The 115343-nt window shown below is 71.1% G+C and carries 74 protein-coding genes, 1 tRNA gene and 1 pseudogene (1 of these 76 running past the window's edge); 28 read left to right on the top strand and 48 right to left on the bottom strand.

Annotation, left to right across the window (positions count from 1 at the left end; genetic code table 11):
- From ACFU74_RS00920 to ACFU74_RS00905, 4 genes are all read right to left on the bottom strand, one after another.
- A protein-coding gene (locus ACFU74_RS00920) for a maleylpyruvate isomerase family mycothiol-dependent enzyme (RefSeq protein WP_380749637.1) crosses the window boundary here: on the bottom strand, positions 1–324 show its start. The gene continues 378 nt to the left of window position 1, outside the view; only the first 324 of its 702 coding nucleotides appear in the window; it begins with the start codon at positions 322–324; the stop codon falls past the left edge of the window.
- A gap of 40 nt (positions 325–364) precedes the next feature.
- Positions 365–1423 (bottom strand): SDR family NAD(P)-dependent oxidoreductase, encoded by a 1059-nt coding sequence (locus ACFU74_RS00915; protein ID WP_380749635.1) that lies wholly within the window; start codon positions 1421–1423, stop codon positions 365–367.
- Positions 1420–2736 (bottom strand): ABC1 kinase family protein, encoded by a 1317-nt coding sequence (locus ACFU74_RS00910; protein ID WP_380749632.1) that lies wholly within the window; start codon positions 2734–2736, stop codon positions 1420–1422. Before ACFU74_RS00910 ends, ACFU74_RS00915 begins: the two co-directional genes overlap by 4 nt.
- A gap of 78 nt (positions 2737–2814) precedes the next feature.
- The gene (locus ACFU74_RS00905) at positions 2815–3612 is read right to left on the bottom strand and encodes a TIGR03084 family metal-binding protein (RefSeq protein WP_380749630.1); all 798 of its coding nucleotides are present in this window, start codon (positions 3610–3612) and stop codon (positions 2815–2817) included.
- A gap of 467 nt (positions 3613–4079) precedes the next feature.
- Between ACFU74_RS00905 and ACFU74_RS00900 the strand changes: the two genes are divergently transcribed.
- The gene (locus ACFU74_RS00900; RefSeq protein WP_380749628.1) at positions 4080–4859 is read left to right on the top strand and encodes a helix-turn-helix transcriptional regulator; all 780 of its coding nucleotides are present in this window, start codon (positions 4080–4082) and stop codon (positions 4857–4859) included.
- Positions 4860–5158: 299 nt separating this feature from the next.
- Here ACFU74_RS00900 and ACFU74_RS00895 read toward each other — a convergent pair whose 3' ends face one another.
- Positions 5159–5422 (bottom strand): hypothetical protein, encoded by a 264-nt coding sequence (locus ACFU74_RS00895; protein WP_380749626.1) that lies wholly within the window; start codon positions 5420–5422, stop codon positions 5159–5161.
- 110 nt (positions 5423–5532) lie between these two features.
- Between ACFU74_RS00895 and ACFU74_RS00890 the strand changes: the two genes are divergently transcribed.
- Positions 5533–5838, top strand: coding sequence for a DUF1330 domain-containing protein (locus ACFU74_RS00890; RefSeq protein ID WP_380749624.1), 306 nt, complete (start codon positions 5533–5535; stop codon positions 5836–5838).
- 59 nt (positions 5839–5897) lie between these two features.
- A complete protein-coding gene (locus ACFU74_RS00885) occupies positions 5898–6524 on the top strand; it encodes a hypothetical protein (protein WP_380749622.1) in 627 nt (208 codons plus the stop codon).
- A gap of 58 nt (positions 6525–6582) precedes the next feature.
- Here ACFU74_RS00885 and ACFU74_RS00880 read toward each other — a convergent pair whose 3' ends face one another.
- From ACFU74_RS00880 to ACFU74_RS00860, 5 genes and pseudogenes are all read right to left on the bottom strand, one after another.
- Positions 6583–7404, bottom strand: coding sequence for a saccharopine dehydrogenase C-terminal domain-containing protein (locus ACFU74_RS00880; protein ID WP_380749619.1), 822 nt, complete (start codon positions 7402–7404; stop codon positions 6583–6585).
- A 6-nt stretch (positions 7405–7410) separates the two neighbouring features.
- Positions 7411–8450: pseudogene (locus ACFU74_RS00875) on the bottom strand (saccharopine dehydrogenase).
- 411 nt (positions 8451–8861) lie between these two features.
- Entirely contained in the window at positions 8862–9599 is a 738-nt protein-coding gene (locus ACFU74_RS00870) for a pentapeptide repeat-containing protein (protein WP_380749616.1), read from the bottom strand.
- 21 nt (positions 9600–9620) lie between these two features.
- Positions 9621–9920 carry a hypothetical protein gene (locus tag ACFU74_RS00865; protein ID WP_380749613.1) on the bottom strand — a complete coding sequence of 100 codons (300 nt, stop codon included), beginning with the start codon at positions 9918–9920 and terminating at the stop codon, positions 9621–9623.
- Positions 9917–10357, bottom strand: a complete 441-nt coding sequence (locus ACFU74_RS00860) for a DUF6313 family protein (RefSeq protein WP_380749611.1) — start codon at positions 10355–10357, stop codon at positions 9917–9919. The genes ACFU74_RS00865 and ACFU74_RS00860 overlap by 4 nt, the downstream gene beginning before the upstream one ends.
- Before the next feature lie 519 nt (positions 10358–10876).
- Between ACFU74_RS00860 and ACFU74_RS00855 the strand changes: the two genes are divergently transcribed.
- The 9 genes from ACFU74_RS00855 to ACFU74_RS00815 all read left to right on the top strand — a co-directional run bounded on the left by ACFU74_RS00855 (position 10877) and on the right by ACFU74_RS00815 (position 20339).
- Positions 10877–11617, top strand: coding sequence for a thioesterase II family protein (locus ACFU74_RS00855; RefSeq protein WP_380749608.1), 741 nt, complete (start codon positions 10877–10879; stop codon positions 11615–11617).
- A gap of 86 nt (positions 11618–11703) precedes the next feature.
- Entirely contained in the window at positions 11704–13152 is a 1449-nt protein-coding gene (locus tag ACFU74_RS00850; protein WP_380749606.1) for a cation:proton antiporter, read from the top strand.
- A 177-nt stretch (positions 13153–13329) separates the two neighbouring features.
- Positions 13330–13674, top strand: a complete 345-nt coding sequence (locus ACFU74_RS00845) for an ArsR/SmtB family transcription factor (RefSeq protein ID WP_380749603.1) — start codon at positions 13330–13332, stop codon at positions 13672–13674.
- Between the two features lie 23 nt (positions 13675–13697).
- Positions 13698–13931: a hypothetical protein gene (locus tag ACFU74_RS00840; RefSeq protein ID WP_380749600.1), complete on the top strand. Its 234-nt coding sequence runs from the start codon at positions 13698–13700 to the stop codon at positions 13929–13931.
- A complete protein-coding gene (locus tag ACFU74_RS00835; protein WP_380749597.1) occupies positions 13928–14716 on the top strand; it encodes a sensor domain-containing protein in 789 nt (262 codons plus the stop codon). Before ACFU74_RS00840 ends, ACFU74_RS00835 begins: the two co-directional genes overlap by 4 nt.
- Positions 14688–15482, top strand: a complete 795-nt coding sequence (locus ACFU74_RS00830; protein ID WP_380749594.1) for an ABC transporter ATP-binding protein — start codon at positions 14688–14690, stop codon at positions 15480–15482. Before ACFU74_RS00835 ends, ACFU74_RS00830 begins: the two co-directional genes overlap by 29 nt.
- Positions 15479–18022 carry an FtsX-like permease family protein gene (locus tag ACFU74_RS00825; RefSeq protein WP_380749591.1) on the top strand — a complete coding sequence of 848 codons (2544 nt, stop codon included), beginning with the start codon at positions 15479–15481 and terminating at the stop codon, positions 18020–18022. Before ACFU74_RS00830 ends, ACFU74_RS00825 begins: the two co-directional genes overlap by 4 nt.
- Before the next feature lie 148 nt (positions 18023–18170).
- Entirely contained in the window at positions 18171–19724 is a 1554-nt protein-coding gene (locus ACFU74_RS00820; protein WP_380749588.1) for a tryptophan halogenase family protein, read from the top strand.
- 81 nt (positions 19725–19805) lie between these two features.
- Positions 19806–20339 carry a flavin reductase family protein gene (locus tag ACFU74_RS00815; RefSeq protein ID WP_380749585.1) on the top strand — a complete coding sequence of 178 codons (534 nt, stop codon included), beginning with the start codon at positions 19806–19808 and terminating at the stop codon, positions 20337–20339.
- Positions 20340–20593: 254 nt separating this feature from the next.
- On the opposite strand, the gene ACFU74_RS00810 is transcribed toward ACFU74_RS00815, so the two are convergent.
- From ACFU74_RS00810 to ACFU74_RS00695, 24 genes are all read right to left on the bottom strand, one after another.
- On the bottom strand, positions 20594–21361 hold the full coding sequence (locus ACFU74_RS00810) for an ArsR/SmtB family transcription factor (protein ID WP_380749582.1): 768 nt from the start codon (positions 21359–21361) through the stop codon (positions 20594–20596).
- 168 nt (positions 21362–21529) lie between these two features.
- Positions 21530–22468, bottom strand: a complete 939-nt coding sequence (locus tag ACFU74_RS00805) for an ATP-binding cassette domain-containing protein (RefSeq protein WP_380749579.1) — start codon at positions 22466–22468, stop codon at positions 21530–21532.
- Positions 22469–22493: 25 nt separating this feature from the next.
- The gene (locus ACFU74_RS00800) at positions 22494–22712 is read right to left on the bottom strand and encodes an MbtH family protein (RefSeq protein WP_380749576.1); all 219 of its coding nucleotides are present in this window, start codon (positions 22710–22712) and stop codon (positions 22494–22496) included.
- Positions 22713–22831: 119 nt separating this feature from the next.
- The gene (locus ACFU74_RS00795; protein ID WP_380749573.1) at positions 22832–23083 is read right to left on the bottom strand and encodes an acyl carrier protein; all 252 of its coding nucleotides are present in this window, start codon (positions 23081–23083) and stop codon (positions 22832–22834) included.
- Positions 23083–23979: a 3-hydroxyacyl-CoA dehydrogenase family protein gene (locus tag ACFU74_RS00790; protein WP_380749570.1), complete on the bottom strand. Its 897-nt coding sequence runs from the start codon at positions 23977–23979 to the stop codon at positions 23083–23085. Before ACFU74_RS00790 ends, ACFU74_RS00795 begins: the two co-directional genes overlap by 1 nt.
- On the bottom strand, positions 23979–25193 hold the full coding sequence (locus ACFU74_RS00785; protein ID WP_380749567.1) for a hypothetical protein: 1215 nt from the start codon (positions 25191–25193) through the stop codon (positions 23979–23981). Before ACFU74_RS00785 ends, ACFU74_RS00790 begins: the two co-directional genes overlap by 1 nt.
- A gap of 15 nt (positions 25194–25208) precedes the next feature.
- Complete coding sequence (locus ACFU74_RS00780; protein ID WP_380749564.1) at positions 25209–26369, bottom strand: acyl-CoA dehydrogenase family protein; 1161 nt, start codon at positions 26367–26369, stop codon at positions 25209–25211.
- 52 nt (positions 26370–26421) lie between these two features.
- Positions 26422–27396: a 3-oxoacyl-[acyl-carrier-protein] synthase III C-terminal domain-containing protein gene (locus ACFU74_RS00775; RefSeq protein ID WP_380749561.1), complete on the bottom strand. Its 975-nt coding sequence runs from the start codon at positions 27394–27396 to the stop codon at positions 26422–26424.
- The gene (locus ACFU74_RS00770) at positions 27393–28643 is read right to left on the bottom strand and encodes a cytochrome P450 (RefSeq protein ID WP_380749559.1); all 1251 of its coding nucleotides are present in this window, start codon (positions 28641–28643) and stop codon (positions 27393–27395) included. Before ACFU74_RS00770 ends, ACFU74_RS00775 begins: the two co-directional genes overlap by 4 nt.
- Positions 28644–28661: 18 nt before the next feature.
- Positions 28662–29477 carry an ABC transporter permease gene (locus tag ACFU74_RS00765; RefSeq protein WP_380749556.1) on the bottom strand — a complete coding sequence of 272 codons (816 nt, stop codon included), beginning with the start codon at positions 29475–29477 and terminating at the stop codon, positions 28662–28664.
- Positions 29474–41338 (bottom strand): amino acid adenylation domain-containing protein, encoded by an 11865-nt coding sequence (locus ACFU74_RS00760; protein WP_380749554.1) that lies wholly within the window; start codon positions 41336–41338, stop codon positions 29474–29476. The genes ACFU74_RS00765 and ACFU74_RS00760 overlap by 4 nt, the downstream gene beginning before the upstream one ends.
- A 257-nt stretch (positions 41339–41595) precedes the next feature.
- Positions 41596–42303 (bottom strand): 2-hydroxychromene-2-carboxylate isomerase, encoded by a 708-nt coding sequence (locus tag ACFU74_RS00755; protein WP_380749552.1) that lies wholly within the window; start codon positions 42301–42303, stop codon positions 41596–41598.
- A gap of 16 nt (positions 42304–42319) precedes the next feature.
- Entirely contained in the window at positions 42320–43066 is a 747-nt protein-coding gene (gene fabG / locus ACFU74_RS00750) for a 3-oxoacyl-ACP reductase FabG (protein ID WP_380749549.1), read from the bottom strand.
- The gene (locus ACFU74_RS00745) at positions 43067–44167 is read right to left on the bottom strand and encodes a beta-ketoacyl synthase N-terminal-like domain-containing protein (RefSeq protein ID WP_380749547.1); all 1101 of its coding nucleotides are present in this window, start codon (positions 44165–44167) and stop codon (positions 43067–43069) included. It lies immediately after the preceding gene.
- Entirely contained in the window at positions 44167–45399 is a 1233-nt protein-coding gene (locus ACFU74_RS00740) for a beta-ketoacyl-[acyl-carrier-protein] synthase family protein (RefSeq protein WP_380749544.1), read from the bottom strand. The genes ACFU74_RS00745 and ACFU74_RS00740 overlap by 1 nt, the downstream gene beginning before the upstream one ends.
- Before the next feature lie 54 nt (positions 45400–45453).
- Positions 45454–45714: an acyl carrier protein gene (locus ACFU74_RS00735; protein WP_380749542.1), complete on the bottom strand. Its 261-nt coding sequence runs from the start codon at positions 45712–45714 to the stop codon at positions 45454–45456.
- A 79-nt stretch (positions 45715–45793) separates the two neighbouring features.
- Positions 45794–46786 (bottom strand): LysR family transcriptional regulator, encoded by a 993-nt coding sequence (locus ACFU74_RS00730; protein ID WP_380749539.1) that lies wholly within the window; start codon positions 46784–46786, stop codon positions 45794–45796.
- A gap of 133 nt (positions 46787–46919) precedes the next feature.
- Positions 46920–47708, bottom strand: a complete 789-nt coding sequence (locus ACFU74_RS00725; protein WP_380749536.1) for a BTAD domain-containing putative transcriptional regulator — start codon at positions 47706–47708, stop codon at positions 46920–46922.
- Positions 47709–47943: 235 nt separating this feature from the next.
- Positions 47944–50199 (bottom strand): MMPL family transporter, encoded by a 2256-nt coding sequence (locus ACFU74_RS00720; RefSeq protein WP_380749533.1) that lies wholly within the window; start codon positions 50197–50199, stop codon positions 47944–47946.
- 164 nt (positions 50200–50363) lie between these two features.
- The gene (locus ACFU74_RS00715; RefSeq protein WP_380749530.1) at positions 50364–50693 is read right to left on the bottom strand and encodes a hypothetical protein; all 330 of its coding nucleotides are present in this window, start codon (positions 50691–50693) and stop codon (positions 50364–50366) included.
- Entirely contained in the window at positions 50690–52957 is a 2268-nt protein-coding gene (locus ACFU74_RS00710; RefSeq protein ID WP_380749527.1) for a pyridoxal-phosphate dependent enzyme, read from the bottom strand. The genes ACFU74_RS00715 and ACFU74_RS00710 overlap by 4 nt, the downstream gene beginning before the upstream one ends.
- A gap of 47 nt (positions 52958–53004) precedes the next feature.
- Positions 53005–53862, bottom strand: coding sequence for a kinase (locus tag ACFU74_RS00705; protein ID WP_380749524.1), 858 nt, complete (start codon positions 53860–53862; stop codon positions 53005–53007).
- A gap of 71 nt (positions 53863–53933) precedes the next feature.
- Positions 53934–55472 (bottom strand): argininosuccinate lyase, encoded by a 1539-nt coding sequence (locus ACFU74_RS00700; RefSeq protein ID WP_380749522.1) that lies wholly within the window; start codon positions 55470–55472, stop codon positions 53934–53936.
- Positions 55473–55479: 7 nt separating this feature from the next.
- Positions 55480–58800: an amino acid adenylation domain-containing protein gene (locus ACFU74_RS00695; RefSeq protein WP_380749519.1), complete on the bottom strand. Its 3321-nt coding sequence runs from the start codon at positions 58798–58800 to the stop codon at positions 55480–55482.
- Positions 58801–59150: 350 nt separating this feature from the next.
- On the opposite strand from ACFU74_RS00695, the gene ACFU74_RS00690 reads away from it, so the two are divergent.
- The 13 genes from ACFU74_RS00690 to ACFU74_RS00630 all read left to right on the top strand — a co-directional run bounded on the left by ACFU74_RS00690 (position 59151) and on the right by ACFU74_RS00630 (position 81577).
- Positions 59151–60185 carry a 3-oxoacyl-ACP synthase gene (locus ACFU74_RS00690; RefSeq protein WP_380749516.1) on the top strand — a complete coding sequence of 345 codons (1035 nt, stop codon included), beginning with the start codon at positions 59151–59153 and terminating at the stop codon, positions 60183–60185.
- Positions 60182–60451, top strand: a complete 270-nt coding sequence (locus tag ACFU74_RS00685) for an acyl carrier protein (protein WP_380749513.1) — start codon at positions 60182–60184, stop codon at positions 60449–60451. The genes ACFU74_RS00690 and ACFU74_RS00685 overlap by 4 nt, the downstream gene beginning before the upstream one ends.
- The gene (locus ACFU74_RS00680) at positions 60435–61664 is read left to right on the top strand and encodes an acyl-CoA dehydrogenase family protein (protein WP_380749510.1); all 1230 of its coding nucleotides are present in this window, start codon (positions 60435–60437) and stop codon (positions 61662–61664) included. The genes ACFU74_RS00685 and ACFU74_RS00680 overlap by 17 nt, the downstream gene beginning before the upstream one ends.
- Positions 61661–62707 (top strand): HAD-IIIC family phosphatase, encoded by a 1047-nt coding sequence (locus tag ACFU74_RS00675; protein ID WP_380749507.1) that lies wholly within the window; start codon positions 61661–61663, stop codon positions 62705–62707. The genes ACFU74_RS00680 and ACFU74_RS00675 overlap by 4 nt, the downstream gene beginning before the upstream one ends.
- Before the next feature lie 77 nt (positions 62708–62784).
- Positions 62785–64614: an amino acid adenylation domain-containing protein gene (locus tag ACFU74_RS00670; protein WP_380749504.1), complete on the top strand. Its 1830-nt coding sequence runs from the start codon at positions 62785–62787 to the stop codon at positions 64612–64614.
- Positions 64615–64636: 22 nt separating this feature from the next.
- Complete coding sequence (locus ACFU74_RS00665) at positions 64637–69982, top strand: condensation domain-containing protein (RefSeq protein WP_380749501.1); 5346 nt, start codon at positions 64637–64639, stop codon at positions 69980–69982.
- 32 nt (positions 69983–70014) lie between these two features.
- Positions 70015–70962, top strand: coding sequence for a 3-hydroxyacyl-CoA dehydrogenase family protein (locus ACFU74_RS00660; protein WP_380749498.1), 948 nt, complete (start codon positions 70015–70017; stop codon positions 70960–70962).
- Positions 70955–74938, top strand: a complete 3984-nt coding sequence (locus ACFU74_RS00655; protein WP_380749495.1) for an amino acid adenylation domain-containing protein — start codon at positions 70955–70957, stop codon at positions 74936–74938. Before ACFU74_RS00660 ends, ACFU74_RS00655 begins: the two co-directional genes overlap by 8 nt.
- Before the next feature lie 52 nt (positions 74939–74990).
- Positions 74991–79646 carry an amino acid adenylation domain-containing protein gene (locus tag ACFU74_RS00650; RefSeq protein WP_380749492.1) on the top strand — a complete coding sequence of 1552 codons (4656 nt, stop codon included), beginning with the start codon at positions 74991–74993 and terminating at the stop codon, positions 79644–79646.
- Positions 79647–79797: 151 nt separating this feature from the next.
- Positions 79798–80403 (top strand): hypothetical protein, encoded by a 606-nt coding sequence (locus ACFU74_RS00645; protein ID WP_380749489.1) that lies wholly within the window; start codon positions 79798–79800, stop codon positions 80401–80403.
- Positions 80404–80579: 176 nt separating this feature from the next.
- Positions 80580–81011 carry a transposase gene (locus tag ACFU74_RS00640; protein ID WP_380749674.1) on the top strand — a complete coding sequence of 144 codons (432 nt, stop codon included), beginning with the start codon at positions 80580–80582 and terminating at the stop codon, positions 81009–81011.
- The gene (locus tag ACFU74_RS00635; RefSeq protein ID WP_380749671.1) at positions 80906–81397 is read left to right on the top strand and encodes an IS3 family transposase; all 492 of its coding nucleotides are present in this window, start codon (positions 80906–80908) and stop codon (positions 81395–81397) included. Before ACFU74_RS00640 ends, ACFU74_RS00635 begins: the two co-directional genes overlap by 106 nt.
- Before the next feature lie 39 nt (positions 81398–81436).
- Positions 81437–81577 carry a hypothetical protein gene (locus tag ACFU74_RS00630; protein ID WP_380749486.1) on the top strand — a complete coding sequence of 47 codons (141 nt, stop codon included), beginning with the start codon at positions 81437–81439 and terminating at the stop codon, positions 81575–81577.
- Positions 81578–81963: 386 nt separating this feature from the next.
- On the opposite strand, the gene ACFU74_RS00625 is transcribed toward ACFU74_RS00630, so the two are convergent.
- A tRNA-Pro gene (locus ACFU74_RS00625) sits at positions 81964–82034 on the bottom strand.
- A gap of 587 nt (positions 82035–82621) precedes the next feature.
- On the opposite strand from ACFU74_RS00625, the gene ACFU74_RS00620 reads away from it, so the two are divergent.
- A complete protein-coding gene (locus tag ACFU74_RS00620; RefSeq protein WP_380749483.1) occupies positions 82622–83788 on the top strand; it encodes a tyrosine-type recombinase/integrase in 1167 nt (388 codons plus the stop codon).
- A 125-nt stretch (positions 83789–83913) separates the two neighbouring features.
- Here the strand turns inward: ACFU74_RS00620 and ACFU74_RS00615 are convergent, their stop codons facing one another.
- The 4 genes from ACFU74_RS00615 to ACFU74_RS00600 all read right to left on the bottom strand — a co-directional run bounded on the left by ACFU74_RS00615 (position 83914) and on the right by ACFU74_RS00600 (position 88171).
- Positions 83914–84069 (bottom strand): hypothetical protein, encoded by a 156-nt coding sequence (locus ACFU74_RS00615; RefSeq protein WP_380749480.1) that lies wholly within the window; start codon positions 84067–84069, stop codon positions 83914–83916.
- Positions 84070–84276: 207 nt separating this feature from the next.
- On the bottom strand, positions 84277–84957 hold the full coding sequence (locus ACFU74_RS00610) for a hypothetical protein (protein WP_380749477.1): 681 nt from the start codon (positions 84955–84957) through the stop codon (positions 84277–84279).
- A 46-nt stretch (positions 84958–85003) separates the two neighbouring features.
- Positions 85004–87559, bottom strand: a complete 2556-nt coding sequence (locus tag ACFU74_RS00605) for a hypothetical protein (RefSeq protein WP_380749475.1) — start codon at positions 87557–87559, stop codon at positions 85004–85006.
- 69 nt (positions 87560–87628) lie between these two features.
- Positions 87629–88171 (bottom strand): hypothetical protein, encoded by a 543-nt coding sequence (locus ACFU74_RS00600; protein WP_380749473.1) that lies wholly within the window; start codon positions 88169–88171, stop codon positions 87629–87631.
- Between the two features lie 911 nt (positions 88172–89082).
- Between ACFU74_RS00600 and ACFU74_RS00595 the strand changes: the two genes are divergently transcribed.
- Positions 89083–89706, top strand: coding sequence for a transposase (locus ACFU74_RS00595; protein ID WP_380749470.1), 624 nt, complete (start codon positions 89083–89085; stop codon positions 89704–89706).
- A 25-nt stretch (positions 89707–89731) separates the two neighbouring features.
- On the opposite strand, the gene ACFU74_RS00590 is transcribed toward ACFU74_RS00595, so the two are convergent.
- The 9 genes from ACFU74_RS00590 to ACFU74_RS00550 form a co-directional block, all read right to left on the bottom strand.
- The gene (locus ACFU74_RS00590) at positions 89732–92020 is read right to left on the bottom strand and encodes a UvrD-helicase domain-containing protein (protein WP_380749467.1); all 2289 of its coding nucleotides are present in this window, start codon (positions 92018–92020) and stop codon (positions 89732–89734) included.
- On the bottom strand, positions 92017–98796 hold the full coding sequence (locus tag ACFU74_RS00585) for a DEAD/DEAH box helicase (protein ID WP_380749464.1): 6780 nt from the start codon (positions 98794–98796) through the stop codon (positions 92017–92019). Before ACFU74_RS00585 ends, ACFU74_RS00590 begins: the two co-directional genes overlap by 4 nt.
- Before the next feature lie 105 nt (positions 98797–98901).
- Positions 98902–99774: a hypothetical protein gene (locus ACFU74_RS00580; RefSeq protein WP_380749461.1), complete on the bottom strand. Its 873-nt coding sequence runs from the start codon at positions 99772–99774 to the stop codon at positions 98902–98904.
- A 120-nt stretch (positions 99775–99894) separates the two neighbouring features.
- Positions 99895–101088, bottom strand: coding sequence for a DUF3696 domain-containing protein (locus tag ACFU74_RS00575; RefSeq protein ID WP_380749458.1), 1194 nt, complete (start codon positions 101086–101088; stop codon positions 99895–99897).
- Positions 101085–102530 carry a DUF262 domain-containing protein gene (locus ACFU74_RS00570; RefSeq protein WP_380749455.1) on the bottom strand — a complete coding sequence of 482 codons (1446 nt, stop codon included), beginning with the start codon at positions 102528–102530 and terminating at the stop codon, positions 101085–101087. The genes ACFU74_RS00575 and ACFU74_RS00570 overlap by 4 nt, the downstream gene beginning before the upstream one ends.
- Positions 102531–102644: 114 nt before the next feature.
- The gene (locus ACFU74_RS00565) at positions 102645–108179 is read right to left on the bottom strand and encodes a class I SAM-dependent DNA methyltransferase (protein WP_380749452.1); all 5535 of its coding nucleotides are present in this window, start codon (positions 108177–108179) and stop codon (positions 102645–102647) included.
- A gap of 1 nt (position 108180) precedes the next feature.
- Entirely contained in the window at positions 108181–111195 is a 3015-nt protein-coding gene (locus tag ACFU74_RS00560; protein ID WP_380749668.1) for an SNF2-related protein, read from the bottom strand.
- 122 nt (positions 111196–111317) lie between these two features.
- On the bottom strand, positions 111318–112442 hold the full coding sequence (locus ACFU74_RS00555; protein WP_380749449.1) for a serine/threonine-protein kinase: 1125 nt from the start codon (positions 112440–112442) through the stop codon (positions 111318–111320).
- Between the two features lie 270 nt (positions 112443–112712).
- A complete protein-coding gene (locus ACFU74_RS00550; RefSeq protein ID WP_380749665.1) occupies positions 112713–113834 on the bottom strand; it encodes a Fic family protein in 1122 nt (373 codons plus the stop codon).
- Positions 113835–113917: 83 nt separating this feature from the next.
- Between ACFU74_RS00550 and ACFU74_RS00545 the strand changes: the two genes are divergently transcribed.
- Positions 113918–115174: a tyrosine-type recombinase/integrase gene (locus tag ACFU74_RS00545; protein WP_380749446.1), complete on the top strand. Its 1257-nt coding sequence runs from the start codon at positions 113918–113920 to the stop codon at positions 115172–115174.
- Positions 115175–115343: the final 169 nt, after the last annotated feature.

Raw genomic sequence — 115343 nt, 5'->3', positions numbered from 1 at the left:
CAGGATCCGCCGGCGCAGCTCGGGCGTGCGGTCCAGGGCCTCCGGCAGCGCGTCGTCCAGCCCCGCCCAGCGCTCCAGCAGCCCGGCCGCCGGGACTTCGTCCAGCGGGACCAGGTCGATCTGGTTGTCCTCCAGGGCGACGAAGGACTCACAGATGTGCACCATGTGCCCCACCAGGTCCCGCACGCTCCAGTCCGGGCACGCGGGCACGCCGACGGCGGCCGGGTCCGGCAGCCCGGCCACCAGGGCGCTGATCGCCTCCCGGCTGCGCCGGTAAGCCAGGAGCTGATCGGCCGGGTCGTGCTGGGTCTGCGCCGCTGTCACGGTCTCTCCTCGGGTTCGCGGGCGCCGGTCGGCGCCGCCGTCATGATGCGGTCCGCTCGGCCGCGGCGCCGGCCTGGCGCCGTGTCAGCAGACCTGTCCGGTAAAGCCAGTTGACGGTGTCGGCCATCGTCTCCTCGACCGGCCGGGGCACCGGGGCGCCGGCCGTGGCCTCCGCCGCGACCGGCACCGCGTGGACGCAGGTGTAGGCCGCGCCGTACTCGGCCGGGATGTGCCAGGCCCACCAGCGCTGCACGGCGTCGGCGAGCCGGGCCGCCGGCAGCATGGCCCGGCCGGGCAGCCGGGCGGCGGGCAGGGCGCGGCCGGTGGCCGTCCGCAGGGCCGCCAGGTAGTCGTCGGTGCCGAGGTAGCGGTTGGGGGTGAAGATCCGGTCCCGGGGCGCCGGCGCCGCCGCGGTGGCGAGGCCGGCCAGCACGGCGGCGGTGTCCCGGACGTCGCCGAGCGGGAAGCCCCCGGTGGGCCAGAGCGGCATCAGGCCGCGCAGCGCGTCGCGCAGCCGTCCGGTCTGGTCGCCGACCCGGGGGTCGTGCGGGCCGAGCAGGGCGGGCGGGTAGACGATGCGGACCGGGGCGCCCTCGTCCTGGAGCAGCCGGGCGGCCCGTTCGCAGGCCGCCTTGCTCGCCAGGTAGGGCTCCGCCGGCCGTCCCACGGCACTGCCGGCGTGCAACTCCGGGTCGGCGCTGGGGATCAGCGCGCCGACGGTCGACACGTGCACCACCGTCCCGGCGCCGGAGCGCACGGCGGCGCGCAGCACGGTCTCGGTGCCCAGCACATTGGTGCGGACGATGTCGTCGCGGCGCCTGCGGTCGAAGGAGTACACCGACCCGAGGTGGACCACCGCGTCGGCGCCCTCGCAGAGCCGGTCCGCCGCGGCCGCGTCGGTGACGTCGCCGACGACGGTCCGCACCGCGTCCGGGCGCAGGCCGAGCGGGCCGAGCGCGGGCGCCACCCGCGCCGGGTCGCGCACCAGCAGCCGCACGCCGGCCCCCGCGGCCAGCAGGGCGGCGACGGTGTGCGAGCCGAGGAAGCCGGTGCCCCCGGTCACCGCGACCAGCCCGGCGGACCGTCCGGCGGCGGTCACGGCGTGACCACCGGCGCGTCGGGGGCGGGCGGGCGGCGGGCGGCGGCGTCCACCTCGACGTCCTTGGCGAAGGAGGCCATCAGCACGGGGACCGCCTCGGCCTGGAAGTCGACCTCGGAGTCGAACTCCTTGATCATGCCCTCCAGTACCAGCAGCGACAGCAGCGGGAAGGCGAACTCGGCGGCGGCGAACACCCCGAAGTCCCGCTGGAGCTTGAACAGCCGGGGCGCGAAGGCGCCGAGCTCGAAGTCCTTGGACAGCGCCCCGAAGGCCTCGTCGACCAGCGCCGTCACGGCGCTCCGGAAGCCCTCGCGGTCGAGGTCCGCGGGCAGCCGAGCGGCGCTCTCCAGGACGATGTCGGCGCACTTCGGGCCGTTGCCCTGCGCCATGTTGAGGAAGAATCCGGCGAAGGAGCGCCGGACCGGGTCGGGCAGCCGCACCACGAACCCGGCGTCGAGGACCACCACCCGTCCGCCGTCGTCCAGGCAGAGGTTGCCGGGGTGCAGGTCGCAGTGGACCAGGCCGTCGACGAAGAGCATCCGGTAGACGGCCCGCAGCACGTCGCGGACCACCTCCTGGCGGCGATCCGTCGTCATGCCCAGCGGCCGGAAGCGGCCGAGACCGGAGATGAACTCCATGGTGAGCACCGTCGGCCCGGACAGGTCGTCGACCGGAGCCGGGATCCGCAGGTCGGTGTGGCCGCCGAGGTTGGCGCGCAGCAGGAGCAGCGAGTCGCGCTCGGCGGTGAAGTCGAGCTGGTGCAGCACGGCGCCGCCGAGCTGCCCGATCATCTCCTCGGCCGGCAGGTCCCGCATGCTCGGCAGCAACCGCCCGGCGCGGGCGCCGAGCAGGGCCAGCCGAAGGTCGGCCTCCAGCACCGGGCGGATGCCGTGGCGCTGCACCTTGACGGCGACCTCGGTGCCGTCGGCGAGCCTGGCGCGGTGGACGCTGGCGATGCTGCCGCAGGCCACCGGATCCCACTCGAACTCGGCGAAGGCGTCGGTGAGTCCGGCCTCGGCGAGGGTGCGGGCGACGGCGGCTCGGCGCGGCGGGCGCACCTCGTCGGCCAGTTCGGCGAGCGCGTCGCACCAGTGCTCGGGGAGCAGGTCGCGGCGGGTGCTGACCAGCTGCCCGGCCTTGACGAAGAACGGGCCCAGTGCGGTCAGCAGCCGCGGTGCCCGCTCCGCCAGCCGGGCCCGGCCGCCTCGGGTGGCCATCCGCGGCAGGGCGGCGACCAGGTGTCCGGTGACGATCGAGGCGGTGGCGCAGGCCCGTCCGGCCAGCAGCCACCGACTCGTCCGTTGTTCTGCCACGACGCCTCCAGTTTCCCTCGTGGAACGGGCGGGCCGATGCGGCCCGAGAGCGAGGTAACCAGCCGCCAAGTGGACGATCTATACGTGATATTGCCCAATGCGGCCGCGGCCGGCGCCGGGCGGGCCGAGGTAGGTCTGGGCGATGTCCAGCCACTGGTCGGCCGCCGTGCCGACCGCGGTCAGCGCGAGGTCGTCGCGGTGCCGGCGGCGGGTGACGAGCAGGCAGAAGTCGGCGGCGGGGCCGTGGATCCGCTGCTCGGCCCCCTCGGGCCCGAAGGCCCAGGAGACGCCGGACGGGCCGGTCAGCTCGAACCGGAACGGCTCGGCGGGCGGCTCCAGCCCGCGGGCCAGGTAGGCGAGGTCGCGGGTCCTGGTGCCGAGGAAGGCGATGTGGCCGATCCGGTCGGTGAACACGTACGGAACGCCGAGCGCCTCGTGGATGTCCTGGCCGTGCGCGAAGACCTCCATCAACGCCACCGCGGCGAGCACACTGGCCGGCAGCGGACCGGCCAGCCACGGCACCGGCTCGCGCCGGGGCACGCCGGCCAGCGCCTGCTCGGCGGCGGCCCGCTCGGCGGCCCAGCGGCGCAGCAGTTCGGGGACGGGCTCGGCGAGCCCTTCGGCGAGCCCGGCCGCCATGCCGGCCTCGAAGTCCGCCCGGACGGGCGCGGTCTCGGCCTCGAACCCGGCCGGGTCGCGCACCCCGAGGTCGACCAGGTGGCTGACCAGCGCCAGGTGCGCCACCTGGTGCCGGACCGTCCAGCCCGCGGCCGCGGTCGGCGCGGCCCACTGGCCGGGCGGAAGGTCCGCCACCAGCCGGGCGAGTTCGGTCCCTTCCGTCGCCAGGTCGGCGCAGACGTCCTGCATTGCCTTCATGTGGCGATTCCCTTCCCTGTCGAGGCACTCTTAATCCGGTCCCGCGACAATTTTCCGGAAGCTGCCACCGGAGCGCTTCTCCGCACGTGCCTGGCGTATACGACACCGGACATTCGTGGACGTATAGGTCGCCTGCGCCGAAGGCCGACTTTCGACGCTCCGCGCACACCGCAATCCAGAAGGTGCGAAAGTCACCCGACAGCAAAACGATGTGTCTGCGCCAAACCCGGCCTGGGCTCCCCCCGGCCGGTTCCGACGAGCACCGGGAGCATCGCGCCAGATGAGGGACCCACCAGGCGGTCGAGTCCACGCCACGGCCACCCCCGCACGGACCCGGGCAGCACCGGGCGGAGCGGCCGCCGGCCCGCGTACCCACGAAGACCCGGCGAGATCACAGATACCGACGAGCACAGGTGGGGGATATTCGGATGCCTATTGCGGCGGCGATAGAGCGCAGTATAGACACGATGTGGCAGCACTACGCGGATCCGCTTTCCCTTGAACAGCTGGCCGGCACGGCCTCCTACAGCAAATTCCACTACACCCGGATATTCAACCAGCTGACCGGCACCTCACCGGGCCGGTTCCTCACCGCTATCCGGCTCTTCATGGCCAAGCGCCACCTTCTGGAAACCCAGGCCAGCGTCACCGACATCACCTTCCGGGTGGGCTACAACAGCCTGGGCACCTTCACCAGCCGTTTCACCCGCAGCGTCGGCGTCTCCCCGACCCGCTACCGCTCCCTGGCCCAGGACGACGACCTCCCCCCGCTCACCCTGCCCGCCGCCGGCACCCGCCACGGCCTGTCGACCGTCACCGGCCGGCTCTGGTTCCCCTCCGACGTCGGGCCGGTCCGGGTCTACGTCGGCGCCTTCAACACCCCGATCGTGGAGGGCTACCCGCAGGCCTGCGACATCCTGGACGAGCCCCGCCCGTTCCGCCTCGACGTCCCCGACGGCCTGTGGTTCATCCGCGCCACCGCCGTCGCCATGGACGACGACTGTCCGGTGCCGCACATCCGGCCGCCCAGACTCGTGGGCTCGGGCTGGGCGGTCCGTGCCCGCGGCGGCCGCGCCTACAGCACCGACGTCCAGCTCCGCGAGGTCACCCAGCTCGACCTCCCCATCCTCCTCGCCCTCCCCGAACTGGACCGCGCCCGCCGCAGCCCCCGGACACCCCCTACCCTCTCCCTCGCCGACCAGCAGGTGCGATGCGCGATCACCACACCCCTCGGGAAGGCCGGCTGACCCGCTACCGGTCGGCGCTCTCCGCCCTCCCCGGCCGCCCCGACGCGAAGTGCCAGGCCCGTGGAAGCCGCTCCCCGGAGCTGGTGTTCATCGGGCCCCGGGGCCGCGGCGCCGGGGCCGCGCACCTGTGGTGCGGGGCCTGCCTCACGGGCATCGTCGTCTCGCGCTGCCAGGTCCCCGAGGGCGCCCGCCTCCTCCCGTCCGACCGGTCGCGGATCCCCGGTGCCGGATGGCCACCGGACTTCACCCTGGTCCCCCCGGAGCAGGCCGTGGTCCCGGCCCTCGGGGCGGCGGCCGGGTCAGCCCTGCTCGGCGTCCAACTCCTCGGATGCCTCTCCGAGTTCAGCGAGGTGGTCGGTCAGCAGCCGGATCAACAGGAAGTGCCCGGGATGGTTCGTGGCGAACGTTGGTTCATGGCCGTCACCGGATCGCCGGACGCCGTTGACCACCTGGATTCCGGCATTGCGGATCAGCACGTGCACGGGAGGCCGGCCGGACATCACGAGTTTCGCGCGGACACCGGCGCGGACGGACGAGAGCGAGGAGAGATCGAGTTCGACCACCTCCCCGGACGATGGCCACCAGGTGCCGTCCCGCTACCGCCCGCGGGCGCACCGCCGAAGTCTTGGCGCCTCGCGCGATAACTCCCTTACCAATATGCCAGGATGACCGTATGACTGCCTATGTGATCGCCGAGGCCGAGCACCTGAACACACCCGAGGTCATCGCCTACCGGGAGCTGGCGCAGGCCGCGGTACTCCAGTACGGCGGACGGTACCTGGCGCGCGGCGCCATGCCGGTGGCGCTGGAGGGGGACTGGCCGGAGGTCAACCGGATGGTGGTCATGGAGTTCCCCAGCCTTGAGCGGGCGCGGAGTTGGTACTCCTCCCCCGAGTACGCCGAGGCCAGGGCGACCCGCTCGGACCTGAGCGGACGGCGCATCCTGCTGGTCCCGGGGCTCGACGAGACCGGCGCCTGACCCCTCGCCACGCCCGGCGGGCACCCGGCGGCCACCCGCGTTTTGCAGGATGACCGATCGTGGCACGTTCTCAACTCGACGATGTAAAGCCGACTTTCATCACCTATCCGACCGGATCGTGCCGCGAGGAGGCCTCGGTTCTCGCGGTGCTGGAGACGCCCCGGGAGAACGGCCGGGTCGTGGCGGTCACCGACGTCAGCCCGTTCCATCCGCACCTGCTGGCCTACGCGCTCAACGAGGCCACGCACGGGCTCTGGCGCAAGGAGACCGGCACCGACTCCCGCGGACACCACGACCTCGACGCCGCCACCTGCGTCCTCACCCGCCACGACGAGGGCGGCAGCCTCGACCGCTACCGCCTCGGGAAGTCGCTGCGCAAGCGCGGCTTCGACGTCGCCCGGTTCCTGGACGAGCTGCCCGGGATCGTCGAGCGGACCAACGGCACCCTGGCGCACTGGATCACGTCCGACGCGCCGGTGCGGGTGGACTGCCTCGGGCCCCGGCTGACCGACCGGCGGCAGTGGGTCTGCGAGACCCCCGGCGGGACGGCGCAGATGCCCTGCGGAGGCACGCACGTGGAACGGCTGGGGCAGATCGCGTCCATGACGGCGCAGGCCTCGTACGACGCCGACGGCGGCATCCTGACCATCAGGAACGAGGTCCGCACGCACCCAGCCGCCCGCTAGCGGGCGGTCCGTCGGTCCCGCCGCGCGGCAGGACCGACGGCGGGGCTGGCGGTGCGGATCAGCCGTAGAGCCCGGACAGCTCCATCTCCCGCAGGGCCCGGTAGTCGGCCTCCAGGTCCGCCGGGTCGTCGGCGTTGAGGTAGACGGTGCCGGGACAGGTGGCCGAGCCGGGGAAGTCGTAGGTGTCCACGAGCAGGACGCTGTCCCGGTTGGGGTAGACCTCGAAGTCCTCCTCGCCCACCGTCGTGGTGGTCACCGCCTCCCACGGACGGGCGACGGACCGCTCCTCGCCGTCCTCGATCAGCCGGGCGGGGCTGAGCAGCACGGTCAGCACCCCGCGGGGCGCCCAACCGAAGCGGGACCGGAAGTCGTTGGCGACCGCCGGGTTGCTGCCGCAGTACGACGTGAAGCGCGCCGTCGCCGCCCGCTGCCCGGTCACCAGGAGGGCCTTGCGGATCAGCTCGTGGGCCAGCAGGTGGTCGATGCCCGGGTCGAGTCCGACCTCGGTGAGCAGCACCGTGCCCCGGGCCCCGGCCGCCGCGGCCTGCTCCTGGATGCCGGGGCTGAGGTAGCTGGAGCAGACGAAGTGCGCGCCGTGCTCGACGGCCAGGCGCGCCAGCGCCGGGTGCTCGGAGGCCGGGAGCATGGAGACGACGACGTCGCCCGCGGCGAGCTCGGCGGCCAGCGCGTCGAGGCCGAAGCCGCGGGTCTCGGCCGCGTGGGCGATCCCCAGCCCGGCGAGCCGGGCCTCGGCCTTCTCGGCGGTCCGGCCCCACAGGACGGTCGGCGTCGCCTCGCAGACGAGTCCCAGCCCGCTGCCGGTGGACATGCCCGTCCCGATCCAGTGCACCCGCCCGCTCGGGGGTACCAGGTCAGCCATCGCTCCTCATTTCTCGAACTCTCTTCGGGCGTGGTGGAAGTGCCCCAGCGCACGGTCCCAGACCGGCGCTCCGGCGGGCAGGGCGGCGAGGTGCGGCAGCAGGTCGGCGGAGAAGGCCGCACTCGACTCCCGCGGCAGCAGCGAGGGCAGGTTGTCGATGGCGATGAGGTCCAGCGGCGCCGGGCCGGAGTGCAGGCGCCGGACCGGCTCGCGCCAGTCGGTGACCCGGTCGTAGACCGGCAGCCGGTGGCAGTCCGAGGTGACGTCGCAGGTGACGTCGGAGACCACGGACAGCAGCCGGTCGGTGCACTCAAGGTCGGCGGCGGTCAGGAAGGGGGTGCCGGGCTCGGTCGCGAAGACGGTGTTGACCAGCAGGCCGTGGTCCAGCAGCGCCTCGCGGTCGAGCGTCCTGGTCTCGTCGACGTCCCACCGGGTGGTGGTCACTGCGGCCACCGCCAGGGCCTCGCACGCGCCCCGGCCGGAGCGGCCGAGCGCCCCGATCACCAGGGCGGTGGCACCGCCCCGGGAGGCGCCCAGCAGGGCGTCGAGTTCGGGGCGGGTGGAGGCCTCCAGCGGAACGGCCAGTTCGCCGCGCCGGTGCAGTACCGCCAGGGCCGCCCCCAGGTAGCCGGCCCAGAATCCGAAAGCCGCGACCCTGCGGCCCTCCGCGTCCGTCAGGTACTCCAGGTCGAGCAGCGTGCCGCCGCCCTCGGCGAAGCGGCGCAGCAGCGCGGGGTCGCCCTGCTGGCCCTTGTAGGCGTGCCCGAAGAACACGTGGTGGTGCGCCAGGGCGACGGCGGTCGCGGCCGGCTCCTTCAGGCCGAGGACGACGGTCTCCGGCGGGGCGCCGGGCCAGGTCTCGGGTCGACGAGCCGGCAGCCCGCGTCGGCGTACTCCTGCACCGGGAAGACCCGCTGCGGGGACTCCTCCACGGTCACCGACAGGCCCTGTTCGACCAGCCAGGACGCGTCGGCGGGCACCAGCGGTGTGCGCTGCTCGTGGCCGGCGGCCTCGCCGCGCAGCCAGATCCCTTTACTGGACGTCATGTTCGGGAGGCTCTCCTTGCTGTTTCCGCTGTTCTCGCGATCTCTCCGCGCGACCCGGTGAAGGGCTCACTGGTCGGTCGGTCGACGAAATCGGTGAAGCCGGTGGATCGGTGATGGCTCAATGGATCGGACGGCTCGTCGAGGTGCCGGACAGGGCCGCCTGCCAGACCGGGACCGGCGGCGGGGCGTCCATGTGCTCGGGCGCCGCGGCATGGATCAGGGTAGGGCCGGCCGAGTCGGCCGACTCCTTTGCCATCGCAGGAGGCCCCGGCGACCACTCCCGGCCACCCACCCGCTCACGGCGGGCAACGCCACGATCCCACCGCGCCGGCCGAGTCGGCCGGCGTCCGCATCCGCCGGAGCCGCCACCACGACTCCCCCAGGCACCTGACGGGTCGTCAGAGTCCGGGATCAGGCCGAGAATCCGGTCCGATCGGCCGTCGGCTCTCCTCGGACCAGGAACACGCCGGGTTCCACCTCGTCGGACAGTGCCAGCAGCCGCTGGGCCGCGTAGCCGGGCCACTGCGTCGCCCTGGTCCAGCGCGTACGGACCAGGTTGGCGCCGCTCAGGTTCACGCGGGTCAGATCGGCGCCGCTCAGGTCCGCACCGCTCAGGTTGGCGCCACTGAGATCGGCACCGCTCAGATCGGCGCCGCGCACATCGGCGTCGTTCAGGGCGGTGGCGGTCAGATCGGCTCGGCTCAGCTTGGCTCCGCTCAGGTTCGCGCCGCTGAGGTCGGCACCGCTCAGGTTCGCACCGCTCAGATCGGCGTTCAGTTCGGCGCCGCTCAGGTTCGCCCGGATCAGATCGGCTCCGGCCAGATCGGCGGCGAACAGATTGGCGCGGCTGAGATTGGCGCGGCTCAGCTTGGCACCGCGGAGATCGGCGCCGAACAGATCGGCTCCGGGCAGGGCGGCGCCCGTGAGGTCGACGTGCGCCGACCGGCTCGACCGCTTCACCGGCGCCGCCAGGCCGGCCGCCTCGGGGGTGGCCCGGTCGAGCGCCGAGCCGTCGCCGGCCCGATGCGCAATGGCCCGGGCGGTGCTGGTGAGGGCCTTGGGCGCGGCCTTGGGCTGGGCGAGGTACAGCACGCCGCGCAGGACCTCGGCCGCACGCCGGAGATCGTCGTTCTCCAGGTTCTCCACCATGTCGCCATCCACAGTAGGGCCTCAGCCTTCGCCCAGGCCAGTGCAGACGGGGCACCGCGAGCCGGGCGTCGCACGGAACGTCAGCAGTAGGTCCAGCCCGGCGCGCTCCGCCCAGCGCAGCGCCTGGGTCGTGGTGCTCTTCGCACCCGGGGCGGCGTGCTTGAGCACGAACGTCACCAGCTTCCTCCAGTGGTCCTCGGCCTTCTCCCACTCCGGCTCCGGCGTGGCGCCCGAGCCGCGGCGCGGATGGACATGGCCGAAGGCCATCACCGCGGCCTCCGCGGCACCGCCCTGCTTGTGCAGGTCGTGCAGCGTGATCACGACCCCGCCCCCGGCGGCGTCGAGGGCTCGGACAGCTCGCGGAGCCTGCGCACGACCTCCTCCAGGGGTTCGGCCTGGTGCGTGTGGATCTGCGCGGTCACCAGGTAGCCGGCCATGGCGCCGACGAACGCCGGGATGGCGCCCCAGCCCACGACGGACAGCAGCCAGGCGCACCACTGCGGTCGGACATCGGCGGGCGAGGTGATGCCCACCATCACCTCGTAGGCCTGCGCCGCGTGCCCCTCCAGCAGGATCGCGTTCAGCCCGAACAGCACCGCACACAGCCCGAGGACCCAACTGGCCCGGGTCAGCACCCAGTACGGCAGCCTGCCGAGCGCATGGCGGCTGGCCCACCGGCTCCGCAGCCGCTGCCCCGGGCTCGGCGGGGGCGGCACCGAAGGCGGAGCGGGGGCCGGTATCGGATCAGGCGCGGACACGGCCTCACCGTAGCGGCCCCGCCTGGCCCGGCGGACCGAAACCCGCAGATCCGCCGGGGCCGGTCAGCTCCCGCCGCACGGGGTGAGCAGGCCGCTGTCGCAGCCGGTGATCACCAACTGGTGGCTCTGCTCACGAGAGTGGACGGCGTTCGTCCACTGCTTCGGGAGGCAGGCTGCGGTGATCCGGGGGAGAAAGGTTGATGAGTACTGACGGCACTCGTCGGGGTGTCGTCTCGTGCGTCGGGGTCGGGCAGTCGTGGAAGTCGCCCGTCAGCCCCACGACGTTCGTGATCCTTCGGCAGCGGCAGAAGCCGAGTTCGAGGTCGCCGTATGCGAAGAGCCGGAGCCACCTCCGGACGGTCGGGCCCCCGTGCGTCCCCGGCAATTCCGTCTCGGCGACCGCGCTGCGGTAGCGCGGCCCGCTGTCAGCCGATTGTCAGTGACCGCCTGATGCAATGGGACCGGATCCCCGGAGAAGCCGGACGTGGTCGGCAGGGCGGCGAGCAGGGAGGCCTCACGATGTCCTGGACGGAATGCCGCGAGCCGCGGCCGTTCGCCGCGATGCGACTGATCTGCTTTCCGCATGCCGGCGGGTCGTCCCACTTCTTCCGCGACTGGCACAAGGGGCTGCCCGAGTTGGAGGTGCACCTGGTCTGCTACCCGGGCCGGGCAGACCGGTTCGGAGAGTCGACGGCCACCGACCTGGTGGCGATGGCGGGTGAGATCACGGCGGCCGTCGGGCCGCTGCTGGACCGGCCCACCGTCCTGTTCGGACACAGCATGGGCGCGGTGGTGGCGTACGAGACGGCCAGGGCCCTGGAGGCCGGAGGAGCCCGGCTGTCGCACCTGTTCGTGTCGGGTGCCCGCGCGGGGCATCTGGTGCGGCGGGATGCCCGGGCGGCCGGGATGGACGAGGAGAGCGTCATCGCGACGCTCACGGAGCTGGGCGGCACGGACACCGAGTTGCTGGATCACCCGATGTTCCGTGAGTTGATCCTGCCGTACGTCCAGGCCGACTTCCGGATGCTGGGCGACTACGAGCACCGGGCGGGGGCACTCCTCAGCTGTTCCGTCACGGCGGTGGCGGGGACGAGCGACCCCCGGGTGACAGCGGAGCAGGTGGCGCAGTGGGCGGACGTGACCACGGGGGCGTTCCGGCAGCGGATGGTGCCCGGCGGGCACTTCTACCTGGCGGACGCGCCGCCGTACGAGCTGGTACGGGAGGCGTGCGCCGAGCGGGGTGAACCGGGGGACCGATAGGCACGCGCGGCAGACCGACGACGAGCGCCGGCGCTCCGGCCGGCCTCGTTCCGAAGACGCTCGATCACTGGGGGACGTACGTGCGGGTGAGACGTGGGCTGGGCGCCGTCACGGTCGTGATGGCCGTGTTGCCGCTGGCGGTGATCGTGTGGGCCGCGGTGGCGGCCGCGAGTGCGGAGTCACCGGGCGTGGCGGCCGTGCGGGAAGCGGCGCGCCTCGACAAGGGCGGTCACTTCTTCCTCGCGGTGGCGGCGATCCTGCTCGCCGCCTTCCTCGGCGGGTGGCTGGCCGACCGGCTGGGGCAACCGCGGGTGGTCGGCGAGATCTGCGCGGGGCTCGCCATGGGGCCGACGGTGCTGGGACGGTTCGCACCGGAGGTGAAGGACTGGCTGTTCCCGGCGAACACGCTGCCGATGCTGGACGGGCTGGCTCAGGTCGGGCTGGTGTTCTTCATGTTCGGGGTAGGCCGGGAACTGACCGGCATGCGCCTGCGGAGCATCGGGCCGCAGGTGCTGCTGGTGACCCAGGCGTCCTTGCTCATTCCGTTCGCGGTCGGCGCCGCGGTGGCGGTACCCCTCGTCGACGAGTTCGCGGGGACGGCGGGCGACCCGACGGCCTTCGTCCTGTTCGTGGGATGCACGCTGAGCGTCACCGCGCTTCCCGTGCTGGCCCGCATCCTCGCCGACCTGCGGCTCACGCACACGCGTCAGGGGCAGTTGAGCCTGATCGCCTCCGCGCTCGGGGACGGCGTGGTGTGGCTCGTGCTCACCGCGATCCTGGCGGTCGTCCATGGGAGCAGTCCCGCGAACGTGCTCTGGAACGCCCTGTTCGCCGCCGTGCTCACGGTCGTCTTCCTCGGTCCGCTGCGCAAGGGGCTGGCCGCCTGGGCACGGTCCCGGGCCCTGTCGGACGAGGGCGACGGGAGCGACGCGACGGTCCTGGTGCTGCTGGCGGGCGGGGTGGCCGCGACGGCCACCCTCACCACGCTCGTCGGCGTGCACCAGCTGGTCGGGGCCCTGCTGGCCGGGCTGGCGTGGCCGGCGTGCAACGCCCGCACGGCCCGGGCGGCGACCCGGCTGTCGGCCACGTCCAAGGCCGTGCTGTTGCCGTTCTTCTTCTTCGGGTTCGGGCTCACCATCGATCTCGGGGCGTTGCGCTTCGACCGCTACTCCATGCTGGCCCTCGCCGCCCTGATCGTCCTGGCTGTCGCCACCAAGGTGTTCGGGTCCGCGCTGAGCGCCGTCCTCACCGGCATGCGCCCGCGGCCGGCCCTCATGCTCGGTGTGCTGCTCAACGCCCGTGGCCTGACCGAACTCGTCATCCTGCAGATCGGCTACCAGGCGGGCATCATCGACCAGCGGCTGCTCAGCATCCTCACCATCGTCGCGCTGGTCACGACGATCGCGACACGGCCGCTGTTGCGGCTGCTCGGGCCGGAGGCCGTCGAGCCCGCGCCCGCGCACTCGCCGCACTCGCCCGAACTCCACGGCGTGTCCGCGCGGAACGAGCCCGAGCGCTCCTCGCTGTCCCGGTAGTACCCCGCACATGGCGGGCCCCGATCGGGCCATACTGCCGACGACGCCGTCGGCAGTATGGCCCGTTGTGCTGTGCCCGGCCCCGGGCTGCCGGCGCCGGGCACGCCCGGCCCTGTTTGACTGACCTTCTAGCATGTGTAAGATTTGACTTACACATACAGTCCGGCATGCGGGGAGGTGGAGGCGTTGACCAGCGAGGAACTCCTGGCCCTCCTCTCGGCCGTCGGCCACACCCAGCGGCTCCGGGCCATCGCAGGACTGGCCGGCGGCCGCATGTACGTCAGTGAACTGGCCCGGCAGCTGGGCATGTCGCGCCCCCTGCTCTACATGCACCTGGAGCGCCTGGAGAAGGCCGGTCTGGTAGTCGGCCACCTGGAGCTCTCCAACGACGGCAAGGCCCTGAAGTACTTCGAGCTGGTGCCGTTCGATCTGCACCTCAACGTGCAGACGATCCTGGAGGCCCTGCACACCGACGAGCAGCGGGCAGGTGCGGCCGACGGGCCTGCGGACGAGGAAGGTTAGAACGTCATGAGGGGGCCTCAAAAATGACCGGCGCCGTTATCGCCATCGCCATCGTCCTGATCATCGTCGGAGGTATCACGGCGGCGGTGGTCTCGAACTTCAGACTGCAGCGCCACCGCGCCGACGCCGTGGCCATGGCCTCGTACCGCAAGCTCGCCGAAGAGGCCGTCGACCGACAGGAAGCCCTCCTGGCCGAACTGGCAGAGCTGAAGGGCAAGGTGAGCTCGATCGACGACATGCTGCGGAGGATCGAGTGAGCAAGCCCTCCCTCGGACGCCTGCGCCCGCAGGGCTCCCTGGTCAGACTTCCGTTATCCAGCGCCCCCTGGCTCGCCGCCGGCTACCTCGCCGGCTATCCCCTGGTCGGGGGCGCCCTGTTCGCCGTCGCGACGGCCGCCTTCCTGGGCGGCGTGGTACTGAGCCAACTCACGGTGACCGTACCGCTGATCATCGGTTCGGCGTGGATCATCAGGGGCTGCGCCCAGGTCGAGCGGGGCCGCGCCGCGTTCCTCCTCGGGCAACCGATCCCGTACCGGTACGACGAGGTCACCGAGCCCGGCCTGCCCGCCCACATCAGGACCCGCTGCGCCGATCCCGCGATCGCCCGCGACTGCGCCTACCTCATCCTGCTGTTCCCTCCCCTGCTGGCCCTGGACCTCTTCGCACTGGCCGCCTGGCTGGTCTGCCTCGGCGGCCTCACGCTCCCCCTCTGGTACCCGGCCATGGACATCTCCGGAAGTGTCATCGGCCCGGGCGGCAGGCTCGCATGCATCCACTCGCTGCCCGGGGCACTGGCCCTCGCGCTCGTCGCCCTCCTCCTGCTCCCGTTCGTCGCCCGGCTCCTCCTGGCCGCCGCCCGACTGCACCTGACCGTGGCCCAGGCGGTGCTCCGCCCGCCGCCTGACCCGCTCGCAGAGGTCAAGGCCGTTCTCCACCGCCCGGGCCCGCTCTCCCACCTGGCGGGCGAGCGCCGCGCCGGGACATCCACAGAACCGACAGAAATCGGGGAAACCCATGCACCGAACACCGTCCGGGCCGACTGATGCGGTCATCCACCTGGACTCCGTGCACAAGGTCTACGGTGGCGGCAAGAACAAGGTGGCCGCTCTCGACGGCGTCACCATCAGCCTGCGCAGGGGCACCTTCACCGCGGTGATGGGCCCGTCCGGATCGGGCAAGAGCACCTTCCTGCACTGTGCCGCGGGGCTGGACCGGCCGACGTCCGGTTCCGTGCAGCTCGACGGCGTGGAGCTGTCCCGGCTCAAGGAGAAGGAGCTGGCCAAACTGCGCCGGGAACGCGTCGGTTTCGTCTTCCAGGCCTTCAACCTGATGCCCTCGATGAGCGTGCGGGACAACATCACCCTGCCATTACGCCTGGCCGGACGCCGCCCCAACGCCGGCGAGGTCGACGAGGTCATCGAGCGCGTCGGCCTCACCTCACGGCAGAAGCACCGCCCCGGCGAGCTCTCCGGCGGCCAGCAGCAACGCGTGGCCATCGCCCGCGCTCTCGCCACCCGGCCCGCCGTGGTGTTCGGCGACGAGCCGACCGGAGCCCTGGACACCCGGACCGCCCGCGAGGTCCTCGGTCTGCTGCGCGAGGCCGTCCAATGGGCCGGGCAGACCATCGTGATGGTCACTCACGATCCCGTGGCCGCCGCCCACGCGGACCGCACCCTCTTCCTCGCCGACGGCAGGATCGTCGACGCCCTGGAACGCCCGACCGCCGACCAGGTCGCCGAGCGCATGACCCATCTCGGTGCCTGGGCCCAGGAGTCGGTGCACGACGGGCAGTACGGAGCAGCCCAGTGATCGGTCTCGCACTGCGCTCCCTGAAGTTCCACAAGGGCGGCTTCATCGCCTCGTTCATCGCGCTGTTCTTCGGCGCCGCCATCGTGATCGCCTGCGGCGGGCTGCTGGAGACCGGGGTTCGCGGGCTGGCCGAGCCGCAACGGCTCCGGGGCGCGACGATCGTCGTCACCGGGGACCAGGGTTACCCCGGGGCCAACAAGGTCTTCCGGGAGCGGGTCCGGCTCGACGAATCCGCCGTGTCCGAGGCCGCGGCCGTACCGGGCGTCCAGGCGGCCGTGCCGGACGTCTCCGTTCCGGCCGTCGTCGTCCCGGCCGGCGGCAAGGGCGGGGTCACCGCCACCGGCCACGGCTGGGACTCCACCCGGCTCGGACCGTACAGCCTGGTCCAGGGCAGCGCACCGAGCGGCACCAACCAGGTCGCGCTCGACGCACGGCTCGCCGAGCGGGCCGGCGCGAAGCCCGGTGACCAGGTCACGCTCGGCCTGCACGGCACCACGGCCGCGTACCGGGTGACCGGACTGGTGAACGGCCCCGGCCCGGCCGAGACGCTGTTCCTGTCGGACGCCGACGCGGCTCGGTACGCTCCTCAGCGGGGCAAGATCGACTCCATCGGCGTCCTCGTGGCTCCCGGCACCGACACCGGCCGGGTGCGGGCCGCGCTCGACAGCGCCTTCGCCGGCGCCCAGGTCTCGTTGCTCACCGGCGACGAACGGGGCCGTGCCGAGTTCCCCCGCGTCGTGACCGACAGCAAGAACCTGGTCTCCATGTCCGCCGTGTTCGGCGGTCTGGCCGCCATGGTCACGGTGTTCGTGGTGGCCAGCACGCTCGGTCTGTCGCTGCAGCAACGGCAGCGGCAGATGGCACTGCTGCGCGCGATCGGCTCGACGCCCGGCCAGGTCCGGCGGATGGTGCTGGCCGAGACGTTCATCGTCGCCGTCTTCGCCACCACCCTGGCCTGCGTGCCCGGGCCGCGTCTGGGGAACTGGCTGCTGGGCCGGTTCATCGACGCCGGTGTGGTGCCCGGCGAGCTGATCCACCGGTCCGGCCTGATCCCGCTGTTCGCGGGCGCCGGGGCGGCCGTACTGACCGCGCTCGGGGCCGCCTGGATCGCGGCCCGCGCCGCCGCCCGCACCCGGCCGACCGAGGCACTGGCCGAGGCGACCCTCCAGCGTCGCGGGCTCAACTGGATCCGGGTGCTCTTCGCCGTCCTCTGTCTTGCGGGCGCCGCCACCCTCTCGTTCGTCACGATGAGCATCGACGGCGCGAAGGCGGGCGGCACGGCCACGCCGGCCGCGATGCTGTGGGCGGCCGGCTTCGGCCTGCTGGGCCCCACCCTGACCAGGCTGATGACGGCCGTTCTGCACTGGCCCGTGCGAGCGTTCACCGGCTTCTCCGGACAGATGGCCCTGCTCAACGCCAAGGCCCGGGCGACCCGGCTGGCCGGAGCGGTCATGCCGGTCATGCTCGCCACCGGCATGGCCATCGCCCTGATCTACCTGCAGACCACCCAGAACCGGGGTGCCCAGCAGGCGTTCGAGGACAACCTGCGGGCCGATCTGGTGCTCACCTCGGCAACCGGCGGAATGCCCGCCGCCCTGGCGGACGGCATCGCCGGGAAGCCCGGCGTGGCGGCCGCCTCCGCCTACGTGCCGAGCTCAGGCTTCCTGGAACCGTCCAAGGCCGAGATGGACGCCTACACCGGCAAGGGCCAGAAGCCGAAGGGGACGCCGCTGCACATCACCGGGGTGAGCCCGAAGGGCATCGAACGCACCACGGCGATCCAGGTGCTGAGCGGCAGTCTCGCCGACCTGGGCGAGGACACCGTGGCGCTGCCCGAGTCCGCCGCCTCGGGGCACCGGATCGGTGAGCAGATCCCGATGCGGATGGGCGACGGCACCAAGGTGCAGCCCCGCCTGGTCGCGACGGTCGGGGACCAGCGCGGGTACGGAGCGGCGCTGATGCCCGCTTCCGTCGTGGCCGAACACACGACCAACGGCCTGGTGCCGCAGATCCTGGTCGCGGCGGATCCCGGCACCGGCGCGACGCGTCTGGCCGCCGAACTCACCGGCCCCGGAGCACCGCAACCGGGGCTGCGCGCGGCCGACCGTTCGGTCCTGGTCACCGCCTCGGCCGAGCAGAACGACACCCAGACCTGGGTGGCGTACCTCCTGGTCGCCACGGTCGTCGGGTACGCGGTCATCGCCCTGGTGAACTCCCTGGTGATGGCGACCGGCGAGCGGCGCCGGGAGTTCTCCCTGCAGCGCCTCATCGGCGCGACCCGGGGCCAGGTGCTGCGGATGATGACCGTGGAGGCGCTGCTGACCGCACTGGCCGGTCTCACGCTCGGCATGCTCGTCGCGGCCGCGACCCTGGTTCCGCTGAGCAAGTCCGTGCTGGGCCGGGCGTTGCCCGCCGGTCCGCCGGCGATCCTGCTCGCTGTCCTCGCGGCCGCGCTCGTCCTGACGCTCGGTACGACGCTGCTGACCGCCCGAATGGCACTTCGCACCAAACCCTCCGCGGCCATCGGCAGCCGGGACTGAGCCGAACCGCCCCCACGTCGCCCCCGTTCGCCTGAGTATTTCGTCCACCACTTAACAAGGTGGTGGACGAAGCCATGCCAACCTAGGCTCGCTCTTACGGCGTTGCAGCCCATCGGAAACCATCTCATCGCAGAATCGGAGTTTTTCGATGCTTAAGAGAGTCGTGATCGTGGGGGGCGGTACAGCCGGTTGGATGACCGCGTCGTACCTCAAGGCAGCTTTCGGCGACCGGATCGACATCACCCTCGTCGAATCCGGAAAGGTCAGCACGATCGGCGTCGGTGAAGCCACCTTCAGCGACATCCGGCACTTCTTCGAGTTCCTCGGACTCAAGGAATCGGACTGGATGCCGGCGTGCAATGCCACGTACAAGCTCGCGGTCCGCTTCGAGAACTGGCGCAAGCCCGGTCACCACTTCTACCACCCGTTCGAGCAAATGCGGTCCGTCGACGGCTTCCCGCTGACGGACTGGTGGCTCAAGAACGGCCGCACCGACCGGTTCGACTCGGACTGCTTCGTGATGGCCAACATCTGCGACGCCGAGCGCAGCCCCCGTCACCTCAGCGGCGCCATGCTTTCGCAGCCGTTCGACGAGCACGCCGAAGAGCCCCAGGGCCTGACGATGTCGGAGCACCAGGGCAAGACCCAGTTCCCGTACGCCTACCACTTCGAGGCCGCGCTGCTGGCGAAGTTCCTCACCGCCTACACGGTGGAGCGCGGCGCGAAGCACATCATCGACGACGTCAAGGACGTCAAGCTCGACGAACGCGGCTGGATCAGCAGTGTGGTGACCGCCCAGCACGGCGAGCTGACGGGCGATCTGTTCATCGACTGCACGGGCTTCCGCGGCGTCCTGCTCAACAAGGCGCTGCAGGAGCCCTTCATCTCCTACCAGGACACCCTGCCCAACGACAGCGCGGTCGCCCTCCAGGTGCCGCAGGACATGCAGGCGCGGGGCATCCGTCCGTGCACCACCGCCACCGCGCAGGACGCCGGTTGGATCTGGACCATCCCGCTCTACGGCCGCATCGGCACCGGGTACGTGTACGCCAGTGACTACCTGTCCGCCGAGGAGGCCGAGCGCACCCTGCGCGCGTTCGTGGGCCCGAGCGCGGCCGACGTCGAGGCCAACCACATCAAGATGCGCATCGGCCGCAGCAACCGCTCCTGGGTCAACAACTGCGTGGGCATCGGCCTGACCAGCGGCTTCGTCGAGCCCCTGGAGTCGACCGGCATCTTCTTCATCCACCACGCGGCCGAGCAGCTGGTCAAGAACTTCCCCGGGCCGGACTGGAACCCGGTGCACCGCAACAGCTACAACAGCGCCATCGCCCATGTGCAGGACGGCGTCCGCGAGTTCCTGGCCCTGCACTACGCCGCCGCGGCGCGGGACGACACCCAGTACTGGAAGGACGCCAAGACCCGGAAGCTGCCCGACGGGCTGGCCGAGCGGATCGAGCACTGGAAGCACCAACTGCCGGACAGCGAGTCGGTCTTCCCGTACTACCACGGGCTGCCGCCGTACTCCTACATGTGCATCCTGCTCGGGATGGGCGGCATCGAGCTCAAGGCGTCCCCGGCGCTCGCGCTCGCCGACGACAGCGCGGCCCAGAAGGAGTTCCAGTCGGTGCACGACCAGGCCGCCGCTCTGATCGACCGGCTCCCGACGCAGTACGAGTACTTCACGCACATGCGCCGCTGAGCCCGCCGGCCCCGCTGCGACCGCAGCGGGGCCGCGTCCGTCGTCCCAGGGAGCAGCACCCCCGTGACCGAACTCACCCGAATGAACAGATCCACGCGGTCGACGGCCCCGCCCCCGGCGTCCGTCGCCGAGGGCCAGCGCGCCATGATGAGCGGCTTCCCCACCGGGGTGGCCGTCCTCACCACCGCCGACCACAACGGCACGCCCCACGGGATGACCATCTCCTCCGTGTGCAGCGTCTCACTGGATCCGCCCACGCTCCTGGTCTGCCTGCGGATCGGCAGCCCGACCCTGCGCTCGGTCCTGGACACCGGCCGGTTCACGGTGAACCTCCTCCACGGTGGCGCCCGGCCCGTCGCCGAACTCTTCGCCTCGGGTGCCCCCGACCGCTTCGACCGCGTGTGCTGGGAGCACGACCCGACCGACCCGTACGCGGGCGGCCCCCATCTCTTCCGGGACGCGCACGCCATCGCGGACTGCCGGGTCAGTGCCGAACACCGCAGCGGGGACCACCTCGTGGTCTTCGGCGCCGTCCTGCGGGTCACCCCGTTCCCCGACCTCCAGCCGCTGGTCTACGGCAAGCGGGAGTACCGGGTGTGGCCGGTCGGGGCCTGACCGCGGCCGAATCCTGTGGGACGAGGATGCCGGGCTCCGGCTCCGCCGCTCGTGCGGTGGAGCCGGAGCCGTTCGCGTGTCGTCGGAGAGCCGGCCCCGCCCGCTGACGTCCACCGGGGCGTCCACCCGCGACGGCACCGCACGACGGATCCGGGCTGCCGCCTGACGGCGACAGCCCGGATCGCATCGGGATCTTCAGCGGCCTCGCGGAAACCACGCTCGTGAGTGGCGCGGTGACCTGAGGCCCAGGCCGACTACCGCACCGGCTTCGAGTCGAGGACCGGGCCCGGGGAAGATCTCGGGGAAGCCGTCCTGCCGTCCAGGAGCGCCACCCCGAGAGGGGTCACCGAGTGCAACACGGTGTTGCGCACCCGCCTGGTGGTGATCAGCCCGGACCCGCGCAGCACGGCGGCGTGCTGACTGGCGCAGGGAACCGAGACGCCGAGCCGGTCGGCGAGCTGGCTGGTGGTGCGCGACGCCCGCAGCTCGCGCAGGGCCGCCGCCCTGGTCTGGCCGACGAGGGCGCCCAGCGCCGGCACCGGAAGCGAGGTGTCGTCCCACAGGACGGCCGACTGCTCCACGGTCAGCGGTGCGGAGAAGACCAGCACGGCCGGTCTGTCCTGCTCGTCCGCGCGGAAGAGCCTGGCGGGGCGGTGGGCGAGGAACACGGACGGGCTGAGTACCAGGCCCTGTCCGTCGAGCCGGACGTCTCCGTCGGGGCCGTCGTGCAGTTCCAGCACCTGACCGTTCCAGACGGCTCGTCTTCCCAGCCCGCCGAGCAGCTGCTCGACACCGCCCGCCATCACCATCCGGCCGCGGGCGTCGTACTCGGCCTCGCAGTGGGCCAGCACCCGGCTCCAGTACGGGGCCACCGCGGCCCGCCAGAAGTCGGCCGCGCCGATCGCGGCCGTCGGCTGCGAGCCGGATCTCGCGCGCAGCCTCGCGTGGACCTGACGCTTCCACCTCGCGTACGCGGAGCCGGCTCCACGTGTGAACAGCTCCTGGGCGAGTCCGACCTCCACCTCCGGTCCGGCGGTGGACTGGAGCCGTGTGCGCGCTAGGTCAGCCGTCGTGAAATGAATTCTCTGCATGAATCACCCCCGTGTCATGCACGACTTTCCGTCATGCGTCCGTCCCCCACCAGTCGGACGACGGGGGGGAAGGTCCTCGTACCGCCGGACGCGGCCGGATCAGCTCTGCTGTCCGGTGATCCGGGCGAAGGCGTCGTCGAGGGTGGGCCGGCGCACGGCGAAGTCGACGACGCTCACCCCCGCCTTCTCCAGTGCCGTGGCGGCCGCGGCGATGCTGCCCATGCCGGCGCCCAGCGGCAGGACGATGGTGCCCTCCTCCCCGTTCACGGCCAGGTCGTCGGGCGCGTTGGTCCGCAGGGCCTCCAGGGCCTCGGCGACCGCGCCCGGGCCCGCCACCCGGATTTCCAGCCGGTCCGGTCCGACGGAGCGCTTCAGTTCGTCCGGGGTGCCCTCGGCCACGACCCTGCCGGCGTCGACGACGGCGATGCGGTCGGCGAGGAAATCCGCCTCCTCCAGGTACTGGGTGGTCAGCAGGACGGTCACGCCGTCCGCCACCAGATCGCGCACGGCGTTCCACAGCGCCGTCCGGCTCACCGGGTCGAGTCCGGTGGTCGGTTCGTCGAGGAAGAGCACCGAGGGCGACGCGACGAGGCAGGCCGCGAGGTCGAGCCGGCGCCGCATGCCGCCGGAGTAGGTCTGGACGGGCCGGTCGGCGGCCCCGACGAGGTTGAACTGGTCCAGCAGTTCTCCGGCCCGGCGGCGCGCGCCGTGCCGGCCGAGGTGCAGCAGCACACCGATGAGCGTGAGGTTCTCGCGGCCGGTGAGCAGCCCGTCCACGGCCGCGTACTGGCCGGCCAGGCCGATCCTGCGGCGGACCTCCTCGGGCCGGCGGACGACATCGAATCCGGCCACTTCGGCATGGCCGCCGTCCGGTTCCAGCAGGGTGCTGAGCATGCGTACGGTGGTGGTCTTGCCTGCTCCGTTCGGGCCGAGCAGTCCGAGGACGGTGCCCTGCGCGACGCTGAGGTCCACGCCGTCGAGGGCCTGGTGCCCCTTGAAGCGCTTGCGCAGGCCTTCGGCCCTGATCGCGGTCTCCACGAGTGACGGCCGTGTCCGCGGCGAGTCAGGTGCCGAGGCCCGCGGCCGACTCACGCAGGCTCCTGGGCCGCATGTCGGTCCAGTGCTCCTCCACGTGGGCCAGGGCGGCCTCCCGGGTGCTCTCGCCCAGTGACACCGTCCACCCCTCGGGCACCGGGGCGAAGGCGGGCCACACGCTGTACTGGCCCTCGTCGTTGACGAGCACGAGGAACGTGCTGTCCTGGTCGTCGAAGGGGTTCGTCACGTCGAACTCTCCAAGTCTGCAGGGTGTGGGAGGGATGGGGAGAAGGCCGTGGCAGGCCCCGATACGGACATCTTGTCGAGGCCTGCTGACACGGCGCTGACGTACGCTGGAACCGTTCGTCAGGCGGCAGCGGCCGCCCGGCGGGACTCCACGAAGCGCACGACGTGGTTCACCGTGCGGAAGTTCTCGATGTCGAGGTCGGCGGGCTCCACCATGATGGCGAAGGTCCGCTCGACCCACATCACGAGCTGCACGGCGAACAGCGAGCTGGCACTCCCGGTGGCGAAGATGTCGTGGTCGTCGCCCAGTTCGGCGTCGCGGACGTGCTCGCCGATGAATGTGCGCACGGTCTTGGCGATGTCGTCTGTCATCAGGCCTCGGCCTTCCTACCGGTGTTGACCGGCTCGTACGAATAGAAGCCCCGACCGCTCTTGCGGCCGAGGCAGCCCGCGGCGACCAGCTTGCGCAGGAGCGGCGCGGGGGCGAACTTGGAATCGTTGAAGTTGTCCAGGAGGACCTCCAGCGAGTACAGGACGGTGTCCAGGCCGATCAGGTCCGCGGTCTCCAGCGGACCCATCTGGTGACCGAGGCAGTGCCGGAAGAGCCGGTCGATGTCGCCGGCCTGCGCCACGTTGTCCTGCAGCAGGAGGATCGCCTCGTTGACGCTGAGCATCGCGACGCGGTTCGTGACGAAGCCCGAGGAGTCCTCGACCACCACGATGTCCTGCCCGACGGTGCGGAAGAGCCCGCGGGTGAGCTCGATCGTCTCGGGCGAGGTGTGGAAGCCCCGGATCACCTCGACGAGCTTCTTCAGCGGCACGGGGTTCATCAGGTGGGTGCCGACCACCCGGTCCGGACGGCCGGTGACCGAGGCCATCCTGGTGATCGGGATGGCCGAGGTGTTCACGCCGAACACGCAGTGCTCCGGTGCCACCGCGTCCATCTCGCGGTACAGCTTCTCCTTGATGTCCCAGTTCTCCGTCACGTTCTCCACGACGAACTGGACGTCGGCGAGGCCGTCGAGACCGGTCCGGAACTCGATCCGGGACAGCACCTCCTCGGGGGTGCTCCTGCCCAGCTCGCGGTCGAGTATCCCGTACATCCGGGCGTTCTGCGCGATCAGGTCACGCGCCCGGGACAGAGCGGCGTCCGTGGTGTCCACGAGCACCACCGACAGGCCCGCCGCGGCGAAGGCGTGGGCACCGCCGACGCCCATCGTGCCGGCGCCCAGGACGGCCACCCGCTGGATCTGGTCGGTATCGGTCATCACTTTCCCCTGCCCGGTTGTGGTGTGGTGCGGCAGCGCTCGGCGAGCGGTGCGGGCCAGTCGGTGACGTCCCACCCGTACTGGCAGAGCACGGCGTAGGTGAACCGCTCCAGGCCGAAGCCGACGCAGGCGGAGTACACCGTGGCGCCGTCCGGCCCCTTGATGCCGAAGGCGTCGCCGAAGTGCTGTTCGTGCAAGTTGAACGAGCCGACGGAGATGCTGTCCCCGGCGGCGACGTCCAGGTGGAGTTCGTGCTTGAGTTCCAGCAGGCGCTGGGAGGAGACCTGGAGCGCGGTCGCCGCGCCGGCGAAGAACGGGTCGCTCGCCACTTCGCACCGGCCGGCCAGGTCGAGTTCCCGGACCAGTTCGACGGCACGCCGGCGGAACCGGTCCCGGGCCTCGCGGACGAACTCGGCCGTCCCCAGGAAGACGGTCTCGCGGATGGTGAAGTCGGACAGCCGCTCCAGCGTCGCGTGGTAGCGGGACTCGTGCCGGAAGGAGCCGCCCCTGGCGGTGACCACGGTGTTCTCGTCCTGGAGGGTGGTCCCGGCGAACTGGTCGAAGGTGTGGTAGCACATCGTGGGCGGCAGGCATCGGTCCACCGGCGCGCAGCGGTGCAGCACCCGGTCCCCGATGGTGTCCCGTGCCCCGACCTCCTCGGCGAACGCCCGGTAGGTGTCGACGTCTCCGTCGAGACGGGCGGCGAACATCATGTGCTGCGGGAAGGAGGAGAGGTATCCGCTGCGGTGCAGCGCGGTGACCGGCAGCAGGGTCGGGTAGCGGTACTCGCGGGCCCCGAACTCCTCGCGGACGATGTCCCGCAGCAGTCCGTCGAGCGCGTCGAGCGCGGCCAGGGCGGGAGCGCCGAGCGCCACCTGTCCGGGTCCGATCTCGTGCACCACGCCGTCCGCCAGCAGCCCGGCGAAGGTGTCCGGCCGCGGGGTGCGGTCCGTGGCGGAGCGCCACAGCACCTTGGGCGGGGTCCGGAGTTGGGGGCGCACTTCGGTGTCGACGACGTGCCTGAGCTTCTTGCCCAGGACATCCGCGTCGACCGGGTGCTCGGTGGTCACCTCCACGGCGTCGACCGCGTCGCCGTCGCCGGGGACGAGCCGGAAGCCGGTGATGGCCTCGGAGATGTAGTAGACCCGCCGGTTCAGTTCGTCGAGGTGGGCCCCCGAGACCGGTTCGTCGAGGTCGAGTCGGTAGGAGTGCATGTCGGCCGCCCGTTTCTATGCCGCCGTCGGCAGGCCCATGAGGCCGGCGATGATGGACCGCTGGATGTCCGAGGTGCCGCCGTAGATCGTGCCCGCGAGCACGTCCCGCACCTCCCGTTCGATGCCGAACTCCTCGGTGTAGCCGCGGGCGCCGTGGATCTGCATGGCGTCGAGCGCGGTGGTCTTCAGGCCCTCGCTCACGTAGAGCTTCAGCATGGACGCCTCATGCATCGCGAGACGGCCCTGGGTGCGCAGCCAGCCCACCTTGTAGAGCATCAGCCGGGCCAGCTCCAGGCGGACCCGCATGTCGGCGATCCGGTGCGAGACGGACTGGAAGGAACCGATGGGGCGGCCGAACTGGCGGCGGCCGACGGCGTGGGCGACGCAGCGGTCCGTCAGTCGGCTCATCACGCCGACCTGACTGGCGAACATGAAGCCGCGTTCCCACTCCATGGTGGCGGTGAACAGCCGGTAGCCGGCACCCTCCGCGCCCAGCCGGTGGGCCTCCCCGACCACGCAGCCGTCGAAGGTGATCTCGCCCATGAGGGTTCCGCGCAGCCCCGCCTTGGGGATGTCGCGGGCGGTCAGTCCCGGGGTGTCGGACGGTACGACGAAGGCGGACAGGGCGCGCTGCGGGGCCGTCCCGTCCCCGCCGGTGCGGGCGAACACGATGAACAGGTCCGCGCGCGGGCCGTTGCTGATGAACTTCTTCGTCCCGTTCAGGACGTAGCCGTCACCGTCGCGTACGGCGGTGGTGGTGAGGGAGAGCATGTCGGAGCCGGCTTCCGGTTCCGACAGCGCGTGCGCGCCGACCAGTGAGCCGTCGCAGAGCGCGGGCAGCCAGCGGCGGCGCTGCTCCTCGGTGCCGTGGTCGGCGATGTAGACGGCGCAGGCGAAGAGGTGGTTGTTGATCGCGAAGACGAGCCCGTTGTCGACGCAGCCTTCGCCGAGCGCCTCGTAGGCCATGATCGCGGTCAGCGGGTCCAGGCCGCCGCCGCCGTACTCCTTCTTGATCGGCCAGCCCAGGACGCCGAAGTCGGCGCAGGCCTTCCAGCCGTCCTCGTCGAAGGTGGCGTTGCGGTCGTGCTCGGCCGCTCGGGCGCCGAGGTGGTCGCGGGCGAACCGGACCACCTCGTCGCGCAGCTCCTGCTGCTGCGGCGTGGGTGCGAAATCCATCAGTGTTCTCCGTGGTCGGGGAGCGAGGGCCTGATCCGAAGCGTCGGGGGGTTCACACCTCCCACAAGGTCACCGCCCAGGCGGCCACCGGGCTGTTGTTGAGCACGACCACCAGGTCACCCCGCTCCAGTTCGCCGCTCTCCAGCAGGGCGTTGAGGTTCAGCACCACGTCGGCGGCGCCCAGGTGGCCGTACTCGGCGAGGTGCCGGCCGCAGACGGGGTGGATGGGCAGGCCCAGCAGGGAGGTGTAGAAGTCGTAGGCGGCGGCGGTGACGTTCTGCATCAGCGTGGTCCTCACCCGGTCCCGGCCCACCCCGGCGTCCGCGAGCACCTGGTCCACCATCTCGCCGAGCCGGCCGGCGCTGACGGTGGCGAGCTGGAAGCGGTAGCGCGACGGGTCCTGGCACACCTCTCGCCACTCGTACCAGGGGGTTTCCTTGTACTCGACGCGGAAGAGGTCGTGGAAGGCGCCGTCGGCCTGCTGGCGATGGGCCCGCAGGACCGGCCGGCCGCCGCGGACCATGGTCATGGCGAACGCGCCGTCGCCGACGACCGTCACCGGGAAGCGGATCCGGTCGACTCCGGTGGGCCGGCTGGCGTGGGCGATGACGACCTGTTCCCGGTCGGGGTCCGCGAGCAGCAGGTCCCTGGCGAGGGCCCAGGCGCTGCTGGATCCGGTGCAGCCCAGCCCCTCGACGGTGAAGGGGAACGCGGAGTGCAGCTTCGCCTCGGTCTGCACCCGGCAGGCGTCCGAGCCCAGCAGCACGTCGGGTGCCCGCGGTGCCACCAGCAGCAGGGCGTCGGGCTCCCCCGGATGCGCCTCGAAGAGTTCCCGGCAGGCCCGCGCGGCGAGCGGCGCCTGCTCGGCCCCGTCGAAGATGCCGACGGTCCGCACGCCGCTGCTCCGGGCGAACTCCGCCGAGGCGGCGTCCAGCATCGCGAACTCGGGGAGGTCCTCGACCGCCACCTTGGTGTCGGGCAGCAGACAGTGGATGGCACCGATGCCGATGCCTGCGCTGCCGGTCATGCGGCACTCCCTTCCGCGGCCCGCTCGGCGGTCAGGGCGACCGGCAGGCCGCTGTAGCCCTTGACGAAGTTGGAGAAGAGCCTGCGGGGCGGGCCCTCCAGGCGGATGCCGGCCACCTGGGTGCGCAGCGCGTCGAGCATCGCGTTCACGTGGACGCGGCCGAGGAAGGCGCCGAGGCAGAAGTGCGGGCCGTGGCCGAAGGCGACGTGCTTGTTGGGGGTGCGGGCCAGGTCGAAGACGTCCGGATCGGTGAAGGCGGTCTCGTCGAAGTTCGCCGAGCTGTTCCACAGGCTGACCACCTCGCCGGCCTTGATGGTGCGCTCGCGCAGCGGTACGTCCACCAGGGCGGTGCGGCCGAAGTGCATGGCGGGGGTGGTCCAGCGCAGCACCTCCTCGGTGGCGCTGTCCACGCTCACCTCGCCGGCCTTCAGGGCCCGCCACTGCTCGGGGTGTTCGGCCAGCGCGATCAGACCGCCGACCGAGGACATCCGGCTGGACTCGTCGCCGCCCAGGATCAGGCTGTAGCAGTTGAAGACGATCTCGCCCTCGGTCAGCGGTTCGCCGTCCACGGTGGCGGTGGCAAGGGCGCTGATCACGTCGTCGCCGGGGTGGCGCCGCCGGCGGGCGGCCAGGTCGGAGAAGTACAGCAGGATCTCGTTGCGCGCGAGCCACTCCTCCGTCTCGCTGTCGTCGGCGCTGTGCCGGGAGAGCGTCCGGGTGTTCCAGGCGACGAGCTGCTCGCGGTCCTCCTGCGGGACGTCCATGAGGTCGCCGATGGTGTTGATCGGGATGTGGTCGGCCACGTCGGTGACGAAGTCCAGCTCACCGTGGGCCAGGGCTTCGGCGATCAGGGCCCGGGTGCGCCGGTGCACGCCGGCCACCACGGGCTCCAGCGCCCGGGGCGAGAAGGACCTGAGCATCAGGTTGCGGATGTCGCGGTGGCGGGCGCCGTCGGTGACGGCGAGCATCTTGCGCGAGGCGGAGTCCGCCCCCTGGAGCAGGGTCGCCAGGACGTTGCCCTGTTCGGAGGTGAACCGCTTGTTGTCGCGGTAGAGCGTGACGACGTCGTCGTAGGCGGAGATCACCCAGAACGCGGGGCCGCGTTCGGTGGCGCGGTGCCGGTGGACGGGCTGCTCCTTGCGGAAGCGGCGCCACATGTCCGGGACGTCCACGTCGAGGAAGGTCTGCGGATCGGTGAGGTCCACCGTGGCCAGGTCGTCCACGGTCCGCAGTGGTGGGATGGTCATGTGCGGTCTCTCCAGGGGTCAGGCGCCCGCGGCGCGGTACCGGCGCAGGCTCACCAGTGAGCACAGGACGAGGAGCAGTCCCAGGGACACCCCGGCCACCAGCTCGGGGTGCTCTGCGGGGAAGGCGCCGCCGGTGCTCGCGGGGTTGCCCCACAACCGGCGGCAGCAGGCGATCACGGCGCTGACCGGGTTCCACTGCGCGACCGGCCGGATCAGGGGCGGGAGGTTCTGCGGGGCCAGGAACGCGTTGGACAGGAAGGGCAGCACGATCACCACGAAGGGCGTGACCACGCTGATCGTCTCCACGCTGCGCAGGGTCAGTGCGAACAGCACGCCCAGCCACAGCATCGCGTAGACGAACACGGCGATGAGTGCGAAGCCGGCGAGCACGGACGCCGGGCCGGCGTGCGGGCGCCAGCCGAACAGCAGTCCGGCGCCGGTGACGACGGCCAGTCCCAGCAGGCCCACGAGGAGGTCCGCGAGGGTGTGGCCGAAGAGCACCGCCGAGCGGCTGATCGGCAGTGAGCGGAACCGGTCGGTCATGCCGCCGCGCAGGTCCAGCGCCACGGAGATCGCGGTGGGTCCCAGACAGGCGAGGGCCACCTGGACGGCACTGCCGGCGAAGACGTACTCCCCGTAGGTGCCTCCGGTCGGCAGCGCGATGGAGTCCCGGAACAGGTAGCCGAGCATCACCATGCTCACCAGCGGGCTGAGGGCCACGCCCAGCACCCGGGCGGGTGCCCGCCGCAGGTGACGCAGGCGGCGGCCGGTCACGGCGGTGACCTCGGTGAGGAGCGCCGTCGCGGGCGCGGGCCGGGTGGCGACGGTCGTCATGCCTGCCCGCCTTCGAGGTCGGCCTGCCGGCGTGCCAGTTCGGCGGTGATGGCCGGGCCGATCTCCCGCAGTGGTTCGGCGCTCATCATCTCGTCGTGGGTGCAGGCTATCCGGTGGATGTTCATCGGGCCGTCGAAGACCGGCTTCCACAGCGCGGCCTTGTCCGCGTGCTCGCCGTCGGAGAGCGGGGAATCGGAGACGAAGAGCTGCATCCTGCCGTCGTAACGGCCGGGCGCGTACCGGGACTTCAGTGTCTGGTGGTGGCTCATCAGGTCGACCATGGCCGCCATCCGCCGCTCCCCCATCCGCGCCAGCGGGCTGTCGTCGCGGCGCAGGGTCTCGAAGATGTCCTGGACGGTCAGGTCCCGGTCACCGAACTCGGAGCGGTGGTGTCCGACGCCCTCCAGCAGCCAGGCGTAGAGCGACTGTTCGTCGCGGTCGTCCGGTACCCCGGTGCGCGGGTAGGCGTCGAGGACCGAGAGGATGCCGACCTCCTCGCCGGCGGCCCGCAGCTGGACGGCCATCTCGTAGACGATGGTGCCGCCGAACGACCAGCCGAGCAGGTGGTACGGGCCTTCGGGCCGGATCTCCTTGATCATCCGGATGTAGTCGGTGGCGATCTCCTCGACGGACCCGGGCAGCGGCGCGAAGTCCACCACGCAGGGGGCCTGGATGCCGTAGATCGGGTGCTCGGCACCGATGTGCCGGGCGAGGGGCAGGTACGGCAGGCTGAAACCGACTCCGCCGTGGACGCAGAACACCGGCGGCAGGCTGCCGGTCGGCCTGATGCACAGCATCGCGCTGAACGGATCGGCCAGGTCGGGCCCCGCCGCGGCGGCGAGCGCCTGCGTCATCACCTCCGCGCCGGTGCGGGCCCGCTCGGGCCCGGTGACGGCCGCGACCGGGCCGCCGCGGCAGACCTCGGCGAGTTCCGCCACGCTCTGGTGCACGAAGACGTCGGCGACGGTGACCTCCAGCCCGGCCTTGCGTGCCGCGCTGACCAGCAGCAGCGACCTCATGCTGTCCATGCCGGCATCGAAGACGCTCTGCTCGACCCCGATCCGCGACAGCCCCAGCACCTCGGTGACGATGTCGTGCAGCACCGACTCGGTCTCGTCCCGCGGGGCGGTCCCGGCGGTCTCCTGCGCCGCCTCCGGGGCGGGCAGCGCGGCCCGGTCCACCCGGCCGTCCGCGGTGAGCGGGAGGTCGTCGAGCACCACGAACGCGGAGGGCACCATGTACCCGGCCAGCTCCGCACCCGCGGCCCTGGCGAGCGCGGTGGTGTCCACCGCGGCCCCTTCGGCGGGCACGACGTACGCCACCAGCCGGACGTCGCCCGGGTGGTCCTCCCGGGCCACCACCGCGGCCCGGGCCACCGCGGCCCCGGCCGCCAGCACCGATTCGATCTCGCGCAGGCCGACCCGGAAGCCCCGCACCCGGACCTGGTCGTCCGAGCGGCCGACGTGCCGCAGGGCGCCGTCCGCGTCCCGCTTCACCAGGTCGCCGGTGCGGAACATCCGGGATCCGGGCGGGCCGTAGGGGCAGGCCACGAAGCGTTCGGCGGTCGCCGCCGGGTCCCCGGCGTAGCCGCGGGCCAGGCCGTCCCCGGCGAGGTACAGCTCACCGGGCACCCCGGCGCCGACCGGGCCCAGCCAGGGATCCAGGACGTACGCCCGGACGTTGCCGATCGGCGAGCCCAGCGGCAGGACGCCGGTGCCGGTCCGCGCACCGGGTTCGACGGTGCAGGAGAGGGCGCCGACGGTGGTCTCCGTCGGGCCGAACTCGGTCACGACCCGGACCCCGGGGTGGGCCTCGCGCCACTCGTCCAGCCGCTCGGCCCGTACCGGCTCGTCGGCGAGGACCAGGACGCCGGTCGGCGAGCAGCCGTCGGGCAGCGCGCCGAGCAGCGCGAGGTGGCTCGGGGTACCCTTGAGGAACGCGGCCCCGCCGCGTGCCACGGCGTCGTCCTCGGCGAGGTCGGCCAGCCGCACCGTACCGCCGGTGACCAGCGGCAGGAACAGTCCGGTGACCGAGACGTCGAAGGACAGCAAGGTGGGCAGCAGCGCGTCGTGGCCGGCGCCGCCGTAGGTGTCCCGGGCCCAGGCCAGGTAGTTGACCACCGCCCGGTGCTCGACGATGACGCCCTTGGGGCGGCCGCCCGCGGCGGCGGTGTGGATGACGTAGGCCGGATGCGCGGGGCGCAGCGGGCCCCCGCGGTCGGTGTCGGTGAGCGGTTCCGCCGACGCGGCCTTCACCGCCGGCCCGTCCAGCACCACCGGGGCCACCCCGGTGGCCAGCATCCGCCGGGCGAGGGCGTGGGTGGTGACCACCCTGAGCGGCCTGGCCCCGGCGAACATCCGCTTGATCCGCTCGACGGGTTCGCCGGCCTCGACGGGGAGGTAGGCCGCGCCCGACTTCAGGACGCCGAGCACCGCGACGACCGCCTCCGGCGACCGGGGCAGGGCGAACGCGACGACCTGCTCCGGGCCGGCGCCGGCCTCGACCAGGTGCCGGGCCAGCCGGTTGGACAGGGCGTCGAGCTCCGCGTAGGTGAGGGAGCCGGACTCGGCCTCGACGGCGGTGGCGTCCGGGGTGCGCGCCGCCTGCGCGGCGAACAGCTCCGGCAGGGTGCTGCCGGGCACCTCCCGGCCGGTGTCGTTCCAGGTGGTGAGCGCCTGGGCGCGCTCCTCCTCGCCCAGCACGTCGATCCGGCTGAGCCGGACGTCCGGGTCGGCGGCCACCGCGCGCAGCAGCCGTACGTAGCCCGCCACGATGCGCTCGGCGGTGGCCTCGGTGAACAGGTCGGTGCTGTAGCCGAGCAGCCCTCGCATGGAGCCGTCCTCGGGCCACTCCAGCAGTTGCAGGGCGAGGTCGACCTTGATCCGTCCGGATTCGACGAAGGTGGGGCGCACCGTCAGGCCGGGCAGCACCAGCGGGGCTTCCGCGTTGTTCTGCAGCGTCAGCATGACCTGGAACAGCGGGTGCCGGGCGAGCGAGCGCGGCGGGTTGAGCGCCTCCACGATCTGCTCGAAGGGCACGTCCTGGTGGGAGTAGGCGGCCAGGTCGGTCTCCCGGACCCGGGTCAGCAGTTCGGTGAAGGCCGGGTCGCCCGCGGTGTCGGTGCGCAGCACCAGGGAGTTGACGAAGAAGCCGACCAGGTCGCCCATCGCGTCGTCGGTGCGGCCGGCCACCGAGGTGCCGATCGGGATCTCGGTGCCGGCGCCGAGCCTGGTGAGCAGGGTGGCGAACGCGGCCTGCAGCACCATGAACTCGGTGGCGCCGGCCTGCCGGGCGATGGTGACCAGGGTGGCGTAGAGCTCGGCGTCGAGTTCGAACATGACCTCGCCGCCGGAGTGACCGCTCACGGCCGGCCGGGGGAAGTCGGCGGGCAGGGCCAGTTCGTCGGGCAGCGCGGCCAGCGTCCGCTTCCAGTAGGCCAGTTGGCGCGAGAGGTGGCTGTCGGGGTCGTCCGCTGAGCCGAGCAGTTCGCGCTCCCAGACCGCGTAGTCCGAGTACTGCACCGGGAGCGGCGCCCGCTCGGGGGCCCGGCCGGCGCACCGCGCCCGGTAGGCGGCGGACAGGTCGCCCAGCAGCGGTGCCATCGACCAGCCGTCGAAGGCGATGTGGTGGAAGACCAGCAGCAGGACGTGCTCGTCCTTGCCGAGGATGAACAGCCGTACGCGCAGGGGCGTTTCGCGGGTCAGGTCGAAGCCGAGGTCGTACTCGGCGGCGAGGGTGGCGTCCAGCTCTTCCTCGGACAGGGCCCGCACCTTCAGCTCCGGAGCGCCCTCGTCGGCGTCCAGCACCCGCAGCGACGGCACGCCGTCGTCCTCCGGGATCACCGTGCGCAGCACCTCGTGCCGCTCCGCGACGTCGCGCAGTGCGGCCCGCAGGGCGTCGGCGTTCAGCCGCCCGGTGAGCCGGAAGGTCATCGGCGAGTTGTAGGTGCCGGTGGAGCGGCCGTCGCGACGGTTGACGAACCACAGCCGCTGCTGGGCGAAGGACAGCGGACGGCCGGCGTCCGCGGGGGCCGGCGCCAGGGCCGGGCGGGCCACGTCGGCGGTGTCCAGCTGTTCCGCCAGGGCGGCCACCGTGCGCGCCTCGAACAGCGCCCGGATGGGCAGTTCCACACCCAGCGCCGTTCGCGCCCGGCTGACCAGCCGGGTCGCGAGGAGCGAGTGGCCGCCGATGCCGAAGAAGTCGTCGTCGATGGTGACCCGGTCCAGGCCGAGCACATCGGCGAACAGGCTGCAGAGGACGGCCTCCATGGGGTTTCGGGGCTCGCGTCCCCGCGTCCTCGGCTGCGCGCTCGGCGCGGGCAGCGCCTTGCGGTCGAGCTTGCCCTGGGGGGTCAGCGGCAGCTCGGGCAGGGCGATGACCGCCGAGGGGACCATGTAGTCGGGCAGTTCGTCGGCCAGCCGTTCGCGCAGCCCGTCGACGACGGCGTCCTGATCGGCGAGGACGACGTACGCCGCCAACCGCCGGTCGCCGCTCTCGTCCTCGCGCACGACGACCGCGGCCTGGACCACGCCGTCCTGGGCGAGCAGCGCGGAGGAGACCTCGCCGAGCTCGATCCGGAAGCCGCGCAGCTGGACCTGGTCGTCGGCCCGGCCGACGTAGTCCAGTTCGCCGCCGTCCAGCCGGCGCACCAGGTCACCGGTGCGGTACATGCGCTCGCCGGGAGCACCGAACGGGTCGGCGACGAACCGCTGGGCGGTGAGGTCCGGGCGGCCCAGGTAGCCGCGGGCGAGACCGCCGGAGACGTACAGCTCACCGGTCACGCCGACCGCGGTCGGCGCCAGGTCGGCGTTGAGGACGTAGACCCGGTGCGCGGAGGTCGGGCTGCCGATGGGCGGCTTGCCCGGCCCGGACAGCGGCCCGGCTACCGTCGAGCTGACCACGGCCTCGGTCGGGCCGTACCCGTTGTACAGCCGCACGCTGGACGCCCAGCGGTCGACGACCTCGGCGGGCACGGCCTCACCGGCGACCGCGAGGCGCAGATCGGCGGGCAGGGTGCTGCCCTCGGGCAATCCGCCCACCACCACCGGCGGCAGGCCCGCCAGGTTGACCCGGGCCCTGTGGATGAGGTCGACGAGTGGTTGGCCGGGCGCGCGGCACTCCTCGCCGGCGATCACCAGTGTGCCGCCGTTGAGCAACGCCAGCATGACCTCCCAGACCGAGGCGTCGAAGCTGAACGAGGCGAACTGCAGCACCCGGGTGTCGCCGTCCAGGCCGAAGCGCTCGACCAGGCTCGCGACCATCGCCAGCAGGCCCTGGTGCGCCACGGCGACGCCCTTGGGCCGCCCGGTGGAACCGGAGGTGTAGATGACGTAGGCGAGGTGGCGGGTGTCCAGCGGGGCACGGCGATCGGCGTCCACGACATCGTGGTCGTCGTACCCCGCGGGCCCTTCACCGGGCGCGCCTTCGGCGGTGACCGTGACGACGGCCACCTGGGTGTCGGGCAGGACGGCGGCGATCTCCCGCGTGGTCAGTACGGCGACCGGACGGGCGTCCGCCAGCATGTACGCGATGCGGTCCGCGGGGTAGGCGGAGTCGACGGGCAGGTAGCCCGCGCCCGACTTGAGGACCGCCAGCGCGGACACCACCATCGCGGCCGAGCGCGGCAGCGCCACCGCGACCAGGTCCTCGGGGCCGACGCCCCGTTCGATCAGCAGGCGGGCCAGCCGGTTGGCCCGGGCGTTGAGTTCGGCGTAGCTGAGTTCCTCGTCGCCGTCGACCACCGCGACGGCGTGCGGCGTCCGGGCGGCGTGCTCCTCGAAGACCTCGGTCGCCGGGCGGGGTCCGGCCGGCGACGCGTGGCCGGCCCAGGCGCCGAGCAGGAGGCCCCGCTCGTCGTCGCCGAGTGCGTCCACGGTGCTCAGCCGGTCGCCGGGGGCGGCGACCAGCGCCTCCAGGACGTGCACGAAGCGGCTCACGACGGCCCCGACCTCCCGGGCGTCGAAGACGTCGGAGCGGTACTGGGCCTCCAGCCGCAGGCCGTCACCGGGGAACACGCCGAGCGCCAGCGGGTACTCGGCGATCACCCGGGCCTTCCAGTCGAGCATCGCCAGCCCGGGGACGTGCTCGCCGATGCGGTCGAGCACCCCGCTCGGGTAGTTGTGGAAGCTCACGACGGTGTCGAAGAGTTCGCCGACCCCGGCGAGTTGCTGCACCTCGGCCAGGCCCAGGTGCTGGTGCGGCTGGAGGGCGAGCTGGCGGGACTGGAGGTCGACCAGCAGTTCCTCCAGCGTGCTCCGCGGGCTCAGGGTCACCCGCACCGGCAGGGTGTGCATGAAGGAGCCCACCACCTGCTCCACTCCCGGCAGTTCGGCGGGGCGTCCGGAGACGACCGCTCCGAAGGTGACGTCCCGGCGGCCGGTCAGCCGGCCGAGGGCCACCGCCCAGGCGCCCTGCGCGACGGTGTTCATCGTCAGGCCGTGCGCATGGGCCCATGAGGTCAGTGCCTGCGTCAGGTCCTCGGGCAGCTCCGCGATGAAGGTCTCGGGCAGCGCATCGACCCGGTCGCGGTCGGCGGGGCCGAGCCGGGTGGGCTCGTCCACTCCGGCCAGCTCCTGCCGCCAGGCCGCCCGCGCGGCCTCCTTGTCCTGCGCCCCGGCCCACTCCAGGTAGCCGCGCACCGAGGCGACCGGCGGCAGCGCGGAGGTGTCCGCCCCGTTGGACCAGAGCGTGACCAGCTCGTGGGCGAGGACCGCCGACAGGGACCAGCCGTCGACCAGGATGTGATGGGCGGTCCACACCACGCGGTGGCGCTGCGGCCCTAGCGTGTAGACGGTGAACCGGGTCAGCGGGGCCTTCGCCACGTCGAACCGGCGCAGCCACTCCTCGTCGGTCAGCCGGACCGACTCGGCCGCGCGGCCGTCCTCGGCGACGCCGGTCAGGTCGACCTCGTGCCAGGGCACCTCGACGGATCCGGGGATCACCTGCACGGGGTCGCCGGTGTCCCGGTCGCGGAAGCAGGCCCGCAGGGCCGCGTTGCGCTCCAGCAGAGCCGCCACCGCCCGGCGCAGCGCGGCCTTGTCCAACGGACCCTCGATGTCCATGAGGACCTGCAGGGTGTAGGCGTCCATCCCGTGCCGGTCGAACTCGGCCTGGAACAGCAGGCCGCGCTGCAGCGGGGACAGCGGCAGGATGTCGGTCAGTTCCCCGGCCTCGCGCTCGTAGGCCTCGATCTCGTCCTGGTCGACGGCGACCAGCGGGAACTCCGAGGGAGTGCGGCCACCGGCGCCGGGGTGCCGGGCGCGTTCGGCCAGCAGGCGCAGGGCGCGGAACCAGCTCTCCGCGAGCTCCCGGACGTCCGGTTCGGCGATCAGCCCGGCGGCGTACGTCCAGGTCGCCGAGAGCACCGGTCCCCCGGGCCGGTCCTCCGTGACCGAGACGACCTCGACGGGGTGGCGCAGGGGGGTGTCCGGGTGGGCGCTCCGGCCGGAGGCGCCGGACTCCATCTGCCAGGCCGCTCCCGTGCCGGCGGTGAACCGGCCCAGGTAGTTGAAGCCGATCTGCGGTACGGGTCGCCGGGAGAGCACGCGGGCGGTCTGCGGGTTGACGTGCCGCAGCAGGCCGTGGCCGAGGCCGTGGTCCGGCACCGCGCGCAGCTGTTCCTTGACGCGCTTGAGCGCCCTGCCGTGGCCCGCGCCGGCTTCCGCGGCCCACGCCGGGCCGAGGTCGCCGAGGTCGCCGAGGTCCAGGGCGACCGGGTACACGCTGGTGAACCAGCCGACGGTGCGGGAGAGGTCCGGCTCGCCGGGGATCGGTTCGCGGCCGTGTCCCTCCAGCTCGACGACCGCCCGGCCGGCGGGGACGCCGCGCCGGCGGCGCCAGTCGGCCAGGGCCAGGGCCAGGCCCGTCAGCAGGACCTCGTGGACCTCCGCGTGGAAGGCCGCCGGGACGCTGGTGAGGAGCTCGGCGGTCTGCTCGGCGGACAGCTCGACGGTGACCTCGCCGGCGGTCCCGTGGGTGTCCAGTGCCGGGTCGAGGGCTCGGGTGCCGAGCGGCGGCTCGTCGGTGTCCGACTGCGCGGTCCACCAGGCCAGTTCACCGGCCCGTCGGGCGGTGCGGGCCTCCTGCGACAAGGCCCGGGCCCAGCCGCGGTAGGAGGTGGCGACCGGGTCGAGCCGCACCGGCCGGCCCTGCGCCACCTGGTTCCACGCGGCCTCCAGGTCGGGCAGCAGGATGCGCCAGGAGACCCCGTCCACGGCCAGGTGGTGGATCACGATCAGCAGGCGTCCCGGCCGGTCCGGGCCCGCGTCGAGGAGCACGGCCTGCATCATCAGACCGTCCTCGGGGCGCAGCCTCCTGCGGGCGGCGGCCAGTTGGGCGGGCAGCGGATCCTCGTCGGCACCGCAGACGTCGACCCGGGTGAGGGTGTCCGCGGCGGACACCGACCCGACGGGCAGGGTCTCCAGAGACCAGAGCCCGGGGGCCGGGACGGACAGCCGCATCCGCAGGGTGCTGTGCGTGTCCAGCAGCGCCTGCACCGCGGTGGTGAGCGCTTCGGTGCCGGTCCGGGCCGGTACCGCGACCGTCACGTACTGGCTGAACTCCCGTGCGGCGGCGGGATGTCCGGAGAGTTCCTCGCGGAGCTGGTCGACGATCGGGGTGGGCTCGATCTCTCCGACGCCGTCCTGGGCCGCGTTCGGGGCCTGCTCGTCCACGGGGCGCGCGGCCGCCGCGATGGCCGCCGGCGTGCGGTGCAGGAAGACGTCGCGGGCGGTGATGACCAGCCCGGCCTTGCGTGCCCGGCTGACCACCTGGATCGAGCTGATGCTGTCGCCGCCGAGGGCGAAGAAGCTGTCGTCGCTGCCGACCGACGGCAGACCGAGCACCTCGGCCAGCACCTGGCGGACGATCTGCTCCGCGTGGCCGTTCGGGCCCTCGGGCGCGGTGCCGGCGATGGTCGGCGCGGGGCCGGCGGCGGCCGGCGCCGCGAAGTCGGGGGCCGGCAGGGCCTTGCGGTCCACCTTGCCGTGCGCCGTCAGCGGCAGCCGGTCCAGGGCGACGAGGGCCGCGGGCACCATGTAGCCGGGCAGGACGCGGGCGAGACCGTCCCGGACCGCCTCGGCGTCCGGGGCGGAGCGCGCGGTGTCCGGTCCCGCGCCGTGGTCCGCGGTCCGCTCGGGCACGTAGTAGCCGACCAGCCGCTTCTGGCCGGTCCGGTCGGCGCTCGCGGTCACCACCGCGTCCGCTACGCCGGGCAGCCCGCGCAGCGCCGCTTCGATCTCGCCCAGCTCGATCCGGTGGCCGCGGATCTTGACCTGGTGGTCGCGGCGCTCGATGAAGTCCAGTTGTCCGTCGGCCCGCAGCACCACCCGGTCGCCGGTGCGGTACATGCGCGCGCCCCGACCCGCGAACGGGTCGGCCACGAACGTGGTGGCCGTGCGGCCGGGATCGGCGAGGTAGCCGCGGCCCACGCCGGCGCCGCCGATGTAGAGGTCGCCCGGAACCCCCTGCGGCACCGGGCGCAGTTCGTCGCCCAGCACGTACAGCAGGGTGTTGCGCAGCGGCCGGCCGATCGGGACGTACGCCCCGTCCAGGACGTCGCCGTGGCGGACGTAGGCGTGCGTCACGTCGTCCGAGCACTCGGTCGGGCCGTACATGTTGACCAGCGGGATGGCCGGGTAGCGGGCGAACCAGCGGTCGCACAGCCCGGGGGCGAGCGCCTCGCCGTTGGAGATCATCCAGCGCAGCGCGGGCAGCCGCGGGGCGCTGTCGGCGGTGTCCCAGGCGTCGAGGGTGGCGCGCAGCAGGGAGGGGACCACCTCCAGGACGGTCAGGCCCTCGTCGCCGATGACGCCGAACAGCGCGTCCGGGTCCGCGGCGGTCTCCCGGCTCACCACGCGGACCCGCCCGCCGACGAGCAGGGTGGTCAGCGTCTGCCACACCGTGATGTCGAAGGTCACCGGAGCGTTGTGCACCAGGCTGTCCGCCCGGGTCAGGGAGATTTCCTCGACCTTGGCCAGCAGGTGGTTGATCATGCCGCCGCGCTGCACCATCGCGCCCTTGGGCTTGCCCGTGGACCCGGAGGTGAAGATGACGTAGGCCAGGTCGGCGGGGCCACCGGCGACCGGCGGCAGGTCCTGCGGTCCGTCCTCGGCTCCGTCCAGGACCAGCAGGCCGAGTTCCGGGCCGGCCTGCGCCCCCAGCTGCCGCGCCAGTTCCCGGTTGGTCTCGTCGGCCACCAGGCAGGTCGCCGAGCTGTCGGCGAGCAGCGCGCTCAGCCGGGCGTGCGGCAGGCGTGCGTCGAGCGGCAGGAAGGCGCGGCCCGAGCCCAGCACACCGAGTTCGGCGACCACGAAGTCCCGTCCGGGCTCGACCAGCAGGGCCACCGGACCGGCCCCCGCGAGCCGTCGGGAGAGCGCGCCGGCCCGGCCGACCAGCCGGGCGTACGTCAGGTCGCCCGTGTCGTCGGTCACGGCTACGGCGTCCGGACGCTCGGCGGCCCGGGCGCGCACCCGCTCGACGACGCCGACGTACGGCTCGGGCCGCTCGGGGCCGGTGAGCACGCGGGTGAGCCGCGTCCGCTCGCCGGGCGTCAGCAGGTCGAGCGCGCCCAGGCGGTCGTCGGCGCCGGCGGTCACGAAGCGGTCGAGCCAGGTGATGAACCGCTCCAGGTGGGCCCGGGCCTCGTCGCGGCTGTAGCGGCTCTCGTTGGCGCTCAGGTCGACGCCGAGGCCGGCCGCGCCCTTGTCGGCGACGGTGAACTCCAGGTCGTCCACCAGGCCGGTGGACGGGCTCTGCAGAACGGCCTCGCAGGGCCCGATGGTCAGCTTCTCGATCTGCGGCATCATGTTGAGGAACGGGCCGAACGGGCGCCGGTCGTCGCTGGCCAGCCCCATGGCGCGGCGCACCTTGCTCACCCGGTAGCGCTGGTGCTTGAGGGCCCCGGTGATCTCCTTGTGCGCGGCGGCGAGCAGTTCCCCGCAGGTGGTCCGCGGTTCGATCCGCAGCCGCAGCGGCAGGTAGTTGACGACCATGCCGGGGATGTTCTGCAGGGTGCCGCCGACCCGGGCGGTGACCGGCAGCGACAGCATGACGTCGTTCGTCCCGGTCAGCCGCTGGGTGTAGGCGCCCAGTGCGGCGACCAGCACGGTCTGCCAGGTCACCCGGGCGTCCCAGGCGACGGCCCGCAGCCGCTCGGCGAGCTCGTCGGAGAGGACGGTCCCCTCGCGCAGGAACGTCTGGGCCGGCTCGGCGTCCCGGCGGGCCAGGGTCACCGGCTCGGGGGCGTCGGTGAAGCGGCCCTCCCAGTGGGCGCGGTCGCGCTCCTGCCGGGGGGAGCCGACGTAGGCGGCCTCCGCTTCGATCAACGTGTCCAGCGGGGCGAAGCGCCCCTCGTCGAGCGAGGTGCCCGCGGTCATCGCCTCGTAGATGGCGGACAGCCGCTGCCAGTAGATGACGTAGCTGAATCCGTCGGACACCAGGTGGTGGTTGAGCAGGCAGAAGATCGTGCGGTCCGCGGCGAGCGTGAACACGCTGAACCGGAACAGGGGCGCGTCGCCGCCCACCGTGAAGGGCACGCGCAGGTCGGCCGAGATCGCCGCGTTGGCGGCGGCCTCGGGGTCGGCCGCGCCGCTGACGTCGGTGCTGGTCAGCGGCAGCTCGGCGAGGTCCTCGACGACCTGGCGCGGCTCGCCGTCGACCTCGGTGAAGCGGGCCCGCAGGCACTGCGACTCCTCGGCGAGCCGGGCCAGCGCCGCCGTGAACCGCTCACGGTCCAGCGGGCCCTTGATGTCCCAGTAGATCGCGGTGTTGTACGTGGCGCCGCCGCCGGTGAGCTTTTCGTCGAACCAGATGTCCTTCTGGCCAGCGGTGAGCGGCAAGCCGGCCGTCGGCACACGAGTCATTGCAATCCCCTCGGAAAGGTTCACCAGGTCCGTCCGGCCGTCCCGGCGGCGCGACGCGATCGGCGCCCGCCGCTGGGGGTTCGGGACCGTGCGCGAAGCGCCGCTTCGTGCCGACCGGTCCACAGCGGCAGGGCAGCTTCGTCATCGATGGTGGTCGAGTGCGCTGACAGCGCACTGACCGGGAACTGACGGTTCACCGCGACCCGGTGGAGCCCCGCGCCCGAGCGGGGCTCCACGTCGGGACCGCGGCCGGCGGATCAGCCGCAGCCGCCCGCGTGACCGTCGTCGGCCGAGCGGCCGACGCCCACCGCGCCGGCGGTGGCGGGAGCCAGGGAGGCCGCGGTGGCCGCGCCGGTGCGCAGGTGTGCCACGAAGGCGTCGAGCCGGTCGAGGCCCCAGAAGCGGGTGAACCCCCGCACGAAGAACGGCACCCCGAAGACGCCGTCCGCGCAGACCTGCATCAGGATGTCCACGCCCTGCTCGCGCAGTACGGGATCGGCCTCGGCGCGGGAGATCACCTCGGGGTCGATCCCCAGTTCGCGGCCGATGTCCGCGATGACCGCCGGGTCGCAGACGTTGCGCCCCTCACCGAACCGGGCCCGGTAGACCGCGGCGATGTAGTCGTGCCCCCGGCCCTCCCGGGCCGCCACCAGGTAGCCCAGGTGCGGGACCTCCCAGACCGGCTCGACGTCCACGGGCCAGTTCACCGTGATGCCGCGCGCCTTCGTGATCCGGCCGACGTCCTGGAGGATGTACCGGTTCTTCTCCCGTGACATCTCCGAGTACGGGAACCGCCCGCCGCGCTCCTCCAGCATCCGCGCGCTCGTCCCGTCCGGCTCGTAGAACGGCAGCCACTCCAGCCGCTCCACCTGGTCGTTGTGACGCTCCGTCAATTCCTGGTAGGCGAGCCAGGAGTACGGGCTGCGCAGGGAGAAGTAGAAGCGCGGGGTCTTGTTCTTGGGCATGCTGCTCCTTACGGGATCAGACGACGAGGCCACCGTCGACGCCGAAGACCTGTCCGGTGATGTAGGCGGCGCGGTCGGACACCAGGAACGACACCAGGTCGGCCACCTCCCGGGGGTGGCCGATGCGGCCGAGCGGAATCCGCTCGGTCATCCTCCGCGTGTGCTCCGGCGCCAGCCCGGAGAGCATGTCGGTGTCGATGAAGCCCGGCGCCACGGCGTTGACGCGCAGGCCGTAGCGCCCGGACTCCTTGGCCAGCGCCTTGGTGAGGCCGATGATCCCGGCCTTGGAGGCCGAGTAGTTGGTCTGCGTCGCGTTGCCGTACACGCCGGCCACGGAGGACATCGTGACGATGCTGCCCGCCCGGCGCTTCATCATGGCGAAGGCGGCGGCCTTGCACAGGTGGTGGGTGCCGTCCAGGTTGGTGCGCACCACGGCGTCCCAGTCCTCCTCGGGCATCATCACCAGCGGGTTGTCGCGGACGATGCCGGCGCACGAGACCGCCGCGTGCAGCGGGCCGAGCGCGTTCTCCGTGGCCTTGACGAAGTCCCGTACCGCGCGGGCGTCCGTCACGTCGACGCGGGCGGAGAACACGCCCGCCCCCTCCTTCTCGGCCTCCCGGGTGACCGACTGCGCGGCCTCCTCGTCGGACCGGTAGCAGAACGCGACGTCGAAGCCGTCCCGGGCCAGCCCGGTGACCACGTGCCGCCCGATGCCCCGGGAGCCCCCGGTCACCAGCGCGACCCTGCGGGCGTTCGTCTCCACTCAGCTCTCCTCGTTCGTCGCTGCGGCGAGCAGCGCGCAGCCGGCCGTGCCGTCCCGGTCGACCGCCGTCACGAGGGCGAGTGCGCCGGGTGGCGTCTCCTCGTCGTCGAGCACCGACAGCACCGCCGCGAGCTTCAGGCTCGCGGTCGCCGCCGAGGCGTCACCGAGCAGTGCGCGGTTCTTGAGCAACCGGGGCCCGGCCGGGCCGAGCGCGTCCCCGATCGCGGCCTCCTCGGTGCCTGCCAGGATCCCGCCGGTTTCGGCGGGAGCCGCCAGGTACACGTCCTCGGCGCGCGCACCGGCCCGTTCCAGGGCCTCGCGCACGCACTGCGCCAGGGCGGCGCGGGCGTCGGACGGGGCGGCGAAGGCGCGGAACCGGGTGGCCAGCAGGTGGGCCCGCGCGCGCCGTCCGGCGGCGCGGGCGTCCTGCGCGGTCTCCAACAGGAACACCGCGCCGCCCTCGCCCAGCGGGGACGTCCGGTCGTCGCCGTCCCGGCCGTGCCATTCCAGCCAGGCCCGCTGTTCGGAGTACTCCTCGGCTGCCCCGCACAGCACCCGCGCGCAGTGGCCGCCCCGGTGCAGCCGCATGGCGTAGCTGAGCGCCGTCAGCCCGGTCAGGCGGCCTCCGGCGATGGTGGTGTTGGGCCCCTTGATGCCGTGCCAGATGGCGCTCTGCCCGGCCGCCCGGTTCATGACCGTGTTCGGGAAGCGGGCCGGGTCGACGTGGTAGGGGCGCTCGCCCTCGAGCGAGTCGCGGGTGAAGTTCATGATGCTCTGCACGCTGCCCGAGCCGGTGCCCAGCACCAGCCCGGTCTCCTCGGTCCGGGAGGCCGGTTCCGGTCCGCCGTCGGCCAGCAGCAGGCCCACGGCGGTCACCGCGATGGCGGTGACCCGGTCCATGGTGCGGGTGCCCTTGCGGCCGACGTGCTCGGCGACGGAGAAGCCCGGCACCAGCGCGCCCTCGGTGAACGGTCCCGGCCAGGCCGCCGGGTCGAGTGCGCCGATCGCGCTGCGACCGGCCCGGACACCGGCGCGGAAGGCCTCGCTGCCGACCCCGTAGGGCGACACCGTCGACCAGGTGGAGAAGACCAGTGCGGACATCAGGTCGCCTCCCGGTGCCGGCCCAGGATGAGCACGGCGTTGTTGCCCGCGAACGCGAGCGCGTTGTTCTGCACCACGGACAGTTCGGCGGGCCGCGCCTCGTTGGGCACGCAGTCCAGCCCGCAGTCCGGGTCGGTCTCCCGGTGGTTGATGGTGGGCGGGATGAAGCCCTCGGCGATGGCCAGGGCGCAGGCGGCCGAGCCGAGGGCACTGGCCGCGCCCATGCTGTGCCCGACCATCGACTTGATGGAGACGGTGGGTGGCGGCGTGTCGAAGACCTGGCGGATGGCACCCGCCTCGGTCACGTCGTTGGCCTTGGTGCCGGTGCCATGGGCCGAGATGAAGTCGACGTCCTGCGCGCTGATCCCCGCGTTGCGGTGGGCCCGCGCCATGCAGCGGGCCAGGCCGTCCTGGTCCGGTGCGACGGGATGGTGGGCGTCGCACGTGAGCCCGTAGCCGAGGACCTCGGCGTAGATCCGGGCGCCGCGGGCGCGGGCGGACTCCAGGCTCTCCATCATGAGGATGCCCGCACCCTCGCCGGTGAGGATGCCCTTGCGGTCCCGGTCGAAGGGCTGGCACATCTCGGGGGCGATGGTCCCCAGCCGGTAGAAGCCGGCGAAGGTCTTGCGGCAGACGGCGTCGGCTCCGCCGCACAGCGCCACGTCGACGTCGCCGGCCTGGATCGCGTCGTAGCCGCTGCCGATGGCGTAGTTGCCGGCCGCGCAGGCGGTGGGGATGGTCAGGGCCTCGACGTCGGTCAGCCCGAGCTCGCGGACGATGCTGGAGGAAAGCCTCGACGCATGGGCCCGCCGGACGACCCCGGGGGTGAGGTGCTCCGGGCCCTCGTCGAGCTGTTCACCGACCAGCAGGTCCAGGTCGCGGGACTCCGCGTCCGTGGTGCCCACCGACACCATGGTCCGCCGCGTGCGCAGCTCCTCCAGTGCGATTCCCGCGTCGGCGACGGCCATGTTGGCCGCCGCCACCGAGAACTGGGTCGCCCGGCCCAGTTCCTCCGGTTCGAAGCCGCGGATCCATTCCGCCGGGTCGAAGTCGGTGACCTCGCACCCGTGGGAGTGGGCGAACCCGGTGGTGTCGAAAGCCGTGATGGGCTTGGCCCCGCTGCGACCGGCCCGCAGGCCGGCCAGGAACTCCTCGACCCCGAGGCCGATGCTGGTGACCAGGCCGAGTCCGGTGATCACCACCTGGCGCGGCCGCTGATCGTTGTCGTACACCCTGTACTCCAGTCCCTCACGCCCGCCCGGACGACCCCGGCCGGGCAGCGCCGGCTACTTGGCGGCCACGGCCTGCTCGACGATGGCGACCACGGCGTCGAGGTCGACCATCCGGGGAAGCACGCTCTGGTCGAGGTCGATCCCGTACGTCCGCTCAAGGGTGGAGAGGATCTCGATCGCGCCCATCGAGTCGGCCTCGTGGTCCTCCTTGAACCGGCTGGTGCCGGTCATGTCGGCCGGCTCGATCTCCAGGATGTCGCAGATGATGTCCTTGATCTGGGCACGCCGTTCGGCGCTGGTGGCTGCAGTAGTCATGCGGACGATGCTGGAGCAAGCGGCTGACAGCCCGCTGACCGCGAACTGACATGGCTGCTACGGGCGTTCGGGTTGCCGATCAGCCCGTTCCGGACGGCGGATCCTGCGGATGGTCCGTCAGGAGGTGCTGGATCTCGCGGAAGTCCTCGGGGTGGGTGACCATCCACGACCAGAAGCTCGGGATGGTGCGCGCGTACTCGCAGAAGTACCGGCGCACGTTCTCCACCAGGGCCGTCACGACCGTCCAGCTGAGCGATCCCGTGCGCCACACCAGCATCAGCTCGCAGACGCGGGCTCCGGCGACCGGGACGAGGCTGACGTCCTTGGTCGCACCGGTCGGCACGGTCAGCGCGGCCACCGCGGCCTCGCGGACCCAGCTCATCGCCTCGTGGTGCCCACGGACCCAGTGGATCGGCACGGGCCGGCCTTCCACGAGGTCCGCGAAGGCCGCGTCCTCGTACTCGTGGAACCAGTGGCTTCGCGCGTAGCGCACCCACTGGAGGGAACGCACCTGGGCCGGGCCGACGGGCCCGTGCGCAACCAGGGGGTGTCCCAACGACAGTGCCAGCCACAGCGGTTGACGGACGACCACCGCCGAGCTGAGCGGCGTCATCCCAGGGTGGGCCAGCTGGCGGTCCGGCGCACTGGGCACCAGCGCCAGGGTGAGCCGCCCGTCGACGACCGCGTTCATCGCGTCGGCCGGGTCCACCGTCTCGGTCTGCACCTCGGCGGCGGGCAGACACTCGGCGATCGCGTCCTTGAGGGTGGGCGGCGTCCACTCCACGTTGCCGACGCGCAGCGTCCTGACGCTCTGCGCGGCCACTTCGGCGATCACGGCGTCACCGCGCCGGGCCAGGTCGACGAGCATCGGGATCACCCGCTCGCCGAGCGGGGTGGGCACCACTCCGTTGTGCAACCTCACGAACAGCTCTCCTCCGACCTCTCGCTCCAGACGGCGAAGTTGAGAGGAGAGGGAAGGCTGCGGAAGGTTGAGCCGGATCGCGGCCGACGATATGCTCCCGGCACTGGCGATGGCAGCCACGAGCCGGGCATGTCGTAATTCGACGCGCATTACAGACGAAGCCCCCGCTTCCCCAGACACCTGTGACCCCGCGCTCCGCCCGCCCCAAGTGGCATACGGAGCAACCACCGTAACACCACCTCGGTCTCGGCGGGTCGCGTCCGGCGACAGATCTGACGGTCCGTCAACCTGCAAGCATCAGGGGCCCGTGGGGACTTCCGAGGATGTCGTCCTGGTGGAGGATCGCCCGGTACACCGCGTGCAGGGAACGTCCCGGCTCCACGCCGAGGTCTTCGGCCAGCCGCCGGCGGGTCTGGTGGAACACGTCGAGCGCCTCGGTCTGCCGGCCGTCACGGTAGAGGGCCAGCATCAGCAGTTCGCTGAGCCGTTCGCGGCCGGGGTGTTCGGTGGCCAGCTGTCGCAGCTCCGGCACCGGCACGCGTTCCGCACCGACCGCCAGTTTCGCGGTCGCCCAGTCCTCGTACGCGGCGAGCCGCCGCTCCTCCAGGCGCACGGACGCCGTCCGGCAGCGGAACCCCTCGACGACGTCCAGCAGGGCCGCGCCCCGCCACATGTCCAGCGCCTCCGCCAGGACGAGCGCCGCCCCCGCGGGATCCCGGCCGATCAGGGCCGTGCCCTCGTCCGCGAGGGTCACGAAGCGGTGGGCATCGACCGATTCGGGCCGGACGTCCAGCAGGTAGCCGGTGCCGACGGTGCGCACGAGGTCCCGGCCCTCCCCCCCGGCCACGGACGCCAGGAGCTTGCGCAGCCGGGTCACATTGGCCTGCAGGGCGTTCTTGGCGTTGGCGATGCGTTCGTCACCCCACAGCTCGTCCACGAGCTGGTCGAACGGAACGGGCCGGCCCGGGGCCAGGGCCAGCAGGGCGAGCACCGAGCCCACCCGCTTCGACGTGACGCCCCAGCTCCGCGTGCCCTGGGTGAGCAGAAGTGGGCCGAGTATGTGGATCTGCACGATTCGACACCCCCGTGTTCGTTTGATTCACATCCTTGTCCACCGCTCCGCCGCTGAGAAATATCAAACTTCCGGCTTTGCCATACCTGGCGGATATGCCCGCGGAACCGGCCATTCCAGACCGGCCCCTGAGCCAAAAAGATGCCGGACCGCCCTGAGCTGGGCGGTCCGGCACCGAGCCTTCCCGGGGGTTGGAAGGCCGTACAGGGGGGCCGCCGGCGAGGGCGGCCCCGGATCAGACGCTCCCGGACTCCCGCGTCCACAGCACGGTGACCGTCTCGGAACCGACCGCTCCGAGCTGCTGCTGCTGCCGCACCGCCCGCATCGTCCGGGACGGCCACCAGATCACCTTGCCCAGCAGGGTCAGGACCGACGGCAGGATCATGATCCGCACGATGAAGGCGTCGAGCAGGACCGCCGCAGCGAGGACGAAGCCCATCTGCTTCATCTCCACCAGGGTGAGGAAGGCGAAGCTGGCGAACACGGTGACCATGACCACCGCCGCACTGGTCACCACGCCCGCGGAGCTGCCGATCCCCTCCAGCACGGCCGAGCGGGTGTCCAGTCCGCGCTGGGCCGCCTCCCTGATCCGGCTGACCACGAAGACCTGGTAGTCCATCGACAGCCCGAAGAGGATGACGAACAGGAACAGCGGCACGCGGGAGCCGATCGCTCCGGTGGAGTGGAAGTCGAGGATGCCCTCCGCCCAGTGGCCCTGGAAGACCACGACCAGCAGGCCGAAGGCGGACGCCGCGGAGAGCAGGTTGAGCAGGGTGCCGATCACACCGATGACCACCGACCGGAAGGCCAGCACCGTCATGCCGAACGTCACCAGCAGCAGGATGGCGACGATGAGCGGGAGCTTGGAGCTCTGGTGGTCCAGGTAGTCGACATCGCGGGCGATGTCACCGGTGACGTACGCCTCGGCGCCGGACACCTTGCCGACGGTGGCGGGCAGGTAGTCGTCACGGATGTGGTCGAGCGACTCGAGCGCCTGGGGCGAACTGGGCTTGACCGGAACGGAGAGCATCATGCTGGTGATCCGCTTGTCGGCGGAGGTGCTCAGCTTGAACTCGACGTCCTTGTCGAACAGCGGGTCCGCCTGGGCCCGGCGGCGCAGGTCCTCCATCGCCGTCCGTACCTGCGGCTCGCGGTTCGCGTCGGCGCGCACCACCACCTGGTGCTGGACGAGAGTCTCCGGGAAGGCGGCGGTCAGCCGGTCGTAGGTCTGCACGGCGGGGATGTCGCGGGAGAAGGTGTCCTTCCCCAGCACGCTCAGCTTCAGACCGAGGGCGGGCGCGGCCAGCCCCAGCATGACGAGCACCGAGACCAGCAGGGTGACCCCGGGGCGCTGGGTGGCGGGCCGCAGCAGCGCGCTCCACACCTTGCTCGTCCCGCCGTGCGCCCGGGCCGCCTTGCCCCGGGCCGCGAGTCGGGCCGCACGCCGCTCGGCACGGGCGCCGAGCTTGGCCAGCAGGGCGGGCAGCACCGTCAGCGAGCTGGCCACGGCGACCGTGACGACGATCACGGCGCCGGTGGCGAGCGAGGAGAAGATGACGTCCGTGGCGAAGTACAGTGTCGCGGTCGAGACGATCACCGCGAATCCGGAGACCACGATGGCCCGGCCGGCGGTGGCCGCGGCGATCTCCGCGACGGCCTGCGAGCCGAGCCGGCCGCCGGCCTTGGCCCGCTCCTCGCGGTCCCGCTTCAGGTAGAAGAGTGAGTAGTCGACGCCGACGGCCAGGCCGATCAGCAGGATGATGTTGTTGCCGACGCCGGCGTCCGGCAGCACGTGCGAGGCGACGGCGGACAGCCCCATGGCGGCGGCGATGGAGGTGAGGGCCAGCAGGACCGGCACGCCCGCCGCGACCACGGAGCCGAAGGCGATCATCAGGGTGATGATGGTGACCGGCAGGGTGAGCATCTCGGAGAAGGCGAGGTCGTCGCCGCGCTGCTTGTCGAGGCCCTTGCTCATCGAGGGGCCGCCGGTCTCCTGCACCCGGACGCCGGGGTGGGCCTGCTGCACGGCGGCGGTCTGCTCGACCAGCGGGTCGACCTTCTTGCGGGCCGCGAGTTCCTCGCCCGTCATGACGACCTGGACCATGAGGACCTTGCCGTCGCGGGAGAGGACCGGCTGCTCGACGTTGTCGACCTCGGGGAGCTTGCCCATCCGCGCGGTGATGTCCGCGGCGGCGGCCCGGGCCGCGGACACGTCCAGCGTGCCGGACGGGGAGTCGATGACGATCTGCTCCACGGGCCGGCGTTGCAGACCGCCCTCCGTCGCGATCGCCTCCGCCTTCCCGGCCTTGCCGACCCGGTAGTCCGCGGTGGTGGCGCTGTTGGTGCCGACCGCGGCCGAGGCGCCGAGGCACAGCGCGACGAAGACGAACCAGCCGACGATGGCGCGCCAGGGGTGGGCCGCGCTCCAACTCGCCACCCGGACGATGACCGAGCGTTTCTCCACTGTCTCCATCCCCTTACCCACGTCCATGGTTTCTTCTACGTGTAAGAGTGAGCTTACATGCATAAGAGTGCGCGTCAACTCTCCCTCCGCGCCATCTACGCCTTGCCGGAGGGAAGTTGGGCCGCTTCCTGCCACACGACAAGGACCCAGCCCCGGGGGGCTGGGTCCTTGTCGGCATCGGAAAGGCCCGGTCAGACGGCTACCGGCAGCTCGGCGAAGAAGACACTGGTGGACGACGAGGTCTCCCTGGAACCCGCCATCCACAGGGCGCCGTCCGGGCCGGTCGCCAGCGCCCCCAGCGCGGTCACCTGACGGTTGGTGCCCAGGGCCTTGGCGGTGCCGTTCGCGGCAACGCCGATCCGACTGAACCGGAACCACGCGCCCGAACCCGGCTGAACCGGAAAGACCTGCCACGACGGGGCCGTGGTCGCAGCGGACACCACGCCGGGCGCACCGCCGATCCCCATCGCCGGCACGAGGGCCGCGGCGGAGCGCAGAACGCTTCGTCGACCGACCGTCATACTTTCGTCCTCTTTCCCCGGAGTTCGACATCGACGAGTGCCGAGGCCCGGTCGAGCGCCTCGACGACCGCCGCCCGGCTCTCGCCGACGGCGATGATGTGGCCGATCCGCCCGTAGGCGTCCGTCGGAGGGGCGACCCCGGTGCCCGCCGCGGCGGTGACCGTCACGCGCTCCACCCCCGGAACCGCCCTGGCCTCCTCCAGGCCGGCCACGCGCTCCAGGACCCCCTGCTCGGTGGGCAGGATGAACTGGATGCCCGCGTGGCGCGCGAACCCGTCGGGGAGCACGGGTTCGCCGCCACCGGCGTAGGCCACCTGGGCGGCGAGCAGGTCGACCCCGGTGGCGAGGCGGTAGAGCTCGGGGATGAGGCCGCCCGCGAGCCTCGGGTTGATCTCGACGACGGCCGTGCCGGTCGCGGTGCGCTTCACCTCGGTGTGGCTCGGACCGCGGCCGAGGCCGGTCGCGGCCAGCGCGGCCGACACCGTCGCGACGATCTCCCGCGCCGCCTCGGCGGGCAGGTCGGCGGGCACGAGGTGCCGGGACTCCACGAAGTGGGGTGCGCCGGTCACGGTCTTCTCGGTGATGCCGATCAGCCGGTGCACTCCGCCGACGCCGAACATCTCCACGCTGTACTCGGGCGCGTCCATGTACTGCTCGACCAGCGCCCGGCCCGCCATGGCCTGCCCGCGCCCGTTGGTGGTCCGGCCCGTGATCTCCTCAGCCAGCTCGGCGGCCTGCTGCGCGGAATCACACCGGCGCACCCGCGTCGAGCCCGAGTCGTCGACCGGCTTGACCACGCAGGGAACACCGATCCGGTCCGCGGCCGCGGCCGCGGACCGCCCGTCCTCGACCACCTCGAACCTCGGCTGCCCGATCCCGGCCCGCAGCAGGGTCTCGCGCAACCGCCCCTTGTCACGGCAGCCGGCTATCGCCTCGGGACGCTCCGCGGGCAGCCCCACCGCGGTGGCCAGCGCAGCCGCCGCCACCAGGTAGAACTCGCTGGTCGTCGACACGCCGGCGATGCAGCCGGGCTCGAACGCCTTGGTCACCGCCCGGACCAGCGCATCGGTGTCGTTGGTGTCGCAGTCCACGACCGTGGCACCGGTCTCGGCGAGCCCTCCGTACCTGGTGGGGTCGCCGGTCGCGAGCACCGGCTCGTAGCCGGCCTGCGCCGCGATCCGCAGGGCCAGCATGCCGGTACCGGTGGTGTTGGACTCCACGAAGACGAAGGCCGGCCGCGGCGCGTCCGCGCGGTTGCGGCGGAACGACCAGCTCTTCACCTCCGTCCCGTCGACGACCTGACGCGGCACCGTGGCGACGGGCAGGCGCCGGAGGTCCTGCTCCGCCCAGTGCGCGTCGCTGTGCACGGTGTCGGCGTACCGGTCCCCGCGGTCCGGGAAGATCCCGACCAGGGTCGTGCCCGGCGCGGCCCGTCGGGCCGTCTCGCACAGCACCCGGTACACCGATCCGGAGGTGTTGCCCGCGAACAGCTTCTCCTCGCGGGCCAGCTCCCGGGTGGCGCCGAAGGCCTCGTGGTCGTTGAGCCAGTGCACCTCGTCGATCACGGAATGGTCGAGGTTCTTCGGGTGCAGACTGTTGCCCAGCCCGCTCTGCAGCCGCTCGGGCCGGTCGGGCTGGCCGAAGAGCACGCTTCCGACGCAGTCCACCCCGACCACGTACAACTCCGGCAGGGACTCGCGCAGCACGCGTGAGGTGCCGCACAGCGAGCCGCCACTGCCAACGGCGCCGACCACGACGTCCACCGTGCCGAGGTCGGCGAGCAGCTCTTGCGCCAAGTGCCGGTAGGCGGCGGGATTCTGCGGGTTCTCGTACTGCTTCGGCCAGAACGCGCCCGGGTTCCGGTCCATGATCTCCCGCAGCCGGGTCAGCCGGGCGCCCTGCCAGCCGTGCTCGTCCATCGCGGGCACCACGTGCACCACGCAGCCCAGCGCCTCCAGCTTGGCCAGCGTCACGCGGTCGATCCGCGGGTCGGTGACGATGTGCACCGGATGGCCGAGGGCGGTGCCCACCAGGGCGACCCCGAGGGCCATCGTGCCCGAGGAGCTCTCCACGATCGGAGCGCCCTCGGCCAGCACGCCGGTGCTGCGCGCGTCGGTGACGATCTGCTTGGCCACCCTGTCCTTCATCGCGAACAGGTTGTTCATCTCGAGCTTCGCGTAGACCCGGACGTCCCGGTCGGCCCCCAGCCGCAGCCGGACCAGCGGTGTCCGGCCGATGGCGTCGATCACGTTCTCGCTCAGCATGTGCCCTCTCTTCCCATCCCTGCACCGGGCCTGCGCAGCGCCGGAGTTCATCGGTCGAAGCTCAAGGTCCGGTACACCGTGACGTTGCCGACGACCTCGGAGCAGGCGCTCGCGGCGTCCACCAGCCGCTGCGGGTACGAGGGATCGGCCGTGTCGAGGAGCACGCCCAGGCACGTCCCGCTATGGCCGACCACCACACCGAGCCCGCCGACCTGCCCACTGATGTCGATCATGGCGTCGAGCATCTTCTTGGGACGCAGCACCTGGTTCATCAGGGCGCTGCGCGTGGCCACCGCGCCGACCTCGGCGAGGTCCGCGCCGGCCACCGCCGTGGCCATCCGCTCCAGCAGCAGCGCGTACTGGGCCCGGTCCGCGGCGGAGAACGGCTTCGGGATGCGGTTGAAGGCGATCGTGTCGATCTCGCCGCCCTCGTCCACACCCACCACGGTCATCGACGGCAGGGAGCCCAGTGCGCTGTGGAGTTCCACCCTGCGGTGGTAGAAGGCCACGACACCGGGGTACAGCACGCCGTCGGTGGGTTCGATCTGCGCCAGCAGCGACTCGATCCGCCGGGGCGGCATCGGCTCGCCCAGCGCGTTGGCGACCGCGCGCGCCGTCGCCACCAGGTCCGCGGACGAGCTGGCCAGCCCCTTGCCCTCGGCCAGCGTGCTCTCGATGGTCAGCACCCCGCCCATCGGCGCCGCCGAGGACTCCATGATCATTCCGGCCAGCCGGAGCGACTTCCGCTTGTGCGCGGGCCGGACCTCCAGCTCGTCGGTGCCGGGCATGCCGTGGAAGGTCACCCGGGCCCAGCGGGCGATGGGAAGGGTGACCAGGAAGTCGCTGTTCTCCTCGGGCAGCACTCCCTGGAGCAGTTCGCCGAACGTGCCGGACGCGGTACTCATGCCCGTCACCGCGGCGGTCGGCGCCGGGTGGCTCCCCGTGGCGCCCTGCCCCAGGACGGTGCCGGGGGCCCTCACCACTCCTGCCTTCCCTCCGGTCCGGCGAGCAGGCGGTCGACCTCGGCCGCCGCCGCGTCGACGCCCGCCCGCCGGTCGGCCCAACGCTTCTCCAGTGCGTCGAACGCGCTCTCCTGAACGGTGAGCAGGGACCGCACGGCCTCCGGGTGGGTCGAGCCGTCCGAGCGCTTCGCCAGGAGTCCGCCCGCCACGCCCATCGCCTCGGTGAGCAGGTCCGCGGCGTTCTCGGCGGTGCACCCCTGCGCGGCCAGGACCTCGTCGAGCAGTGCGGCGTCGGGCTCCGCGGGAGGCAGTCCGCGCTCGACGGCCAGCACGATGTAACGCCCGGCCACGACCTGGGCGCTGCGCCAGGGAACCCCGGCGCGCAGGGTCAGCAGATTGGCGAGCGTGAACCCGCCCAGGTACTCGCTCTCACAGGCCTCGCGCATCCGGTCCTCCCGGAACCGCAGGTTCCCCAGCACCGCGCCGAACAGCCGCAGCACCGACCCGAGGGTGTCGAAGGCGGCGGGCACCCCGGCCCCCGCCTCCTTGGAGATCTCGACGGAGTTGCTGTACGGGGTGGAGCGCTGTCCCGTGGAGATGGCCGTGTAGGCCGCGCCGAGATGCGCCGTACGGGCCCGGATCCGCTCCAGCACCGGGTAGTTCTTCTTCTGCGGCATCGCGGAGGAGATGCCCGACCAGTGGTCCGGCAGGTCGATGAAGCCGTATCCGGCGCTGCCCCAGGTCATCAGGTCGGTGACGAATCGGCTCAGCGCGACGCCCAGCAGGGAGAACTCCGCGCACGCCTCCAGCGCCCAGTCGCGCTGCGCCACCGCCCGCAGCGCGTGCGTGCTGACGTCGGAGAAGCCCAGCAGGGCAGCCATCCGGGCCCGGTCCCACGGCAGCTCCTGCCCGGCCATCGCCCCCGCGCCCAGCGGAGCGGCGGCGGCGGTCCGGTACACCGGTTCCAGGCGCTCCAGGGTGTGCAGCACCTGCTCACCGAGTGCCGCGAAGTAGAAGCCGGGGCTGATCACCTGGGCCGGCTGCATGTGGGTGTACCCGGGCATGACCAGTTCGGTGCCGCGCCCGGCCAGCCGGTGTGCGCTGCGGCCGAACGCGATCAGCTCCTCGGCGCAGTCCAGCAGCCGTGCCCGGCCCTGCATCAGCTGGGCGGTGGCCTGCAGGTCGTTGCGACTGCGGTCGACGTGCCACGCGGGCGGCACCGCGGCCAGCCGCCGCACGACATGGCGCTCCAGGGTGAAGGCCATGTCGCTCATGCTCTCCTCGGCCTCCCGGGCGATGGCCTCGGGGGTGACCCGGTCGAGCAGGTCCGCGATGGCGCCGACCTGGGCTCCGTCCAGCAGGCCGAGCCGGCGGTACTCCAGCAGCAGGACCTTCTCCAGCTGGACGTACCAGGGCAGCAGGGCGTCGATCTCGAAGCGGAGCTGCGGCTCCAGCACCTCGGCGCGCAGCAGCGCGTCGGGGCCTGCCGCGATCCGTCCGGTCAACCCGCCGGCTCCGCTGGAACCGGCCGTCGTCACATGGTCGTTGGACATGCTTTCCTCACGGGGACGAAGGGGTGGAACGGTTCAGCGCGGCCAGCACCGCGTCTCTCGCGTCGGCCGCCCGGGTCCGCGGAGAGCACTCCCCGCGGCCCGGCAGCCGGCGTTGCGTCACCTCGTCGGAGAAGTGCCGCCAGTCCCAGTGCCCGTGGCCACGGTCTCCGGCCGTCCCGGCCGGGCCCCGCTGACCATCCTCGGTGACGACGAGTTCGATGCCCGTCCTGACGCGGTGGGCTGCCGGGCTCTGCCGGGCGGCCAGCAGGAAGGACCCGGCCGACAGCACGTCGTGCCGGTAGGCGGGCCCGAGCAGCCGGGCCCGTTCCGGCTTGAGCTCGTCGAACTCCACGTACACGCCCTCGCGCAGGAGGGTGGCGGCGACCTCCCCGTCACTCAGGGCACGGATCCGTTCCGTTTCCGCCCACACCTTCGCCGGCCAGTCCGGGGCGACACCTCCGACGAGGACCCGACGAGGCGCCGAAAGGCCGTCCTCCAGCAGCCGGGCCAGGGCGAGCGCGGGCGCCGCGCCCTCGCGCTGGCCCCACAGCACCAGTGGTACGTCGGTCAGCCGTCCCAGCTCCCGCGCGACCCGGCGCGCCACCTCCGCCACCTCCGCCAGATCCGCCACCTCCGCCGGATCCTGCGCGCCGGGGACGAAGTCGTGCCCGGGCAGTTCGACGCCGTACACCTCGACGCCGCAGGGGGCGAGTTCCCGGGCCAGGGCAAGGAAGTTGACGGCGTTCCCGCCCGCGCCCGGGAAGCAGACCAGGCGGCCCTGCGGCACGGTCCGGTCCGGGAGCGCTCCGGTCAAGGCCTGCAACAGAGCGGCCCCCGGCCGCTCGGGTGCCGCGGCCCTGCCCGCGTCGACCGCGACGGCGAGGTCGGACAGCACGGGATGGGCGACGATCTGGGCCAGCGAGACGAGCCGGTCCAGCTTCACGACCAGCCAGGTCGCGGCGAGCGACGTCCCGCCGAGCGCGAAGAAGTTGTCGGCCCGCCCGATGCCCTCCAGCGGGAGGTTGAGCGCCTCCGCCCAGGCCATCGCGAGGCGTCGCTCGGTGGGCGTGGTGGGCGCCGTACTGGGCACGTCGGCGTGCCCGAGCGTTCCGGCGAGCTCGGTGAGCGCCTTCCGGTCCACCTTGCCGTTCGCGCCGACCGGCAGGACGTCGAGCCAGTGACAGTGTGCGGGGATCATGTAGTCCGGCAAGTGGCGGGCCAGGGCGGCCCGGAGGCGGCCGGCCTCCGTCCGGACGGTGCCCACCAGGAAGGCCACCAGGACCCGGTGCCGGTCGCCCGCCGACGAGGCGACGACCACCGCGCCCTTCACCTCGTCCAAGGCCATCAGCTGGTTCTCGACCTCACCGGTCTCGACCCGGAATCCGCGGATCCTGACCTGCTGGTCGCGGCGGCCGAGGAACTGCAGCCGGCCACCGGGCAGCCAGCGCCCGAAGTCGCCGGTCCGGTACATCCGCTGTCCCGGCCGGAACGGATCGGGCACGAACGCGGCCCGGGTCCGCTCGGGATCGTTGACGTAGCCACGGCCGACCGCGACACCCGAGAAGACGATCTCTCCGGTCGAGCCGAGCGGCACCAGCTCGCCCTGCTCGTCCAGCACGTAGCCGTGGACGTTGCGCCGCATCCGTCCGAGCGTGACCGGCCCGTCCTCCGGCGCCCGGTCGAGGAACTCGTGCATCGTGTCGTCGGAGACCTCGGTCGCGCCGTACGCGTTGACCACCCGGATGCCCGGCCGACACGCGAACCACCGGTGCAGCAGCGCCGGTTTCAGTTCCTCTCCCGTCACCGAGACGGTGCGCAGCACGCCGAGACCGCGGGGGTGCCGTTCGAGGGCCGTGATCAGCGCGTCGAAGTAGGACGGGACGAACTGTGCGACGGAGACCCGAGAGGCGGCCAGCTCCGCGATGAAGCGGTCCACGTCGAGCAGCACGTCGGTGTCCACGATGCGTGCGCTGCCGCCGGTCAGCAGCGGGGCGATCAGCTGCCACAGCGAGATGTCCAGGGACTGTGCCGCGGTCTGCGCCACCACGTCGCCGGGGCCCAGCCCGAGGTCCGCCACCTTCATCAGCAGGTGGTTCAGCAAGCCGCCGTGCTCGCACATCACGCCCTTCGGCGTGCCGGTGGAGCCGGAGGTGAAGTAGATGTAGGCGAGTGCGCCGGGCGCGAGTTCCCGGCCCAGGTTTCCGGTGGCCCCCGTGCCGGGGCTCCCGGTTGCGGCACACAGGGCCGCGGCGTCCACCGGACGGCGCGCGTCCCCGTCCCGCACGGTGGCCGAGGCGCCCGCGCCGGTTCCGAGGACGAACCGGCACCCCGCGTCGTCGAGCTGCGCCGCGATCCGGGCGGCCGGGAGGCCGGGCTGCACCGGCAGGTAGCAGCCGCCCGCCTTGAGCACGGCGATCGTGGCCGCCGCCGCTTCCAGGCCGCGCTCCATGACGACGGCCACCACGTCCTCGTCCCGGAGGCCGTCCGCCAGCAGCGCGTGAGCGATCCGGTTGGCGTTCGCGTTGAGGCGGCCGTAGGTCCAGGACCGGCTGCCGTGCGAGACCGCCACCGCGTCGGGGGTCGACCGGACCTGTTCCTCGAACCGCTGGACGAACAGCCTCCCGTCGAAGGGCTCCGCCGCGCCCGCCAGGCCGTGGATCTGGGTGTGCCGCTCGTCCTCGGCGAGCAGGCTCCGCTCCCCCGCCGGCGCGTCCGGATGGGCGGGCAGCAGCTCCAGGGCCCGTCCGTGGTAACCGACGATCCGGGTCAGGTGCTCCTCGGACATGACGTCCGAACGGGACCGGGCGCACACCGCGACGCGGTCCCCGCGCACGACGATGCGCACCCACAGCGGCGGTGTGCTCCGCGGGTCCGGCTCCGTCGCGGACAGGTCCAGCACGGCTTCGCGGCCCGGCTCGCCGAGCGCACCCGGCGCCGGCGCGCGCCGGCACTCCCGCGCGGCCAGCCCGACGAGTTCGCGCCAACTGCGGCGCAGCACGCCCCGCACACCCAGCGGGCGCGGCGAGCCCGGATCACCGTCGACGGGCACGTAGCCGGTGACCGGATCCTGCTCGGAGGTCAGCGCCGCAACCACCCTCAGGTGCGCGGCCAGCAGCACGGCGTCCAGCGGGGCCGCGCTGTCGGCGGCCATCGTGCGCAGCCGGGCGGCCGATCCGGGGGCCAGGACGAGTTCGGCGGTCACCCCGGCCCGCGCATCCGCCTCGCCCGCGGTCCACCGCGGAACGTGTACGGCCGGCGCCCCGATGTCCCCCGGGGCGCGCTCGTCCGTCGCCCCGGCCGCGGCTGAACGGTCCAAAGTCTTCGACACGTGATCGCCAACCTACCGAGGAATGAACGGAGGAATGTGTTGTTGGAATGCCTTCGCCAGCATGCTGGCGAACCGCACTGACAAGCCGCTGACAAAACATCACAATGACCGGACCGCCCGACCTTTCCCGTGCGGGCGCTCCTGGAGCTGCTCCGGTCGGAACCCCGCGCATTGCTCGGCCCACCTGCCGTATTTGCCGCCCGCTTAAAGGTGTGGCGGCCGTATGGCCTCGAAGGCAGGCTGAGGCCATTCCACTCTCGTTCCCGAGCACGTGGCCCCCACCGTCTTCCATCCGTGTCACATCCACCTCGATGTCGATGCGCCGGCCACCCGAGCACGGAGGAAAGACCATGTCCGAAGAGGGAACCACCGTGTCCCCGCAGGCCCTCCGGCACGGCGCGGCACCCGTCGCCGTCCGCAGCGCCGCCTGGTACCTGCCCGAGCGCACCGTGCCGATCACCGGCATCCGGACGCTCGACGAGACCGAGCGCGCCACCCGCGACGGTCTGGGCATCGACACGGTCCGGGCGGACGACGGGCTGGACTCCGTCACCCTCGCGGAACGCGCCGCGCGCCGGGCCCTGGAACAGGCGGGGCTCGACGCCCGGGAGGTGGGTGCGCTGGTGATGGTGGAGTCGCGGGCCCAGGAGACCTTCCTCAGTTCCGAGGCGACTCGCCTCCAGCAGCGGCTCGGCGCCGAGAACGCCATCACCTTCTCGGTGGGCGGGCTCGGCTGCGTCTCGATCACCCCGGCCCTGCTGGCGGCCCGCGGACTGCTGGCCGCGGACCCCGCCCTGGACGACGTCCTGGTCGTCCACGGCAGCAAGCCGGCCGCCGCTCTGCGGTACCGCCACCCCGTCACGGTGAACGGCGACGGCGGGCAGGCGCTGCTGGTCTCGCGCAGCGGGCGGATCCGGCTGCACGACATCGCCCAGCTGACCAACGGGCGCTACTGGGACCTCTTCCACGTCGACTACCGGGACCGCCCCACCGCCCAGTGGCGCGAACGGTGCACCGATCCCCGCGCCTATTCCTTCCGCCTGGCCATCGAGACGCGCAACCGCCTCTCCTCGATGCTGGACGATCTGCTGCGGCGCAACGGAATCGGCCGCGGGGACGTCAGCGGCTTCGTCAGCCAGAACCTGTCCACCGGGAGCTTCGCCTTCCTTGAGGACTCCCTGGACATCGAACTGCTGCCGGCGTGCCGGCAGAACCTGCGGAGGTACGGCCATCTCGGGCCCAATGACGTCTTCCTCAATCTCAGCACGGCAATCGACCACGAGGACCTGGCCCCCGGCGACCTCGCGGTCATGATCAACGTCAGCCCGGTGGCGGCCTGGAGCCTGCTGCTGGTCGAGACAGATCCGCGGAAGGACGTGGCATGAACGACATCACCGAGCAGATCACCGAGTTCCTGAGCGCGGCACTGCGCCGACAGGTCGGTCCGGACGACGACTACTTCGCCCAGGGCCTCACCGACTCACTGTTCGCGCTGGAACTGGTGACCTTCGTCGAGAACCGCTTCGCCCTCACCGTCGAGGCCGAGGATCTGGATCTGGACAGCTTCAGAACCGCCGACCGCATCACGGAGTTCGTCCGGCGCAAGCTCGATGCCCCCGAGCGGGGGGAGGCGCATGCCCAGCGTTCCTGACCGCGGCCTCGACGCCGCGACGACGGATTCCCCGGCCCGGCACCTGTCCCGGGTGGCGGACGATCTGGCGGCCGACGCACGTGTCCACGCGTCCCGTTGGGACCAGGACGGCCACCTGCCCGATTCGGTGCGCGCGGAGTTCGCCGGATCGGGTCTGCTCGCCGCCGACCTGCCCGAGCGGTACGGGGGTGCGGGCCTCGATCCGCTCGCACTCGGGGAGATCACGGCACGGATAGGCGGCGAGTGCAGCGCCCTGCGCGGTCTGCTGACCGTCCAGGGCATGGTCGCGGCGGCACTGCAGCGCTGGGGAACGGCGGAGCAGCGGGACGACTGGCTGCCCCGGCTGGCCGGCGGCGAGCTGACCGCCGGCTTCGCGGCGACGGAGCAGGCCGCGGGCAGCGCGCTGGGCTCGGTGGAGACCCGTATCGAGTCGTCGGTCCGGTCGGGTCATCGGGAACTGGTCGTCAGCGGCCGCAAGCGGTGGGTCACCTTCGGTGCGGTCGCCGACGTGTTCCTGGTGCTCGGCACGTGCGAGGGAAAGCCTGCCGCCGTGCTCGTGGACGCGGACCGCGCCGGTGTCGAGCGGGAGCCGGTGAACGGCCAGCTCGGCATGCGGGCAGCCCGCATCGCCCATGTGTCCTTCGACGGCGTGCGGGTGCCCCTGCGCCGGCTGGTCGCTCCTCCCGGGCTGGGCCTGTCCCACGTCGTCGGGACCGCGCTCGACCACGGCCGCTTCACGGTCGCCTGGGGGTGCGTGGGCATGGCGGAGGCATGCGTCGAGGACGCCGCCACTCACGCGGCGGTCCGCCGGCAGGGCGGCGTCCCCCTCGGCGACCACCAACTGGTCCGTTCGCTGCTGGCCAGGGCGGCGGTGGATGCCGCCGGGGCCCGCGAACTCGCCCGCAGGGCCGCCGAGGCGCGTGTCCCGGGCCCGGGGCACGGGGTGTCCGAGACGATCACGGCCAAGTACGCGGCGGCTTCCGCGGCGGCGACGGCAAGCCGCGACGCCGTCCAGGTGCTCGGCTCGGCCGGCTGCGCACCGGACAGCCGGGCGGGCCGTCACTTCCGGGACGCCAAGGTCATGGAGATCATCGAGGGAGCGCCGCAAGTGTCAGAACTCCACATCGCCGAGCAGTTGTTACGGCGCTTCGGGGATACGGCGCGCGGCCTGGACCGCCCCGCGGGGCCCCGCCTGCCCGGAGGCACGCCGTGACGGCGGCGGGCGCTCCCACCGTCAAGTGCCTCGTGTGGGACCTGGACGACACCCTGTGGGACGGAGTGGTACTGGAGGGCGATGATCCCGCGCCCTTCCCCGCGGCGCTGGAGACCCTGGCCTCGCTGGACCGCCGCGGCATCCTGCACGCCGCCGCCGGCCGCGGTGAACCGAGCGTCACCCGGCGACATTTGACGCAGCGTCAGTTATCGGACTGGTTCTGCGCGGTGCAGGTGGGCTGGGGCCCCAAGTCCGATGCGGTGCGCCGGATCGCGAAGGCCCTCAACATCGGCCTGGACACCATCGCGTTCGTCGACAACGACCCGGTGGAGCGGGCGGAGGTGGAGAGCGAACTCCCCATGGTCCGCTGCTACCCGGCGGCGGAGGTCGAACGGCTGCCGCGGTTGCGGGAATTCCGGCCCGAACACATCACGGCGGAGGCCACCGGGCGACGCCGGCTCTACCAGGCCGAGTGGCAGCGCCGGGAGGCCGAGGAGAAGTTCACCGAAGGACGCCGGTCGTTCCTCGACTCGCTCGGACTTGTCATGGAGCTGCGCCCGGCCACCGAGGAGGGCCTGTCCCGGGCCAGCGAACTGACCGTCCGCACCCATCAGCTCAACAGCACGGGGCTGACCTACGGGATCGACGAACTGCGCCGACTGAGCTCCGCACCGGACCACCAGGTGCTGCTGGCCACGCTCCGCGACCGCTTCGGCGACTACGGGATCATCGGCCTGGCCGTCACCGAACTCGTCGGGCGGGACTCGGTCCTGCGGCTGATGCTGATGTCCTGCCGGGTCGCCTCGCGCGGTGCGGGGAGCGTGCTGCTGCACCATCTGGTCCAGCAGGCCCTGGCGGACGGCCGGCGCCCCGTCGCGCACTTCATCCCGACCGAGGCCAACCGGAACCTGCTGGTCACGATGCGCTTCGCCGGATACGAGCCGACGGTCACCGACGAGGACCGCCTCGTGCTCACCGTGGACTCGCGGCGTCCGCTGCCCGAGGCCCCCGGCCACACCCGCGTGATCGCCGGTGCGGCATGAACGGCGACGGGAACGCGACCGCGACGACCCGACAGCCCGGTGGCGCCGATGGATGCGCCCCGGCGCAGGTGCGGCCGGTGTGGGATGCCTTCCGGAGCCGGGTGGCCGAAGCGCCCGAGGCACCCGCCCTCATCATCGGCGGGGTCTCGCTGACCTACCGCGAGCTCGACCACGCCTCGGCCGGTCTCGCGCGACTGCTGTGGCGGCACGGGCTGCGACCGGGACGGGTCGTCTGCATCCGGACGCAGCAGAGCGCCCTGTCCGTGGTCGCCATGCTCGCCGCACTGCGCACCGGTGCCACCTGGGCGGTCCTGGAACCGGACCTGCCGGTCGGGAGGTTCGAGGCGCTGTGCCGGGACGTCGACTGCGCGGTGGTGCTGAGCGAGGGCGACGACGCCGTACCGGCCTCCGTACTCTCGGCGATGCCCGCGCCACCGACGGTCGTGCACGCGGCGGACCTCCCGCTGGCGCGGCTGATCGAGGCGGGCCGGGAACCGCTCACCGACCCGTACCCACCGGCCCCCGAACAGAGCCCCGCCTACGTCGCCTACACCTCGGGATCCACCGGTGTGCCCAAGGGCGTGATGGTCGGCCGGGGACAGTTCGCGACGTCCATCAGCTGCCGGTGGCCGGTGTACGGCACCGAGCGCGCCGTCCTCCTGATCGCGTTGCGGCTGTCGTTCGACGGGATCCTCGGCGGCATGTTCTGGTCGCTCACCGGCGGTCACACGCTGGTTCTCCCCGACCCCCGGCAGCTCGTGCAGGTGGCCGAGTTCACCCGGCTGGCCAGGGAACACCGGGTGACCCACCTGTTCAACATCCCTTCCTTCTACCGGGCGGTGCTCCAGGATCCCGGCGGCCTGCCCGACACCCTGCGGCTGGTGGTCGTGGGGGGTGAGGCGTGCACCCCCCAGCTGGTGGGCGTGCACCGCGAGCGACTGCCACGGACCCGGTTCGTCAACGAGTACGGCCCCACCGAGACGACCATCGCCTGCACGGTGGAGACCGATCCGGACCCGGCCCGGGGCCGGATCCCGATCGGGCGGCCCTGGCCGGGAACGCGGACCCTGGTCCTGGACGAGCGGCTGCGTGAAGTACCGACCGGGCAGTGGGGCGAGCTCTACGTCGGCGGCTCCCTCGTGGCACTCGGCTACGCGAACCAGCCGGCCCGGACGGCCGAGCGATTCGTCGCGGACCCGTACGGGAAGCCCGGCGGGCGCCTCTACCGCACCGGGGACATCGCCAGCGTCGACGAACGGGGTGCGCTGCACTACCACGGCAGAACGGACGACCAGGTCAAGATCCGCGGGACGCGGATCGAACTGGGTGAGATCGAAAGCGTGCTGGAAGGCCATGCGGACGTGGAACAGGCCGTGGTGCTCTGCGAACCCGCCGGGCAGGACGAGCCGCGGGTGGTCGCCTTCGTCCTGCCGACCCCCGGCAGCGCTCCGCCCGACGCCGCGGAGCTGCGCGCACACTGCCGGAGCCGGTTGATGGAGCAGGCCACGCCGACCCTGTTCGTGCCGGTCGGCCACATGCCGCTCGACCGCAGCACCAAGGCGGACCGGGCCGCACTCCGCGCACTGATCCCGACGGACCGGCCGGCATCCCGCACCACCGCCGGCGGGGACCGGCGCGGGCACCGGCTCGCCGTCGGCCGTATCTGGGCGGAGGTCCTCGGACACTGCGACGCGGGACCGGAGGACAACTTCTTCGCCGTCGGCGGGAGTTCGATCAAGGTCATCGACCTGCACGCCAGGCTGGACGAGCGGTGGCCCGAGGCGCTGCGGGTGGGCGAACTGTTCGACTACGTCACCATCGCGGCCCAGGCGCAGCGCATCGCCGAGCACCTGGGCGAGAGCGCGGAGGACGAGGAACACGCCCCACCGGCCACATACGAGCTCTGACACGCGCGAACGGAGAGGCGACATGAGCGGTACGGGCGTGGCACACGGCAAACCGGCCATCGCGGTGATCGGCATCGCCACGCGATTCCCGCAGGCGGATTCCCTCGCCGCCTTCCGGGCGAACCTGCGGGCGGGGCGGGACTCGGTGCGCCCGATCCCTGCGGAACGGATCCGGAGCACCGGACTCGATCCCCGCCAGGACTATCCGGAACAGGGCTACCTGGAGCGGATCGACCTCTTCGACCACAAGCTCTTCGGGATGTCCCGCCGCGAGGCGGAGGTGACCGACCCGCAGCACCGGCTGGCGCTCCAGCTCACCCAGGAGGCGTGGGAGAACGCCGGATACGCCCCGGCCGGGCTCCGGGACAGCCGGACAGCGGTGATCTTCAGCTCGCCGAGCAACGGCTACGCGCCTCTGGTGCGCGAGCACGGCACGCTCAGCATGAACGGGAACATCCCCTGCGCCCTGCCCGCCAGGATCTCCCACCTCTTCGGTTTCACCGGCCCCTGCTACGGCGTCGACACCGGCTGCAACGGCTCGCTGGTCGCCGTCCACCAGGCGTGCCGTGAACTCGGCGACGGCGAAGCGGACTACGCCGTCGTGGGCGGGGTGAGCCTGCGCCACGTCGTGCCGCCGGTGGCCGCGGTGGCCGACTTCCCCGGCATCGCCTCGCCCACCGCCCGCTCCCGCGCCTTCGACCGTGCCGCGGACGGTGCGGGCGCCGGCGAGGGCGGCGGGGTGGTGGTCCTCACCACGCTGGAACGGGCGGTGGCGGAGGGCTCGTTCATCCACGCCGTGATCCGCGGCAGCGCCGTGCTCCACAACGGCCGGCACGCCGCGACCATCAGCACGCCGAGCGCCCGCTCCCAGGCCGAGGTCATCACCAAGGCGTGGCGCCGTGCCTCGCTGGACCCGACGGACGCCGGATACATCGAGACGCACGGTTCGGGCACCCGGCTCGGCGACGCCGTCGAGGCCGAGGGCCTGGCCCTCGCCCGCCCCGACGGCGACCGTACGGTGAAGGTGGGCTCGGTCAAGACAAACATCGGGCACCTGGACCACGCCGCGGGAATCGCCGGGCTGATCAAGGCGGTGCTCAGCGTGCACCACGGCGAGCTGTATCCCTCGCTGCACTTCGAGGAGCCCGCCGACGAGGTCGACCTCGAAGGCGCACGCCTCGAAGTCGTCACCTCCCTCGGACGGTGGGAGGACGAGACGCGCCGGGCGGGTGTGAGCTCGTTCAGCCTCGGCGGCCTCAACGCGCACTGCGTGGTGGAGCAGCCCCCGGCGACCGCCTCGGTACGCCCCACCGTCGACACACCGCAACTGGTCGCGGTGTCCGCCCGCAGCCGGGCGGACCTGCTCGCCCAGTGCGAGCGGCTGTCGCTCGAACTGCGCGACACCGCCCACCCACTGGCCGACGTCGCACGCACGCTGAACGAAGGCAGGAACCACTACGCCCACCGGGTGTCCGTGGTCGCCCGGGACACCTCGGAGCTCGCGACACGCCTGGCCGCCGAAGTCACCTGGCGTCGGCTTGAGACGCCCGAGGCACCCGAGACGGCTGCCGCCGGCCCCGTGGCCGCACCTCGGGTGGTCTTCCTGCTCTCCGCGGACGCCACACCCGGCGAGCCGCGCGATCAGCTGCCGGACGAACTGCCCGTACCGGGTGACCGCGCCGCGATGGTCGGCGGACAGCTCGCGACGTACCACCGGCTGGTCCAGGCCGGCGTCTCACCGGACGGGCTGATGAGTTCGGGGATCTCCCGCTACACCGCCCGGTACCTGCGGGGCGACCTCAGGGCCGAGGACACCGCCGCACTGCGGCGGGCACGCAGCGGGCAGGACCCGGCCGTGGCGGGCGACCCGCTGCGGGTGGAACAGCTCCACGCGGCGGCGGACGAGCAACTCTCCGACGGCCCCGTGGTGTTCGTGGAGCTGGCGTCCCGCGGCGAGATCGGCGACCGGCTGGCGGCCCACCTCCACGACCGCGCGGACGCCCGTGTGCTCCGTCTGCGCCCCGGCGCCACCGACGCCGACTCCGACGCGGCCGTCCTGGAGCTGCTGGGCCGGCTGTACGAGGCGGGCGCCGGCCCGCACTGGCCGCTGCTGCGAGCCCACCCGTCGGCGGGCCGGGTTCCGCTTCCGGGGCATCCGTTCACCGGCGTACCCTGCTGGGCCGCGCCACTGGACGAGGCGCGGTCCTGCGGCGAGGTGCTCCGTCGACCCACTGCTCCTGCGCCAGCACCAGCACCAGCCGCCGAGGAGCCGGTCCGCTCACCCGGCGGGCAACGGACCGGGAAGTCCCCGACCACACTCGACTGGCTGCGGGAAACCCTCGTCGAGCTGCTGCACGCGGACGAGGTCCCGGCCGACGCGGACTACTTCGCCCTCGGCGGCCACTCCGTCATCGCCCTCCAGCTCCTGGACCGGATACGGGAGCAGCACGGGGTCCGGCTCAAGATGGCGGACATCTACGACCACCCCGTCGTCAGCTCGCTCGCACGGGCCGTCGACGAACGGGCGCGGCACGCGCCCGCGCCGGTGCCGCCGACCGCCCCGGTCGTCCCGGTCGTCCCCGAGGAACCCGACGCCAAGCTGCCGCCGATCGTCCCGGGCGGGGAGCCGGTGCTGTCGTACGGGCAGGAACGCATGTGGTTCCACCACCAGCTCGACCCGACGACCACGCTCTACAACCTCCCCGGCGCCTCCCGGTACCGCGGTCCCCTGGACGTCGGGAAGTTCAGACTCGCCTGGGAGGACCAGGCACGCCACCAAGAGGTGCTGCGGTCCAATCTCGTCGAGACCGACGGCCGGCCCGGACTGGTGATCCGGCCCGAACTGGGCGACTTCTTCGACTACCTGGACGTCTCGGGCGAGGACGACCCGAAGGCCGCGGCGGCCGCGGTCGTCACCTCCGCCATGCGCTGGGTCTTCGACATCGCCGCCGATCCGCTCGTCCGGGTGACCGTCGTGCGGATCGGCGAGGACGACCACATCGTCTGCTGGTGCATGCACCACGCGGTGAACGACGGCTGGGCTCCGCAGATCCACCTGCGGGAGCTGCTGGAGTTCTACACGGCCCGCCTGGAGAACCGTGCCCCCGACGTCGAACCGTTGCCGGTGCAGTACACGGACTACGCGCGCTGGCAGCGCGAGCTGGTCGCCGGCTCCCGCTTGGACGGCGAACTGGACTACTGGCGCGAACGGCTGAGCGCCCCGCCCGCGCTGGAGCTTCCCACCGACCGGCCGCGCCCCGGCCGGATGGACTTCGCGGGTGCCACCCACGGGTTCACCGTCCCCGGCGCACTGGTGCGGCAGCTGCGCGAGGTGGGTGCCCAGGAGACGGCCACGCTGTTCATGGTGCTGCTCACCGCGCTCAAGGTACTGCTGGCGCGCTGGTCGGGCCAACGGGACATCGTCGTCGGCACCTCGACCGTCGGCCGCAGCCGGCCCGAACTGTGGGGCCTGCTCGGCTTCTTCAACAACACCATCGCGCTGCGCTCGGACCTGTCGGGCGACCCGAGCTTCCGCGAGCTGCTGCGCCAGGTGCGCCGGGTGCTGCTCGACGCCCTCGACCACCAGGAGGTCCCGTTCGACAGGGTCGTGCGCGAGGTCGCGGTCGACCGCGACCCGAGCCGCAACCCGCTCTTCGACGTGATGTACGTGCACCAGACGCTGCCGCCGGCCGCCTCCTTCGGCGAGGTCGACACCGGGCCGGCGCACGACCCGGAGCTCATCCCGCACTTCCCCGGACTGCCGCCCGGCACCGCCAAGTTCGACCTCTCGATGGTCGTCGGCGAGCTGGTGGACCGGGACGAGATCGTCGTCATGATGGAGTACGCGACGCAGCTCTTCGACGCCGGCACCGTCGTTGCCATGTGCGAGGCGTTGACGGAGCTGCTGCACGCCGTCGCGGACGACGCGGACAGGTGCCTCAGCGACCTCCCCGGCGGTCCTCCCCCGGCGACCGCAACGGTCGTGGGCCGCCCGGACGCGCCGACTGCCCCGGTGGCCGCCGTCGTCGGCCCGGTCACCACCCCTGGCGCCGCTGCCCCTGTCGCCGCTGCCCCTGTCGCCGCTGCCCCTGTTGTCAGCTGCGTCGAGCTGCGCGGCGAGGTACGGCCCCCCGCACTGCGCGCGGCACTGGAGGAACTGGCGGAGCGGCACGAGGTGTTGCGTGCCAGGACGGCCGGAGCCGTGGGGCACGGCTCATTGCTCGGCGACGGCTCCTTCACCGCCGTGGACGTCTCCGGCGAGAGCGAGCCCCTCTCCGCCGCCAGGAGGATCGCGCGGGCCGAGGCCGCACTCGCGCTCGATCCGGCATCGGGTCGCCGGCTCCACGCGCTCCTCGCGACGACGGGCCCCGCGCACCACGTCCTGCTGGTGACCACCCACCCGCAGGCCTACGACGGTGGCCGTCCGGAGGTGCTGTTCCGGGACCTGCTCGCCCTGTACGGCGCCCGCCTGAACGGACGGCGGGCCGAGCTTCCCCCGCTGTCCGGCGAGCCCGCCGAGCCGTGGACGGGCCCCCGGCGGGAGGACCAACTCACCTACTGGGGAACGACGCTGAAGGGAACGGCCGATGGCGCACCGCCACCGGACCGGGCCCGGCCCGCCCACGGCACCCGTGCCACCGCCACCCTCGGGTCCCGGATTCCCGACGACCTCGCCCGCGCGGTGAACCGTTCCGGGGCCGGGGAGAGCGTGCTGGCGGCCCTCGCCGCCCTGCTCGCCCGGCTGACGGAGACGGACGAGGCGCTCATCGGGCTGACCGGCACCCCGCTTCCCCTCCTGGCCGCCCGCACACGGCTGGATCCCTCCTCGCGGAGCCTGCCGCTGCGTCTGGACCTGGCCGGCGACCCGTCCTTCGAGGAGGTCACCGACCGGGTGAGGCGCGCCATCACCGGGGCGGAACAGCACCAGGACCTGCCGCTCGCCGACATCGTGCGCGTGGCCGGACTGCCCGAAGAACCCGGCAGGGCGCCGCTGTTCGACGTGGCGTACTCCTACCACGTGCTGCCGGCGGCACTCGGCTCGGCGGCCGGGGTGGAGGCGGCCCCCGTGCGGTGGCCCGACGGGGACGCGGGACGGCTCGTGCTGCCGCCCGGCCGCAGCGAGCTGGACCTCTCCTGGTCCGTCGTCGAAGGGCCGGGGCAGGACGAGCTGTCCGTCTCGCTGGACTACCGCACCGAGCTCTTCGACCGGTCGAGTGCACAGGCACTCGTCGAAGGACTGCTCGCGATGCTGCGCGCGGCCACCCGCACCCCGGATGCACCGCTGTCCGGGCTCCGGCCCGTCTGCGCGACGACCGGTACCAGCACACCCGCGGAGCCGGCCCCGGCACGGCTCGCCGACCTCGACTGACCCCTCCCGGCCGACGAAGGAGACCTGCCACAGTGGGCGATCAGACAGATGTTCGACAGGCCGCGCGGACCGTTCCGGCCAGGTCACTGGTCGGCATCGTCGGCGCGGGCACGATGGGGATCGGTGTGGCGCAGTGCTTCGCCGAAGCCGGCCACCCCGTGGTCGTCGTCGACAACGACCCCGGGGCGCTGGCCTCGGGGCCGGCCCGGCTCCGCGCCGGAATCAGGACGGCCACGCTGCAGCGCTGGGGGGCCCGGCAGGCGCGGGCGGGCGGGCCCGCGTCCCGCACCGAGTCCCTCGTGACCTTCTCCGCCGAACTCGCCGGCCTGGCCACCGCGCTCCTGGTGGTGGAGTGCGCCAGGGAGGACGAGGACGTCAAGGAGGGAATCCTCCGCGAGCTGGACCGGATCTGCGGAGCCGAGGCGATCTTCGCGTCGAACACCTCGTGCATCCCGGTCAGCCGCCTCGGGTCCTTCACTGCCCGGCCCGACCGGGTCATCGGCACCCACTTCATGAATCCGGCGCCGCTCAAGGACGCGGTGGAGGTGATCCGCGCTCCGGGCACCAGCGCTCTCACCGTGGCACGCACGGAGGCGTTCCTCGCCCGCGTGGGAAAGCACGCCATCGTGGTGCGCGACGCCCCCGGCTTCGTCACGAACCGGGTGCTGATGCTGACGCTCAACGAGGCGGCCGCCGTGCTCGGCGAGGGAACCGCCGACGCCGAGACCGTGGACCGCATCTTCCAGGACTGCTTCGGTCACCCGATGGGGCCGTTGCGCACGGCCGACCTCATCGGCCTCGACACCATCGCCGACTCCCTGGAGGTGCTGCGCCGGCACACCGGCGAGGACCGCTTCCGGCCCTGCGCCCTGCTGGCCCGTCTCGTCGCCGAAGGCCATGTGGGACGCAAGTCCGGCCGTGGCTTCTACTCGTACTCGCCGCAGCACCTCACCGCGCGGGGAGGAACCGACCATGGATGACCGCCGGGGCGCGGCCACCGCCGCGTCCGGCGCCGGGCACCCCGGTTCGGGGCCCCTCACCCCCGGCGGCCATACCGCCCAGCTCGTGGAGATCCGCGGCGACCTGGACCTCACCGCGCTGGGCGAGGCGGTCGCCCAGGTCGTGGCCGAGAGCGCCGCGGCCCGGGTCCGCGTCGACGGCCGGGAACCGGGCGGGTGCGCCGCACCGCGGACCTCGGACGGCCCGCCGATGCCCGTGGTGGACCTGAGCGCGGAGGCCGACCCGCAGGGCGCGGCCGATGCGTGGACACGCGCGGCCCTCGAAGGGGGAGCGGAGCTCACACGGGGCCGAGCGGGAACCGGGCAGCTCTGGACGGCCCAGGTGTTGCTGCGGCTCGGCCCGGACCACCACCGCTGGTTCCACCAGCACCCCCGGGCCCTTGTCGACCGCTTCGGCTGTGCGCTGATCACCCGCCGGGTCTCCGAGGTGTACACGGCGCTCGTCAACGGCCGCTCGGCCGCCGGCGGCGGCTTGGCCACCCGGGCCCGGCCGGCCCCGGCCGCAGCCCGGTACGCCGGATCTCCCGTCCGGGACGCCGACGGGTTGCGGGCACCGGTGGACTCCCGCCCGGTGAACTCCCGCCCGGTGACACTCGGCACCACCGATGTCGAACGCGTGCGCACCACCGCCCGTCGCGGGGGCGTGCCGACACGGGCGGTGCTGTGCGCCGCCGTGGCGGCCTACACCCACCGGCTGAGCGGCGCCACGGACGTGGTGATCGGCATGCAGGTGGACGGCCGGCCGGACCGGGTGAGCAGGCGCGTCCCGGACGCGAGCGATGACATCGTGCCCCTCCGGCTGACGGTGCGGCCCACCGTCACCTTCGCCGAGCTCGTCCAGGACGTCGCCCGGGAATCCCGCGAGGCGCTCAGGCGCCGGCGGCCGGCCCACCGGGAGTCGTGCCGCGAGGCCGGGGCTCCGGACGAGCCGCCCGGGCCGATCGGGCCGATCGCCGACATCCGCACCCCCGGGGCCCATGTCCGGTTCGGCGAACTGTCCGCGGTGGTCCACGACCTGGTGCCCGAACCGGTCCACGGCATGCGCATCGTGGTCGACGACGCCCCCGTGGGCCGGCGACTGCGCATCGTCTTCAGCGGTGCGGCGGAGCGCTACGGCGCCACCGAACTCGACGCACACGCCAGGTGTTTCGGGCAACTGCTGTCCCTGGCCGTGTCCGACCCGGGGCGCCCGCTGGGCACCTTCGACCTTCCGGCGGCGGACGGTTCGGCGACCGTTCGCCCCCGGACGGCCCGCACGGCCTCGGGAGCACCCCACCGGACGCTCACCGACCTGCTGGAGAGCGCCGCCCTGCGCCACCCCGACGCGGTCGCCGTCGTCAGCGCCGACGACGAGCTCACCCATGCCGAACTCCACGAGCGTGCCAACCGACTGGCCCGGCTCCTGCTCGACCGTGGTGCCGGGCCGGAATCGGTCATCGGACTGCTGCTCCCCCGGCGTGCCGGGACACTCGTGGCGATGCTCGCGGTGCTCAAGACCGGCGCCGCGTACCTGCCGCTCGACCCCGGTTACCCGAGCGAGCGGCTCCGCTTCATGATCGAGGACGCGGAACCCGTCTGCGTGCTGACCGATGCCGCCACCGACCCGTACGCCGCCGGCCTCACGAGCCGGTCGACCACGACCGTCCGGATCGACGACCCCGCGATCGCCGGGGAGTTGGAGCAGTGGTCACCCACCGCGCCGTCAGACGCCGATCGCCCCGAGCCGCTGCGGCCCTCGCACCCCGCGTACGTCATCTACACCTCGGGCTCCACCGGCACGCCCAAGGGGGTCGTGGTGCCGCACCGCGGTGTGGTCGCGCTGGTCGACTGGGCGGCCGCGGAGTTCGGTGCCGAGTCGTTGGCGCACGTGCTGGCGGCGTGCTCCTTCAGCTTCGACGTGTCGGTGGCCGAGGTCTTCCCGGCGCTGGCGAGCGGTGGCCGCCTCGAACTGGTCGACAACCTCCTGTCGCTGCTCGACGGCGACCCGCCGCGCCGGTCGGGCGCTCTGGTGTGGGCCATCCCTTCGGTGTTCTCCAAGCTGCTGGGGACCGGCGGTCTCGACGTGTCGGCCACCACGCTCGCGATGACCGGTGAGGCACTCCCCGCGACCCTCGCCGCGCGGATCCGGGAGTTCATGCCCGGCACCCGGGTGCTCAACGCGTACGGGCCCACCGAAGCCACCGTCCTCGCCACCGCGGCCACCGTCCACGCCCCTGTCCCCCCTGCCCCTGCGGGCGACGGTCCCGTGCCGCAGGGCGCGCCGCCCATCGGACGGCCGCTGGGCCACGTACGCGCCTACGTGCTCGACAGCTCACTGCGCGAGGTGGGGGCCACCCGCCAGGGCGAGTTGTACCTGGCGGGGGACGGCCTCGCCCGGGGGTACCTGCGCCGGCCCGGGCTGACCGCGGAGCGCTTCGTCGCCGACCCCTTCGGGCCGCCCGGCGAACGGATGTACCGGACCGGCGATCTGGCCCGTCGGCTCCCCGACGGGCAGCTCGACTTCCTCGGCCGCACGGACGCCCAGGTCAAGGTCAACGGCTTCCGCATCGAACTCGGCGAGGTGGAGGCGGTGATCGCCCGGCACCCCGCCGTCACCGAGGTCATGGCCTGTGTCCGGAAGGGGACGAGTGGCGATGCCCGGCTCGTGGCCTACCTGGTGCCCGTGGCGGGAGCCCGCCTCCCCGGCCGCGCACTGCGGGACTGGGCGGCCGAGCGGCTGCCGGCCCATCTGGTCCCGGCCGAGTGGGAGGCCGCCTCCGCGCTGCCGCGTACGGGCAGTGGCAAGCTCGACCGCAAGCGGCTGCCGACGGACGTGCGGCCTCTGGAGGCCGACCCTCCGACCACCGACGGAGCGCGGGAGGAGCACGTGGCGCGAGCGTTCCGCGACGTGCTCCGGCTCCCCGACATCGCGACGGACGCCGGCTTCTTCGATCTCGGCGGCGACAGCATCATGTCGATCCAGCTGCTGAGCCGACTGCGCCGGGTGGGTCTCGTCCTCACGGCGCAGGACGTCCTTGAGCACAGGACGGTCGGAGCGCTGGCCCGGGTCGCACGCGAGACGGACACCACGGCCGGCAGGTGGCGAGTCAGCCGTGAGACGTCCGAGCGGACCGGCAGCGAAGTCCTGTTGCCGCTGCGGGAGTCGGGCGACGAGGCGCCGCTGTTCTGCGTGCACGCGGCGGCGGGCTTCTCCTGGGGCTACGCGGGGCTCACCTCGCCGCTCGGCACCGATCGGCCGGTGTACGGCCTGCAGGCCCGAGGCCTGGACGGCACCGACGTCCTGCCGGCCTCCCTCCGGGAGATGGCGGCGGACTACCTGGACCAGGTCAGGTCCGTCCAGCCCACGGGCCCCTACCACCTGCTCGGCTGGTCCTTCGGAGGGGTGGTCGCCCACGAGATGGCGGTGCAACTGGAGCGGAGCGGCGAGTCGGTGGAGACGCTGGCCATGCTGGATGCCTACCCCGCGGGCGCGGGCACCGCCGCCACCACGGCCACGGCCGAGGCCGCGCCGCCCTCGACCGCCGGCCGGGACGTCCTCGCGCTGCTCCTGGAATTCTTCGGCTACGACCCCTCCCGGTGGGCGGGCGAGTCGCTGACGTATCCGCGGTTCCTGGAGATCGCCCGGGTACCGGAGGGAGCGCTGGCCTCGTTCGACGAGCGGCGGATCGCCGCGCTGACCCGGATCATCACCAACAACGTGCGGCTCGCCCACCTGCACCGGCCGCTCCCGTTCGACGGGAACGCCGTGCTGTTCACCGCGCGCGACCACTCGCCCGAGGCCGGGTTCGACCAGTGGCAACCGCTGGTCACGGGGAAGCTCGACGTCCTGCCGGTCGACTGCACGCACAAGGAGATGGGAGGCCCCGCCGTGCTCGGCCGCGTCGCCCGCTCACTCCTCGAACGGTGGGCCGCCGAGGCACCACGGAAGGGTCGGTGAACACGCCGTGAGGAACGAGCCGGAGCACGTGCACCCGTCGGATGACCCGTCGATGCCACTCACCACCATGCAGCACGGGATCTGGTTGGACCAGCAGCTGGCGTCGCCGGTCCGCTACCAACTGGCGAGTGCGTTCGAGATCGCCGGAGATCTCGATCCGACGCTGTACGAGACGGCTTTCCGGGTCGCCGTGGCCGAGACCGAGCCGTTCCGCACCCGATTCGCCGTCACGGCCTCCGGGGAGCCGAGGCAATGGGTCGGCCCCCTCCCCGCCTGGCACGTACCGGTCGTCGACCTCCGGCGGGAACCTGCGCCGATGATCGTCGCACTGGACTGGATGCGGGCGGACATCGCCCGCCCGCTCGACCTGGAGAACGGCCCGGTGTTCAGGACCGCGCTCCTGCGCCTCTCCGAGGACCGGGTCTGCTGGTACCTGCTCGTCCACCACCTGGTGGTGGACGGCTTCGGCTTGGCCCTGTTCGCCCGGCGGCTCGGCGAGATCTACGCGGCGTTGGAGCGGGGCGAGTCCCCGGAGCCCGGCCACCACGTGCCGTTGGAGACCCTGTACAACGCCGAGCGGGCCTACCGTGCCACGCCCGGCTTCGAGGCCGACCGTGCGTTCTGGACCGCGAACATGTCCGGTTGGCCCGATGCGTCCCGGCCGCGCACGTCCCGACCCGCCGCCCCCGGCCGGGACGCATCGGGCCGGACGAGCGGGGCGCCGGTGCGCGGTGCGTCGCGGCTGCCCGAGGACCGGGTAGCCGCGCTGCGCGCACGCGCGCTCGCACTCGGCGTCCCCTGGACCGTACTGGCGACCGCCTCCGCCGTCCTGCTGGACCATGTCCGCGCCGGCGGAGGCGACGAGGTCGTCGTGGGGTTCCCGGTCGCCGGCCGCACTTCCAAGACGGTGGGCGCCGTGACCGGTGCGGCGTCGAACGTGCTCCCGTTGCGGGTACCGGTCGATCCGCGCCGGCCGGCCGCGGACCTGATCCGGACGGTCGGCGAGGCGACCGCCCTCGCCCTCGCCCACCAGCGCTACCGGTACGAGGACATCCGCCGTGACCTCGGCCTCACCGGGACCGCGCACGCGCCGTACCAACTGATCGCGAACATCGTGCCCTTCAGCTTCGGCCGCGGTTTCGCCGGGCGGCCGATGACCTTCCGACAGCTCAACACCGGCGTGGTGGAAGACCTCTCCGTCGTGATCAGGCCGGAACGCGGCCGGGCCGGCCTGATGGTGGAGGTGCACGCCGAGGCCGGGCGGTACGAGCCCGAGGAGGTCGCTGCCGAGGCCGACCGCTGCGTACGCCTGCTCGACCAGCTGGTCGACGACCCCGGACGCCCTGTCGGAGAGCTGGATCTGCTGGCACCGGACGAGCGCAGGCTGCTCGTACCGCACATCGGCGCCCCCGCCCCCTCCTCGACGCGTACGCTCCCCGAGCTGTTCGAACACTGGGCCGCGCGTACTCCGCACGCCCCGGCGGTCACCCACGGCGACCGGCAGCTCACCTATGCGGAGCTCAACGCGCGCGCCAACCGGCTGGCCAGGACGTTGGTCCGGCGCGGCGCGGGCCCCGACCGCACCGTCGCGGTCCTGCTCCCCCGCTCCGAGGACATGGTCACCGCGATCCTGGCGGTGTCCAAGACCGGCGCGGCCTACCTCCCGCTCGACACGTCCTGGCCGCCGGAGCACACGGAGCGGATCCTCGCCGACGCCCAGCCGGTCTGCGTCCTCTCCGGGACGGACCCGACGGGAGCCGCCGCGACCGCGTCGGCGGAGAACGGCGCGGACCCGGCGGAGAACGACACCGACCTGACCGACGCGGACCGCACGAGGCCGCTGACGCCTGACCACGCCGCGTACGTCGTCTTCACCTCCGGATCCACCGGCCGCCCCAAGGGCGTGGTGGTCCCGCACCGCGGTCCGGTGGCACTGTTGCGGGAGGGAGCCGCCGAGTTCGGATTCGGCCCCGACGACACCTGGACGATGTTCCACTCCTGCGCCTTCGACTTCTCCGTGTGGGAGATGTGGGGCGCCCTCGCCCACGGCGGCCGGCTGGTGGTCGTCCCCCACGAGGTGGGCCGCTCCCCCCGCGCCCTTCTCGACCTGCTGGCGCGGGAGCGTGTGACGGTGCTCAACCAGACGCCCTCCGCCTTCCACTCGCTGGAGCAGGCCGACGCCGAAGAGCCGGAGCGGGGGCGGGAATCGGCCCTGCGCTGGATCGTCTTCTGCGGCGAGCCGCTCTCCCCCGCCCTCGTGCGCTCCTGGTACGAACGGCACCAGGAGTCCGGGCCCGTCCTGGTCAACACGTACGGCATCACCGAGACCGCGGTCCTCTCGACCCGGGTCGACCTGGACCACGACCACGGCAGGGCGCGGGTCGTGCCGATCGGCAAGGCCATCGCCGGCACCCGGCTGTACGTCCTGGACGACCGACTGCGGCCGGTACCGCCCGGGGTGGCCGGTGAGCTGTACGTCGCGGGCGTCGGTCTGGCCAGGGGCTACCTGCACCGCTCCGCGTTGACAGCGCAACGCTTCGTGGCCGACCCCTTCGGCCCCGCGGGGTCCCGGCTGTACCGCTCGGGCGACCTCGTTCGCGCCCGCCGGGACGGCTCGCTGGAGCATCTCGGCAGGGCGGACGACCAGGTCAAGATCCGTGGCTTCCGCATCGAACCGGCCGAGGTCGAGGCGGCGCTGCTGGCCGCCCCCGGCGTGGCGGGCGGCGCGGTGCTGGCGAGCTCCGCCGTTCCGCACGGTCCGGCCCGCACCAGGGTGGACGCCGGCCGGGAGACCGACGGGGCCGCACGGTTGGTCGCCTACGTCGTCCCCACCCGCGACGCGGCGGACGATCCCGGGGCAGCCCTCGCCCGGCTGCGGGAATGGCTGCGCGCGCGGCTTCCGGCTCATCTGGTCCCGTCCCTGTTCGTCCCGCTCGACAGGCTGCCGCTCACCCCCAACGGGAAGCTGGACCGGGCGGGGCTCCCGTCCCCCCACGCCCACGCGCACCTGCCGTCGCGCGCCCCGAACACGCCGCTGGAAGCCGAACTGGCCGGGCTGTACGCCGACCTGCTCGCCGTGGAGCGAGTGGGCGCCGACGACGACTTCTTCGACCTCGGGGGCGACAGCCTGCGGGCGAACCGGCTGGCCGCCATGGTGTGCCGCGCCGGCCTCGGCGCCCGGGAGCTCGATGTCAGGGACGTCTTCGACCACCCGACCGTCGCCGGGCTCGCCGCTCATCTCGGCGACCCGGATCACCCGTGCGACACCTCCACGGGACCCGGGCCCCGGCCCGTCCCGCGGCTTCCGCTGGCCCAGGACCGGGGGGCCGGGCCGGTCCCGCTCTCCTACGGCCAACGACGTTTCTGGTTCCTGCACAAGCTCGCCGGCCCCGACGGCACCTACAACGTTCCCCTGGTGCTGCGCTGGGACGGCGAGCTGAACCAGGAGGCGCTGCGCGCCGCCCTGGGTGACCTCACGGCCCGGCACGAAACCCTGCGCACCCTCATCCGGCAGTTGGACGGTCAGGCGGTCCAGCACATCCTGCCGGTCACGGCCGCGCACCCGGCACTCACGGTCGAACCCGTCACACCGGACCGGCTGCCGGACGCCCTGAGCGCCGCGGCCGGCCGGCCCTTCCACCTGGAGAGCGAACTCCCCCTGCGCGCGGTCCTCTTCACCACCGGGACCTCGCCCGGGCAGACCCTGCTCCTGCTGCTCCACCACATCGCCTGCGACCGCGCCTCGCTGCGGCGGCTGCTGGACGACCTCGGCACCGCGTACCGGGCCCGCGTCGCCGGTGACGCCCCGGACTGGTCGCCACTGCCCGTCCAGTACGCCGACTTCACCCTGTGGCAACGTGAACTGCTCGGCACCGAGGACGCGCCCAGCGCCCTGCGGAGCAGTCAACTCGCTTACTGGGACGAGACCCTGGCCGGCCTGCCGGAACGCATCGCGCTACCCGCCGACCGCACGGAGCAGGCGCCGTCCGGGCGCCCGACGCACAGCGCCGGCGACACGGTGGCCTTCACCGTCCCCGCGGACGTGCACCGGCAGCTCCTGCAGATGGCCGCGGACGAGCGGTCCAGCCTCTTCCTGGTGGCGCACGCCGCCCTGGCCGCGCTGCTCACCCGCCTCGGCGCCGGTACGGACATCCCGATCGGCACGGCGGTGTCCGACCGCGCGGACGCGGAACTCGACGACCTCGTCGGCTTCTTCGTGAACACGCTCGTCCTGCGCACCGACACCTCGGGAGAGCCGACATTCCGCGAGCTGCTCGGCCGGGTCACGCAGGCCGACCTGGGGGCCTTCGCCCACCAGGACGTACCCTTCGACCTGGTCATGGAGGCGCAGGGGCCACGGCGGGCGGCGAGCGGGCAGGCCGTGTTCGGCCGGGCCGTGTTCCAGGTGATGCTCGTCCTCACCCCCTCCCTCCCCGAAAGGCTGGAACTACCGGGCGCGTCCGCCACGGTGGACCTGGTCGGCACGGGCTCCGCCGGATTCGACCTGACCTTCGGCATGTTCGAGCAGAGGGACGTCGACGGCACCTGTCACGGACTCGACGGTGTGGTCGAATTCCGCACCGAGCTGTTCGACCGGTCCACTGTCGAGGCCCTCTGCACCGGCTTCACCCGACTGCTGCGCGCGGCCGCCACCACCCCGGACATCCCGCTCAACACCATCGACCTGCCAGGGCACCGGCAGCACTGACGGTCACGCTTCCTGGAGCCTGCCCCAACCGCAAGGTGGAACTTCGCTCTGATCGTTCTCCCACCGCGCGAACGCCGCAAGCGGTACGTTCTATGCGCCCGACGCACATCACCGGGCATGCCCCGTCATACCCGGAGGTGGAGCACAGACCATGAGGCTCGTGGACGATCTCACCCTGGAGCGCGGCACATCCCTGCAAGAGAAGTCGGGTACGACATGCGCTGGGGTACCAGCGAAGGGCCCGGCCGTTGAGTGGGAACTACGCCTTCCCGGACGCCCGCTGTTGACAGTGCACGACACCCGCTGGGACAACGGCGAACGAGATCTCGTGCTCTACCAGCCCGCGGTCGTCCCCGAGATCCCCGCGGCGCTCTCCAACCTGCACAACCGGCTGCGCGTCGGCATCGCTCGCGCGCCGGGAAGCACAAGCACCCTGCGCATCATGGCCTTCCCTGCCTGGGTGGACGGGGAACGCCCCAGAATAAAGAAGTCCCTCACCACGGCTCGGCTGGCAGCCGAGTACGGTCTCCAGCAGCTGCGTGACCTGACTGCGCGTCCGGGCGTTGCTCTGCACTCGGCCGGCGGCCGTGTCGACGTTCCCGGGTACGAGGTGGATGATCCCCAGGACGACCAACGCATCCAGCACGCCTTGTCCTTCCCGGTCCAGGACAATGAGACACCCGTGATCGCCTTCACCCACCTACGCGTGGTCCCCGTTCTCCGCCACATCGGCTGGCTTCCCACGGTCGCCGTGTAACACACGGCACTGGCCGCCAGGCGCGTACGTCGCCTGCCTGCGTGGCGGCCACGAGACGCAGAGCACCTGACATTGAGGGGTTACCCGTGAGTGAAGTTCCACCTTGCGGTTGGGCACCTGGAGGCTGGGACATGTGAGCCCGGAGGAAGCTGTTTGAGGTGGGAAGCAAGAGCAACATGAGCAAGCGGTACACGGCGGAGTTCAGGCGGGACGCGGTCGCACTGGTGCGCTCGTCGCCGCACCGGAACGCCACCGAGATCGCCCGTGAGCTGGGGGTCGGCCCGGAAGGGTTGAGAAGGCTGGGTCAAGCAGGACCGCACCGACCGGGGCGAGGGCGGTTCCGGCGAGCCGACCGGCCCCGAGCGCGAGGAACTCACCCGGCTTCGCCGCCAGAACCTGGAGCAGCAGAAGACCATCGAGATCCTGCGCAAGGCGGCCGCCCATTTCGCGGCCGAGACGACACGGTGATCCGCTTCCGTTTCGTTGAGGACCACCACGGCGCCTGGGGCGTCAAGCGGATCTGCCGCGTCCTTGGTATCACCCGCTCCTCCTTCCATGCCTGGCGCGCCGGCGGGCCGAGGGCCTCCTCGCCGCCGAGATCACAGTGATCCACCTCACATCCAGGGGTGCCTACGGCGTCCCGCGCGTGCATGCCGAACTGCGACGCCAGAGCCGGGCGGTCAACCGGAAGAAGGTGGAGCGGATCATGCGCGAGCGCGGCATCGCGGGCGTCACCCGCCGCCGGCGCCGGGGCCTGACCCGCCGGGCCCACAAGCCGGTGTTCGCCCCGGACCTGATCGGGCGCGACTTCACCGCTCCCCGTCCCGGGGTTCGCCTGGTCGGCGACATGACCTTCCTGCCGACCGAGGAGGGCCGGCCACCACCACCGCGCCGAACTACCGGTGGCCGCGCTGCGGACGGCGGCCGGCCGCGGCGGTCCACAGCCTGGCCGCATCATGCACACCGATCGCGGCAGCGAATACACGTCAGCTGAATTCCGGAGCAAGATAGCAAGTTGGACATGCAGCAGTAGATGGGAAGAGTTGGCTCCTGTTACGACAACGCCGCCGCCGACAGCTTCTTCGCCGTACTGGAGGAGGAGATCGGCGCCCGGGTCCGGCGGGACCGCGCCACCGCCCGTGCGGAGGTCTTCGCGTTCGTCGAGACCTTCTGAAATCGCAGGCGCCTGCGCAAGCACCCCGAGTGGGGCTACCTCACGCCACTCGCGATCCGCCAGCGGCACCGGCAAGGCCACACCCTCGCAGCGTAGACGGAGAGCATCCAACCGCAGGGTGGAACTTCACTCCACAGACATACCCGCTTCCAGGACACCATGCCCACTTCGACGCCAGGGCAGAAGCCCACTCAACGAAGAACTACGCTCAGTCACCTCGACCTGAGAGACAAAAGCTGCATATCGATTGCATCTAAGCGCCCCACACCCCCGGATGCGCCCCCTGGAGTGACGCGAACGACCGTCCGCGACCGCACTGCGACCACCACAGTAGAAGATCGGGCACTTAGTTTCCCAAGTACCCGCTCTCACAACCGACTTCACAGTCGGGACGACAGGATTTGAACCTGCGACCCCTTGACCCCCAGTCAAGGAATTCAACTAGTGTCGACAGCCGAGGCCTTGAGGACTCGGCCTTTTTGTTGCTCAACTAAGCTGAAAACACGGGAAGTTGAGACTCTCGATGGAGATCCACGGTCGACAGAGCCAGAACCCGGCCTGTGCTCAGCCGGGTTCAAGTTCGTACATAGATGCCCGTAAGCGCCCACGGGCGCTCATGGGCGCCCACCAGACGCGGTCCCCAAATGGTCCCCAGGCCCACGAACCCGCCTTCGTCACCGCGAGTGACAGCAATCTGTCGATCCTTCAGCAGGACCCTTCTGCCGACCGCCGCGGCCCGTCGTGCATTGCCCCTGGCAGACGAGACGGTCCGGTCGGATCAGGGTCGACTACCCACTGGATACGGATAGTGATCTTCCGGACGGTGTGTCGTCTTGAGCGTGTCCTCGCCATCCGGTTCTGAGTGCTTCGAGCACCTCCCAACGCGCTCTGCCGCCACACCCGACACAGCAGCCACTCTTGCCCCAGTTTCACCAGGCAGTCCGGGAGAAGGGGAAGCTCATGGGACAGCGTGCGCAGCGGGGCAGGGTGTACCGGCGGTGCGGGTGCCGGGACGAGGGTGGGAAGCAGTTGGGTGCGTGGTGTGTGCGGTTGTTGGAGGAGGCGGCGCACGGGTCGTGGACGTACTGCGTCGATCTGGCGCCGGAGGACGGCCGGCGGCGTACCCGGCGGCGGGGAGGTTTCGCCTCCGAGGGCGAGGCGGCGCAGGAGTTGGCGGCGGTGCTGGAGGGTCAGCTGAGCGGGGCGTACGAGGAGCGTCGCACGACCGTGGCGGATTTCCTGCGGGAGTGGCTGGCGGCGCGGAAGGAGGAGCTCACCGCGAACACCTACGCCGGGTACAAGGCGTACGTGGAGCGGGACCTGATCCCGGCGTTCGGGCGGTGCCGGCTGCTGGACCTGCGGCCGGAGCAGATCGAGGACTGGATGGCCGCACAGCGGAAGGCCGGCCGGGGCCGGGTCACGCTCTACCGGGTCGTCTCGACGCTGCGCAACGCGCTGAACCACGCGGTGCGATCGTGGCGGCTGAAGTTCAACCCGGCCGAGCACTGCGTGCCGACCAAGCCCCGCGCCGAGGAGCGCACCTGCTGGACGCCGAAGGAGGCGGCAGCGTTCCTGCGGCACAACGCCGAGCAGTACGCCGACCAGCTGGCCGACCTGTTCGAGGTCCTGCTCGGCACCGGCATGCGCCGCGGTGAGGTCCTCGCCCTGCACTGGTCGGATGTCCACCTCATGGACCGCAAGCTGTTCGTCCGCTGGACCCTGTCCGCCGTGGACAACGGCGACCTCCACTTCAACCAGCCCAAGACCGAGGCCAGCCGCGCCTGGATCAGTCTCTCCCCCAGAGTCATGGCAGCCCTCCACCGCCAGGCCAACCTCCAGATGAACGCCCACCCCGACGGCCGACTGGAGGGCTTGGTCTTCGCCCACACGGACGGATCACCCCTGCGGCCCCAGTGGGTCCTCAACCAGCTCCGCAAACGCACCGCCGAACTCGCACTCCCCCGGATCGGGCTGCACGACCTGCGCCACACCGCGGCCAGCATCATGATCGCCGAAGGCATCCCCATCGCCATCGTGTCCAAGACCCTGCGCCATGCCACCCTGGCGACCACCATCAACCTCTACGGCCACCTCTTCAAGGACTCCGCCGACCAGGCCGTCAACGCCCTCGCCCGAGCACTCGACCAAGCCCAGACAGACCGGCTCCGAGCCGTCCCCCGCGGCGACGACAACCTGCCACTCGCCGCGTAGCGGCGGTAGCTGGCCGGAACGCCTGCCAGGGCTGCTTGAGGCTCCCGTCAGTGACTGGGCCTCGTCTTTCCCAAGGCCCTGACGGAGGTTGTCGAGGAGGTCGTGGACTGCACAGTCCGGGACGGTCATGGCCGGTGGGACCGGGAGCCTGGCTTCGCCCTGAGGGCCCCCTCCTTGAAAACGGCTTCGGTGATCCATACGAAGGCGTCGTCGTCGAGGACGACGCGGCCGACGTCGAGGTCCTCGAACGCGACGGGCGCGATCCCGAGCAGGGCGTCCAATTATGGCGCAGGATCATGCGAGTGGCCGCCCCCGCGCTCACCACAGCCATCGCAACCGGCGTCGGCCAGCAGCTGATCGAACTCGGATCCGGCCTCTACAGCTGAACCAGGTGACGCGCAGGCGCCGACCGCCCACGGTCGGCGCCTCCGCCTGCCACACCGACCGCAGCGGCCCAGCAGAGCTACCGTCACCGCCAGTGGCGGTGATCAGCTGGGTTCCTCATCAGCTGCTTTCCTGGGTTCGGCGTGCCTGCGCAGTTGGTCAGCAACTCCCTTGTGTCCGAACTGAGCCGCTAGGGTTGCGAGTTGATTGATGAGATGGGATTTCGTGTCGGTGGGCATGTCCTTGATGAGGTTCTGGAGGACTCTTGCAGTGGCAACCCAGGAGTTCGCCGGGTCGTAGGCTGATACCTCGGCGACCAGCGCGCCGAGCTGGCTGATGGATTCGGTAGACAGGTCCTGTGGGTGGCGTAGGACGAGGTGGGCCAGTGCGAGGCTCGGGTCCTCGCGCAAGGCATCTCGCAATGAGCGACTGAGGTCGAGCTCGCGGCGGTGTTGTTCCTCCTGCAGGTTGTACTCGTGGGTGCGTCTGAGAGATTGCAGGGCCGAGGCCAGGTCATCCGGTGTCACCCAGAGACGCACAGAGGCCCAGCCGACGGTCACCGAGGCGTAAGGTACGGCCTCTGGAAGGCCGAGACGGGCATTGGCCCGCTTCTCGACGCTAACTACGTCGGGCAGCGAATGATCGCGCGCTATGTCGCGAATGACGTTCAGGACGTGGTCGCTCGCCGCGGCCTCAGGGTCGTGGTGTCGAGTCGCGTCGGGTGAATTGGACCAGCGGCCGGTGACCTCGAAGTGGAAGCGGTAGCACTCGGCAGCACTGGGCACGGTTCCTTGGATATGGAGGTGTCCCTCGCGCCGTTCTGGAACGGGACTACGTCTGCGGAACACCAGAGTGGCTTCCCGAGTTGCCGGGGTCCGCTTGCCTAACGCAGGTGATCAGCTCGTCGCGCAGGCGGGCGCGCTCAGTCAGTGGCTTTGTCGGCTCGGACGGCTCCCAGTGAGTGGCGAGCCGGTTGAGGCTCAGGAAGCGAACGGCACGGTTCTCGTCGGGGCCGTCGTGGACCGCCCGGGCGAAGACGTCGAACACGGCATCGCGAATATCTGGTGCAGTGTCGGCACCGTCCATCCACACGCTGAACGCCACGACCGCAGGATCAGGCAAGGGGTCGTGATCGAGCGCGGTGCGCCAGTTCTGCACGATCCACGGGAGGTCGTTCTCCTTGTCCTCGCCCACCAACAGGGATGGCGTGCCGTCTTCATCGCTGCGGCCTGCGAGGTGGAGGAAGGCGTGGCTACCGGAGCTGCGGACCGTCGCCTTGGAGTTCGCGGCCCAGCTGCGGAGTACGCTCCTGACCTTCTTCCTCTGGTCGGGGTTGTCCCACATCTCGTTGATCGCCCTACCCACCGCGTCGGTGATCTTCTGATTGCCACTTTCAGCCAGCGCGTCAAGCCGCAAAAGCGCCTCCCGTGGATAGACTTGGCTCACCTGTCGGCACACCGCAGCCAGGGTCGCGCGCAGGGCAACGGGTTCATCCTCTTTCCGTGCCCACTCGAGGATCTTGTTCCTGACCATGCGGCCGGTACCGGCGTCCACGGCGGCGACCGATAGGAGGTCTCGGGCGTGCTCCCTGAGTACCTTCTTGGCCGACCACTGCGTTGCCACCGACTTGAGTAGTGCCACGGAGCGGGTCTTCTGGGTGTGGCGAAGGACCAACTCCGCCACGCGGTCCGCCAGTTGAAGCCCGAGATCTCCCTCAAGTTCGACGGCTTGAGTGGCGGTCCACTGCGTGAAGCGGTCGACAAGGTGGGCACGGTCCACCAGGAAGTACTCGACGACTGCCTCCGCGTATCCCTCGGAGGGCAGGGTCACGGTACCGTCGGCCGAGAGCACGGCACCGACCATGTGGGTCAGCTCGATGATGCCCGGTCCCTGCTGACCGGGCCTCGGCACGGGCGTCTCTCCCAGAGCCTCCGCGAGGCTTTCCGCGGCGGGGTAGATCTTCTCGACCGGGGCGCCGTCCATGGTCGCAGCCGCGAGAAGGTAGTTGCGATGGTCACTGTCCGGGTGTCCGATGTGCCAATCGCGCAGCTGGTTGCGCCAGTCGGCGCGGGCCTCGATGACCCGGTCGATCCGCTCGTTGAAGGCAGCCCCTACATCGTCCGCTGTCGCAGACGGGAGCATGGCGGTTGCCGGCCTGCACTCCTCCTCCCTGATGGCGTCAGCCCAACGCTTCACCTCGCCCGGGAGTCGGCCGGCGATCGCCTGGGCGATTCGCGGGTTGTCGATCCACAGCCCCGGACCCGCGCATTCCGGGGCGGCTGCCAGATAGGCCCGAAGAACGCTCTTCGCCTCTGCTGCCTCGAGCGTGACAGCGGCGTGGTCGCCGCCCTGCCCGACGGTCTCCCACAGTTGAGGACTGGCCAGTACGACGAGATAGGACCCGGCATCCTTGAGGAGGTCGGTCTTCTGCAGCGAATAGCCGAGCCTGCTCACTGCGTCGCCCTCGGCCCGCAGGTCGAGGATCCAGCCCACTCCGCGCTGCCCTGCCAAGTCGTCCATAGCGAAGGGGTCGTCCGGCTCCCGCAGGAAGCGCTTGAGCGTTAGTCCCTTCCCGCTCAGGCCCCTCAGCAGGTGCAGGGCAGTGGTCTGACGGCCAGTGCCAGTGTCTCCGATCAGGACGAGAACGTTCTCCCTGAGCAGGACAGTGGCGGCTTCTTCCTCGTTCTCGGCCGGCACGTAGACGGCGAGCTGCTCCTCCACCCAGGCCCTGCGCAGGTCGGTGTTGCGCATCCTGTTGATGATGTTCTGGAGCTGGATTCCGATCACGGTGCCGTTGTTCGCACCAGTGATGCTTTGCGTGACAGACGGTGCGGACCTGGGTGGACGCTCGGCTGACTGCGAAGAGCTGGCGTTCTCCTCGACGCTGTCATCCCCCTCGCCAAGGTCAGGTGTCCCGGCGGGGTCAACCGGCGGGCGCGAGGTCTGGGATCCGACGTCCGCGAGAAGCCTCTGCAGGGTGTCGGCGTCCGGCGGGGTGACCGTGTCCTGCGCAGGATCGCCGTATCGGGCCGCCGCCCCGTACGAATCTGCCGGCTCCTCATGTACGGAATACGTGGGTGCCGTCGTCTGCCCCGAGCCCTGGACGGGGGCCTGCTCGAACCGGTCTCCGGATCGCGGTTGCCAGCCCACAGGGCCGGCCGTCTCGGGAAGACTGTGGGTCTCCTGGCCGTCGGCCTGCATGCCCGTCGTCTCGATCGGCGACGGATCGGCACCGGAGCCAGGGTCGCGGGCGACGTCTCTGTCGGCCGCTTGTTCCGTCCGGACCGACGGGCTGGCATCCGCGGGAGGCGAAAGAGGTACGGCTGACCGGTCCGACTCATACGGGTCGGCCGGGCCATGGTCGGAGGGATTGAAGAGCGACCTCATGAGGGGCTTCTCCTGATCGTAGGCGGGCTGAGTGCCGGGGCACGCTCGTTGGCCTGCGGGTTCAGCTCTTCATGCCCCACCGCCGATGACCGGCGCCGACATTCCGATCACGGTGGAGCCGTTGGAGACGTTCTTGAGGTCCTGGATGACCGTGCCCGTGACGATCGCCTCGCCCGCCTGCATGCCGGTCACATCACTGTCCACCTGGTCGATGCGCTGGACGACCAGAGGAGCAGACCTTTCGCGGTTCTCGCCGGTGAACGTGAACCGATGCGAGTAGATCTCCTCGATGGCCGAGCGGAGCTGACCGAGGACATCGATCAGCATCGAATCACCCGGCACCACCAGAGTCGGATCCTGCTGGTAGCGCGCCAGCACCGTCCGTGCCAGGCGCAGCTCTCCGGCTCGGTCGCGCAGCCGCTGCTCATCGGCCACGAGCGGCAGGGAGACGGTGCCGACCAGTGTCGGCGGCAGGTCGGCCGTGGAGAGATCGTTCGCTTCGTGCCACCCGTCGTGGCGGTTGAGAAGAGCCTCAAGACGCTGGTACAGGAAGGTGAAGGTTGGCGGCAGAGCCGCGGCGGCCACCGCGGAAAGGCCGAGGATGTCGGACATCGGATCCCCCTGGAAAGTACGTGGGCTGATCGCCGGTAGCCATTCATACCTTCCTGGACCGGCTGGAGTGCAGCACATGCCAATGATGGCCATATTCTTACGCCCCAAGCGGACGATGATCGCTCACTCTTACGAACGATCGATTTCAGTTCGAATTATGAATGTCATCTCTCTCGCCAGTCACTCTCGCAACAGACGGATGGTGTGCCCATGTCCGTGCAGGAGAAACGGCAGCTCATCGGGGCGCAGGCGGATACGGGCCGCCCTCCAGGCCACTTCAGGCTCCAGCAGGCCGCCAGAGGCCCGGACCAGACGCAACGCATACCAGCTCGTCGTCGGAGCCAGAATCCATCGAGATAACGTCACAGCTGGAGTCTCGCACGCCGAAAAGAAGGCCGCGCATATGAATCCAGCCGGCAGCTGAACTGAAAGTGCGAATTTTCGCCAGCCCAACCACTCAACGAAGCCGGATCCCTCAACGTCGTCCGCTTGGTGACCTTGATATAGGCGCCGACGGACTCAAGTGCGGCAAACGGGAGATGCTGTTCACCTGGTCACGCGCAGTCGGTGATGCCGCAGCTGCCACTGAAAGCCGTCCGTACGTCGACCCCGCCGCGGCTACTGCCGGTGACCGAGATCTGTTGGCCCTTCAGCAAGCACCGCCGCGCGATCCCGGCAGCCGTTGCGTCGACGGCGCTGGCCGGCTCGCAGGTCCGGCTCCAGCGAGCAGATCATGGTCCCCTACCTGCGGCTACGGATGGTGATCTTCCGGGCGGTGTGTCGTCTTGAGCGTGTCTTCGCCGTGTGGTTCTGAGTGCTTCGCGCACCGCCCCGCACGCTCTGCCGCCACACCCATCACGGCAGCCACTCTTGCCCCAGAGCACCACCCAGTCCGAGAGAAGGGGAAGCTCATGGAACAGCGTGCGCAGCGTGGTCGGGTGTACCGGCGGTTCGGTTGTTTGGACGGTCACGGGAGGCAGTTGGGTCCGTGGTGTGTGCGATTGCGGGAGGAGGCGGGTCATGGGTCGTGGACGTACTGCGTTGACCTGGCCCAAGGCCACCGTTCAGACATGCGTGATCCACGTGATCCGCTCTTCGCTGCGGCTTGCCTCCAGCCGGGGCCACTACAAGCTGGTGCCTGCGCTGAAGGCCGTCTACACCGCGGCAGCCGAGAAGCCGCCGAGCGGGCGCTGGATGAATTCGCCGCCTCCGACCCGGGCGTTCGCTACCCGGCGGTGGTCCGGACCTGGCGGGCCGCCTGGAGCGAGTTCACGCCCTGCCTCGCGTTCACGCCGGCGATAAGGACGGTCGTCTACTCCACCAACATGGTCGAGTCGATCAACTCCCGGCTACGAAAGGCCACCCGCAACCGCGGTCACTTCCCGACCGGACAGGCCGCGCTGAAGGTCCTCTACCTGGCCGTGCGGGAGCTGATCAACCCCAAGGCACGCGACGCCAACCATGTCGCCGCGCACTGGAAGGAAGCACTGAACCAGTTCTCGCTGTTCTTCGAGGACCGGCTCAGCCTTCGATGATCACACGGCGCTTACACGAAGTCCCTTACACACCCCGGGTCGGAAGCAGTGGCGCCAGAAAGCGGCTCGGCTCACCATGCCAAGTGATGGCAAGTGCGTCACGGGCGCGGGTCGCCGCAACGAAGAGCAATGAGCGCGCCCGCTGCAGTTCTCGCTGGTGGCGGCTCGGGTCCGTACGTTCCCAGGCGTCCACGGTAGCCCGCGGGAGGAGACCCTCGGCCACTCCGGCAATGATCAGACAGCGGTACTCCAGTCCCTTGAATCGGTACATGGTGCCGATGTGGACGCCCTGCTCGCTCCGCGGCCCGTCCTGCGTGATCTCTGTCGGAGTGATGCCACGTCGGGTAAGGCGGTCTGCGAGCTGGGTGACCATGTCGTTGGTCGGGACGCAGATGGCAGTGGACTCGCGGGGCACGTCGTGCCACGCCCGCAGTTGCTCCACGATGAAATCCATCTCCTCGTCCCAACTCCGCGCACCGCGCAGCAACGGGTTCAGGCCGTGGAGGACCGAGCGGTACCCCGCAAGGGTGTCGGCGCTGCCGTCGAGGTCGTCATAATCCGCGCCGCCGAGTACCCGGATCGCGTCATGAAGAATTTCCCGGGTCGTACGGTAGCTGAGTGTCAGCCGGGAGGATCGGCCGCGGATGTGGACCCCGAGGCTGCCGAGGGTGACCTGATTGTCGTAGATACGCTGATGCGTGTCACCGACGAGAAAGATGTCGTCGGGCGCGGACGGCACCATGGCGCGCAGCATCTTCCAGTGCGCAGCGCTGAGGTCCTGAGCCTCGTCGACCACAATGTGCCGGTACCGGTAGCGCAGCCGAGCACCGGAGCCGGCCTCGGTCTGGAGATTGTCCATGCCTCCCCGTCCCTCGCGTTCCTCCGACTGCCTGTCGATCCTGGCCTTGCGGGCCATCTGAAGTTGCGCGGCCCGCTCCGCGACCTGGCGGTGGGTCTCCAGCCCCTTGATCTCCAGCCGCTGTGTGAAGCGTTCGGCGAGCTGCCAGATACTGGCGCGCTCGGCACGGGTGACGCTGCGTCCCCGGCCGGCGCGCCGGGCGGCGAAGTAGTCGCTCCGGGAGGTTGCGGCCTGACCGAGGATGACCTGGTTCCACTCGTCACTGAGGAACTCGGCGCTCCACCGGGTCTCCCCGGCCTCCACCAACAGTTCCCGCCACTCGCGGAGCGCCGCCGTATCGTCGATCCGCCGGTTCGCGTTACCCGGGGCGGACTCGCTGACGATGCGGGTGGCGAGCTGGTCGACATGAACGATGTCGACCCGGGCCAGCACGTCGGGGCCACCGAGTGAGAGGAGTCGGCCTCGCAGATCGGCGGCGAGATTCCGGCTGAATGTAGTGAGTAGGACAGGCTTGGTACGACCGGGGGGCAACTCGCGCACCAGATGGCAGACGCGGTGCAGCGCGACGATCGTCTTGCCCGTCCCCGGGCCGCCACCGACCCGGGCCGGGCCGGAGTATCGCCGGTGAACCAGCCTCTCCTGGGTGGGGTGGAGGAAGATCTTCCATCGCCCGAAGTCGCCCTCCTCCAGGATGCTCTGCAGGGATTCGTCGTCAGTGATCACCACGGTCTGGGAGCGGTCGACGGCCGCCTGCCAGTCGTTGATGTCTAGGTTCTGCTCCGGCTCGGTCACGGCGACGGGCGCGGTGACCTGTTCCATGACCGCGTCGTACGGAACGCCGTCACGCAGTCGGAGGAGTACCTCCCCGGTGTGGCGGGGTGCGTACTCGGCGAGGCCGAGCAGTTCGTCGTCCGTAGTGAGTTTCCGGACGATCGGGATGAGCGGTTCTGCGACGCCGAGGTCCGCGAGCTGCCCATCTGTGTACGCGTCGAAGAGACGCTCGTCCTGGGCTGGTTCCGGAGGAAGATCAGGGGCGGGCGACGGAGCAGGAACGGGGGCGGCGGGCGGCGCGAGTTCACGGCGCAGCACGCCTTCCTCAACGACCTGAAGGTCGACGTACTCGATGGCGCCAGTGATGTGATTGATGCCGTAGTTGAGCCGGTCCAGGTTCTCGTGGACATGGCTGCGGTGCTTGATCGAGACGAGAAGCCAGTCGTCTCCGCCGAGGCGGAGCATCAGGGCCCGCCACTCACGGTTGACACGTGCCGACCAAAGCCGGTCGTGGCCCTCCAGCTGTTTCAGGTCGAACCCGCCGGCGCCCGGGTTACGGCGGAACTCGTGCTGGAATTTGTAGAACGCTCCGAGGACCGCACGGTCTAGTTTGACGATTTCCTTGTCGGCCTTGTCCAGCAGGCGCAGGGTCACGCCCGTCCTCGGCGCGCCGGTGACGGTCATCGCTCGTTCTCCTCATGATCGTTCGCCGCGGTGTCCGCGCCACCGCTCACCAGCCCGGCGAGTTCCTCGGCGTCCCATTCCGTAGCGGTACGGACCTGCCAGCCCTCCTCCCGGTACGCCCCGTCCCGCTGCTCGGCGTCGATGTCCCGCATGCTGCCCGGGTCCGGACGGTGCGCGAGGACAATGCCGATGCGCTGAGCTGGCCAAGCGAGTTCGGCTGGCCAGGCTGCTGCTCCCAGTTCGTAGCCGGCCTCCGGCGCGGGCACGCCCAGGTCTGCGAGGGCACGGGCGAGAGCGGGCAGGCTGGGATCGTCGATGAGGAACTCGATGACCTCGTCCCAGGCCGGATCGCGCACGGCCGCGCGGACTTCCACGACGTTCTGCCGCACCGCTGAAGACTCCTGGCCGGCCACCGCTGCGGGTTGGTACGTCCGCCGCTGGGAGGTGAGCCATCCGGCGCCGCCGGTGACGGCCAGCTCGGCCGGGTCGAATCCGGGCAGCATGCTGGCCGTGAGCTGAACTCCGTCCCCGTCGCCCGCGTCGAGGAACTGGAGCAGGTTGCTCCAGTAGAGCCACGCCTGCCAGCGCCTGCGATGAGCGACCTCGTCGGCCGTGACCACGTCCGCGCTGTCGTTGAGTACGGTCAGAGCCGTCCAGACCGCTCCGGTCTGTCCTCTGCGCAGGTCGAGCGCGATGGTAAGCGAACAACCCGACGCGTCCCGGGTCGTCATGACCTGGACGGCGCCCTGTCCTCCGGCCAGTCGTCGCCCCTGCAGTGCCTCGCTGATCCTCTGCCCGGTCTCCTCGCCGTCTGCCAGGGCCCTGCTGGTCGCCGACACGGCGGCGAAGCCCGCGAGCGCGCTCTGAGTGCGGCGCCGCCACGCGTCGGGGTCCGGGTCGGTGAGATAGCCGATCAGCGTTTCGACCGGGTTGGCCCACACGAAACGCGGCAGGTCACGGGTATCTCCGGCGTGCATGCGCCGATGGACGTCCATGGCCGTCTTCTGCGCGGTGTTGGGGTAGGGCCTCCACACGGGGTCAGCCGGCGCCCTGGTCTGTCCCGTCCATGCCTGCACGTCGTCCCAGGTGAGCTGGAAGACCTGCCAGCCCTCGGCACGCAGCCGGGCGCGCTTCACCGCGTCCGCCTCGGCCACGAGGTGCTCGGCGCTGGCGTGGTACCGGTATCCGTCGAGGTAGACGGCCACCCGACAGTCGTCGTCGGTGCTGCGGAAGACAACGTCCGGCCGCGTGAAGTCAAGCGGAACCTGGGTGTCCATCTGCCAGCCGCGGACGGTTCCGTCTGGTGCGGTGAAGCGCAGGGTCGTGTCCCTGGTGCCGTCTGCGGCGAGCGCGCTGCGGACACTGACCTCGTCCACCCGCTCGGCCCATTCCAACAGCCCGCGCCGGAAGAGCGCCTCCAGTTCGCTCTCCACCTGGTGCACCAGGGTGATGTCGCGAGTGTTGGCGACCGGCTCGATGCTCCACCGGTCCGGGGTGCGGCCGAACAGGTCACCGAGCATGTCGAGGGCATGCTCACGGGAGACGAGTTCGTACTCACTGTCGGTGACGTGCCGCAGCAGGCAGCGGTGGCACGCGGGCCGGCCCTGCCCCACGCACACGCAGGTCTCGATCACCTGGCGGGCGTCGTCTAGGACGCCCTTGAGACCGTCCCGGCCCGCGAGGCGGTGCAGATACCCGGTGCCGCCGGGAAGCGTGTCATATAGCACGAGGAAGTGGCGACGGAGCGCGGCCTCGCCGCGTTCCTCGGGCATGGAGTCGGTGACGATCGCGAGGTGATCGGGATCGCCACCGTAGCTGCGGGCGATACCGGCCAGCAGCAGCGCCTTGAAGGACACGAGCCGTTCTCGGGTGTGCGCGGTAACGGCTGGGATGAGGATGCGTAGAGCGTCGGTTCGCAGCTCGTGGGCGAGCAGAACCTTCTGGCCCTGTCGTGCCACGTCGGCTCCGGCGCGCCGTCGCGGGCACCAGGGCCGGTGGTACTTACCGTGCACGAACGCGTCGCCTCCGTCGTACGCGGCGGGCCCGCCGTCCGGGTCGGCGAAGCCGCACGCATCGCAGACCCAGAAGGGGTTGAGGCGGACCTCCCGTCCGGCGAAGGCCGTGTCCGTCCCGCCGTCTACCCGGATGGCTCCGATATTGACGTGGCGGATGTGCGCTTCCCGGGTGAACTCCCAGCCGAAGGTGGCGTTTTTGTGCCTCCATGCCTGTTCGACGTCACGCGCGTCGATGTCCACGGCCGGGACCACGGTGTAGTGCCGCCGTTCCCGCTCATCGGTGTCATCGCGGACGCGGACATCGTCACGTTCGTCCCGGGAGGTGACCCGGCGCGGTACGAGGACCTTGTGCAGGCAGCCGACGTCTCCGATCGCAGCGGACCGGCAACGAGGGCAGGGCGAGGGGTCGTGCTCGGCACGGTGGGTTCGAACGTGCCCGCAGTCGGGGCAGATGCGCCACCAGATCCAGGCAGGTCGGCCGGGGCTGCCGATGTCCAGTCCGGTGATGCGGTGCTTGTAGCCCTGGGCGTAGTAGTGGTTGCCGGGGGCGAATTCGGCGAGTGCGAGGCGGGCAGGGCGACTGTGCCGGAGGCTCTTGCTGTGCTCCTTCCGAGTGCCGTCTGCGGTCTTCTCGGTCCAGGTGAGGGCGGCCTCCAGTTCGGTGGCCGAGTCGATGAGGCTGTAGTTCGGTAGCAGGCCGAGATCGACGAGGGCGCCGTGCGCCGTGGTACGGCTGATCTCTCGGGAGACACGTGCGACGTCCCGGCGTTCGGCACGCAGTTCGCGGCCCTGCCGCTCGTGATCGGGGTCGCCGGCGACGAGCAGTCCGTGCGCCTGGTCGATGGCCTCGATGCGACGCTGCAGGTCGGCGCGGCGGTCCTCCCAGCGCCGGCACGCGGCTTCCAAGGCGCCCCCCAGCCCGTGCTCGCCGGGGTCGGTGGCGTACGTGACGAGGGTGGCGCGAGCCTGCGGGCTGACACCGGTACCGCGGCTCTCGTTGTACGGGGGGAAGAGGTCGAGGAAGCCTTCCACCAGTCGTTCCCCATCGGCCAATGCGGCATCGGCGAGCTCGGCCTGCCAGGCCGAGGCGCCGAAGAGGTCGGTGGCCAGCCTGGGCAGGGGCCGTACCGGCGTCCCGTCGGAGGCTGCCAGCCGTCCGGCGCCCGCGAGGTCGAGGAGATGGGCGAGGTACTGGCGGCGCAGAATCTCGGCCGCGGACAGGTAGCAACCGGGCGGCAGAACGTCTCCGGCGATCATGAGCCGAGGTTCTTCGAGGTAATAGCGGTCGCGCGGGCCCCGGTCGACCATGGTGAGCAGGTATGCGTTGCCGGTGGAGCGGCCCGCCCGACCCACGCGCTGAATGTAGTTAGCCGGCCCCTTCGGCAAAGATGCAAGCACGACGGCCGACAGGTCGCCGATGTCGATGCCGAGTTCGAGGGTTGGGGTGCACGACAGCACCTGCGGGTTCGCGTAGTGGACGTCGGTGCCCTCGCGGAATGCCTTCTCCACTGCCTCGCGCTTGGCGCGGCTGAGTGTGCCGGTGTGCTCCGCGGTGTTGATGGTGAAGACGCCGGCCTTGCGGTACATGCGCCGGTAGAAGTCGTTGGTGAAGTCCCGTTGCCGCAGGCCGCTGTCCATGTCGCGGCCGGTACCAAGGGTTCCCCCGCAGCGGTAGCGGGGGCACGGCTGTCCGTGCCATTGGTCGGCGAGGTCGGGGTGAACGGTCTGCTCCCAGAAGCAGCGCGGACAATGTGCGGTGGCGTCGGGCAGCATGTCGTCGGCGAGTTTGCGGACCTGGATGTGGCCGGGCTGGAGCCCGTAGACGCGGGTGACGCCGTCGAGCGCGGTGCGCACGGAGAGGACCCCGGCGTCGGCGAGTGTGGGCAGCAGCCGGGTCAGGAAGTCGGCGGCCGCCTCCCGGCGCAGACCGAGGGCGCGCACGACCCAGTCCTGGTACCAGCCGAGCCGACCGGTGAGCACGTCGAAGTCCTCGCTGCCCTGCTTGGGTGTGCCCAGCAGGAAGGCGGGTGCGGAGACCCCACGGGGGAAGGCCGGCATGCCGGGTTCCCGTCCGCCCCAGATCGCCCAACGGCGCACCCCGGCCTGGTCGAGCCAGGGGTCCAGCCAGCCATGCCGGATGGCACCCCGGATGCGCAGCCGTTCGAGCAGGCCCCGGACAAAGCCGGTGTACCGGTCGGGGCCGGGTGCCGACCCGTCGGGCAGTGCGATCTCTCCTGGGGTGGTGAGAAGGAGTTCCCGCACGAGGTCGGCGACGGCGTCGGCGTCCTGCAGAGGCACATCGGCGGCGATAGTGCGGGTGAGCTCCAGGGTGCGGCCCTGCCGGGACCGCAGGCCGAACTCCATGGCGGTGGCGAACGCCAGGCGTTGCGCGATCAGCTCCCACGTGGCCCGGGAACCACGGCTGCGGCCGGAGAGCAGCGTGTCCACGCCGCGGATCAGGTGCAGGTCCGGCGGGATGACGGCGGCCTGGACCGCTTTGCTGTCGACGACATCCGCGATCAGGTCGGCGGCCAAGTCGTTCAGGGCGATCGGTTCGTCTTCATCGATGCGGCTGGCGAGCAGTGCGCGCAGCGAGAACGTGTACGAGCGACTGGCGACGTATCCGGCGCGATGGGCGGCGTCCTGGACAGAGTCGTTGAAGAGGAGGGTCTTGTTCTCACCCAGATTCTTGTCCAGTTCGCCGCCGGTGAAGAGCTGTGTGATGGCAGCGGCGGCGAGCGCGGCGAGGCCGGTACCGAGGTAGCGGATGGAGTTGAAGGTACGGCAGGCGGGGCACTGGTCGCGTTCTGCCGCCCGGTCACCGTCGAGGTCGGCGTGGACGAACGCGGCGTTGTGAAGGGGTCTGGGCCGGCGTGGTCCCTCGCCATCCGCCGGGATGGTGAAATCGGCTTCGGGCGACATGGGGCGCAGCCGTCCGCCGATGCCTTCCAGGACCATGACAGCGGGCCCGCCGCGTCGGCGTTCCGTCCCGGTTCCGAAGGCGGCCTCATACACTTCCTGCGGGGTCGCGGCGATCATGTTGCGCACCCGGCGCTTGTCGCGGCTCACCGAGGCGCGGCGGATCTTCGTGGCGTTCAGGTCGAGTTCGGCCGGGTCGACCTCCGGTGAGTACGCGGCCCAGCCGGAGCGTCCGCACTCGCGGCAGAACACGGCGGGCAAGAAGACCTCGGCGGGCGGCGGGGCGCTGTCGTCGGCCGGTACGGCGACCTGTTCGGCCACTTCGGCGGGTACCACGGGTTCCTCCCCGTCGTACGGGGACAGCCGCGTAGCCGGGCCGCGGTCCTTGCGGGCCAGCGCGCCACGGGGGGTCACCCGTTCGTCGTCCCAGCGGAACTCAGCACGGGCAGCGCTGATGCCGCGCAACACACGGGAGACCGACCGCACCCAGTGGTGGATCTCGATGGACAGTAGCGGCCGTCCGGGGTGCTCCGGGTCGCGGGCGTACGACAGGAGGGCGATGTAGCGGGCGAGGGCCTGGGCAGCAATACGCGGCTGCTGCTGCACGGCCATGCCCCAGTGGTAGGCGTAGCGGGGCAGCACTTCGGTGATCTCGGCGACCGTCTTGGGGGCACCGTTGAGGATCTCCAGGACAGCGGCGGTGAGCCGGTGGCGGCGCAGAACGGCCCCGAGTTCCTCGGGGCTCGGTCCGCTCAGGCCGGTGAATGCGGCAACGAGGTCGTCCATGGCGCCCGGGTCGCGGGGAGGGTCGCCGAGTTCAGCGACCTCCTGCGGCGAGGGGAACGGCAGTGTGAAGTCGCTCTCGCCGGTGAAGTCCTTGGTGGAGCGCCGGTCCTCGCCGACAACCGAATCGGGCGGGAACGGCACACCAAAGACCTGCTCGGCGACCTCCAGCATGCCGGGTCCGCTGCCTTGGCGCGCGGCCAGACCGGGGCCGTGCTCGCCAAGTGTGGCCGACGTGGCGACAGGGCAGACCGGACCAAGCGGGCGGCCCGGTTCGGCAAGCCCGGTGACAGATCCAAGCCGGCGCAGCAGCATAGCGACGTCCGTGCCCTGGGCGCCGTCGTAGGTGTGGAACTCGTCGAGGACAACGTACGCGAGCGCGGAGTCCTGCCACAGCCCCTGGTCCTCGGGCCGCTGGACGAGCAGATCGAGCATCTTGTAGTTGGTGATCAGGATGTCTGGCCTGGTGCGCCGGATCTCGTCTCGGTCCACCGCAATCGCGGGATTGGCCTGCTTGAACTCCTGAGACGGCTTGTCGCCGATGTAGAGTGCGGCCCGCACGCCCGCGTCGCGCAGCCGGGTGTCCTTCAGATCATCGAGCCGCTTGTTGATGCGGTGGGCCTGGTCGGTGGCGAGCGCGTTCATGGGATAGAGCAGGATCGCCTTAACCCCCTCCCGTCCCGCCTCGCGCTCCCGGCGGCAGTGGTCGAGCAGTGGGATCAGGAACGACTCGGTCTTCCCGGACCCAGTGCCGGTGGTGACCAGAGTGGGCCGCGCCGGACCGTGCAGCGTGGACAGCCTTTCCCAGGCCAGCTCCTGGTGACGGTGCGGGGTGAAGTCGCGGGGCCACCAGGTCAGGTGCCGCTGCCAGTCCTTGCCCTCGGCGGTCCGGAAGGGGGTGCGAATGCGAAGGTAGGGGCCGCGGAAGATACCGTCCTCGGCGTCTCCGAGGAAAGCCTCCAGAGCGCGGCGGGTGCTCTCGTCGGCCAGCGCGTACGTCGTCGCGAGGTACTGGCTCAGGCTGGCCCGTACCTGGTCGGCGGCGAGTGTCGGACGCACGCGTGGTTCTCCTTGGTGCTGGTGATGCTGATGGGAGCCGGACAGGCCGATAGTGCCTGTTCACCCCCTACGGTAGCGGGGCGGCCGATCGGCTCCGGGTCCGGATCACACGCCGCGTTTCCGCCCGACATACGCGATGCGCAGAGTGCTCTCCTCGTGGACCAACCGAAAGTGCAGGCGGCCAGGCTTTGGCAAGAACTCACAGTGCCAGTCAAACAGCCGGCTCTCGCCGTCGAGGTCGGGAAACCAGCACAGGCGCCGTCTGGCCTCGAACTCGGTGCGGACATAAGAACGCCACTGGGGTGAGACGGGCTGCCGCACCGGGTCCCACTCACCGACCGCATCCTGAAGTTCCCCCAGCCGCTCGCCTACCGGCCGCACCCACACCTCTGGTAGTTCGGCGAAGTTCTGCTCCGCCAGCGGGAGGAACTGGAGGAGAGGGAAGAGCTCCGACCGGCGGGCCCACAGCTCAGCGCCGGACCGCATGCCCTCGACGGCTTTCTGCCGGACGGTGTCGGTGCCACGCCGGATCCACGGCAGGTGGGCCGTGACGTGTTCGCGAGTGGCCGCGTGCGGGATCTCGACCTCGGTGAGCGCGGAGCCGCCGTCCTCGTCGTCGAGGAGTTCCTCCCGGACGAGGGTCAGCTGCTCGGCATTCCAGCGTGGCTCGACCGGCAGCGAGACGCCGAGGCCGCCCGTCAGGTGGGCGGCTCCGAGCCCCTCGACCGCCTCCCCGTCATGCCGGTACTCGACGTCGGAGTGGGTCTCCCCTTCCGGGAATGCCTCCCGGTATGGCCACTTGGTCTGGAGGATCGCCAGCCGCTGCCACAGGTCCCTGGTTCCCGGCGTGCCGATCCACTTGCCGATGGCATGTCCATGGGCGAGCTGCAACGTGTTGACCGGCTCCCGGGAAACCAACAGAGTCCCCGCTCGGTCCTCCTTTGCCACCGCGAGGACGGCCCTGACCATTTCGGTCATGGCGTGATTGACCCGCTGTGGGTCCGCTGTCGTTTCACAGGACTTTTCGTTCAGGAACAGCTGTGGCACCTCTCCCCCTCCGCGATGCTGTGCGTCTTGCCCCGCCTCCTACAGCAGGTGTCAGCCAATGAGCTGGTCGAGCGTGTTCTCCAACTCGTCGAAGAAGCCTGCCGGCCACTGGTCAAGCATTCCGTCCGTGTCGATCTGCGGGCTGACGACGTCCACGCCGGTGCCGTCGCCGCGGAAGTAGTGGAGTGCCAACTGCCCGGGGGCGAGCTGTCCCTGTTTGACGGCGAGCCGCACACCGTTGATGACGTGGTCGCTGTGGGTCTCCATGACCACCTGCGCGCCCTGCGCGGCCGCCGCGGCGGCGAGCGCTGCCATCCGGGTCTGCCCCTGGGGGTGCAAGTGCGCCTCCGGATTCTCCAGGAGAACCAGGGAGCCGAGGCGGGCGGTAAGGCAGGCCACGACGATCGGCAGGACGTAGGTAAGGCCGAAGCCGACGTTGGTGGGGCGACGGCGCCGGGTGGGGCCGAGTGTTCCCTGGAACCCGTACGAGAGGCGTACGGCGTCCGCGCCTTCGATGGCGTGTGCCTGGATGTCCACTCCCGGGCACAAGTCGCCCATCCAGGCGGCGACCTGGTCGAGCAGGAGGTCGGATTCGGCACCCGGATGGCGCAACAGGCCCTCGGGGACCTCGTCCCGGGCGTCGTGGCGGTGGCGGAGGAAGTTGACGGTGTGCTCACCCCGGACACCCAGGAAGCCGCGGCCGATGGCCGCATAGTGGTCGCGCGGGTAGAACTCGGCGGGCGAGATCCGGTCGGCGTGCAGGTACTGGAAGGGGGCGGTGAGGAACGACGGGGCCACTGCCTCCGGCCCGGCTGGCCGATCGCGCCCCTCTGAGGTGAACGGCAGGTCAACGTCGAGCAGCGGCAGCAGGTTCTGCTCTGGGTCGTACTCAACCGTCCAGCCGTAGCGGTGCGGCCCTTCGTCGACGGCGAGGCCGATCCGGGCCTCGTCCTCCGCGAAGTCCTCGTGCAGCACGTCCTCTCCGGTGCCGAGACCCACGAGTTCGCCGTTGAGCAGGAATCCCTGATTCGCGACGCCGAGACGGAGTCCGCCCCATCGCGCTTCGGGTTGGTACTCGGAGGCCGCGAGGCCGCCTGCTTCATACGACTGGCGCAGCAGCGCGAGGGCTTGAAGCACGCTGCTCTTACCAGACGAGTTCAGCCCCGTCAGGAGCGTGAGCGGGCCGAGGGGCAGCGCCGCGTCGCGGAACGCCTTGAAGTTGTGCAGCGTCAGCCGATCGATCACTGTGCAGATACCCCCCGGAACAGCCGTGCCACGTGCTGGAACCTTGTACGGACCTTCTTCGGGTCCCCGGTGCTGATGGAGATCGACCGGTCGAAGTCCCAGTCCTTCATTAGCTCGACGAACCTGTCGAGCATCGTCTCCCGAAACGCTACCAGTCTGTCCCGTTCGTGATCGTCGAGTAGCGCGAGATTGACGGCGACTGTCTCGAACAACGCCATGTTGATCGGAGAACGGCCTGATCCGACGTGCCACTTGCGAAACGCCTGCTCTCCGAACAGATCCCTCGCGCACCGCATAGCCACGCGGAACTCCCGTGCCAACTGCGCCCGCCGGTCCTCGGTGAGGGCGTTGACCCGGTACATCGCGTCGACGAGGAATCGGTCGAAATCCTTCCGAGTGTGGCTGGCTGGGTTCGACAGGCGGAAGGCAAGGAAGCGCAGCACCATCTCCCGGTCGGCCATCCGCTCGTTGGACACGCTCCACCCGGTGGCCTCACCGAACGACGGGTCCTCCGCCAGGTCGGCGAGGAACGCCCGGACCGGCCCTCGCACCAGCGCGTGCCGCAGCTCTTGCGGCTTCAGCGGCAGACCACCGGTGTTGATCCGGGAGAAGACGTTGTACTTGACGGCCTCCGGGGTGCCTTGCTGGATGAGGTGGACCACGAGCTGGGTCTCGCGCAGCCGAATCTTCAGACGCCCGGTCAGGTCTTGATAGCTCCTGCCATGAAAGTCGGTGAGGTAGTCGAGGCCCCGGAGGGTCAGCGGGCCTAGGTCGGTGACGTCGGGTGCGATGAACCGGGCGATGGCGGTGAGCCGCTGGACGCCGTCCACCACAGCCCACCTGTCCTCGTCATCTTGGGCCATGTGGAAATTGGAGATCGGAATGCGTAGCAGCAGCGACTCGATGAGGCGGCTCTGCATGACGTCGCTCCAGATCCCGGCCCGGCGCTGGAAGTCCGGCGCCAGGTCGATCATGCCCTCCCGCAACCGGGACAGCAGAAGGTCCACGGTGGTGGTCTCCGTGTGGATCTTGATGCTGTCAGGCCGGAATGGGGCGGAGATGCCGTCCCCGTCGCTGTAGGGGCCGTCCTCCTCCTCGTCCTCACCGGAGGTGAGCTCCAGCTCGACCCCGGTCGGCCGGCCGTCGGACCCGATTTCCAAGGGGGGGCCCAGCGACAGGAAGAGCGCGTCCTGCTCTCCAGCGACGTCCTCCGGGACCGCGTACCGTTGGAATCCCACCGACCGGTTCCGTCCGATGGCGCGGCCACCTCCGCTGTCCTCCAGTCCCGCCATGGTCCCCGTCGCCCTCCGCCGCTGTCTGATGCCGTTCCTGGCAAGCCTATAGACGGCATCGTGACCTGTCAGCGCGACCGGTCCAACCAGCGACAACCGCTTTGCCGACACGCGGCCGAGCGCCCCCACGTCCGGGACTTCAAGGATCAAATAAGCCCCGAACTCTCCCTCTCCCCGCCACATGGAACGACTTCGTCTCCTATGCCGCCCGGGGGCTGCCCCTCACGCCCCGCACCGGATCCGTCCGGTGCGGGGCACTGTCGTTCACTGAGTCGGTGGCGTCCACATCCCCTTATCACCAGCCTCCTGAAGCCGCGCGGAGAAGTGCGCGTGTGCTGCGCGCATCTCCTTCTCCCGGTCGGCCTTGTAAAAGGGCGCGGTGTATCCCTCGGGAGGCTCGGTCCGCTCCTTCTTCTGGAAGGCGAGGAGCTGCTCGTAGTGCTCCCTGGCCTGGCCGTGACCGTGGGCGTACGGGTCCCGCGCCAGCTGCCGGCCCCTGGCGTCAAACCACATCTGCGACTCACGGTCCGCCAGGATCGCGTATCGGGCCTTGTGGATGGCGATGAGCTCGTCCGCGCTCATCCCCAGCCACACTGCCACCAGGGCATCGATCTCCACGAGCGCGGCACGACGCTCGTACTCGGTGCGGAGGGGCGTGCCGTACTCCCAAGCCTTCTTGATGCCACTGGCCAGCGGCGCAAGGCGAGGCCACTCCACCGCCCAGCCCTCGCAGCCGGACCAGGTCTCGTCATAAAGCTCGGCCCAGAGAGGCGCATACGCCTTGGTGAGGCAGTTGAGCCGAAGGGTTCGCAGGAGAAGAGGACCGGCGAGGAGGTGAGAGGGGTCGGCGTAGGGCATAGCAAAGGCTTCGGCGACACGCAGGTGCGAACGGCCAGTGATGCGAAGCAGGTAGTCGAATGCCAGTGACGCCCAGAAGCCCGCATTCAAGGCGGTGGTCCGGTTATCTGCCAAGGCCATCGAGCTGACGGCGTCCATATGTGCCGGACCAGGTGGGATGAGCGCCGGAAATAGACTTCGCTCCGTATTAAAGGGAATCATGACCCGCCATGCCAGGCGATAAAACTTGGTATAAGGCCGAAAGAGCCACAGCCGTTGACGCAGCAAATCTCGCTGCTCGCCCTCACCTAGTTTTAGCTCATCCTCTGTCAGAATGTCGCTGCGACCCGCCCAATCCTCGGCGCTCGGCTGCCAGTCAGCTTGAAGCCGCGATCGGTCCAGCCAGCGATCCTGTTCACCTTCATATCTCTTCAGTGAGCATGCCTCTGGACGGACGTAGTTCGTCCGTGGCACAGCGTCCGCCGAAAGAGCCGTCAGGTCGAAACTCGTCCAGTCGTGATTACCTCGGCATGGCACCTTCGGCTGCTTACTAAAAGGGGTGGCAATTCCAAGGTGAGGACCCTGGAGAATCACTTCCGAGAAATCATCGGGTGCACTCGTATCCCAGCGATAGATCCCAAGCTTCTTCGTCGCCAAGTTCTCAAACATACCGATTGTAATTCTTGGCTCATGGGAACCCAATCGATCATCCACGCCCGACAGAGCGGTGATGGCACCCTGCTCATCCGTAGTCGCAGGATAAAGCAGGACCGATTGCTGGGGTGGAACGTTCAGTTGGCCGGTCAAGCGCCTCCACTCCGAGAGCACTTCTTCGTCGACCTCGACTACACGTGCCCGATGCGGCCGGAGATCCCATGCTCCGTCGCGTCGCATCCCTGGAACCTCGCCGGTTCCATCGTGACCGAGGGACGCTACGAGCGGTTCCACACCGTAAAGACGACTGAGATTGCTGAATCGGATGGCGTCCTGCGGGGTGCCGTAGATATGGACACCGAACTCTGTATTCCTGCTCGCCTCGAACGCCCAGTTGCCTACGTTAACGAAACCCGCATGCAGACGCAGGTGCCGATAAGCCTCTTCACGGAGCCTCCTCTCTTTGACACCGCCGAAGTGCGTATCCGGATGAACCAGTCCAGCTGCCCCGCCCTTTCCAAGGTGCCCCCACACCTGACACATGAACCCTCGATACAGGTCCGGCCGAGTACCCGCAATCAGCGGGTAGGTCACTGACTCGCTCAAGAACGTAGCCATGCCAACTGTCGCGGCCAAATCGGCGAAATACGACGCGTACCGAGACATTTCTGCCAGTGCTGCGTCCTTGCGCTCCCGCCACTGCTCCCCCGACGGCTTATCGCTCAGCTCGAACCATGGGTCGAACTCAGCCAGCACCGTGGCCTCATCCCAATCCGGCCGTACCCACGGGGGGTTCCCTACCTGGAGGTCGAACCCGCCTCTCGGGCCACGGAACACGTGCGCGAAGTGCAGCTCCCAGTGGAAGAAGCCGTGGCCGTCTTCCGCCTTTATGTCCTTCTCCGTCGTGCCAGCGATGTCCTCTACCGTGTTCAGCCACGGGTAGCGGAACGGCAGCAGCCGCGCCGGTTCCATGCCGAGGAAGCCGTCCAGGCGGTCCTCCACATCGGCCAACAGCTCCAGAGCATCGTCAGGACTGAGGTCCTCGATACCCGAGAGCAACGAGTTCTCGGGCATGTCGACTTTACCGAGGACCTTCTCCAAGAAGTCCAGCCAGTCGCCGAAGCTCTGAAGCGGGATGGTCTTACGCTCCTGCTGCCTGCCGCCGGCCCTACGCTCCGACGAGCTCCGCCTGGACTCGGTCACCAGGCCCGCGCCCAGTTCCTCCTGCTCGCCATCCGGGTCGTCGAACAGCCCGATCACCTGCCACCGCTGGTCCCGAGAAGCGGGGCCAGTCGGCTCCACCAGCTCCTCGGTGGCAACTGCCACGCGCGCCCCGCCCAGCAACCCCAGTACCGACGACTCGTCGACGAGCGTGCCCCCCGCCCCGTACACCGGGTCCGTACCATCCAGTTCGCCGACCTTGTCCAGCGGCCAGAACCACAGCGCGCACCATGCGTCCATCACGGTCTTCAACCGCCAGTACGGCGTACCGTACCGTGTCAAGTCATCGAGGACCTTCTGCTTGTCCGCTGCCTCCGACGACTGCTCCAGCCAGTCCGCGCCCCATACGTCGATGCGGCGCGCGACCGTCCGCTCGGAGAGTTCCAGCCGGGTGGCGACCAGCGACCACAGGAACTCGGCGCGCCGGGCGACACCCTGCAACCGACCCAACTCGGTCTTCTCCGCCGCCTTACGCCACCTGTCGTAGCGCTTCTGCCGCGCCTCGTCGGTCTCGCCGCCTCGCTCCTGAAACGGCTTCGGCCCCTTCGGCGCCTTCTGCACTCCCTTGCGCCACGTGCCGAGCGCCTTCGCCGCGTCCCCCGCGAGCTTCTTCGCCTCTGGCTCCCCCGCAACCGCACCCCAACCGATCGCAGGCAGCAGGAACTGGTGCACCGCGCCCTCGGGCAGTGGGCCCTCCCGGAACGGCAAGTCAGTCGGCGGCAGAGTGTTCTTCTTCGCGAGCCACTGGCCGTCCGTCAGGACGTCGGCCTTATAGATCTTCCGGCCCGCGCCGATGAGCGAGTTGCCGCGCCGCAAGTGCAGGCCGAACCAGGGGGCCCGCATGCCCGGGTGCATGGAGTTGAGCCAGAGGGAAACTTCCGCCAGCTCCACTGCCGTGGCGTTTAGGTCGACCCCGTAGGCGTTGTGCAGGGCGATGTACGCCTTGGCCTTCTGGAGTTCGACCTGGCGCAGCTCGGGGTCCACCCGGCGACCCAGCTCGTGCTCGCGCCGCCTCAGATACTCGGCAGCCACCTGGTCGATAGCCTCGTTGAGGAACGCGCCCGAGCCGAGAGCCGGCTCGCAGATCTTCCACTCCAGGAGTTCCCTGGCTGGGGTGACGGTGTCATGCTGATCAAGCCGGTACTTGAGGGCCAGTTCGACCGTGACCTCGGTAAGGGACTTCGGCGTGTAGTACGAGGCGGAGGTCTGGCGGTCGCGGCTGGCCAGGCGGTAGACGAACGTGCCCTTACGGTGGACTACTCGCTCCGGGCGGCCGGTCTCGGGATTCGTCCGCAGGACGAAGGCATCGTCCTGGTAGTCCTGGATGCGTGAGGCAGGGATCATCCAGCTGCCGCCCGAAGGGTCGCCGCCCTTGGCGACCTCATACAGCTCCTCCTCGGCGATAAAGCCGGTGTAGGACATCAGGCCCTCGTACACCGCGCCGAGCTGGTTGATGCCAAGCTGGGCGTACGAGATGAACCCACCGCGCTCCTTGCCGCGGCCCTTGGTGAGCATCAGGCGGCGCAGCACCTTGTGCAGAGTCTCGTTGCGCAACCGGGTGTCCAGGAACGGGCGGCGCCGCTCACCGTCGCCGCCCCGGTACACCGGGTTCTCGATCTGGTCGTCCGAGATGAGCCGGACGGCCTCCTTGGTGAACAACTCGGAGCGCAGGGCCTCGAAGCGCAGGCCGGCACTCGTACTGCGGGCGGCGGCACGGCGCATGCGGTCGGCCTCGCGGACGCGCTCGGTGTGCTCGGTCTGCGTGATGGCACCGGCGACGAGCAGCCTGGCGGCCTCGTTCTCCGCCTCGGTTGCCTCACGGGCGGCAGCCTCGGCTGCCAGGTCCTCGGGCTCGCTGCCGTAGCGGCGGTGACCGTTCTCGACCTTGTTGAAGAGCAGGTCCAGTGACTCGTAGAGGTGGAAACCACGCCGGGAGCGCTCGCCGACGAGGTCACGCAAGACGAGGTCGCCTAGGCGCTGGAGACCGTAGCCTTGCTCGTACTCCGGGTAGTCAGAGGGCAGGATGCCGAGAGCGGGGCTGGCCTCGGCGTACAGGAGGAAAAGAATCCGGTACAGGTAGCGCAGGGACTCTCGGCTGAGTTCCTTGGCCAAGCGGGCCGGGTCGTCCAGGTCGGCTGCGGTGACGCCGTTCTGCGGTTCGCGCAGACGGTCCAGGACCTCGTTGGCGATCCACTCGACGCTCAGGCGCAGGCCCTCGCGTAGTTCGGTGGAGACTCCGACGGCGTGCTTGCCAGACTTGTCGAGGAATCCGGCGAGCGGCGCCGTGCCCCCCTCAGCAGGGACGCGCAGCGAGTCGGCGCCGAAGAGTGCGGCCAGCGTGTCGAGTTCGCCGCCATGGCGGTCGTCGCGGCGGTTGAGGGCCGCATCGAGGTCTGCAGCCAGGTAGCGGCCCTCGTGCCAGGCGAGGCGGTCGGCGAGGACGATGACGCCGCCGACGAGCAGGATGACGTAGCGCGGGGGTGTGTCGCAGGCGAAGAGGAAGTCGGTGAGGGCCTTGGCGTCTTCGAGGGTTGCCGACGCTTCCAGGTTCACGGGGTGGAGCAGGCGGCCTGCCCCGTCCGGGTCGAGAGCGGCGTCGGACTGGGTGGTCCAGCCGCAGGAGACGGCGTACAGGCCGGGTTCGGCGTGGGTGGCCTGGAAGGTGTACTCGTGGTCGGCACGATGGACGATGACGGTTTGTTCGTGGGCAGCGGTGTAGCCGAGGGCATGCAGGGTGTCCAGATGAAGTTCGGTGACCCGCTTCTGCCAGCCCGTAGGGACGAGCGCGTCGGGCCCGGCGAGCGCTTCCGCGTCCTGGGAGAGCGCTGCGCGGCCCGCGAAGTAAGGACCGTGCAGGGCGCGCAGTCCCTCGCGGGGAGTTCGGACGCGCGGAGGCACGGAGTCGGGACCAAGACCCTGGCGTCGTGCCTCCGCGAGCGCGTCGGCGTAGCGGCGGCGTTCCTCCTCCTCGAACGCGGCCCAGCGGGCAAGGAGGCCGTCCTTGGCCTTGAGATCCTTGGGGAGAACCTCGGCAAGGTAGTGGGCCGAGAGGTAGTCGCCGTGGTTGACCAGCGAGTCGTACGTCACGTCAGTTCTCCGTCTGAGCGTCGGACGGGTGAGCGTCGGATGCGAAGGGCTCGCCCGAGAAGCCGGCGTCGTCGTCGGCGCCGGGGGTGTCCGGGTCGCCGGGGCGGTCGAGGACGGCTAGGACACGCAGCAGCGGGCGGCCTGTGGTGTGCAGCTGCTCCAGAAGCCGGGCCAATTCGTCGGCGGTCTCCTCGACGAGACGTTCGCGGCGACCAGTGATGCCGGGCAGCAGGGAGTCAGTACGCCACTGGGCGAGATGGTCGCGGTAGGTGGCGAGGGGACCGCTGATCTGCTCCTCCCACCGGGCCCTTCCGGCATCCAAGTGGTGGCGGGCTGCGGCGACAGCAGCCGGGACGAGGGCCTGGAGCCGGTTCAGGTCACGTGGCTCGCCGGTGCGGGCGAGCCTCGGGCCGACCTTCGCGTCGCGCAGCGCGTCCGCCATGGGGCGCACCTCAGGCGTCCCGGTGCCGTCGGCGCCGAGCCCAGTCACGGCCATCCAGCGCACCACGGTGGGGCGGCCGAGGGCGTTGGAATGGATGCCCTGTACGAGGAAGACCGGTCCGTCGACGTGGGGCGTGGTGATGACCGGGGCCTCCTGCAGGCCGAACTCGACGAGGACCTTGTCCGTCAGCCACTCCACAACCGGGTGGATGTCTGTGAGAAAGGAGACCTCTGGCCAGATAGTGGTGCTGCTGTCCCTGGCCTCGGTGAGCTTCCGTTGCGCGAGGGGCCGGTCGAAGGTAACCAGCATCCGCTCGGCGACACGCTGCTCCTTCAGGTAGGAGGGCGGCAGGGCCTTGAGACGGTGGAGCAGGTCGGGGGCCATAGTCGGGGAAAGTGAGAAGTACGTGCCGCCCTTGGCATCGGTACCGGTCGACAAGCCGATGAGGTCCTCGGCGCGCTCCTTGTAGACCTCGTTGAGAGCGGTGTCGACGAAGTCGGCCGTGTCTCCTTCGAAGAGGGAGATCAGCTCGGCGCGTGCGGGCAGGTCCTGCTCGGTGATCGTGTCCACCTGGCCGAACAGGTCGGCGAGGGCGGTGTCATCGGTCGGAGCGGGCTCCAGGAAATCCTCGACTGTGCCGCCCCGGACCAGTTCTCTGATGAGTCGCCGCTCCTCCTCCTCGGCCCGATAGAAACCGGACACGGCCTCGGCTGTGCCGTCCAGCTTGTGCGCCTCCTCCTCCCGACGGAGCAGCTTCTCGGCAACCGTACGGTCGTCCATGGCGCCGGGGACAGCCGAGGTGAGGATCAGCGCCCGGAACTGGGGCTCGTACTTCTGCCCGTATCGGTCGATACGGCCGTTGCGCTGCTCAATGCGGATCAGCGACCAGGGGATGTCGTAGTGGATCAGGTGGTGGCACTGACGGTGCAGGTTGACACCCTCGGAGGCGACGTCGCCGGTGAAGAGCAGCCGGACCGGCGTATCGGCGAGGCCGAACGCCTCCAGGATCTTGGCCTGTTCGTCATCGCTGAGGCCGCCGTGCATGACAGTGACGGCCTTCGTCGTGCCGTCGGCCCCAACCGGAAAGCCCAGACGGGCAGGGACCACCTCGGCCAGCCACTTGAGGGTGCGGACGCGTTCGGAGAAGACCACGGCCCGGGTGGCGGAATGGGGCCCCACTCCGATCTCCTTCAGCTGCTCGACGAGAGCGTCGAGTTTGGCGGAGTCACCGGGTGCAGTGCCATCGCCCATGCCCGCGATGATCTCCCGTAGCCTGCCGAGGGCCCGCTGCTCCGGGGCGATGGCCGGATCGGGCCTGAGCCCCTTCTCCTCGGCCTTGCGGACCCGCTCACCGAGCGTCGCGATGCGATTGATGACCGTCTCATCGAGGGCCACATGGGAGGAGAGGAAGGTCTTGAGCAGGTTATAGGCGAAGAGCTGCTCGGTGGCGACTGAGATGCGGTCCTGGTCCGCCGTGCCGAACTCCGTACTCGTCAGCGAGGCGGGAAGCCAGTGCTCGGCCAGCTCAGTGAAAATCCGCTCCTCCGCCTCGGTGGCGGAGCAGTGAAGGGAGACGGTGGGGCCGCGGTCGGGCCACTCCGCGCCCATCTCGTCCCGCACCTCGGGGCTGATCTTGGTCCGTCTGATGTAGAGGTGGCCGAGGTCCTCCGCCGGATCGTAGTGGTCACGGTCGGCGATGGCGGCCGGGTCGAGGAGGGAGATCAGGTCCGCGAAGGAGCGCTTGTCGCCGTTGTGTGGGGTCGCGCTCGCAAGCAGCAGGGCGTCCGTGCGCGGGGCGAGGATCTCGGCTAGGGCACGGCGCTGGCTGCCGGGGTTGATCAGATTGTGGGACTCATCGATGACGACGGCGTCCCAACGGATGCGCTCCAGGTGGTGACGGTACTGGCCGATGTTCTTGAGCGTGTCCACGGAGATGATCACGCGTTTGTAGTGCGTGAATGGGTTCCGACCCGCCGGGATCTCCCGCTGGACGCGCTGGATGCCGAGCGAGTCGAGCCGCACGAGCGGGATCGAGAAACGGGTCCACAGCTCGTGCTGGAACTGCTCCAAGATGCTCTGCGGAGTCACGACCAGGATGCGCTCGCCGCGGCCGCGGCGGATGAGCTCCGCGAGGGTCAGACCGATCTCCAGCGTCTTGCCGAGACCCACGACGTCGGCGATCAGGACCCGCGGGCGAAGGTTGCGCATGGACAAGGCGAGCTCGGCGGGGCGCTGCTGGTAGACGAGCGGGTCCAGCAGGAAGCCGTCGGCGAGGGCCAGACCCCGCTCCGACTGGGGCAGCGGCGTCTTACGCAGGACGGCTTCGAGGAACAGGCGGCTGCGCCGGAAGTACGAGGAGGTGTCGGGGACGAGGCAGGTCTTCTCCGGGTCTAGCAGCTCCACCGTGTCGATCCCGCTGAAGAAGACCGCTTCCTCGTCCCGAACGAACTCGGAGACGCCGACCGCCTCGATCTTCTCCCCGTCGTGGTCGGTCATGGTGGTGTTGCGGACCAGCCATTCCTCGTCCCGTACGAGGATCTGCGCCCCCGGCGGGAACCGGGTCCCGTCCTGCATCGCCTTCTGTTCGGTCACCCTCGGTCCCTTCGTCTTCCCGTTCCCCGTGCGGTCCTGCGACCGCAAGTCTGTCACGGAGGCGGAGGAGGCCGTGCGGGCTTCGGCAAGCGAACCGGAGCACCTCAGAAGCGTGCCTCGCGGGCGTACGCGGCGCGGATCTGCTCGGCGATCCGCAGGGGTGCCAAGGGGCGGACGCTGGTGGCCCTGCCGTTTCGGGGCGGGGTTCCGTCCTTTCCGGGGAGGATGTCCCGCGGGTCAGAGGGACCGGCGCTCCAGGATTCCTCGCCAGGTTCGTCGTCGACGGCGTGCTGCCCAGCCCTGGCCGGTACCAACGCGCCCACCTGCTCATCATCCTCCACGGCCGCCGGGTCGACGGCCGTGGGCGTGTAAGCGGGAACGCCACCTCCGGGAGCGAACTCGACGGCGGGTGCGGGAAGCTGGGGCACGATGATCTCAGGCGTCAGGTCGGTCAGGCGGCGCTTGGCCTGGAGGGCGGTCAGGCCCTGGCCGTGGATGACCCGCACAAGCCGCTCGATGACCTCAGGCAGAGTCGGCCGGACACTGGGGTCCAACGCAAGCATGTCCGTGATCAGGGGCCCGAGCTCCTGTGGAAGGCCGGCCAGGTCAGGAGGAGTGGCGGGGTCCTCGATCTTCAGAGCGACGGCCTGCCAGGTCGGCCCCTCGTACGGATAGTGACCAGTCGCAGCGAACAGCAGCACCGCGCCCAGCGCGTAGACGTCGGCCGGCCGGTCCAACTGATGCTCGCCTCGGGCCTGCTCCGGCGGCATGCACAACACGCTGCCGACGACGAAGCCGGTAGCCGTCAGGGTGGTGCGGCGCTCAGCGAGCACGGCGAGACCAAAGTCGATGACTTTGGGACCGTACTCGGAGAGCAAAATGTTCTGCGGCTTCAGATCCCGGTGGAGCAGCCCCGCGTCGTGCACCGTGCCAAGGCCCTCGGCAAGCAGCGCCCCGAGGCTGGCGGTCTCGGCGAGCGGGAGAGGGCCGTACTCGGTCACAAAGGTGCGCAAATCCGGTCCGGGGACGTACTCCACGGCGAGCCAGGGTTGATCAGCGTCTGCGTCGGCACCCACGAAGGCCGCGACGAACGGCCCGTACACAGTGCGCAGGTTCTCCACTTCGGAGATGAATCGGGCACGGGTGTCTTCGTCGAGAACCGAGGGCTTGATGACCTTTACGGCGGCCTGATGGCCAGCCGCGGACTCGCCGAGAAACACCTGCCCCATGCCGCCGGCTCCAATCCGGCAGACGAGGGCAAAACCCCCGATCTCCTTCGGGTCCCCGTCCCTCAGTGGCTCCACGGTGCTACGCCTCCCCCTTGTGGCCCGTGCGCGCCGCTCTGGACATGAACCACCCTGGACCGCAATCAGTCTATGCAAGGTTCGGGCTCCACGTGCGCTGCTGGCCGCCCCTCAGGAACCCGCTGCTACCGAATCCGTCCGTCCTCGCGTCGAGGACGCCACGAATACGCGGCCCGCCTGAGCGGCCCTCCACAGCTACGCGTACGGGTCGCGTAGCGGTCGGGGATCACGGACTCCGCGGGTGATCTTCTCGGGCAGGTCCGGGCCGGCGGTGTAGTAGCGGCCCTGGGCCTCGCCCTTGGCGGTGAGCCAACCGGCGCGGACGAGTTCGCGGATGTCGCGTTGGGCCTGCTGTTCGCTGAGTTCGGCGTCGGCCTGGTAGGTGGCGCGGCGCAGGCGGTTGCCCATGGCGGCGGGGTAGAGGGCGTAGAGCATGCGGTCGGGCCAGCCGCGCTGCTCGACGGCTTCGTCGAGGGCGGTCCAGACCTCGCGGGTGGTGTTCACCTGGCGCTCGACGCTCTGGGCCTGCTGGTGGTGGGCGCGCAGGCAGAACCGAATCCAGGACAGGGTGTCGCGGTCGGGAGTCCAGACGGGGCCACCGACGTCGGCGAGGATGTCGTAGTAGCGGTAGGTGTTGCGGGCCCTGCCGAGCCATTCCTCGATGCTGGAGAACTCCGGCGCCATGATCCCTTCGCGGGCCAGGACCAGGGTGTGCAGGGCGCGGGACATCCGCCCATTGCCGTCCGACCACGGGTGGATCGCCACCAGGTTCAGGTGCGCCATCGAGGCCCGCACCAGTCCCGGAGCGTTCGGGTCGCCCTCGTTAAGCCACTCGACCAGTTCGCCAGTCAGTGCTGCCAGCTGCTGGGCATCAGGGGCGGTGTAGGCGGCGATGGTCGGGTCTTCGGCAGAGGTGACGTACACCGGCCCGGTGCGCCACCAGCCGGGCCGTTTGATCAGGTGGTGGCCTTGCATCATGAAGTGCAGCGAGTTGAGCAGGCCCTTGCTGTAGGCGAAGTCGTCGCCCGCTTCAGCGAGGCGCTGGATGTAGGTCATCGCCTGCCGATAGCCCTCGATCTCGGCCGTGACGGTGTCGTTCGCATCGATCGGCGCTTCGCCGACCATGATGTCCTCGACGTCCGACACGCTCGCGGCGTAGCCCTCGATCGTGTTCGATCCGGCGATTGCCCGCGCCGTGAGATTACGCCGCAGCTGCCCCTCCCAGCGACGTGAAGTGCGCAGATGGAGACGCAGCCGGTTGCGCATCTCGTCAATCTCCGCGAGGACGGACTGGTCGATGTCCTGCAGCAATGGCACAGCGTAGAGCATGAAGCAATGACACCATGACGGCATCAAACAAGCAAGCGGAACCGGCGCAACCATGGTGCATGAGTACTTCAATGCATCCCTGGGAATCAGTCGCCCCGGATCCGTTCAGCGAGATCACCACCGCCGACCTTCCGGCTCCGCCGAGCGCCCTGCGCTCGCAATACCGCACTCCACCGCTCACCAGCCCCCGCCCGCCGGCCGCCCAGGCCACCCCAGCCCAGACACAGGCCTGGGCCAGCTTCCTGGCAGGAGCTGTCCACAATGGGCTCGACCCGACACTGGTCACCCAATGGCTGACCATCCTGGCCGACGCCACCGGCAGCCCTGTCCTCCCGTCTCTGGCCTCCATGCCGTTGGGTGACTACGTCAACCTCCGCCTCCCGGTCATCCTGACCGGCCTGGAAACCACCACGCACGCCCCCTACCTCGCCGGCTGGCACCTGCGGATCGAGCCCGAGCTCGGGCGGCTCCCCCTCCGCCTGATCACCACCGCTCTCATCACTGCGGCAGTTCTCGGCTGGATCGCCGATGGCTGCAGCCGCTCCACGATCAAGAACACCCTCGCCATGCTCTCCCGCATCTTCGAGCAGGCCATCGTGGACGGCATCCTCGAACACAACCCCGCCCACATCACCGGCTGGCAGCGCGAATACCAGCAAGTCGAAGACGAACTGCGGGATCCCCGCTCCCTCGCCCTGCGTGACTGGGACGCCCTCACCGAACTCGCCGATGCCCTGGTCGCGGCCTCATACAACCGCTATCGCGGATGGGGTGATGTCGTTGTCCACAGTGCCTGCACGGCCACAAGGATCGGCGAGGTCTCCGGAGTCCGGGCCCGCGACGTCGATACCGACAAGTGGCTCCTGACCTGCCGCCGCCAGACCACCCCCGCCCCCGGCGGCCTGGTCGACAAGCACACCAAGGGTAGGGTCGCCCGCCTCATCCCGATCATCGAACCATTGCGCCCACTCATCATCAGGCGACTCCAAGCGACGCGAGGCGACCCGGACGCCCGCCTCTACACCGGCCCGCGCGGCGGTCGCATCAGCACCGCCGTCCTACGCGACGCCACCCACTGGGACGACGTCACCCGAGACCTCGGCTACGAACACCTGCGCCGCCACGACCTTCGCCACACCGGCCTGACCTGGATGGCCGACGCCGGCATCCTCCCGCACGTCCTCAAGGAAATCGCAGGCCACCGGCTCATCACCACCACCCAGCGCTACTTCCACCCCGACGTGCTCCGGATCCTGGAAGCCGGCCGAGCCCTCACTCATCACCTCGAGAAACTCCAACGCGACGGCCAGATCACCCGCCGCTGGTAACACACCGTAACTGTCATCGCCTCGAACTGGCCGCTGACAAGTCGCTCCGATGTTGCCCGAGTCACGCCACGGCAAGCAACAGGCGCCAGAAAGGCCTTAGAAACGCCCCGATATGAACCAGTTTGACCCACTTGACCCGCGACCGGCGCACTTGACCGAAGGTCAAGTG

The sequence above is a fragment of the Kitasatospora sp. NPDC057500 genome, assembly GCF_042802195.1.
In the GTDB taxonomy this organism is placed as follows: Bacteria; Actinomycetota; Actinomycetes; order Streptomycetales; family Streptomycetaceae; genus Kitasatospora.
This window is presented reverse-complemented; position numbering and strand designations above follow the sequence as displayed.

Bases quoted from the DNA above. Each gene is read 5' to 3' on its own strand.
- ACFU74_RS00705 (WP_380749524.1), bottom strand. From the start codon at position 53,862: ATGAGTACCGCGTCCGGCACGTTCGGCGAACTGCTCCAGGGAGTGCTG.
- ACFU74_RS00905 (WP_380749630.1), bottom strand. From the start codon at position 3,612: ATGAAGGCAATGCAGGACGTCTGCGCCGACCTGGCGACGGAAGGGACC.
- ACFU74_RS00820 (WP_380749588.1), top strand. From the start codon at position 18,171: ATGCTTAAGAGAGTCGTGATCGTGGGGGGCGGTACAGCCGGTTGGATG.
- ACFU74_RS00780 (WP_380749564.1), bottom strand. From the start codon at position 26,369: ATGGATTTCGCACCCACGCCGCAGCAGCAGGAGCTGCGCGACGAGGTG.
- ACFU74_RS00715 (WP_380749530.1), bottom strand. From the start codon at position 50,693: ATGACGGTCGGTCGACGAAGCGTTCTGCGCTCCGCCGCGGCCCTCGTG.
- ACFU74_RS00855 (WP_380749608.1), top strand. From the start codon at position 10,877: ATGTCCTGGACGGAATGCCGCGAGCCGCGGCCGTTCGCCGCGATGCGA.
- ACFU74_RS00870 (WP_380749616.1), bottom strand. From the start codon at position 9,599: ATGGTGGAGAACCTGGAGAACGACGATCTCCGGCGTGCGGCCGAGGTC.
- ACFU74_RS00815 (WP_380749585.1), top strand. From the start codon at position 19,806: ATGAACAGATCCACGCGGTCGACGGCCCCGCCCCCGGCGTCCGTCGCC.
- ACFU74_RS00765 (WP_380749556.1), bottom strand. From the start codon at position 29,477: ATGACGACCGTCGCCACCCGGCCCGCGCCCGCGACGGCGCTCCTCACC.
- ACFU74_RS00700 (WP_380749522.1), bottom strand. From the start codon at position 55,472: ATGTCCAACGACCATGTGACGACGGCCGGTTCCAGCGGAGCCGGCGGG.
- ACFU74_RS00720 (WP_380749533.1), bottom strand. From the start codon at position 50,199: ATGGACGTGGGTAAGGGGATGGAGACAGTGGAGAAACGCTCGGTCATC.
- ACFU74_RS00730 (WP_380749539.1), bottom strand. From the start codon at position 46,786: ATGCGCGTCGAATTACGACATGCCCGGCTCGTGGCTGCCATCGCCAGT.
- ACFU74_RS00830 (WP_380749594.1), top strand. From the start codon at position 14,688: ATGCACCGAACACCGTCCGGGCCGACTGATGCGGTCATCCACCTGGAC.
- ACFU74_RS00630 (WP_380749486.1), top strand. From the start codon at position 81,437: ATGGGAAGAGTTGGCTCCTGTTACGACAACGCCGCCGCCGACAGCTTC.
- ACFU74_RS00650 (WP_380749492.1), top strand. From the start codon at position 74,991: ATGCCACTCACCACCATGCAGCACGGGATCTGGTTGGACCAGCAGCTG.
- ACFU74_RS00645 (WP_380749489.1), top strand. From the start codon at position 79,798: ATGAGGCTCGTGGACGATCTCACCCTGGAGCGCGGCACATCCCTGCAA.
- ACFU74_RS00735 (WP_380749542.1), bottom strand. From the start codon at position 45,714: ATGACTACTGCAGCCACCAGCGCCGAACGGCGTGCCCAGATCAAGGAC.
- ACFU74_RS00900 (WP_380749628.1), top strand. From the start codon at position 4,080: ATGTGGCAGCACTACGCGGATCCGCTTTCCCTTGAACAGCTGGCCGGC.
- ACFU74_RS00770 (WP_380749559.1), bottom strand. From the start codon at position 28,643: ATGACCATCCCACCACTGCGGACCGTGGACGACCTGGCCACGGTGGAC.
- ACFU74_RS00665 (WP_380749501.1), top strand. From the start codon at position 64,637: ATGAGCGGTACGGGCGTGGCACACGGCAAACCGGCCATCGCGGTGATC.
- ACFU74_RS00655 (WP_380749495.1), top strand. From the start codon at position 70,955: ATGGATGACCGCCGGGGCGCGGCCACCGCCGCGTCCGGCGCCGGGCAC.
- ACFU74_RS00595 (WP_380749470.1), top strand. From the start codon at position 89,083: ATGGAACAGCGTGCGCAGCGTGGTCGGGTGTACCGGCGGTTCGGTTGT.
- ACFU74_RS00560 (WP_380749668.1), bottom strand. From the start codon at position 111,195: ATGCAGGACGGGACCCGGTTCCCGCCGGGGGCGCAGATCCTCGTACGG.
- ACFU74_RS00580 (WP_380749461.1), bottom strand. From the start codon at position 99,774: ATGACCGAAATGGTCAGGGCCGTCCTCGCGGTGGCAAAGGAGGACCGA.
- ACFU74_RS00710 (WP_380749527.1), bottom strand. From the start codon at position 52,957: ATGCTGAGCGAGAACGTGATCGACGCCATCGGCCGGACACCGCTGGTC.
- ACFU74_RS00745 (WP_380749547.1), bottom strand. From the start codon at position 44,167: ATGTCCGCACTGGTCTTCTCCACCTGGTCGACGGTGTCGCCCTACGGG.
- ACFU74_RS00640 (WP_380749674.1), top strand. From the start codon at position 80,580: ATGAGCAAGCGGTACACGGCGGAGTTCAGGCGGGACGCGGTCGCACTG.
- ACFU74_RS00775 (WP_380749561.1), bottom strand. From the start codon at position 27,396: ATGACCGGCAGCGCAGGCATCGGCATCGGTGCCATCCACTGTCTGCTG.
- ACFU74_RS00890 (WP_380749624.1), top strand. From the start codon at position 5,533: ATGACTGCCTATGTGATCGCCGAGGCCGAGCACCTGAACACACCCGAG.
- ACFU74_RS00840 (WP_380749600.1), top strand. From the start codon at position 13,698: ATGACCGGCGCCGTTATCGCCATCGCCATCGTCCTGATCATCGTCGGA.
- ACFU74_RS00790 (WP_380749570.1), bottom strand. From the start codon at position 23,979: ATGACCGATACCGACCAGATCCAGCGGGTGGCCGTCCTGGGCGCCGGC.
- ACFU74_RS00555 (WP_380749449.1), bottom strand. From the start codon at position 112,442: ATGGGGCAGGTGTTTCTCGGCGAGTCCGCGGCTGGCCATCAGGCCGCC.
- ACFU74_RS00680 (WP_380749510.1), top strand. From the start codon at position 60,435: ATGCCCAGCGTTCCTGACCGCGGCCTCGACGCCGCGACGACGGATTCC.
- ACFU74_RS00605 (WP_380749475.1), bottom strand. From the start codon at position 87,559: ATGAGGTCGCTCTTCAATCCCTCCGACCATGGCCCGGCCGACCCGTAT.
- ACFU74_RS00795 (WP_380749573.1), bottom strand. From the start codon at position 23,083: ATGACAGACGACATCGCCAAGACCGTGCGCACATTCATCGGCGAGCAC.
- ACFU74_RS00690 (WP_380749516.1), top strand. From the start codon at position 59,151: ATGTCCGAAGAGGGAACCACCGTGTCCCCGCAGGCCCTCCGGCACGGC.
- ACFU74_RS00600 (WP_380749473.1), bottom strand. From the start codon at position 88,171: ATGTCCGACATCCTCGGCCTTTCCGCGGTGGCCGCCGCGGCTCTGCCG.
- ACFU74_RS00545 (WP_380749446.1), top strand. From the start codon at position 113,918: ATGCATCCCTGGGAATCAGTCGCCCCGGATCCGTTCAGCGAGATCACC.
- ACFU74_RS00590 (WP_380749467.1), bottom strand. From the start codon at position 92,020: ATGACCGTCACCGGCGCGCCGAGGACGGGCGTGACCCTGCGCCTGCTG.
- ACFU74_RS00785 (WP_380749567.1), bottom strand. From the start codon at position 25,193: ATGCACTCCTACCGACTCGACCTCGACGAACCGGTCTCGGGGGCCCAC.
- ACFU74_RS00685 (WP_380749513.1), top strand. From the start codon at position 60,182: ATGAACGACATCACCGAGCAGATCACCGAGTTCCTGAGCGCGGCACTG.
- ACFU74_RS00880 (WP_380749619.1), bottom strand. From the start codon at position 7,404: ATGGCTGACCTGGTACCCCCGAGCGGGCGGGTGCACTGGATCGGGACG.
- ACFU74_RS00755 (WP_380749552.1), bottom strand. From the start codon at position 42,303: ATGCCCAAGAACAAGACCCCGCGCTTCTACTTCTCCCTGCGCAGCCCG.
- ACFU74_RS00760 (WP_380749554.1), bottom strand. From the start codon at position 41,338: ATGACTCGTGTGCCGACGGCCGGCTTGCCGCTCACCGCTGGCCAGAAG.